This is a genomic window from Mesorhizobium sp. P3_A8 (genome assembly GCF_056402995.1).
In genome coordinates this window covers 170,387-280,631 of sequence record NZ_JBFUGI010000008.1, presented here as the reverse complement: position 1 = coordinate 280,631, position 110,245 = coordinate 170,387, and the positions used below count along the sequence as shown (strand labels likewise).

Annotated in this window: 112 protein-coding genes and 1 other RNA gene (2 of these 113 cut by a window edge); 45 read left to right on the top strand and 68 right to left on the bottom strand. The window is 63.4% G+C overall.

The genetic code is table 11. The features are described 5' to 3' along the window. The 3 genes in view from AC1DX4_RS20715 to AC1DX4_RS20705 are tightly spaced (at most 3 nt apart) and all read left to right on the top strand, a layout consistent with a single transcriptional unit that may run on beyond the window. Positions 1–812, top strand: partial view of an efflux RND transporter periplasmic adaptor subunit gene (locus tag AC1DX4_RS20715; RefSeq protein WP_477222056.1) — the 3' portion only. Its footprint begins 481 nt before the window's first position; 812 of the gene's 1,293 nt are visible here — the last part of the coding sequence; its start codon lies beyond the left edge, outside the window; the stop codon is at positions 810–812. A gap of 3 nt (positions 813–815) precedes the next feature. Beyond that, entirely contained in the window at positions 816–1,523 is a 708-nt protein-coding gene (locus AC1DX4_RS20710; protein ID WP_477222055.1) for an ABC transporter ATP-binding protein, read from the top strand. Further along, positions 1,520–2,737: an ABC transporter permease gene (locus AC1DX4_RS20705; RefSeq protein ID WP_477222054.1), complete on the top strand. Its 1,218-nt coding sequence runs from the start codon at positions 1,520–1,522 to the stop codon at positions 2,735–2,737. The genes AC1DX4_RS20710 and AC1DX4_RS20705 overlap by 4 nt, the downstream gene beginning before the upstream one ends. A 47-nt stretch (positions 2,738–2,784) precedes the next feature. On the opposite strand, the gene AC1DX4_RS20700 is transcribed toward AC1DX4_RS20705, so the two are convergent. After that, positions 2,785–3,708: a DMT family transporter gene (locus tag AC1DX4_RS20700; protein WP_477222053.1), complete on the bottom strand. Its 924-nt coding sequence runs from the start codon at positions 3,706–3,708 to the stop codon at positions 2,785–2,787. Positions 3,709–3,871: 163 nt separating this feature from the next. On the opposite strand from AC1DX4_RS20700, the gene AC1DX4_RS20695 reads away from it, so the two are divergent. Next, the gene (locus tag AC1DX4_RS20695; RefSeq protein ID WP_477222052.1) at positions 3,872–4,114 is read left to right on the top strand and encodes a hypothetical protein; all 243 of its coding nucleotides are present in this window, start codon (positions 3,872–3,874) and stop codon (positions 4,112–4,114) included. Here AC1DX4_RS20695 and AC1DX4_RS20690 read toward each other — a convergent pair. Both AC1DX4_RS20690 and AC1DX4_RS20685 read right to left on the bottom strand, forming a co-directional pair. After that, positions 4,111–4,827, bottom strand: coding sequence for a hypothetical protein (locus AC1DX4_RS20690; protein ID WP_477222051.1), 717 nt, complete (start codon positions 4,825–4,827; stop codon positions 4,111–4,113). The genes AC1DX4_RS20695 and AC1DX4_RS20690 overlap by 4 nt on opposite strands. Positions 4,828–4,832: 5 nt before the next feature. Then, positions 4,833–5,945 carry an endonuclease/exonuclease/phosphatase family protein gene (locus AC1DX4_RS20685; RefSeq protein ID WP_477222050.1) on the bottom strand — a complete coding sequence of 371 codons (1,113 nt, stop codon included), beginning with the start codon at positions 5,943–5,945 and terminating at the stop codon, positions 4,833–4,835. Between the two features lie 189 nt (positions 5,946–6,134). Here AC1DX4_RS20685 and AC1DX4_RS20680 point away from each other — a divergent pair, with 189 nt between their 5' ends. Next, positions 6,135–6,674 (top strand): BA14K family protein, encoded by a 540-nt coding sequence (locus AC1DX4_RS20680; RefSeq protein WP_477222049.1) that lies wholly within the window; start codon positions 6,135–6,137, stop codon positions 6,672–6,674. A gap of 133 nt (positions 6,675–6,807) precedes the next feature. Here AC1DX4_RS20680 and AC1DX4_RS20675 read toward each other — a convergent pair whose 3' ends face one another. Next, complete coding sequence (locus AC1DX4_RS20675; RefSeq protein ID WP_477222048.1) at positions 6,808–7,302, bottom strand: MarR family winged helix-turn-helix transcriptional regulator; 495 nt, start codon at positions 7,300–7,302, stop codon at positions 6,808–6,810. Between the two features lie 57 nt (positions 7,303–7,359). On the opposite strand from AC1DX4_RS20675, the gene AC1DX4_RS20670 reads away from it, so the two are divergent. Together AC1DX4_RS20670 and AC1DX4_RS20665 are read left to right on the top strand one after the other, a co-directional pair. Further along, positions 7,360–7,779, top strand: a complete 420-nt coding sequence (locus AC1DX4_RS20670; protein ID WP_477222047.1) for a cupin domain-containing protein — start codon at positions 7,360–7,362, stop codon at positions 7,777–7,779. A 225-nt stretch (positions 7,780–8,004) separates the two neighbouring features. Then, positions 8,005–9,294, top strand: a complete 1,290-nt coding sequence (locus AC1DX4_RS20665; protein WP_477222046.1) for a lipase family protein — start codon at positions 8,005–8,007, stop codon at positions 9,292–9,294. Between the two features lie 80 nt (positions 9,295–9,374). Here AC1DX4_RS20665 and ilvC read toward each other — a convergent pair whose 3' ends face one another. From ilvC to AC1DX4_RS20650, 3 genes are all read right to left on the bottom strand, one after another. Further along, the gene (gene ilvC, locus AC1DX4_RS20660; RefSeq protein WP_013531065.1) at positions 9,375–10,394 is read right to left on the bottom strand and encodes a ketol-acid reductoisomerase; all 1,020 of its coding nucleotides are present in this window, start codon (positions 10,392–10,394) and stop codon (positions 9,375–9,377) included. 25 nt (positions 10,395–10,419) lie between these two features. Then, positions 10,420–11,073, bottom strand: coding sequence for a TetR/AcrR family transcriptional regulator (locus AC1DX4_RS20655; RefSeq protein ID WP_477222045.1), 654 nt, complete (start codon positions 11,071–11,073; stop codon positions 10,420–10,422). 161 nt (positions 11,074–11,234) lie between these two features. Then, positions 11,235–11,693, bottom strand: a complete 459-nt coding sequence (locus tag AC1DX4_RS20650) for a MarR family winged helix-turn-helix transcriptional regulator (protein ID WP_477222044.1) — start codon at positions 11,691–11,693, stop codon at positions 11,235–11,237. Positions 11,694–11,790: 97 nt separating this feature from the next. On the opposite strand from AC1DX4_RS20650, the gene AC1DX4_RS20645 reads away from it, so the two are divergent. Next, entirely contained in the window at positions 11,791–12,576 is a 786-nt protein-coding gene (locus tag AC1DX4_RS20645) for a glutathione S-transferase family protein (protein ID WP_477222043.1), read from the top strand. Here AC1DX4_RS20645 and AC1DX4_RS20640 read toward each other — a convergent pair. The 3 genes from AC1DX4_RS20640 to AC1DX4_RS20630 all read right to left on the bottom strand — a co-directional run bounded on the left by AC1DX4_RS20640 (position 12,560) and on the right by AC1DX4_RS20630 (position 17,100). Then, on the bottom strand, positions 12,560–15,340 hold the full coding sequence (locus AC1DX4_RS20640; protein ID WP_477222042.1) for a CHAT domain-containing protein: 2,781 nt from the start codon (positions 15,338–15,340) through the stop codon (positions 12,560–12,562). The two genes, AC1DX4_RS20645 and AC1DX4_RS20640, sit on opposite strands and share 17 nt — an antisense overlap. A gap of 63 nt (positions 15,341–15,403) precedes the next feature. Continuing rightward, positions 15,404–16,687, bottom strand: a complete 1,284-nt coding sequence (locus AC1DX4_RS20635; RefSeq protein WP_477222041.1) for an FAD-dependent oxidoreductase — start codon at positions 16,685–16,687, stop codon at positions 15,404–15,406. Positions 16,688–16,740: 53 nt separating this feature from the next. Then, on the bottom strand, positions 16,741–17,100 hold the full coding sequence (locus tag AC1DX4_RS20630; protein WP_477222112.1) for a winged helix-turn-helix transcriptional regulator: 360 nt from the start codon (positions 17,098–17,100) through the stop codon (positions 16,741–16,743). Between the two features lie 186 nt (positions 17,101–17,286). On the opposite strand from AC1DX4_RS20630, the gene AC1DX4_RS20625 reads away from it, so the two are divergent. Further along, positions 17,287–18,177: an SDR family oxidoreductase gene (locus AC1DX4_RS20625; RefSeq protein WP_477222040.1), complete on the top strand. Its 891-nt coding sequence runs from the start codon at positions 17,287–17,289 to the stop codon at positions 18,175–18,177. 34 nt (positions 18,178–18,211) lie between these two features. On the opposite strand, the gene AC1DX4_RS20620 is transcribed toward AC1DX4_RS20625, so the two are convergent. From AC1DX4_RS20620 to AC1DX4_RS20605, 4 genes are all read right to left on the bottom strand, one after another. Next, positions 18,212–19,240: an SDR family oxidoreductase gene (locus AC1DX4_RS20620; protein WP_477222039.1), complete on the bottom strand. Its 1,029-nt coding sequence runs from the start codon at positions 19,238–19,240 to the stop codon at positions 18,212–18,214. Between the two features lie 35 nt (positions 19,241–19,275). Further along, complete coding sequence (locus AC1DX4_RS20615) at positions 19,276–21,195, bottom strand: potassium transporter Kup (protein ID WP_477222038.1); 1,920 nt, start codon at positions 21,193–21,195, stop codon at positions 19,276–19,278. A 189-nt stretch (positions 21,196–21,384) separates the two neighbouring features. Then, on the bottom strand, positions 21,385–23,298 hold the full coding sequence (locus AC1DX4_RS20610; protein ID WP_477222037.1) for a potassium transporter Kup: 1,914 nt from the start codon (positions 23,296–23,298) through the stop codon (positions 21,385–21,387). Positions 23,299–23,396: 98 nt separating this feature from the next. Next, a complete protein-coding gene (locus AC1DX4_RS20605) occupies positions 23,397–24,137 on the bottom strand; it encodes a pyridoxine 5'-phosphate synthase (protein ID WP_477222036.1) in 741 nt (246 codons plus the stop codon). 153 nt (positions 24,138–24,290) lie between these two features. On the opposite strand from AC1DX4_RS20605, the gene AC1DX4_RS20600 reads away from it, so the two are divergent. Continuing rightward, positions 24,291–24,695 (top strand): SpoIIAA family protein, encoded by a 405-nt coding sequence (locus tag AC1DX4_RS20600; RefSeq protein ID WP_477222035.1) that lies wholly within the window; start codon positions 24,291–24,293, stop codon positions 24,693–24,695. A gap of 19 nt (positions 24,696–24,714) precedes the next feature. Here AC1DX4_RS20600 and AC1DX4_RS20595 read toward each other — a convergent pair whose 3' ends face one another. From AC1DX4_RS20595 to AC1DX4_RS20545, 11 genes are all read right to left on the bottom strand, one after another. Then, positions 24,715–25,842 carry an ATP-dependent DNA helicase gene (locus AC1DX4_RS20595; protein ID WP_475450192.1) on the bottom strand — a complete coding sequence of 376 codons (1,128 nt, stop codon included), beginning with the start codon at positions 25,840–25,842 and terminating at the stop codon, positions 24,715–24,717. Positions 25,843–25,994: 152 nt separating this feature from the next. Continuing rightward, complete coding sequence (locus AC1DX4_RS20590; protein ID WP_477222034.1) at positions 25,995–26,924, bottom strand: DMT family transporter; 930 nt, start codon at positions 26,922–26,924, stop codon at positions 25,995–25,997. Between the two features lie 98 nt (positions 26,925–27,022). Then, a complete protein-coding gene (locus tag AC1DX4_RS20585) occupies positions 27,023–27,400 on the bottom strand; it encodes a nitrile hydratase accessory protein (protein ID WP_477222033.1) in 378 nt (125 codons plus the stop codon). After that, positions 27,387–28,046: a nitrile hydratase subunit beta gene (gene nthB, locus AC1DX4_RS20580; RefSeq protein WP_477222032.1), complete on the bottom strand. Its 660-nt coding sequence runs from the start codon at positions 28,044–28,046 to the stop codon at positions 27,387–27,389. Before nthB ends, AC1DX4_RS20585 begins: the two co-directional genes overlap by 14 nt. Continuing rightward, positions 28,043–28,660, bottom strand: a complete 618-nt coding sequence (gene nthA / locus AC1DX4_RS20575; RefSeq protein ID WP_477222031.1) for a nitrile hydratase subunit alpha — start codon at positions 28,658–28,660, stop codon at positions 28,043–28,045. The genes nthB and nthA overlap by 4 nt, the downstream gene beginning before the upstream one ends. A gap of 79 nt (positions 28,661–28,739) precedes the next feature. Then, the gene (locus AC1DX4_RS20570; RefSeq protein ID WP_477222030.1) at positions 28,740–31,904 is read right to left on the bottom strand and encodes an efflux RND transporter permease subunit; all 3,165 of its coding nucleotides are present in this window, start codon (positions 31,902–31,904) and stop codon (positions 28,740–28,742) included. Beyond that, positions 31,901–33,175: an efflux RND transporter periplasmic adaptor subunit gene (locus AC1DX4_RS20565; RefSeq protein ID WP_477222029.1), complete on the bottom strand. Its 1,275-nt coding sequence runs from the start codon at positions 33,173–33,175 to the stop codon at positions 31,901–31,903. Before AC1DX4_RS20565 ends, AC1DX4_RS20570 begins: the two co-directional genes overlap by 4 nt. A gap of 218 nt (positions 33,176–33,393) precedes the next feature. Then, positions 33,394–33,864 carry a nucleoside deaminase gene (locus AC1DX4_RS20560; RefSeq protein ID WP_477222028.1) on the bottom strand — a complete coding sequence of 157 codons (471 nt, stop codon included), beginning with the start codon at positions 33,862–33,864 and terminating at the stop codon, positions 33,394–33,396. 87 nt (positions 33,865–33,951) lie between these two features. Next, positions 33,952–34,548, bottom strand: coding sequence for a LysE family translocator (locus AC1DX4_RS20555; protein ID WP_477222027.1), 597 nt, complete (start codon positions 34,546–34,548; stop codon positions 33,952–33,954). Positions 34,549–34,668: 120 nt separating this feature from the next. Then, positions 34,669–35,241, bottom strand: coding sequence for an acetolactate synthase small subunit (gene ilvN / locus AC1DX4_RS20550; protein WP_027044849.1), 573 nt, complete (start codon positions 35,239–35,241; stop codon positions 34,669–34,671). An 83-nt stretch (positions 35,242–35,324) separates the two neighbouring features. Beyond that, positions 35,325–37,106, bottom strand: a complete 1,782-nt coding sequence (locus tag AC1DX4_RS20545) for an acetolactate synthase 3 large subunit (protein ID WP_475450183.1) — start codon at positions 37,104–37,106, stop codon at positions 35,325–35,327. Positions 37,107–37,616: 510 nt separating this feature from the next. Here AC1DX4_RS20545 and AC1DX4_RS20540 point away from each other — a divergent pair. Continuing rightward, positions 37,617–39,419, top strand: a complete 1,803-nt coding sequence (locus tag AC1DX4_RS20540) for an NAD(P)-binding domain-containing protein (RefSeq protein WP_477222026.1) — start codon at positions 37,617–37,619, stop codon at positions 39,417–39,419. A gap of 68 nt (positions 39,420–39,487) precedes the next feature. On the opposite strand, the gene AC1DX4_RS20535 is transcribed toward AC1DX4_RS20540, so the two are convergent. The 3 genes from AC1DX4_RS20535 to tmpA are packed head-to-tail and all read right to left on the bottom strand — an operon-like array spanning position 39,488 to position 41,432. After that, a complete protein-coding gene (locus tag AC1DX4_RS20535; protein ID WP_477222025.1) occupies positions 39,488–39,670 on the bottom strand; it encodes a hypothetical protein in 183 nt (60 codons plus the stop codon). A 29-nt stretch (positions 39,671–39,699) separates the two neighbouring features. Beyond that, positions 39,700–40,284 (bottom strand): (R)-1-hydroxy-2-trimethylaminoethylphosphonate oxygenase, encoded by a 585-nt coding sequence (gene tmpB / locus AC1DX4_RS20530; protein WP_477222024.1) that lies wholly within the window; start codon positions 40,282–40,284, stop codon positions 39,700–39,702. After that, on the bottom strand, positions 40,281–41,432 hold the full coding sequence (gene tmpA, locus AC1DX4_RS20525) for a 2-trimethylaminoethylphosphonate dioxygenase (RefSeq protein ID WP_477222023.1): 1,152 nt from the start codon (positions 41,430–41,432) through the stop codon (positions 40,281–40,283). Before tmpA ends, tmpB begins: the two co-directional genes overlap by 4 nt. Before the next feature lie 122 nt (positions 41,433–41,554). On the opposite strand from tmpA, the gene AC1DX4_RS20520 reads away from it, so the two are divergent. Continuing rightward, on the top strand, positions 41,555–42,442 hold the full coding sequence (locus AC1DX4_RS20520; RefSeq protein WP_477222022.1) for a LysR substrate-binding domain-containing protein: 888 nt from the start codon (positions 41,555–41,557) through the stop codon (positions 42,440–42,442). 7 nt (positions 42,443–42,449) lie between these two features. Here AC1DX4_RS20520 and AC1DX4_RS20515 read toward each other — a convergent pair whose 3' ends face one another. From AC1DX4_RS20515 to AC1DX4_RS20505, 3 genes are read right to left on the bottom strand one after another with little or no spacing between them, the layout of a single operon-like run. Further along, positions 42,450–42,980: a GNAT family N-acetyltransferase gene (locus AC1DX4_RS20515; RefSeq protein ID WP_477222021.1), complete on the bottom strand. Its 531-nt coding sequence runs from the start codon at positions 42,978–42,980 to the stop codon at positions 42,450–42,452. A gap of 40 nt (positions 42,981–43,020) precedes the next feature. After that, a complete protein-coding gene (locus AC1DX4_RS20510) occupies positions 43,021–43,329 on the bottom strand; it encodes a hypothetical protein (protein ID WP_477222020.1) in 309 nt (102 codons plus the stop codon). A 4-nt stretch (positions 43,330–43,333) separates the two neighbouring features. After that, positions 43,334–43,897: a helix-turn-helix domain-containing protein gene (locus AC1DX4_RS20505; RefSeq protein ID WP_477222019.1), complete on the bottom strand. Its 564-nt coding sequence runs from the start codon at positions 43,895–43,897 to the stop codon at positions 43,334–43,336. Between the two features lie 153 nt (positions 43,898–44,050). Between AC1DX4_RS20505 and AC1DX4_RS20500 the strand changes: the two genes are divergently transcribed. Next, a complete protein-coding gene (locus tag AC1DX4_RS20500; RefSeq protein WP_477222018.1) occupies positions 44,051–45,880 on the top strand; it encodes an ATP-binding protein in 1,830 nt (609 codons plus the stop codon). Between the two features lie 221 nt (positions 45,881–46,101). Here the strand turns inward: AC1DX4_RS20500 and AC1DX4_RS20495 are convergent, their stop codons facing one another. Both AC1DX4_RS20495 and miaA read right to left on the bottom strand, forming a co-directional pair. Continuing rightward, entirely contained in the window at positions 46,102–46,893 is a 792-nt protein-coding gene (locus AC1DX4_RS20495; RefSeq protein ID WP_477222017.1) for a GGDEF domain-containing protein, read from the bottom strand. Between the two features lie 105 nt (positions 46,894–46,998). Further along, on the bottom strand, positions 46,999–47,964 hold the full coding sequence (gene miaA / locus AC1DX4_RS20490) for a tRNA (adenosine(37)-N6)-dimethylallyltransferase MiaA (protein WP_477222111.1): 966 nt from the start codon (positions 47,962–47,964) through the stop codon (positions 46,999–47,001). Here miaA and serB point away from each other — a divergent pair. Together serB and AC1DX4_RS20480 are read left to right on the top strand one after the other, a co-directional pair. Next, positions 47,954–48,841 (top strand): phosphoserine phosphatase SerB, encoded by an 888-nt coding sequence (gene serB, locus AC1DX4_RS20485; protein WP_477222016.1) that lies wholly within the window; start codon positions 47,954–47,956, stop codon positions 48,839–48,841. The two genes, miaA and serB, sit on opposite strands and share 11 nt — an antisense overlap. After that, positions 48,838–49,410: a GNAT family N-acetyltransferase gene (locus AC1DX4_RS20480; protein ID WP_477222015.1), complete on the top strand. Its 573-nt coding sequence runs from the start codon at positions 48,838–48,840 to the stop codon at positions 49,408–49,410. Before serB ends, AC1DX4_RS20480 begins: the two co-directional genes overlap by 4 nt. A 37-nt stretch (positions 49,411–49,447) precedes the next feature. Here AC1DX4_RS20480 and AC1DX4_RS20475 read toward each other — a convergent pair whose 3' ends face one another. The 6 genes from AC1DX4_RS20475 to AC1DX4_RS20450 all read right to left on the bottom strand — a co-directional run bounded on the left by AC1DX4_RS20475 (position 49,448) and on the right by AC1DX4_RS20450 (position 55,101). Further along, positions 49,448–50,962, bottom strand: a complete 1,515-nt coding sequence (locus AC1DX4_RS20475; protein WP_477222014.1) for a DegQ family serine endoprotease — start codon at positions 50,960–50,962, stop codon at positions 49,448–49,450. Between the two features lie 150 nt (positions 50,963–51,112). Further along, the gene (locus AC1DX4_RS20470; RefSeq protein ID WP_477222013.1) at positions 51,113–51,301 is read right to left on the bottom strand and encodes a DUF2065 domain-containing protein; all 189 of its coding nucleotides are present in this window, start codon (positions 51,299–51,301) and stop codon (positions 51,113–51,115) included. A gap of 3 nt (positions 51,302–51,304) precedes the next feature. Continuing rightward, on the bottom strand, positions 51,305–52,276 hold the full coding sequence (gene hflC / locus AC1DX4_RS20465) for a protease modulator HflC (RefSeq protein ID WP_477222012.1): 972 nt from the start codon (positions 52,274–52,276) through the stop codon (positions 51,305–51,307). Then, complete coding sequence (hflK, locus tag AC1DX4_RS20460; protein ID WP_477222011.1) at positions 52,276–53,394, bottom strand: FtsH protease activity modulator HflK; 1,119 nt, start codon at positions 53,392–53,394, stop codon at positions 52,276–52,278. The genes hflC and hflK overlap by 1 nt, the downstream gene beginning before the upstream one ends. A 169-nt stretch (positions 53,395–53,563) precedes the next feature. Beyond that, positions 53,564–54,082: a dihydrofolate reductase gene (locus AC1DX4_RS20455; protein ID WP_477222010.1), complete on the bottom strand. Its 519-nt coding sequence runs from the start codon at positions 54,080–54,082 to the stop codon at positions 53,564–53,566. Next, on the bottom strand, positions 54,082–55,101 hold the full coding sequence (locus AC1DX4_RS20450) for a DUF4424 domain-containing protein (RefSeq protein ID WP_477222009.1): 1,020 nt from the start codon (positions 55,099–55,101) through the stop codon (positions 54,082–54,084). The genes AC1DX4_RS20455 and AC1DX4_RS20450 overlap by 1 nt, the downstream gene beginning before the upstream one ends. 184 nt (positions 55,102–55,285) lie before the next feature. Between AC1DX4_RS20450 and cobF the strand changes: the two genes are divergently transcribed. Then, positions 55,286–56,062 carry a precorrin-6A synthase (deacetylating) gene (gene cobF, locus AC1DX4_RS20445; protein WP_477222008.1) on the top strand — a complete coding sequence of 259 codons (777 nt, stop codon included), beginning with the start codon at positions 55,286–55,288 and terminating at the stop codon, positions 56,060–56,062. A gap of 162 nt (positions 56,063–56,224) precedes the next feature. Here cobF and AC1DX4_RS20440 read toward each other — a convergent pair whose 3' ends face one another. The 4 genes from AC1DX4_RS20440 to modA form a co-directional block, all read right to left on the bottom strand. After that, on the bottom strand, positions 56,225–56,566 hold the full coding sequence (locus AC1DX4_RS20440; protein ID WP_095202221.1) for a winged helix-turn-helix domain-containing protein: 342 nt from the start codon (positions 56,564–56,566) through the stop codon (positions 56,225–56,227). A gap of 93 nt (positions 56,567–56,659) precedes the next feature. Further along, positions 56,660–57,772, bottom strand: coding sequence for a molybdenum ABC transporter ATP-binding protein (gene modC / locus AC1DX4_RS20435; protein ID WP_477222007.1), 1,113 nt, complete (start codon positions 57,770–57,772; stop codon positions 56,660–56,662). Next, positions 57,769–58,473, bottom strand: a complete 705-nt coding sequence (gene modB / locus AC1DX4_RS20430) for a molybdate ABC transporter permease subunit (protein ID WP_477222006.1) — start codon at positions 58,471–58,473, stop codon at positions 57,769–57,771. The genes modC and modB overlap by 4 nt, the downstream gene beginning before the upstream one ends. Positions 58,474–58,493: 20 nt before the next feature. Further along, positions 58,494–59,288, bottom strand: a complete 795-nt coding sequence (modA, locus tag AC1DX4_RS20425; RefSeq protein ID WP_477222005.1) for a molybdate ABC transporter substrate-binding protein — start codon at positions 59,286–59,288, stop codon at positions 58,494–58,496. A 159-nt stretch (positions 59,289–59,447) separates the two neighbouring features. Here modA and AC1DX4_RS20420 point away from each other — a divergent pair, with 159 nt between their 5' ends. Then, on the top strand, positions 59,448–59,657 hold the full coding sequence (locus tag AC1DX4_RS20420) for a TOBE domain-containing protein (RefSeq protein ID WP_477222004.1): 210 nt from the start codon (positions 59,448–59,450) through the stop codon (positions 59,655–59,657). A 7-nt stretch (positions 59,658–59,664) separates the two neighbouring features. Here the strand turns inward: AC1DX4_RS20420 and AC1DX4_RS20415 are convergent, their stop codons facing one another. Both AC1DX4_RS20415 and AC1DX4_RS20410 read right to left on the bottom strand, forming a co-directional pair. Then, complete coding sequence (locus AC1DX4_RS20415) at positions 59,665–60,459, bottom strand: thymidylate synthase (RefSeq protein ID WP_477222003.1); 795 nt, start codon at positions 60,457–60,459, stop codon at positions 59,665–59,667. 357 nt (positions 60,460–60,816) lie between these two features. Then, positions 60,817–61,128 (bottom strand): DUF2853 family protein, encoded by a 312-nt coding sequence (locus AC1DX4_RS20410; protein ID WP_477222002.1) that lies wholly within the window; start codon positions 61,126–61,128, stop codon positions 60,817–60,819. A gap of 169 nt (positions 61,129–61,297) precedes the next feature. Between AC1DX4_RS20410 and ssrA the strand changes: the two genes are divergently transcribed. Then, positions 61,298–61,658: a transfer-messenger RNA gene (gene ssrA, locus AC1DX4_RS20405) on the top strand. A 103-nt stretch (positions 61,659–61,761) separates the two neighbouring features. On the opposite strand, the gene AC1DX4_RS20400 is transcribed toward ssrA, so the two are convergent. The 5 genes from AC1DX4_RS20400 to AC1DX4_RS20380 all read right to left on the bottom strand — a co-directional run bounded on the left by AC1DX4_RS20400 (position 61,762) and on the right by AC1DX4_RS20380 (position 65,925). Next, positions 61,762–62,787, bottom strand: a complete 1,026-nt coding sequence (locus AC1DX4_RS20400; RefSeq protein ID WP_477222001.1) for an alpha/beta hydrolase family protein — start codon at positions 62,785–62,787, stop codon at positions 61,762–61,764. A gap of 125 nt (positions 62,788–62,912) precedes the next feature. Further along, a complete protein-coding gene (locus AC1DX4_RS20395) occupies positions 62,913–63,620 on the bottom strand; it encodes a GIN domain-containing protein (RefSeq protein WP_477222000.1) in 708 nt (235 codons plus the stop codon). Positions 63,621–63,664: 44 nt separating this feature from the next. Beyond that, entirely contained in the window at positions 63,665–64,231 is a 567-nt protein-coding gene (locus AC1DX4_RS20390) for a DUF1700 domain-containing protein (RefSeq protein WP_477221999.1), read from the bottom strand. Beyond that, on the bottom strand, positions 64,228–64,554 hold the full coding sequence (locus tag AC1DX4_RS20385; RefSeq protein ID WP_477221998.1) for a PadR family transcriptional regulator: 327 nt from the start codon (positions 64,552–64,554) through the stop codon (positions 64,228–64,230). Before AC1DX4_RS20385 ends, AC1DX4_RS20390 begins: the two co-directional genes overlap by 4 nt. A gap of 165 nt (positions 64,555–64,719) precedes the next feature. Then, a complete protein-coding gene (locus AC1DX4_RS20380; protein WP_477221997.1) occupies positions 64,720–65,925 on the bottom strand; it encodes a multidrug effflux MFS transporter in 1,206 nt (401 codons plus the stop codon). 187 nt (positions 65,926–66,112) lie between these two features. On the opposite strand from AC1DX4_RS20380, the gene AC1DX4_RS20375 reads away from it, so the two are divergent. From AC1DX4_RS20375 to AC1DX4_RS20360, 4 genes are all read left to right on the top strand, one after another. Next, the gene (locus AC1DX4_RS20375) at positions 66,113–66,802 is read left to right on the top strand and encodes a TetR/AcrR family transcriptional regulator (protein ID WP_477221996.1); all 690 of its coding nucleotides are present in this window, start codon (positions 66,113–66,115) and stop codon (positions 66,800–66,802) included. A 145-nt stretch (positions 66,803–66,947) separates the two neighbouring features. Beyond that, positions 66,948–67,487, top strand: coding sequence for an SspB family protein (locus AC1DX4_RS20370; protein ID WP_477221995.1), 540 nt, complete (start codon positions 66,948–66,950; stop codon positions 67,485–67,487). A gap of 16 nt (positions 67,488–67,503) precedes the next feature. Next, positions 67,504–67,698 carry a DUF4169 family protein gene (locus AC1DX4_RS20365; protein ID WP_477221994.1) on the top strand — a complete coding sequence of 65 codons (195 nt, stop codon included), beginning with the start codon at positions 67,504–67,506 and terminating at the stop codon, positions 67,696–67,698. A 10-nt stretch (positions 67,699–67,708) separates the two neighbouring features. Continuing rightward, positions 67,709–67,936, top strand: a complete 228-nt coding sequence (locus AC1DX4_RS20360) for a ribbon-helix-helix domain-containing protein (protein WP_477221993.1) — start codon at positions 67,709–67,711, stop codon at positions 67,934–67,936. Here AC1DX4_RS20360 and AC1DX4_RS20355 read toward each other — a convergent pair. Beyond that, a complete protein-coding gene (locus AC1DX4_RS20355) occupies positions 67,933–69,735 on the bottom strand; it encodes a chloride channel protein (RefSeq protein ID WP_477221992.1) in 1,803 nt (600 codons plus the stop codon). The genes AC1DX4_RS20360 and AC1DX4_RS20355 overlap by 4 nt on opposite strands. A 149-nt stretch (positions 69,736–69,884) precedes the next feature. Between AC1DX4_RS20355 and AC1DX4_RS20350 the strand changes: the two genes are divergently transcribed. The 3 genes from AC1DX4_RS20350 to AC1DX4_RS20340 all read left to right on the top strand — a co-directional run bounded on the left by AC1DX4_RS20350 (position 69,885) and on the right by AC1DX4_RS20340 (position 71,676). Next, positions 69,885–70,322 (top strand): MarR family winged helix-turn-helix transcriptional regulator, encoded by a 438-nt coding sequence (locus AC1DX4_RS20350; protein WP_477221991.1) that lies wholly within the window; start codon positions 69,885–69,887, stop codon positions 70,320–70,322. 128 nt (positions 70,323–70,450) lie between these two features. After that, entirely contained in the window at positions 70,451–70,756 is a 306-nt protein-coding gene (locus AC1DX4_RS20345) for a hypothetical protein (RefSeq protein ID WP_477221990.1), read from the top strand. A gap of 32 nt (positions 70,757–70,788) precedes the next feature. Further along, positions 70,789–71,676 (top strand): sigma-70 family RNA polymerase sigma factor, encoded by an 888-nt coding sequence (locus AC1DX4_RS20340; protein WP_477221989.1) that lies wholly within the window; start codon positions 70,789–70,791, stop codon positions 71,674–71,676. 29 nt (positions 71,677–71,705) lie between these two features. Here the strand turns inward: AC1DX4_RS20340 and AC1DX4_RS20335 are convergent, their stop codons facing one another. Then, on the bottom strand, positions 71,706–75,677 hold the full coding sequence (locus AC1DX4_RS20335) for an AsmA family protein (protein WP_477221988.1): 3,972 nt from the start codon (positions 75,675–75,677) through the stop codon (positions 71,706–71,708). Between the two features lie 130 nt (positions 75,678–75,807). Here AC1DX4_RS20335 and AC1DX4_RS20330 point away from each other — a divergent pair, with 130 nt between their 5' ends. After that, the gene (locus AC1DX4_RS20330; RefSeq protein ID WP_477221987.1) at positions 75,808–76,794 is read left to right on the top strand and encodes a Dyp-type peroxidase; all 987 of its coding nucleotides are present in this window, start codon (positions 75,808–75,810) and stop codon (positions 76,792–76,794) included. A 30-nt stretch (positions 76,795–76,824) separates the two neighbouring features. Here the strand turns inward: AC1DX4_RS20330 and AC1DX4_RS20325 are convergent, their stop codons facing one another. Next, positions 76,825–77,346 (bottom strand): hypothetical protein, encoded by a 522-nt coding sequence (locus AC1DX4_RS20325; protein ID WP_477221986.1) that lies wholly within the window; start codon positions 77,344–77,346, stop codon positions 76,825–76,827. A gap of 179 nt (positions 77,347–77,525) precedes the next feature. On the opposite strand from AC1DX4_RS20325, the gene AC1DX4_RS20320 reads away from it, so the two are divergent. Further along, a complete protein-coding gene (locus AC1DX4_RS20320) occupies positions 77,526–77,993 on the top strand; it encodes an Imm26 family immunity protein (RefSeq protein ID WP_477221985.1) in 468 nt (155 codons plus the stop codon). Positions 77,994–78,111: 118 nt separating this feature from the next. Here the strand turns inward: AC1DX4_RS20320 and AC1DX4_RS20315 are convergent, their stop codons facing one another. Continuing rightward, positions 78,112–78,741: a TetR/AcrR family transcriptional regulator gene (locus tag AC1DX4_RS20315; RefSeq protein WP_477221984.1), complete on the bottom strand. Its 630-nt coding sequence runs from the start codon at positions 78,739–78,741 to the stop codon at positions 78,112–78,114. Positions 78,742–78,819: 78 nt separating this feature from the next. Here AC1DX4_RS20315 and AC1DX4_RS20310 point away from each other — a divergent pair, with 78 nt between their 5' ends. Further along, positions 78,820–79,329, top strand: a complete 510-nt coding sequence (locus tag AC1DX4_RS20310; RefSeq protein WP_477221983.1) for a DinB family protein — start codon at positions 78,820–78,822, stop codon at positions 79,327–79,329. Positions 79,330–79,377: 48 nt separating this feature from the next. Here the strand turns inward: AC1DX4_RS20310 and AC1DX4_RS20305 are convergent, their stop codons facing one another. Then, positions 79,378–80,793, bottom strand: a complete 1,416-nt coding sequence (locus AC1DX4_RS20305; RefSeq protein WP_477221982.1) for an FAD-binding oxidoreductase — start codon at positions 80,791–80,793, stop codon at positions 79,378–79,380. 162 nt (positions 80,794–80,955) lie between these two features. Between AC1DX4_RS20305 and AC1DX4_RS20300 the strand changes: the two genes are divergently transcribed. After that, on the top strand, positions 80,956–81,435 hold the full coding sequence (locus AC1DX4_RS20300) for a thioesterase family protein (RefSeq protein WP_477221981.1): 480 nt from the start codon (positions 80,956–80,958) through the stop codon (positions 81,433–81,435). 215 nt (positions 81,436–81,650) lie between these two features. Next, complete coding sequence (locus tag AC1DX4_RS20295; protein WP_013894716.1) at positions 81,651–81,848, top strand: hypothetical protein; 198 nt, start codon at positions 81,651–81,653, stop codon at positions 81,846–81,848. Positions 81,849–81,899: 51 nt separating this feature from the next. Here the strand turns inward: AC1DX4_RS20295 and AC1DX4_RS20290 are convergent, their stop codons facing one another. Further along, on the bottom strand, positions 81,900–82,379 hold the full coding sequence (locus AC1DX4_RS20290; RefSeq protein ID WP_477221980.1) for an Lrp/AsnC family transcriptional regulator: 480 nt from the start codon (positions 82,377–82,379) through the stop codon (positions 81,900–81,902). A gap of 89 nt (positions 82,380–82,468) precedes the next feature. Between AC1DX4_RS20290 and AC1DX4_RS20285 the strand changes: the two genes are divergently transcribed. From AC1DX4_RS20285 to AC1DX4_RS20275, 3 genes are read left to right on the top strand one after another with little or no spacing between them, the layout of a single operon-like run. Then, positions 82,469–83,467 (top strand): EamA family transporter, encoded by a 999-nt coding sequence (locus tag AC1DX4_RS20285; RefSeq protein ID WP_477222110.1) that lies wholly within the window; start codon positions 82,469–82,471, stop codon positions 83,465–83,467. Positions 83,468–83,521: 54 nt separating this feature from the next. Continuing rightward, positions 83,522–84,670 (top strand): histidine kinase dimerization/phosphoacceptor domain -containing protein, encoded by a 1,149-nt coding sequence (locus tag AC1DX4_RS20280; protein WP_477221979.1) that lies wholly within the window; start codon positions 83,522–83,524, stop codon positions 84,668–84,670. After that, positions 84,667–85,116, top strand: coding sequence for a response regulator (locus AC1DX4_RS20275; RefSeq protein ID WP_477221978.1), 450 nt, complete (start codon positions 84,667–84,669; stop codon positions 85,114–85,116). The genes AC1DX4_RS20280 and AC1DX4_RS20275 overlap by 4 nt, the downstream gene beginning before the upstream one ends. 4 nt (positions 85,117–85,120) lie before the next feature. Here the strand turns inward: AC1DX4_RS20275 and AC1DX4_RS20270 are convergent, their stop codons facing one another. Together AC1DX4_RS20270 and AC1DX4_RS20265 are read right to left on the bottom strand one after the other, a co-directional pair. Continuing rightward, positions 85,121–86,008, bottom strand: a complete 888-nt coding sequence (locus AC1DX4_RS20270; RefSeq protein ID WP_477221977.1) for a dienelactone hydrolase family protein — start codon at positions 86,006–86,008, stop codon at positions 85,121–85,123. 91 nt (positions 86,009–86,099) lie between these two features. Then, positions 86,100–87,005, bottom strand: a complete 906-nt coding sequence (locus tag AC1DX4_RS20265; RefSeq protein ID WP_477221976.1) for a LysR family transcriptional regulator — start codon at positions 87,003–87,005, stop codon at positions 86,100–86,102. A gap of 118 nt (positions 87,006–87,123) precedes the next feature. Here AC1DX4_RS20265 and AC1DX4_RS20260 point away from each other — a divergent pair, with 118 nt between their 5' ends. From AC1DX4_RS20260 to AC1DX4_RS20245, 4 genes are all read left to right on the top strand, one after another. After that, positions 87,124–87,489 carry a hypothetical protein gene (locus tag AC1DX4_RS20260; protein WP_477221975.1) on the top strand — a complete coding sequence of 122 codons (366 nt, stop codon included), beginning with the start codon at positions 87,124–87,126 and terminating at the stop codon, positions 87,487–87,489. A 38-nt stretch (positions 87,490–87,527) separates the two neighbouring features. After that, on the top strand, positions 87,528–88,538 hold the full coding sequence (locus AC1DX4_RS20255) for a zinc-dependent alcohol dehydrogenase family protein (RefSeq protein ID WP_477221974.1): 1,011 nt from the start codon (positions 87,528–87,530) through the stop codon (positions 88,536–88,538). A gap of 161 nt (positions 88,539–88,699) precedes the next feature. Next, positions 88,700–88,855: a hypothetical protein gene (locus tag AC1DX4_RS20250; RefSeq protein ID WP_477221973.1), complete on the top strand. Its 156-nt coding sequence runs from the start codon at positions 88,700–88,702 to the stop codon at positions 88,853–88,855. Positions 88,856–88,864: 9 nt separating this feature from the next. Further along, on the top strand, positions 88,865–89,302 hold the full coding sequence (locus AC1DX4_RS20245; protein WP_477221972.1) for a hypothetical protein: 438 nt from the start codon (positions 88,865–88,867) through the stop codon (positions 89,300–89,302). Positions 89,303–89,334: 32 nt separating this feature from the next. On the opposite strand, the gene AC1DX4_RS20240 is transcribed toward AC1DX4_RS20245, so the two are convergent. Further along, positions 89,335–91,650 (bottom strand): glucose/quinate/shikimate family membrane-bound PQQ-dependent dehydrogenase, encoded by a 2,316-nt coding sequence (locus AC1DX4_RS20240; RefSeq protein WP_477221971.1) that lies wholly within the window; start codon positions 91,648–91,650, stop codon positions 89,335–89,337. Between the two features lie 196 nt (positions 91,651–91,846). Between AC1DX4_RS20240 and AC1DX4_RS20235 the strand changes: the two genes are divergently transcribed. Both AC1DX4_RS20235 and AC1DX4_RS20230 read left to right on the top strand, forming a co-directional pair. Beyond that, positions 91,847–92,683: a DUF2059 domain-containing protein gene (locus AC1DX4_RS20235; RefSeq protein WP_477221970.1), complete on the top strand. Its 837-nt coding sequence runs from the start codon at positions 91,847–91,849 to the stop codon at positions 92,681–92,683. An 81-nt stretch (positions 92,684–92,764) separates the two neighbouring features. Next, entirely contained in the window at positions 92,765–95,437 is a 2,673-nt protein-coding gene (locus tag AC1DX4_RS20230; protein ID WP_477221969.1) for an ATP-dependent helicase, read from the top strand. A gap of 26 nt (positions 95,438–95,463) precedes the next feature. Here AC1DX4_RS20230 and AC1DX4_RS20225 read toward each other — a convergent pair whose 3' ends face one another. The 5 genes from AC1DX4_RS20225 to AC1DX4_RS20205 form a co-directional block, all read right to left on the bottom strand. Continuing rightward, complete coding sequence (locus AC1DX4_RS20225) at positions 95,464–96,510, bottom strand: ABC transporter permease (RefSeq protein ID WP_477221968.1); 1,047 nt, start codon at positions 96,508–96,510, stop codon at positions 95,464–95,466. Beyond that, positions 96,507–97,304: an ATP-binding cassette domain-containing protein gene (locus AC1DX4_RS20220; RefSeq protein WP_477221967.1), complete on the bottom strand. Its 798-nt coding sequence runs from the start codon at positions 97,302–97,304 to the stop codon at positions 96,507–96,509. The genes AC1DX4_RS20225 and AC1DX4_RS20220 overlap by 4 nt, the downstream gene beginning before the upstream one ends. Positions 97,305–97,392: 88 nt before the next feature. After that, positions 97,393–98,400 carry a substrate-binding domain-containing protein gene (locus tag AC1DX4_RS20215; protein WP_477221966.1) on the bottom strand — a complete coding sequence of 336 codons (1,008 nt, stop codon included), beginning with the start codon at positions 98,398–98,400 and terminating at the stop codon, positions 97,393–97,395. Between the two features lie 114 nt (positions 98,401–98,514). Continuing rightward, entirely contained in the window at positions 98,515–99,420 is a 906-nt protein-coding gene (locus tag AC1DX4_RS20210) for a sugar phosphate isomerase/epimerase family protein (RefSeq protein ID WP_477221965.1), read from the bottom strand. Further along, on the bottom strand, positions 99,420–100,454 hold the full coding sequence (locus AC1DX4_RS20205) for a Gfo/Idh/MocA family protein (protein WP_477221964.1): 1,035 nt from the start codon (positions 100,452–100,454) through the stop codon (positions 99,420–99,422). The genes AC1DX4_RS20210 and AC1DX4_RS20205 overlap by 1 nt, the downstream gene beginning before the upstream one ends. Before the next feature lie 195 nt (positions 100,455–100,649). Between AC1DX4_RS20205 and AC1DX4_RS20200 the strand changes: the two genes are divergently transcribed. Next, on the top strand, positions 100,650–101,675 hold the full coding sequence (locus AC1DX4_RS20200) for a LacI family DNA-binding transcriptional regulator (protein ID WP_477221963.1): 1,026 nt from the start codon (positions 100,650–100,652) through the stop codon (positions 101,673–101,675). Positions 101,676–101,696: 21 nt separating this feature from the next. Here AC1DX4_RS20200 and AC1DX4_RS20195 read toward each other — a convergent pair whose 3' ends face one another. Together AC1DX4_RS20195 and AC1DX4_RS20190 are read right to left on the bottom strand one after the other, a co-directional pair. After that, a complete protein-coding gene (locus AC1DX4_RS20195; protein WP_095087016.1) occupies positions 101,697–102,011 on the bottom strand; it encodes a ferritin family protein in 315 nt (104 codons plus the stop codon). 55 nt (positions 102,012–102,066) lie between these two features. Next, positions 102,067–102,822 (bottom strand): bestrophin-like domain, encoded by a 756-nt coding sequence (locus tag AC1DX4_RS20190; RefSeq protein ID WP_477221962.1) that lies wholly within the window; start codon positions 102,820–102,822, stop codon positions 102,067–102,069. A gap of 192 nt (positions 102,823–103,014) precedes the next feature. Here AC1DX4_RS20190 and AC1DX4_RS20185 point away from each other — a divergent pair, with 192 nt between their 5' ends. The 5 genes from AC1DX4_RS20185 (at position 103,015) to AC1DX4_RS20165 (ending at position 108,546) form a co-directional block, all read left to right on the top strand. Then, on the top strand, positions 103,015–104,079 hold the full coding sequence (locus AC1DX4_RS20185) for a sensor histidine kinase (protein ID WP_477221961.1): 1,065 nt from the start codon (positions 103,015–103,017) through the stop codon (positions 104,077–104,079). A 5-nt stretch (positions 104,080–104,084) separates the two neighbouring features. Then, a complete protein-coding gene (locus AC1DX4_RS20180; protein ID WP_477221960.1) occupies positions 104,085–104,696 on the top strand; it encodes a response regulator transcription factor in 612 nt (203 codons plus the stop codon). 364 nt (positions 104,697–105,060) lie between these two features. Next, a complete protein-coding gene (locus AC1DX4_RS20175; protein ID WP_477221959.1) occupies positions 105,061–105,300 on the top strand; it encodes a hypothetical protein in 240 nt (79 codons plus the stop codon). Between the two features lie 144 nt (positions 105,301–105,444). After that, positions 105,445–107,202 carry an ABC transporter permease gene (locus tag AC1DX4_RS20170; protein WP_477221958.1) on the top strand — a complete coding sequence of 586 codons (1,758 nt, stop codon included), beginning with the start codon at positions 105,445–105,447 and terminating at the stop codon, positions 107,200–107,202. 24 nt (positions 107,203–107,226) lie between these two features. Then, positions 107,227–108,546, top strand: coding sequence for an ABC transporter ATP-binding protein (locus AC1DX4_RS20165; protein WP_477221957.1), 1,320 nt, complete (start codon positions 107,227–107,229; stop codon positions 108,544–108,546). 12 nt (positions 108,547–108,558) lie between these two features. On the opposite strand, the gene AC1DX4_RS20160 is transcribed toward AC1DX4_RS20165, so the two are convergent. Continuing rightward, complete coding sequence (locus AC1DX4_RS20160) at positions 108,559–110,112, bottom strand: trimethylamine methyltransferase family protein (RefSeq protein ID WP_477221956.1); 1,554 nt, start codon at positions 110,110–110,112, stop codon at positions 108,559–108,561. A gap of 12 nt (positions 110,113–110,124) precedes the next feature. Then, positions 110,125–110,245: the final stretch of a GcvT family protein gene (locus AC1DX4_RS20155; protein ID WP_477221955.1), read on the bottom strand. The gene runs 2,291 nt beyond the window's last position; the window shows 121 of its 2,412 coding nt (coding positions 2,292–2,412); its start codon lies beyond the right edge, outside the window — the gene reads right to left on this strand; its stop codon occupies positions 110,125–110,127.

Below are 110,245 nucleotides of genomic sequence, written 5' to 3'. Positions count from 1 at the left end.
CGGCCTTGACAAAACGCGGCATGGCGACCGACCAGTCGCTCGAGGCGGCAACCGCGACGCGCGACCGCGCCAAGGCGGCGCTCGACAGTGCGCAAGCCAATCTCGCCATCGCCCAGGCCGACCTCAAGGCGCAGCAGACCGACCTTGCCAAGAGCACGATCTACGCGCCGATCGACGGCATCGTGCTGACGCGTTCGGTCGACCCCGGCCAGACCGTTGCCTCCTCGCTGCAGGCGCCGGTGCTGTTCATCATCGCCGCTGATTTGCGGAACATGGAACTGGTGGCGGCGGTCGACGAAGCCGACATCGGCGCCGTCAAGTCCGGTCAGCACGCGCGTTTCACGGTCGATGCCTTCCCGGACCGGCCGTTCGATGCCGAGATCCGCGACATCTCCTATGCCTCGGTCACGACAGATGGCGTTGTCACCTACAATGCGCGGCTCGAGGTCGACAACAACGAGCTGTTGCTGCGCCCCGGCATGACAGCCACCGTTTCGGTCGTCACGAGGGAAGCCAAGGGCGTGCTCACCGTGCCCGCCACGGCCTTCCGCTACCGCCCGGTGCAGCAGGCGGCCCGTGGCTGGAGCCTGAGCGACCTGTTCACCGGCCGTATGGGTCGTCCCGGCGGCAATCGCCAGCGCCAGGCCGCGACCGCCCCCACCGATGGCTCGCGCACGCTCTATGTGCTGGAGAACGGCCGGCCGCATGCGGTCAACGTCAAGGTCGGCTCGACCGATGGCGAACTGACCGAGATCACGTCCGGCCTGGAAGAAGGCGCCCAGGTCATCACCGCCTCGCAGCCGCGGAGCTGACCCGTGGCCGCGGGTGGTGCCCTCATCACCTTTGACAAGGTCTGGAAAAGCTACGGCCAGGGCGAGGCCCGGGTGCATGCGCTGGCGGGCGTCGACCTTGCCATCAGGCGCGGCGAGTTCGTCGCCATCATGGGCCCGTCCGGTTCCGGCAAGTCGACGGCAATGAACATCATCGGCTGCCTCGACACACCGACGGCCGGCACCTACTCCTTCATGGGTGTCGATGCCGGCCGGCTCGATCGCAACCGCCGCGCCATGCTGCGCAACCTCTATGTCGGCTTCGTCTTCCAGGGCTACAATCTGCTGGCGCGCACCACGGCGGCCGAAAACGTTGAACTGCCGCTGATCTATCGTGGCGTGGCTAGCCGCGAGCGCCGCGACCTTGCCATGCAAGCGCTGGCCCAGGTCGGGCTTGTCGGCCGCGAGCATCACACGCCAGCCGAACTCTCCGGCGGCCAGCAGCAGCGCGTGGCGATCGCGCGCGCCATCGTCACCCGACCGACGCTGCTCGTTGCCGACGAGCCGACCGGCAATCTCGACACCGCCCGCACCCACGAGATCATGGAGCTGCTGACCCAGCTTAATACCGAGCTTGGCCTGACCATCGCCATGGTCACGCATGAGGCCGACGTCGCCGGTTACGCCGAGCGCACCATCCGCTTCCTCGATGGCCACGTCGCCTCCGACACCATGAAGGTAGAGCTGGCATGATCTGGGAAACCGTCCGCCTTTCGCTGCGCTCCATCCGCCGCAACGTGCTGCGCTCGTTCCTGACGCTGCTCGGCATCGTCATCGGCGTTGCCGCGGTCATTGCCATGCTCACCATCGGCTCGGGCACCACCGAAAAGGTCAAGGCCGACATTTCCAAGCTGGGCAGCAACCTGCTGGTCGTCCGTTCCGGCCGCCCGGCCGGCCCCGGCGGCCCGGGCGGGCTCGACCAGGTGGTGCGGCCGCTGGCCGAAAAGGACCTCGAAGCACTGGTCGCGCATTTGACGGGCGCGCGCGCCATTTCGCCGGCCTCGCAAAAGCAGGTTCGTGTCATCTTCGGCACCGAGAGCCTGACTTCGGGCGTGACCGGCACCGACAGCGCCTATCTCGACGCACGCGACTGGAAGCTGGTTTCGGGCCGCCCGTTCAGCGATTCCGAAACCCGTTCGGGCACCGGCGTCTGCCTGATCGGCGAGACGGTGCGCCAGCAATTCTTCGGTGCCGGCGACCCCGAGGGCGAGATCATCCGCGTCAACCGCACCTCCTGCAAGATCATCGGCCTGCTCGAACCCAAGGGCTATACCGGCTTCGGCCAGGACCAGGACAATGTCGTCTTGATGCCGCTGCATGCCTATCAACGCCGCATCGCCGGCAACCGCGACATCGACAACATCTACATCGCCGCCGACGACCGCACGCCAACCAGCGAGCTGCAGCCGCGCGTCGAGGACATTTTGCGCGATGCGCGCCGTATCACGCCGGACCGCGAGAGCGATTTCGGCATCCGCGACATGACCCAGATCGCCGACGCCATGGCCAGCGCCACCACCACCATGACCGGCATGCTGGGCGCGGTCGCCGGCGTCAGCCTGCTGGTCGGCGGTATCGGCATCATGAACATCATGCTGGTCTCGGTCACCGAGCGCACGCGCGAGATCGGCATCAGGCTGGCCATCGGCGCGCATGAAAAACACATCCTCATCCAGTTCCTGGTCGAGGCGACGGTGCTGTCGCTGCTCGGCGGCATCATCGGCATCCTGATCGGCCTGGCGCTGGCCGGCCTCGCCGCGGTGACGCTGACGATACCCTTTGCGCCCAGTCCGGCAGTCATCCTGCTCGCCGTCGGTTTTTCCGCCCTGATCGGCATGGTTTTCGGCTTCTTCCCGGCGCTGCGCGGCGCCAGGCTCGATCCGATCGACGCGCTGCGGCACGAATAGAGCGGCCGAACGAGCCACGGGATGCCATCCTCGCCAAAGAGCAACGGTCAGGATTCTTGCGGCGGCGCGATCTTGCGCGTTGAAACGGGACCGAACCGCCAGCCCAGATTCACCGCAAGGCCGGCGAGCAGGATCAGCACCAGCCCGGCGCCTTGCATGGCCGTCAGTGAGCGGCCGAAGACGAGGAAATCGGACAACAGGGCAGCAACCGGATTGAGGAAAGATCCCGCCGCGATGACTGTGATAGGCAGCTTGGGATAGGACGAATAGAGCAGGATATAGACGATCCCGGTGTGGATGACGCCAAGGCCGACAAGCCAGCCCCACATGCCATTGCCACCGGTTTGAAGTGCGGCCAGATCGACGAACGGCGCGAAAACGATGACGCCGATGAGGCAATGAATGGCGCTGAGAACGCTCGGCTTCACCGATTTGACGGCTCGCGTGGTCAAGGTGGTGGCGGCATAGAATAGCGACGCGACAAGCGCCAGGCCGACGCCGACAAGCCAGTCATGATCCGCCCTGATAACGCCGAGTTTCGGTACGATCGTCAGGACGAGGCCGAGAAAGGCGACGCAGATCCATCCCAGTTTGTGCCGCGACAGCCCTTCCTTGAGCAGCAATGCCCCCGCCAGCACGATCCAGAACGGTTGCAGATGATAGATGATCGTCGCAAAACCGATCGATGTCAGCTTGAAGGCCTGGAACAAAGCCACCCAGTTCAGCACCAGGCAAATGCCGCTGACGAGCACGAGCGGCCACAGTGTCCTGTCCGTGATGAGGAGGCTCTTCCATCCCTCTCGCAGGACGCTCCATCCAACAAGCGCTATCGCGCCGAAGACACAGCGAAAAAAGATGACGTTGAGCGTCGGCTGGCCGGCCTCGATGGAAAACAGACCCGCCGTGCCTGAAATGGCCATCCCGGCGGAAAGCATGATCGTGGCTCGTGCCAGCGCCGGTTTGACGTCCATTGTTGTTCCTTTTGCGGGGATCCATTCCGACACCCTGCCGGCACATCAATTCCGGGGCAGCCGAACTCCGGAAGAGCCACTCGCAAAATGCCACTCGACCAGCGGCGTGATATCAGCGATGAGGCTGGATCGGTTCCGTTATGGCTGAAGCAAGGACAGAGAAATGAGCCGTAAAGCGCGCGTATTGATCGTGCTCGCGATAATCGAGGCGGCCCTCGCAGGCATCTGGTGGTATCTCGCCCGTTACGGCATGGCCAATCCCGACCGCGTCACATCGGATTTCCAGGCGGTCGTCGGCCAGACCATGGGGATGGCCATGGGTGGGTTGCTGGGCATCGGCTTTATCTTGTTCTTCGTCGCCGCCCGCAATGATCGCAAGGCGGCGCAAGACAAGACGGGTCGCTAATCCTTGCCGGCGAAATGCCATTCGATCAGCGGCTTCATATGCGGCGATAGCCCCTCCGGCAGATCGGTGGCATGGCGGATGATCACCGGCCCCACGATCTCCGGATCGGTTTCGCTGGCGGCAAAGGCTGAGATTCGGCGCGCAATCTCATCGGCCGGCTCATCGACATGATAGCGACGGAAAATGACCGTGCCGCTCACGATCGACAAAGCGTGCCAGCGCGAGCCGCGTCTGGCGGCCGACAGGTCGAGGCCGGTCTCCTCGCGCACCTCGCGGATCATGTTGAAATCGACATCGACCAGACCGTCGCGGAAATCGATCGGCTCGAACGAGCCGGCGGCAAAGTAGACGCTGCCGGCTCCCACTGTTTGCGGGCCCATGCGGATCGCTACCAGCGCATTGTCGCCGGCCACCAGCATGGCATGGGCATAGGCGTGCTCGGCGCCGGAATTCTCACGCCGCTTCCGCCAGAGCATGAAGGTGGAGTAGTTGACCGCATGGCAGCGGCCGACAAGGCGATTGTCGCGCCAGGCAAGCTGCGAGAGCAGCACCACCATGCCGTCGAACAGCGCCGGATTGGCAGCTATCTCGCGCTGCCAGTTCTCGATGATCGCCTCCTCGTTGTCACGGGCGAACGGATGCGGTCCTGGGTCGAGCCGGACGTCGATGGCATCGACCGGCAGGATGACATTGCGCGGCAGGTCGAAACTCATGCGGTTCAAGCCATATCGAGCGTGATCGCCACCGGGCAATGGTCCGATGCTTTCGGCCGGTCCCAGCCGGCGCGCGGGAAGCGCTCGACCTCCTGGCCCGCCGGAAAGATCGTGCGCCAGGGCTGGCCGTTGCGGATGATGTCGGGAACGGCGGTGGCGTTCTTCGCCGCCAGCCCCCTGGACAGCAGGATATAGTCGAGCTGGCAGAGATGCCGCTCCGCAGGCCCGCGTGTGTGATAGAAGGTCCAGCGGTTCATCTCCGGCCGCCGCTCGACGACGTTTTCGCAGAAGCCGCCCGCTGTCAGCACGTTGATGCAGGATAGGGCCTCGTCGACCACCTCGAAACGATAGCCGTCGACATCGTCGCCGGCGATCTTCACGCGCTGGCGGTAATCGTTCATGTCGCCGCAGATCGCCCAGCGCTTGTCGGCGGCATGATCCCCGCCGAAGCGCTCCTCGATAATGCGGCGCACGGCCAGCGCCTCGGCGACGCGCACCGGCATTGTCGCCTCGCGTCCGTCGAGCCCGTTGCGCGGCGAGCCCATCGACTTGAAGTGCACCAGATAAAGCGTCAGCGGCACGCCGCCGACGGTGATGTCGACCTCCAGGCAATCACGGCGGAAGATGCGTTCATTGGCCTGGTTGCCGAGCGCCAAGAGTTCCGGCGTGTGCAGCCCGAACTGTTCGTAGGTGACGTAGGCGTGGCTGGTCATGCGCACGAATTCGATCGGCTGTCCCTGCGCGGTCTCGTTGCGCATCATCACGGCGACATCGATGCCGCGCGAATCATTGCCTGACGTGGTGTATTTCTGGCGGTAACCCTGCCCCACCATCTTGAACAGATAGCCATATTCGAAGGCCTTCAGCGCCTCGATGTTGTCGACCTCCTGCATGCAGATGATGTCGGCGCGGGTGGCGGCGATCGCCAGCGCCGACAACTGGCGCGTGTCGTCGGACTGGGCGATGGCGCGGGCCTGCTCCAGCATCTTGTATTCGGCCTCGCTCTGGATATCGAACAGCGCCAGCGTCCGATCCTCGTTGAGCTGGTTGCGATAGCCGGAAAAATCGAACCTGTTCATCAGGTTCTCGACATTGAAGGTGGCAAGGCGCAGCGACATATCCTGACCTTTGCCTGCAAGTGGTGGAGAAGACAAGATCGCAGGACCACAAGCAGGGATCGATTGGTCCTGGTGGCATTCGCGCCATGGTTGACGGAACCTTTCCGTTCATCCGCCGTTCAGACGCAAACATCCACAGTGGCCCCATTCCCAGGGTAGGCGTGGGGCCTGTATCTCTTGGAGAGTGCAATGAATTCGCTCTTTTCTTCCACAGTAAAATCCGGGCTGATTGCGCTCGGCATTGTCTCCGGCATTACGGCTCCGTCGGCCGCCGGACCGATCCTGCAGCCGGACCTGTCGATTCCCGCCAGCACCGCGGCACCTACGGTCACGCCGGTTCGTGATGGCTGGGCGGGCGGCAACAACGACTGGAGATGGCGCCGGTCGGGCAACTGGAATGGAAACCGGCATTGGAACGGCGGCAACTGGAACGGCGGCGGTGACGATTGGCGCTGGCGCCATGGCCGCCGCCACTATCACGGCGGCTACGATGACGGCGCCGCCGCGATCCTGGGCCTTGGTCTGGGGCTTGGCCTCGGCAGCATGTACAACAACTACAACAACTACGATAACTATGCGCCGCCGCCACGCCGCTACTACCGAGCCGGACGGCTTTCCAACGCCCATGTCCAGTGGTGCTACAACAGGTACCGGTCATATCGTTCCTGGGACAACAGCTTCCAGCCCTATAACGGCCCGCGCCAGCAGTGCTGGTCGCCCTATAGCTGAGCAGCATCTGACTGACGAATAGCCATGCAACGGCGCCGCGCATCGCGGCGCCGTTTGTCTGCGGGCCTCGCTGGCGACGGCTCAACGCAACCGCGAGCACAGTGACGTGCAGCGCGCCGCCGCAATCGTTCGGCTACTGGCCTGGATCTTTGGCGTAATCCTCCTGCGCCCTCTCGGACAGCTGCTTCAACACGCCGAGGAAGTCGTTGAAGCGCTGCTCACCGATCTCCTGCGACCATTCCGCGTGCAACCGCCGCAGGCAGGTGAAAATCGTCTCGACAAGCTGCCACCCGCGCGCGCTCAGGTAGATGAGGCGCCGGTCGCTGCCCTCGGGAGAGCGCCGCTCGATATAGCCGAGCTCCTCGAGCTGGATGAGGAGGTAGTTGACCGCCTGCCTCGACATTCGCTTCTGGCGAGCCAGTTCCGACGGCCTTACGCCATCCGGAAGGGGATAGGAGAAGACGGCGAAGTGAGCGTCCTGAAAATCGGTGAAGCCGGCGTCATGAATGGCCCTGTGCATCTGGTTGCGAACGTGCTGCCAGGTGATGCGCAGGAGGGCCCCGAAGAACGGCGGGCCTAGCTCTCTGTCAGGTTCCGACGGTTCTGTCGTCTGACCGGCTGTTGACATTATTGTAAAGTCCTTTTACAAATTTCGTAAAGCCACTTTACAACAAGGAACATGTCGATGGAAGCGAGTACACAGAACGTCTTGAAGATCGGTGAGCTGGAATTGCGCTTCCTGGTCTCCGACAAGGGTGCAACCGTGTTTGAATTCGTTGTCCCCTCCCGCGCCCGCGTACCCGCGCCCCACTACCATCAGGAGGCGGACGAAACGCTGTATGGGCTGGAAGGCATTTTGACGATCACCGTTGATGGCCGGAAGCAGGAACTCGGCACCGGCGATGCCATCTTCATTCCGCGCGGAAGTGTCCACCACCACGAGAACCTGCACGACGGTGTGTCGCGGACTTTGGCCGTGTTGACGCCGGGGGCCATCGGGCGCCGTTATTTCGAGGAGATTGCCGAGGTGATCAATGTCCCCGGCAGGCCCGACCTGGCCAAGGCGAACGAGGTCATGCTGCGCCACGGGCTCGTGCCCGCGTAGATCCCAGCCGAGGCGGCCCCAAGCAGTGCTGGTCGCCCTTAGCTGACCGACCGTAAAGAACATGCCGAACGGCACCGCTTCGCGGCGCCGTTCTGATCTTGGGACTGCCCACGAAAGGCTTTCCCTGTCCTATCGTTTGCAGAAACTGGCGGCGCCCTTAACTTTTCTTGCCACTCCAACTATTATCACCCCGCAAGACTTTGCGGCTTGAGGGGGTAGGCTGAAATGTCCGAAGCGCCCGTCGTGATCCTCATTCATGGCATCAGGACCGCCGCATGGTGGCAGAACCGGATCGCCTCGGTCATCGAGAGCGAAACGTCCGCCACCGTCATTCCGATCAAATACGGCTATTTCGACCTGCTGCGGTTCTGGTGTCCGTTCGGCATCTGCCGGGCCGGTCCGATCGAGAAGCTGCGCCAGCAGATCGAGGGGGTCAGCAAGCACTATGGCGACCGGCCGCTGATCGTCTTTGCGCACAGCTATGGCACCTATGCGCTGACCCGGGTGATCCTGCAGAACCCCTATTTCCGGTTCGACAGGGTCATCCTGTGCGGCTCGGTGGTTCCGGGAGACTTCGACTGGCGCGCTGTCGAAGACCAGATACGCGGCCCGGAGAAGCGCAACGCCATCATCAATGAATGCGGAACGCGCGACATCTGGCCGGTGCTGGCGCAGTCCGGCACCTGGGGTTACGGCGCCACCGGAACCTACGGTTTCGGAACGTTCAATGTCCGCGACCGCTTCCACGACATCACGCACAGCGAGTACTTCACCAACGAATTCGTCAAAGCCAACTGGATCCCCCTGGTTCGCGGCGAGAAGGTGACGTTCTCCGATGTGGATATGCAAGGGGGCGGAACCCCGGCATGGTTCAACCTGCTGCGGCTGCCGCTGAAGTGGATCCCCTTTGTCGCGGCCGCCGGGGTGGCGGCGGCGCTTGCCTTGAATCCGGTCTGGATACTCGGTGGCTGTGCCAGCGGCACGAAGCCTTACAAGGACCAATGCGTGACCGAAGATTGGCTGGCAGGCCGCAAGGATCTGAAAAAGCAACTGGGCGATGTCATTGCGGAGGTCAACAAGACGCTCGACCTCAAGGGCGGCCGGCTGTTTCCCCTGATGGACGAATATGAAGCCGATCCGACGCCAGAAAAATGGGCCGAGATCGTCCAGGTCGCCGACTTGTTGCTGAAGCAGATCGATGACGGCGTAGCCAAGGCGCTCGACTATGATTCCAGGCTGTTCGGCGTCGGCAACAACATCACCCTCATCACGTCGACAGGCAAGCAAACCATCGACAAGAAATACAGCAACCCCTTCGTGACGGTCGAAAAGCAATGGAACGGCCGCCAGTTCGTCGTCAATCAGATCATCAAGGTGAAGGAGATGCCGACCGTCGAGCAGGCGCGGCAGTGGCATCAGCAACTGTCCGAAATGCACCAGCAACTGACCGTGGAAATGCAGAAACTGATGGATTTGCTGGATGACGACGGCGAGCCGGGCGGATCGAGCGCTTAAGCAAGATCCCGGCGACCAGAAATGAACAAGGGCGGCTCTCGCCGCCCTTTTTCATGTAGGGAAAGGTCCGCGAACTGCGCTCAGTTCTTCGCCTTGTCGACCAGCTTGTTCTTGGAAATCCACGGCATCATCGCGCGCAGCTTGGCGCCGACTTCCTCGATCTGGTGGCTGTCATTGTTACGGCGGATGCCCTTGAAGCGCGACATGCCGGCGCGGTATTCCTGCATCCATTCCGAGGTGAATTTTCCGGTCTGGATGTCCTTCAGCACGCGCTTCATCTCGGCCTTGGTCTCGGCGGTGATGATGCGCGGACCCGAGACATACTCGCCCCATTCGGCGGTGTTCGAGATCGAGTAGTTCATGTTGGCGATGCCGCCTTCATAGATCAGGTCGACGATCAGCTTGACCTCGTGCAGGCACTCGAAATAGGCCATTTCCGGCGCGTAGCCGGCTTCCACCAGCGTTTCGAAGCCGGCGCGGATCAGTTCGACAAGGCCGCCGCACAGCACGACCTGCTCGCCGAACAGATCGGTCTCGCATTCCTCGCGGAAATTGGTCTCGATGATGCCCGAACGGCCGCCGCCGACGCCGCAGGCGTAGGAGAGCGCGAGATCAAGCGCATTGCCAGAAGCGTCCTGGTTGACCGCGACCAGGCACGGCACGCCGCCGCCCTTCTGGTATTCGCCGCGCACCGTGTGGCCCGGGCCCTTCGGCGCGATCATGACGACGTCGACGGTCGACTTCGGCTCGATCAGGCCGAAATGCACGTTGAGGCCGTGCGCGAAGGCGATCGCCGCACCATCGCGGATGTTCGGCGCGATCTCGTTCTTGTAGATGTCGGCCTGCAACTCGTCGGGCGTCGCCATCATCATCAGGTCGGCCCATTTGGCGGCGTCGGCCACGCTCATCACCTTGAGCCCGTCGGCCTCGACCTTCTTGGCGGTCGCCGAGCCGGCCTTGAGGCCGATGGCGATCTCCTTGGCGCCGGAATCCTTGAGGTTGAGCGCATGCGCCCGGCCCTGGCTGCCATAGCCGATGATGGCGACCTTCTTGCCCTTGATCAGGTTGAGATCGGCATCACGATCGTAATAGACGCGCATTTTTTCTTCCTTCCCGTTTCTAAGATCAGAGGCCCTGCGGCCCGGTTTTTGCTCCGAAAAGAGCGAGAAACTGCTGCGTCGCGCGGACGGCATCGCCGCCGATCGTCACCTCAGTCAATTCCAGCCGGTCGCCCAACAGCAGACGGATCTGCACGTCGCGGGCAACCAGCCCGAAAAAGCTACGGAACGCCGTCTCGGCATCCGCAAATTCCAGGAGCCCTGCCTGACGGCCTGCTTCCAGCACCGGCTTCAGCCGCTTGGCTAGCGCGAAGCGGCCATTCTCCAGCACGACGGCGCCAAGATTATCCTTGCCCGAGCCGGCATGGCCGACCGCCACCCGGTTGAGCGCGATCGAGGTATCGCTCGAAATCACCTTCAGCCAGTCGGAAGCAAAACGCTCGAGGCTTGCCGTCAGCGAGGCAAGGTCGAGCCCTTTGCCGTCGACGGATGCCACCCGCACCTTGGAGGCCTGCCACTGCACGGTTGCCGTCAACAGCCCGTCGCGGTCGCCAAACCATTTGTAGAGCGTCTCCTTGGAACAGCTGGCCCGCCTGGCCACGGCGGTCATGGTCAGCTGATCGCCCTCCTCGACCAGCAGCCGCAAAGCCGCATCCAGAACGGCTTTCTGCCGCTCCGTCAGCGCTTGGCTGTTGTCGATGTCGGCGTTTGCCAGCAACACGCTCAGTTCCCGCTCTATGGTCAGGGCCGCAGATCATCCAGCGAGCCGTACCGTACGTTACGGTTCGGCATATTGCGCAATCCGGTAATCGGCGCAAGGGGGGAAAGTAGAAATATTCGGCTGAAAACCGCGATGGTGCGCAACAGCCGCTCGAGCCAGCCTCAATCGCCGGCAGGCGGATGGCGCAGCCGGCCAAGCAGCGCCGACACCGTGTTCAGTTCATCCGGCGAGAGCCTGGCGCCAACCAGTTCGGCGATAGACCGTCCGTAGACAGCCCACATCCGCCGGCGCGTCTCTCGCCCCTTGGCCGTGATGCGGATGGTCTGGCCGCGGCCGTCGTCTGCCACCGGCAGTTTCTCGACCAGCCCGTCTCCTTCGAGCCGGGCCAGCAGCCGCGAGATGTTGTACTGCGCAAACAGCGTGCGCTCGATCAACTGAAACGGCCGCAAGCCGCCCTCGCCGGCCTCGGCAAGTTCGTGCAGCACGTCGTACCAGGCAAGCGGCGGCAGGCCGCCCTCCTTCAACGCGTCTTCGGCACTTTCCACCAGCTGGCGCGAAACGCGCATCAGGCGAGCCCAGGCCTTGATGGCTTCCGGCGAAGGCATGGCTTTCTCGGTCATGGCTTACTCTAGGGGATAGATGCAGATGCATCAAGCTTGACGATCAATGCACGCGCATCTACATAGATGCAATTGCATCAACATCGAAAGGCAAATCATGACCGACAAGCTCATCCTCGTCAGCCATCCTCTCTGCCCCTATGTCCAGCGCGCGGCGATCTCGCTGACCGAGAAAGGCGTGCCGTTCGAGCGCGCCGACATCGACCTCGCCGACAAGCCGAACTGGTTCAAGGCGATCTCGCCGCTCGGCAAGGTGCCACTGCTGCGCGTGCGGCGAAATGGCGAGGAAACAACAATCTTCGAATCCGCCGTCATCCTCGAATTCCTCGAGGAGACACGGGCCAATCCCCTCCACCCGGCCGACCCCTATGCCCGTGCCCGGCACCGTGCCTGGATAGAGTTCGGCTCGGCCACCCTCAACGCCATCGGCCGGTTCTATTCAGCACCGACCGAGGCCGGCTTCCTTGCCGAATCCGGCGCGCTGTCGGCCATGTTTGATCGCCTTGAGGCCGAACTGGCTGACGACACCGATCGGAATGGCCCATGGTTCGCTGGCGACCGCTTCTCGCTCGTCGATGCCGTCTACGGCCCGGTTTTCCGATATCTCGACGCTTTCGACCAGATCGGCGATTTCGGCATCCTGGATGGCAAGCCGCGCGTCCAGGCCTGGCGGCAGGCGCTGCGTGATCGTCCGTCGATCAGGCACGCCGTGGCGCCGGACTATCCGCAGCGCCTGCATGCCTTCCTGCACGCCAAGGGATCATTTTTGTCCAGCGTCATCCGCCGGAGCGATCCGGCCAGACCATTTGCGTTGGCACGACGACTTGAACGCTCAGATCAGGAACAAGCAGTCGCTTTGAGCCGTGTCAGTTCTCGAACATGACAAAGGCGGCCCAGACCCGCGGGTCCTGGGCGCCCGATATCTTGCCGTCGCGGGCATCGCGGCGGGTCTGGCGCAGCGCTTCCGGATAGGTCTGTCCGGCGGTAAGATGCTTGTAGAACCCGACCATGAAACCGGCAGTTCCCGCATCATCCACCGGCCACAGCGCCAACAGCGACCGCTTCGCGCCGGCAATGCTGATCGCGGTCGGCAGGCCGCGCAAACCGCCGACGAACGTCTCCTGCCCACGGGCCGTCTCGCAAGCTGACAGAACAAGCAGGTCAAGGCCCGACAGATCCCAGTCCATCAGTTCCATGCCATAGAGCCGGCCATCATCATCGTCGCGCTTCATCGATTGCCGGTCTCCCGACTGCGACAGCACAACCTGGCTCTGCCAAAGCGCATTCACGGCGCTCACACCGCCCTCTTTGTCGTCACGATAGGCGCCATGTGTGGCCAGATGCGCAACCGTCGCCTGCTCCATATCCTTGCGCAATGCCCGCTCGCCGGCCGCCGTTCCGGTGAGCATGTCGACCGAATACTGGTCGCCGCGCAGGATCGAAGCGATTGCATCGACTTCCTTCCTGGTGCCCGGCAATGGCTCGGCGCCCTTCTCCGCGCCACGCGTATAGTCGAGGCCGCCGGCGAGCAGGGCCTTGCCGTTCCTTGGAAAGCTCTGATCGACACCTGCGTTCAACAAGGATTCCGGCCGCGTCAGCATGCGCACCACAAAGCGGTCATCCAGCGTCACACCCTTGGCGTCCTGAAGCAACGGAAACGGTACCGAAAACAATTTGCCGTCGGGCACCACGAAAAGTGTATCCGCACCTGCGAGCGACGATTCCAGAGGCGCCAGCAGCCCGGCGTAAAGCCCGGTGAACGTAGCGTCGCGATCGACCAGCGGCACGGCGCCGCGCTCCTGCGCGGAACGGCTGGATCGGAGGTTCGCCATGCGGGTTTCCTGCGCGGCCGGAATGATCCGGCGCGAATCGCCGAGATCATAGAGGCGCGGCGGCTGGTCATTGCGCGTGACGATCGCATAGAGACGCTCGTCTTCCAGCGGATCGTCGCTCTCGCGGTCGGCCCGCCACTTGCGGGTGATGAAGTAGTCGACCAGCGCCTCATTGGGCTTCAGCGATGTCTCAGCCGTCGGCAGAGGCTTCTGCATTGCCTTCTCGTCGAAGCCGTACTTCGCCGAGAGCCTGGTGTTGAGCGTGTCGTCCATCGACTGAAGCTGCCCCATCAGCAACGCCCCCGTATGCTCAATATCGTCGCCGCTGGACACAACCTCCTGATAGGCGAAGGACAGCCGCATCGCGGTCTGGATCAGACGTCGCGTCTCCGTATCGTTCGGATCGATCATTCGCAAAAGCCTGCGCAGCCTATCCCGCTTGCCGTTCTCGAGCGTCGGCCAGCGGCGCACGGCATCGGCGAATGCCGGCACCGCCGATGCGTTGTTTTGCGCTAAGCGCGCGTAGTCGTAGAGCATGTCGTCGGCCAGCGCGCGGCTGGCTTCAGCGACGATGGGATTGCCGGCCGAGCTCACCTGCATCGAATTCCACCGCAGCATGTCATTGTCGAGACCGGCGAAATCGGCCGCCGAAGCCGCGGGATCCGTCTTCGCCTTGAGATTGGCAATCGCCTGTCGTGCGGCAAACTCCAGCGGAGGCGGCAAGTCGAATTTTGACCCGGCGATGCGATAAGCTTGGTCGAGTTGCCGCATGCTGCTTTCCAAATCCCCCGTGGCGTCGAAATGCACGGCCAGCAGATTGGCGATCTTGATTGCCAGTATCTCGGGATAGCCCTGGTCGGGGGTCAGCGACTGCAGATGTGCGATTGTCGGCTCGTCGAGCGGCTGCGCGCCGGAGAGCGCCCTGGTGTAGAGCAGCCATGCATCGGCCTGCTCGACCAGATTGCCTTGCTGGTTGAGAGCGACGGCGATGTCCCGCTGCTGCTGGAGATAGCGCAAGGCCTCGTCATACTTGCCGAGGTTGAGATAGTCCTGTGCCGTGTTGCTGGCGCTGGCCAGAACAAAGAAATGATTTGCGCCGTAATAAGCGGTGCGTTTCTCGATCACCACCAGGTCATATTGCAAGGCACGTGTCGGTGCGCCCATCTGGCGCAGCAGGTCCGCGAGATTGTTCTGCAGTGTCCAGGTGAGCGGGTCGTCATTGCCAAGCGCGCGCTCGGCTGCCTCCACATTGCCCTGCTCGATGTTGATGGCGGAAGCGATGTTGCCGACTGCCGCAACGGCCGTCGTCATCTGATCGGTGGCGAAGATGAGCTCCCTGGAGTCCTTGCCATAATAGTGCTCGTAGAGGCCAATCGCATTGGCGAACATGGAAACGGCGCTCCGATGGTCTTTCTCGGCCTGCTTCAGCATCGCGTAGTTGAGATAGAAATCGGCGCGCTTCGCGACATCCTGCTGCATCGCCCTGGTCTTCAGGCCTTCGGTAAAAATCGCTTCGGACTCTTCGAGAAACTGGCCGTTCAGGAAAGTCGCGCCGGCGTTCGAGTAGCTGACGACCGTAAACTCATTGAGGTCGCCTCTCGCGGCATCGAGCAGCGCTGACCGCAACAGTGCATAGCCTTCGTCGAAATGTCCGACTTCCGTCATCAGCTTGTAGGCCGCGTCGATGCGGGCTTTCAGCGCCTCCTCACTGTCAGCCACCACCTGCTGACTGGCCTGACCTGGCGTCTGGGCTTGCGCCCGAGGTAAAGGCAACGCCACGATCAGCGTCAACAAGAACGATGCAACGATGCGCATCAGATGTTGCGATTGTCGCGCTCTGAACATGGCGTGCATGCGAACCGGCCCGAGCGAAAACTATTATGCGTTCGTATTATGACCTGGATCTTGTCCGAAATCCCATCGCGCTTCCGTCAGCCCTGCCCGCCTGAACGGATCGATCACCGTGCCGGCGACCATCGAGGCCAGAAGCTGCGGCGCCGGCGGGATCTTTGCGATGGTCGCCACCAACCTGTCGCGGATGAAGGGCAGTGCCACGGAATCCGACTGGTAGAACGGCGTGAACGCCAGCGACAGCGCCTGGAAGACACGCACATGCCAGCGCCGCGCCTTGGCATAAGTTTCGAGCGCTGCCTCGACGCTCTGCGTGCGCGCCAGCGCATGGCTGAGCGCCGCCGCGTCGAGCAGCGCCATATTGGCCCCTTGTCCGAGCTGCGGGCTGGTCGAATGCGCGGCGTCGCCGATGACGGCCAAGCTGCGGCCAACCGGAAGCTTCATCGTGTGGTGGCCGTAGCGGGCCAGCGTCAGCTGATCGAAACTGTCGATCTGGCTGGTATACGCCTCGCTCTGCGGCCACAGCCGCACCACTCGGTCCTTCCAGGCATCGATACCAAGACCTCGTACCGCGTCGGCATTGGCTGGCTTCAGGCTCCAGAAGAACGCCGCCATCTTCTCGGCGCCCGGTTCCGGCCGGCCGATCGGCAGTACGCCGATCATTACGCTGGCCCTGTCGTAGCGCTGCAAGAGCGCGTGCTCGTCAAAGCCCTCGCCGCGCCAATCAAGCGATGCCCAGAACGCACCATAGGTGAGTGGCCGTGGCGCGGCTGCATTGCCCACGCTCTGCCGCAGTTTCGAGCGCGAACCGCTGGCGTCGACGACCAGATCGAACGGCCCTGCCCTTCGTCCATTGCCACAGATCAGCGTCGACCGTTCGCCGGCCTCCACGGTCTCGATCTCGACGCCGGTCTCGATGGCGATCGCCTCACGCCGGGCTGAGCGAAACAGCACGCCGAACAGGGCCGCGCGGTGCACCGCCAGGCCGAAACGGCGGCCGCGCTGGGCGTCGTAGCGGACATCGAGCACGGTGCGGCCGGTCGAGGCATCGGCGCCATGCAGCCGGTCGATGCGGGCGCCGAGCGCCAGTATGTCGTCGAGCAGGCCGAGATCGGCCAGAACCGTCAGGCCGGTCGGCTGCAGGATCAGCCCGGAGCCGACCGGCTTCGGCTCCTCGAAGCGCTCGAAGATGGTGACCCTGTGCCCGGCACGCTTGAGATAGAGCGCCATGGCCAGCCCCGCCGGACCGGCGCCTGCAATTGCGATGTCGTAGGAAATGCCGATGCCCCCAAGCCGAACTGGCCGGGACAATCCTTCAGCCGCCGGATGAAATCAAGTCGCGGCGCCGAACGCCGTCGTGCTGCTCAAGCCTGCGTTGCGTCGAAGCCGGCACGCGCCTCGCGCACCGCATCATGGTTGAGCTCCGCCCACTGGATCAACTGATGCAGGGCGGAAAACATCGAGCGCCCGAGGTCGGTCAGGCTGTATTCGACACTCGGTGGCTTGGTCGGGAACACTTCGCGATGCACATAGCCGTCGCGCTGCAGATCGTAGAGCGTCTGGGTCAGCATGCGCTGCGAGATGTCGGGCACCAGTCGCCGCAATTCACCAAAGCGATAGGGCTGCTCGGCCAGCGCCGCCATCAACAGCGAGCTCCATTTACCATTGAGCCCCTGGATGACGTCGCGGACTGGGCAATCGGCGATGCTTCCGCCCTCGGTCATCGCTTTGTAGATCTCAAGTTTGGATCTCAGTTTGATGGTCGTGCCGTCCATGGCTGGTTCCCTGGCTGTGCCTACCTCCCGAAAAACTGCCTTCTTTACGGCACCAGGTCAATTCCTATTTTAGTGCTGGTCTCTTTTTGAGACCAGCACCCGAACCGCCATTCCGGCGCAACTTCAGGATCCCCCATGACCGCAACTCTTCTCGTCACCGGCGCGTCCGGCCAGCTCGGCCGCAGCGTCATCAACCACTTGCTGGAGACCTTCAAGGTTCCGGCGACGCAGATCATCGCAACGACCCGCACGCCGGCCAATCTCGCCGATCTGTCAGCGCGCGGTGTTGTCGTGCGGGCCGCCGACTTCAACGATCCGGCATCGCTTGCCAATTCCTTCGCGGGCGCCGACCGCGTGCTCGTGATCTCGACCAACGAACTCGAGGTGCAGGGAAAGCGCCGTGAGCAGCAACTCGCGGCCGTCACTGCCGCCAGCAAGGCAGGCGTCGCCCACTTGCTCTACACCTCGATGCCCAACCCGGAGCCGGGGTCCCCCGTCCATTTCGCACCCGACCACTACGACACCGAGCAGGCGATCAAGGCGAGCGGCATTCCCTACACGATCTTCCGCAACGGCTGGTATGACGAGAACCTGTTCATGGCGACGCCGCAGATCCTGGCGTCGGGCCAATGGTATACATCGGCGGGTGAAGGCCGCATTTCCTATGGCACGCGCGACGATCTTGCGGCAGCGATTGCAGCAGGGCTCGCCTCCGGCACCAACGAGAGCACGACCTACACGCTGACAGGTCCCAAAGCCTATACGGCCGCGGAGGTCGCCGCACTGGTCACTGAAGTTACCGGCAAGCCCATCCAGGTCGTGCAGCTTTCCGACGAGGCCCTGACCGAGGGTATGAAGGCAGCCGGCCTGCCCGAGAACTTCGCCAAGCTTCTGGTATCCTTCGACGCCACCACGCGAGGCGGCGGCCTTGGCATGGTGACGGACTCCGTGGAGAAACTCTCCGGTCGCAAGTCCGTATCGCTGAAGCAGTTCCTAGAAGCCAACAAAGCTGCTCTGGCTGGTTGAAGCCCGCGCGGTGGGAGGTCTTCCTCCCGCCGCGCTACTTCTTGAGCAGGCCGAGCCGGATCAGGCTTTCGCCTGTGGCGGCCAGCGCGTCCTCGCGAGAGCGCGGCGCCCAGCCAAGCAGGCGCACCGCCTTGGCGCTGGTGGCATTCTTGACCTTGCCAAGCTCCGTTACGAGCTGCGCGGCTTCCGGGTTGAACAATCCGACGATCCGCACCAGCCAATCGGGAAGCTGCCTGGTCGAAACGCGTGCCGCCGCAGCGCCGAGCCGCGTTTTCAAGGTCTGCGCGATCTCCCGCACGGTCATGAAATCGCCTGATACCGCCAGGAAGCGCTCGCCCTTCGCCGCCGGATTGGTCATGGCGCGCACATGCAGGTCGGCCACGTCGCGTGCATCGACGACGCCGAAGGACAGGCGCGGCAGCCCCGGCATGGCGCCGTTCATCATGCGCTGGACAAATTCGGTGGAGGTCGAGTGGTCGGACCCGAGCACCGGCCCGAAAATGCCGACCGGATTGACGACCGCCAGTTCCAGCCTGCCGCCCTCGGCGCCGATGAAATCCCAGGCCGCGCGCTCGGCAAGCGTCTTCGACTTCACATAGGCGCTGACCTTGGCCGTGGGATCGGTCCAGCTCTCTTCGGTGAACGGCCCGGCCGGCATCTTGCCGTAGCCGATCGCTGCGAAGGACGAGGTCAGCACGACGCGTTTGACACCAGCGTCCCGCGCCGCCCGCAGCACTCGCAATGCCCCCTCGCGAGCCGGAATGATCAGGTCATCCTCGTGCTTCGGCACGCCGGGCGGAAATGGCGAGGCGACGTGCAGGACATAGTCACAGCCGGCGACCGCTTGCGGCCATCCTGCGTCGCTCATGAGGTCGGCGATGGCAAAGGACAGCCGGTCGCCCGGCTCGGCGCCGCCTGCCCCGAGCATGGCCAGCACATCGGCTTGCCGCTTGGCGGAGCGCACGGTCGTGCGCACGCGATAGCCCGCCTTCAAGAGTTCAAGGATACAGTGGGCGCCGAGGAAGCCCGATCCGCCGGTGACAAGCACCAATTCGCCGCTCATGCCCGCCTCCTGTTAGGCCGAGGCGATCAAGCCGATCAGATCGCCACCTGCGTGCCGATTTCTACCACACGTCCGGTCGGGATCTGGAAATATTCGGTCGCATCCGATGCGGTGCGCGCCAGGCCGATGAACAGCTTGTCCTGCCACACAGGCATGCCGGAATTGGGCGATGCCTTGAGTGAGCGGCGCGACAGGAAGAACGATGTCGTCATGATGTCGAACTTCCAGCCCTGCTTGCGGCAGATCGCCAGCGCGCGCGGGATGTTGGGCTGTTCCATGTAGCCGAAGGTCAGTGTCACCCGCATGAATAGCTCGTTGACCGTCTCCATCTTGACCCGTTCGCTGTCCGGCACGACGGGCTGCGGCGCGGTCACCACGGAGAGGATGACGTTCTGCTCATGCAGCACCTTGTAGTGCTTCAGGCTGTGCATCAGCGCGGTCGGCGCGCTCAAGGGATCGCTGGTCAGGAACACCGCGGTGCCGGACACCAGCTGCGGCTTCTTCTTCAACAGATTGGCGGCGAGGAAATCGAGCGGGATCTCGTTGCGCCGGGTCTTGTCAAAGAGGTAGCGGCTGCCGCGTACCCAGGTCCACATGCCGAGCACAATGGTGAAGGCCACCGCCAGCGACGCCCAGCCACCTTCGAACACTTTGACGATGTTGGAGGCGAAGAAGCCGATATCGATGAAAGTGAATAGCGCGGTCAGCGGGATCGCCACCGACAGCTTCCATTTCCAGATGCGGGTCATGACGACATAGAGCAGCACCGTCGTCACCAGCATGTTGCCGGTCACCGAGATGCCATAGGCCGAGGCGAGCTTGCTGGATTCGCCGAAGCCGACCACCAGCATCATCACCACCAATGCCAGCAGAAGGTTGACGCGCGGCATGTAGATCTGGCCGGACTGCCTTTCGGACGTATGCAGGATTTCCAGCCGCGGCAGCATGTTGAGCTGCACCGCCTGCCTGGTCAGCGAGAAGGCACCCGAAATCACCGCCTGGCTGGCGATGACCGTTGCAGCGGTCGCCAGCACGACCATGGGAATCAGCGCCCAACCCTCGTTCATCTCGAAGAACGGATGGCCGACGACGCCATTCTTGGCCAGCACGAAGGCGCCCTGCCCGGCATAGTTCAAAAGCAGACAGGGAAACACGATCGACAGCCAGGCCAGCACGATCGGCTTGCGGCCGAAATGGCCGAGATCGGCATAGAGCGCCTCTGCACCGGTGACGGCCAGGAAGATGGCGCCGATCGTCACGAAGGCGACGTCGGGCGAATGGATCAGGAAGGCGACGATGTAGTGCGGGCTAATCGCCCAAAGGATTTCCGGATCGGCGATGATATGCTTGAGGCCGGACAGGCCGATTGCCAGGAACCAGATCGCGGTCACCGGACCGAAGACCAGCCCCACCCCGCCCGTGCCAAAGCGCTGCACCGCGAACACCATGGCGAGGATGACCAGTGTCAGCGGCACGACATAGGGCTGGAAGGCAGGGGTGACGACATTCATGCCCTCGACCGCCGACAACACCGAAATCGCCGGCGTGATGACCGCATCGCCGAAAAACAGCGAAGCGCCGACGATGCCGACGCCCAGGATGATCGCCGAGCGCTTCGGGAAACTGCCGCGCGCCAGCGCCATCAGTGACAGCACGCCGCCCTCGCCGCGGTTGTCGGCGCGCAGCACGAACATGATGTATTTGATGGTGACGATGATCGTCAGCGACCAGATGATCAGCGACAACACGCCGAGGATATCTGCGCGATCGGCGACGGTGCCATGGGACGACGCCACCAGCGCCTCGCGAAAGGCGTAGATCGGGCTGGTGCCGATATCGCCATAGACCACACCCAGCGCGCCCAGCATCAGCACCTTGGTGCTATGCTGTTCGATTTCCGGGTGGCTCGACTGTTCGACGGGTTCTGCCTCACTACCAGCATTGGCAAGGGCCATGGACGACACTCCGATAAGCGCGCGGTGCTCTACGCTTGCTGCAATGCAATATCAAGTGCCGTCGCGTGATGGCTCCCATGCCGGCAACGCTAGGCTCCTTGGGAAATCGCCTGTAAATCCAATGGTTGCGGGCTGAATTCGCGGCTGCGGGGGCATGACGGGTGCCCAATAATACCTGCCCTATCTGCTTTAGATAGCGACTTGTGTGCCGATTTCCACGACACGCCCGGTCGGGATCTGGAAATATTCGGTCGCATCGGCCGCCGTGCGCGCCAAGCCGATGAACAGCCGATCCTGCCACACCGGCATGCCGGAATTGGGCGATGCCTTGAGCGAGCGCCGCGACAAGAAGAACGACGTCGTCATGATGTCGAACTTCCAACCCTGCTTGCGGCAGATCGCCAGCGCACGCGGAATGTTGGGCTGTTCCATGTAGCCGAAGGTCAGCGTCACCCGCATGAACAGCTCGTTGACCGTTTCCATCTTGACCCGGTCGCTGTCGGGCACCACCGGCTGCGGCGCCGTCACCACCGAAAGGATGACGTTCTGCTCATGCAGCACCTTGTAGTGCTTCAGGCTGTGCATCAGCGCTGTTGGCGCGCTGAGCGGATCGCTGGTCAGGAACACCGCGGTGCCCGAGACCAAATGCGGCTTCTTCTTCAAGAGATTGCCGGCGAGGAAATCGAGCGGGATCTCGTTGCGGCGGGTCTTGTCGAAGAGATAGCGGGTGCCGCGTATCCAGGTCCCCATGATCAGTCCCATCAGGCAGGCAACCGTGATCGATACCCAGCCGCCTTCGAAGATCTTCACGATGTTTGCCAGGAAGAAGCCGCTGTCGATGACACCGAACAGCAAGGTCAGCGGCAGGGCGACCGCCAGTGTCCATTTCCACAGCTTGCGCATGACAACGAACAGCAGGATCGTCGTCATCAGCATTTCGCCGGTCACCGAGATGCCATAGGCGGAAGCCAGCGAACTCGAGCTGCCGAAACCGACGACCAGCAGCATCACCCCGAGCGCGATGAGCAGGTTGACGCGAGGCATGTAGATCTGGCCGAGTTGCATTTCGGACGTATGCTGCACCTCGATGCGTGGCAGAAGGTTGAGCTGCACCGCCTGGCGGGTCAGCGAAAAAGCACCTGATATGACTGCCTGGCTGGCGATGACGGTCGCGGCCGTCGCCAGTCCCACCATCGGCATCAGCGCCCAGTCAGGCAGCATCTGGAAGAATGGATTGGTCGGCCTGCCGCCATTGGCCAGCACAAAGGCCCCCTGCCCGAAATAATTGAGCAGCAGGCAAGGGAAAACCACGGAAAACCACGCCAGCACGATGGGCTTGCGTCCAAAATGGCCGAGATCGACATAGAGCGCTTCGGCTCCGGTGACGGCCAGGAACACCGCGCCGACAGTGACAAAGGCGGCCGTGGGTGTGCTGACGAGATAGGCGACCGCGTAATACGGATTGATGGCCAGCAGGATCGATGGATCGTCCATCAGGTGATAGAGCCCCGCGACGCCGATGGCCAGGAACCACAGCGCGGTCACCGGCCCGAACACCGCCGCCACCTTTCCCGTGCCGAAGCGTTGCACCGAAAACAGGATGGCCAGGATGACCAGCGTGATCGGCACGACGTAAGCGTCCAATGTCGGTGTCACCACCCTGAGGCCTTCGACCGCCGACAGCACGGAGATGGCCGGCGTTATGATCGAATCGCCGAAAAACAACGCCGCGCCGCAAAGGCCGATGGCCAGGATGAGCCGCGCGCCTTTGGGATAGGCGGTGCGCGCCAGCGACATCAGCGACAACGTGCCGCCTTCGCCCTTGTTGTCGGCCCGAAGCACGAAGGCGACATATTTTATGGTCACGATGATCGTCAGCGCCCAGACGATCAGCGACAGCACGCCAAGCACGTGAACGCGCGGATCGACACCGGGCGAAGCGTGAAGCGCCTCACGGAAGGCATAGATCGGACTGGTGCCGATATCGCCATAGACAACACCGAGCGCACCCAGCATCAGAACCTTGGTGCTTTGCTGTTCGGCCCCGGAATGGCCCGATTGCTCGACGGTTTCGGCCTCGCTACCGCGACTGGCAAGGTCCATGGACCACTCCCCGACAAGCGCGCGGTGCTTCACGCATGCTGCGATGCGATGTCAATTGCACGCCATGGCTGCCATACCTGCAAGGCGAAGCTCTACCCCTACCAGCCACAGGCTCTGAGAAACCGACCGACCGTGCCGGCCATGCCATACTCCAACGCGTCGGCTGTCAACCCATGTCCGATCGACACTTCGGCCAATGCCGGGATGCGCTTCGCCAGTGCGGGCAAATTGTCCACCGTCAGATCGTGGCCGGCATTGACCTGGAGGCCCGCAGCGAACGCTGCATCGGCCGTTTTCCCCAATCTTTCCAGCTCTTTGGTCGCTTTTGCGGAATCGGAATGGTAGCTGCCATAAGGGCCTGTATAGAGCTCGATCCGGTCCGCGCCCGTATCGCGCGCGGCCGTCATGCCGGCAGCATCGGCGTCTGAAAACAGCGATACCCTGAAACCACCCTTCTTCAGGCGCGTGACGATCGGCGTCAGGAATGCCGCGTCAGTGACGAAATTCCAGCCATGGTCGGAGGTTGCCTGTGCCGGATCATCGGGCACCAGCGTCACCTGTTCGGGCTGATGCTTTTCCACCAACGCCAGGAAATCCTCGCTCGGGTAGCCCTCGATGTTGAATTCGGCCTGAGGGAACTCGTCGTCGATCAGCGCCCTGATCTCGGGCACGTCGGAATGCCGTGTGTGACGCTCATCGGGACGCGGGTGGACGGTCAATCCATGCGCTCCGGCGGCAAGGGCAAGGCGGCCGACACCGATCACGCTGGGCCACGGCAGGTCGCGGCGGTTGCGCAGCATGGCGATGGCGTTGAGGTTGACGGAAAGCTTTGCGGGCATGGCTGACGTCCGTGAAATCAGGCGGTTGAGGCGCGCCACTGTTCGGCCGCGGCGCGGTTGAGACCGGGCATCTATAGCGCCTTTGACGGGAACAGATAGGGCTTTCGGGTGTTCCAGAAGACCACGCCATTTCGCAAAAAGGAGGCACCAACCGTGAATTTCCTGCAATCCGTGCCGGCGATCCGTCGCATAGACACCGGTCGCGACGACCTGTTCGCCATCGATGTGGTCGGGCATGTCTCGGCGGCCGACGCCGAGAATCTGTTCGGCCTGCTGGAGGCGGCCTACGCGCTCCACCAGCGAATCGACGTGGCCGTGCGCATGGTCGATCACGATGGCGTCGACTGGACCGACATCTCCGACGAAACCCTCAAACAGGGTGCTGTCCACGCACTGGAGCATATAGGCCGTTGCGCGGCGATCGGCACGCCGGACTGGACGCCGGACGCACGGCACGCTTTGCCCAGGTCGTCGCCGATCGAATTCAGGCATTTCAGGGCCGAGGATGAGGCCGAGGCCTGGAAATGGCTCGGTGTCCAGCCGCTCAGCGCGCCATGACGACTCTGGCCGCCATGTCTTATCTGACGATCGTCAGCCGCTCGGCGGCCCGCGTGATCGCGGTGTAAAGCCAGCGCTGGCGGGTTTCCTTGAAGGCCCAGCTTTCGTCGAACAGCACGATCTCGTTCCACTGCGAACCCTGCGCCTTGTGCACGGTCAGCGCATAGCCATAGTCGAAATCGTCAAAGCGCTTCTTCTGCTGCCAGGGGATGTCGGCGTCCGGATCCTCGAACGCCGCCTTGAGCAGCTTGATCTTGGCAACGCCGCGATCCGGGTCGTCCTCTTCCGGCGACACCAGCAGATTGATGCCTGGTTTCACCGTCTCGCGCGACGAGGTCATCACCTTCCACAGCGAGCCGTTGAGCAGCCCCTTGGCCGGATCGTTGCGCAGGCAGACCAGTTTGTCGCCGGCCTGCGGATAGTCGGCATTGAAGCCTTTGAGCTCACGCAGGCGCTGATTGTAGCGGCGGCGCGTGCGGTTGGTGCCGACCAGCACCTGGTCGGCCTTCAGCACCAGTTCCTGGGTGACGTCTTCCTTGCCGATAACCTGCGCCGTGCCATAGTCGCCGCGCATGAACTCGCGGCCTTCGCGCACATCGAGCGCCAGCCGCAGGATGGGATTGTCACGCGCCTGCCGGTGAATTTCGGTGAGCAGGAAATCCGGTTCGTGATCGGTGAAGAAGCCGCCGCCGGAAATCGGCGGCAACTGGCCGGGATCGCCCAGCACCAGGATCGGCGTGCCGAAGCTCATCAGGTCGCGGCCAAGCTGCTCGTCGACCATCGAGCATTCGTCGATGACGACCAGTTTCGCACGGGAAATCGGGCTCTGCCGGTTGAGCGAAAAGGTCGGCGACATCGAGGTCTTGCCGGTCACCTCGTTTTCAACCGATTCCTCGCCCTTGGGCCGGTAGATCAGCGAATGGATGGTGCGTGCATTGACCGCGCCCTTGGAGCGCAGCACTTGTGCCGCCTTGCCGGTGAAGGCGGCGAACTGCACCTGACCGTCGACATGGTCGGCAAAATAGCGCGCCAGCGTCGTCTTGCCGGTGCCGGCATAGCCGAACAGCCGGAACAGCTGCGGCTGGCCGACCTGCAACCAGCGGGCGACCGCTTGCAGCGCCTCGTCCTGTTGGGGAGAGAATTCCATCAGTGCGACAGACCGGATTCGCAAGCGAAAGACAAGACAGTCGCCTGTCGACTGCCATCAGTGACGCACCAAGCGCCGCCGACGGTTCAGGCTATCAGGCACATAGAAGAACGTAAAGAGAACAGACGCAGGCGCCCGGTTGATTGCTGCTGTCAGCCGAGCGCAATCAAAGCCGTGCCGGCGAAGGCGAGCACTGCCCCGGCCCAGGCCGGTGCCGACGGCCTGTAGCCGCTGCGCAGCCACACCATCGGCAACACCAATACTGGCGACAGCGACGACAATGTCGAGACGATGCCGACCTTTCCGCCGGCCAGCGCGGCCATGATGAGCGACATGCCCATGCCCGTGCCAATCAACGCGCCGCAAATGCCGATGCCCAGCGTTCGCGCCGACGGCCGGGGGCGCTTGGCAACGCTGCGCAGGGGAACCAGCACCAGCAGCAGGAACAACACGGCCGACACCCCGGTCCGAATCGCCATCGCCGTGAACGGGTTGACGCCCGATGCCATGACGGGACGCGCCACCAGGGCGCCAGACGCCTGCCCCAGTGCCGCTACCAGTCCAAAGGCGAGACCGACAGGCAAGGTCATCTGCTTTGCCGGCAGCACCGCCGTCTCGATCGGTGGCGTCGGGAAAATGCCTTCCGGCTGAACCTTGGCCGGGCGCCCGAACAGGATGGCGAGCACAATGCCGGCGATGACCAGCGCCACGCCGGCCAGTTTGAGCGGACCGACCGTCTCGCCGAGGAAAACATAACCCATGATCAGGGCAAAGGGCGACGTCAGCGAGAACACCAGCAGCGCCAGACGCGGCCCGAGCGCGAATATCGACGAGATATAGGCTGTCGAAGCGATGAAGATCCCGAACACGCCGGAGGCGGCAAGATAAGCCATCTGCCATGGCAGCAGCCCGGCCCAGCCGCCCAGCGCTGTTGCCGCGATGGCAGTGGCGACAGTCACCGCAAGCGTCTGCAGGCGGGTCAGGGTCAACGCATCGATGCGGCCGACGAGTTCACCGGCCAGCATGCCGCTTGTGGCTATGCATAGGGCCGCGCCGATCGAGAGAATTTCCGGCAGGTACATTCATTCTCTCTTGGGTAGAGGGCGGCTTTTCGCGAGGGATGGTTGCCATCGTCTTGGCAGGTGTGAGGATTTGGACGGTCCGAAAGATATCCGCCTGATCAGGCAGATTGGAACTCCGGATCGTTTTCCAGCAGGATCGGCTTGCCGTGTGGGGTGGCATGCGCGGCGCGTTCCCAGGCCTGCGCCACCGCATCGACATCGAGCTTGGCGGCCAGTCCCTTGGAGGCAAGCAGACTTTCCAGTGCCGCCAGCCAATGCTCGTAATAGTCATGACCGTCGGCCGCCGCACCCGGCTTCTTCACCTCTTCCGACAAGGCATCCGCCCATTCGCCCCACGAAAACAGGCCCTTGTCGTGCAGCGCCACCGTCATGGCGAACGCCTCGGCCTGCCACGGCTCGGCAAACACCGCCTCGGCGAATACCGGCGCGTCGAGGCTCGCGGGCAAATCGGCGGCGGTCCCGTCAGGCCGGCTCAAGATAGCTCTCCCAGGCGTCGATCGACACGGTCAGCGTCGGATCGGCGCCCTCGCCCCAGATCTCCGTGCCGTCGAAAACCACCGTGTAGACCCATTGCGGGTTCTCGCCTTGGCCATGCGCGTTGCTGTCGGGAAAGACAAAGCCGTCACGCACCGCCTCGATTGTGCCCCGCTTGCCGCGCGCGTAGCGCGGCAGCCTGGTGTGGCCGGTCGGATTGAAGTTTTTGGTCCGCACGGCGTCACCGGCCTTAAAGCGCGCCGGTTGCGCCATCGGCCGGTCGCAAGGGCCGCCCTTGGCCAGCACGGCAGGCACATTCTCCGCCTTCAGGACGCGTTTCGGGGTCGCTGCCGCATCGATCGCCTCGCCCGCCTCGAGATCGCGTTCGCTGACGAAACCATGGCGCTTGAGCAGGGTCTCCAGCGCCTTGATCCAGATTTGGTAGTAGCTGGAAGAGTAATAGTCGGCCGGATGCAGCGATTCCCGCGCGTGCCGGCTCTCATCGATGTTCCAGGCGCCCATGCCGCCGGCGCAGAGCGTCACGCCGAGCGCCCGCCTTTCCCAGGGAGCATGGAAATAGGGTTCGTCCTGTTCGGGCGCGACCGGGCCGAACCCCATCTGCCCGCCGAGATCCTGCGGCCCGTTCATGCCGGCTCCCCTGCCGGTTCTTGGGCCAGCGCAGTGCCGATCATGGCATCGCGGCTCACCAGCTCGGCCAGCCGATCCTCGCTCCAGCCTTCCGTGCCCTCCGGCCGCATCGGCACCACGAGATAGCGCAGCTCCGCCGTCGAATCCCAAACCCGTATCTTTGTTGCGGCCGGCAGCGTCAGCCCGAATTCCTCGAGCACGCCGCGCGGATCGATCACCGCGCGCGACCGATAGGGCGGCGCCTTGTACCAGACCGGCGGCAGGCCAAGCACCGACCATGGATAGCAGGAGCACAGCGTGCAGACGACGAGGTTGTGCGTATCCCCGGTGTTGAACACCGCCTGCATGTGCTCGCCCTGGCGGCCGGTATAGCTCAGCGATTCGATCGCCGCCGTCGCGTCGCGCTTGAGCCAGTCCGCATAGGCAGGATCGCTCCAGGCCTTGGCCACCACCCTGGCGCCGTTGCGCGGGCCGATCTTGGTCTCGTAAGTATCGACGATAACGTCGATCGCCGCCGGATCGATCAGTCCCTTGCGGGTCAGGATGGTTTCCAGCGCCCGCACGCGGGCGGCAAACGGATCGAGTTCGTTGTCGTGGTCATGATCATGGGACATGGCCACAAATTACGGCTCTGCTCTGCCAGCCGCAAGCACGACAGCTTGGGCCAGCTTCTGTCCTTGCCATGTCAGCCTGTCATTCAGCCGCTGTCTTTTGCGCGTCTGCCGGGATGTCGTCATTGGTGCCGAACAGCGAAGGCTGGTCGCCACTCTCTTTGACCACCTGCGGTTTGGCCTTGCCTCTCGACCACAGCCCGACCAGCCAGCCCGAGAAATTCTCCATGTAGACGTAGATCACCGGCGTCACGAACAGGGTCAGCGCCTGCGAGGCCAGCAGGCCGCCGACAACGGCAACCCCCAGCGGCTGGCGGAGTTCCGCGCTGGCGCCGGTGCCGAGAGCGATCGGGAACGTGCCCATCAGTGCGGCCAGCGTCGTCATCATGATCGGCCTGAACCGCATCAGGCACGCCTTGTGGATGGAGTCCTTGGCCGACATGCCGTCTCGTCGGAGCTCCAGCGCGACATCGACCATCATGATGCCGTTCTTCTTGACGATGCCGATCAGCATCAGGATGCCGATCACCGCGATGACCGACAGATCCATGCCGGCGAAGCGCAAGGCGACAACGGCGCCCAGCACCGCCGACGGCAGGCCGGTGAGAATGGTGAGCGGGTGGATGAAGCTCTCATAGAGAATGCCGAGCACGATATAGATGGTCAGGATCGCGCCGCCGACCAGCAGCCCCTGGTTGGCCAGCGAATCCTGGAAGGTCTTGGCCGTGCCGGCAAAGCTGGTCGAGATCGCCGTCGGCATGCCGATCTGCTCTTTGAGCGCGTTGATGCGCGTCACGCTGTCGCCGAGCGCCACGCCTTGCGGCAGGTTGTAGGAGATGGTCACGGCCGGAAGCTGGCCGAGCTGGTTGACCGTCAGAGCGCCGGCCGTGCGGTCGACCCGGGCGAAAGCGCCAAGCGGAACCAGACTGCCGCTCGCCGTCCTCATCTGGATGGCGAGCATGCGCTCGGGCGACCACTCGATCTTGGGGTCAAGCTCGGTGATGACCTCGTAGCTGTCGGCCGAACCGAAGATCGTCGAGACCTGGTCGGTGCCGAACCCGCCATAGAGGGCGGAGCGCAGCGTGTCGGTATCGATGCCGAGTTGGGCGGCCTTGTCGCGATCGATGACCAGCGATGCTTGCAGGGCATTGTTCTGCAAGTCGCTGGTGACGTCGGTGAAGGTCGTATGGTCGGCCGCCATCGCGTCATTCAGTTTCTGCGCCCATTGATCGGTCAGACCGGTATCGAGGCCCTGCACCACGAGCTGGTAGGCACTGGCCGATGAGCGCGAACCGAGCCGCAGGTTCTGCACCGGCTGCATGTAGGTCTCGATGCCCGCCACGCCAGCCAGCTGCTTGCGCAGATCCGCCTGCACCTTCTCGATGTCGGGTCGCTGGGTCTTGTCCTTCAGCTGCACATAGAGCTGGCCCTGGTTCAGTGCATTGTTACCGCTGCCTGCCGACCATGCCACATGCGAAACATAGGGCGAATGCGAAAAGACGCTTGCCACCTGCCCCTGCAGCTTCACCATGGCGTCAAAAGAAATGTCCTGGCGCGCGATGGTCGTCACCGAGATCTGGCTGATATCCTCCTGCGGAAAGAAGCCCTTCGGCGAGATTTCGATCAGCCACACCGACGCGGCCGCGGTGCCGACAAAGACCAGGAACACCAGGAAGGTGTGCCGCAGGCAGAATGTCAGAACCCGGTCGTAGCTGCGTGTGACGAGGTCCAGCTTGTGGCCGGAGCCATGCTTGTCGCGATCGGCCTTGGTCACCGACAGCAATCGTGAACACAGCATTGGCGTCAGCGTCAGCGACACGAACATCGACGCCAGGATGGCGACCGTCACCACGACGGCGAACTCGTTGAAGATGCGCCCGATGACGCCGCCCATCAGCAGCACCGGGATGAACACGGCCACCAGCGAAATCGAGATCGAGATGATGGTGAAGCCGATTTCGCGCGCGCCCTTCAGCGATGCATCGAAGGCCGATAACCCGTCCTCCTCCATATGGCGGAAGATGTTTTCGAGCATCACGATGGCGTCGTCGACGACGAGGCCGACCGCAAGCGTCAGGCCCATCAGCGATATGTTGTCGATGGAAAAGCCGAACAGGAACATCGCGCCGAGCGTGGCGATCAGCGAGATCGGCACCGCCACGGCCGGGATGATGGTCGCCGTCACCCGGCGCAGGAACACGAAGATCACCAGGATCACCAGGGCAATGGTGAGCAGCAGCGTGAACTGCACGTCGCTGACGGCCTGGCGGATCGAGCTCGAACGGTCATTGAGCAGCTTGATCTGGGCGGCGGCCGGCATCTGGTCCTGGAAGGACGGCAGCATCGCCTTGACCTTGTCGACGACGTCGACGGTGTTGGCGTCAGGCTGGCGCTGCACGGCCATGATGATGGCGCGGGTGCCGTCATACCAACTTGCGGTCGTGGTCGTCTGCACCGAATCGACGACGCGGGTCACCTCGCCCAGCCGCACCGGGTGGCCGTTTTTGGTGGCGATGATGATGTTGGAGAAGCCGGCGGCGTCGGTCAGCTGCGTGTTGGCGGTGATGGTCAACTGCTGCTTGTTGTTCTGCAGCACGCCGAGCGGCGTGTTGCTGTTGGCCGAGGCGACCGCCGCCTGCAGCTGATCGATCGAGATGCCGCGCGCGGCAAGCGCTGTCGGATCGATCTGGATGCGCACGGCATATTTCTGCTGGCCGAAGATCGAAACCTGAGCCACCCCATCGATCGTCGACAGCGATGGCGAGATGACGTTTTCCGCGAAAGCATCAAGATCGGTCAGCGGAACCGTGTCGCTGACCAGCGACATCAACAGGATCGGCGCGTCGGCCGGATTGACCTTGCGATAACTCGGCGGCGCCGTCATTTGCGGCGGCAGCGATTTCTGCGTGCGCGCGATCGCCGCCTGCACGTCCGCGGCCGCGGCATCGATGTCGCGGTTGAGCACGAACTGGATGGCGATCGAGGTCTGGCCGAGCGAGTTCGTGGTCGAAATGGAATCGATGCCGGCGATGGTCGCGAACTGCTTGATCAGTGGCGTCGCCACCGATGTCGCCATCGTTTCCGGCGAGGCGCCGGGCAGCGAGGCAGAAACGTTGACGACCGGGAATTCGGCGCTGGGCAGTGCCGCCACCGGCAGGAACTTGTAGGCAAACAGTCCGCCCAGCACGAGGGCGAACGACATCAGGAGGGTGGCGACGGGCCTGCGAATGCAGAATTCGGAGATCATTGGGCCGCCTCGCCCGTGTTGGTCGCCTGAGCCACCTTGGGTGCTGCCGCGGCGCCTTCATGCACGGCGGCGCCGTCCTTCAGTCTTGTCTGGCCTTCGGTGACGACCTTCTCGCCGCTTTTCAGCCCCTGGCTGATGGCGCTGTTCTCACCTTCGGTCAGCGCCACCTGCACCGGCCGCATCTCGACCGTGTTGTCCGGCTTGACCACATAGACGAACGGTCCCTTCTGGCTGGGCTGGACCGCGACAGTCGGAACAGACGTCATCTGCGGCATGATGCCGGCATCAAGGATGACATTCACATACTGGCCGGGCCACAGCGAGAGATCAGAGTTTGGTATGCTGGCTCTTGTCGCGATGGTACCGGAAGCGGTGTCGACGCTGGAATCGACGAAATCGAGCGTGCCCTTGCCGATCGGCGTTGGGTCGCCATCCTTGGTCAAGGTCACGGCGCCTTGCTGCGGATTGGCAAGCGCCTTGTGCAGCAGCGCCAGGTTGCTTTCCGGCAGATTGAAGTTGACCTGCAACGGATCCATCTGGGTGATCGTCACCAGCGGGGTCGCCGTGCTGCTGTTGCCATTGCTGACGGTGACGAGGTCACCCATGGCAACACTGACGGCGCCAAGCCTGCCGGCAATCGGCGCGGTGATTTTGGCAAAGCCAAGCTGGACATTGTCGGCATCGATCGTCGCCTTGTCGGCATCGACGGTCGCCGCCGCCGCCTTCTGCGCGGCTACGGCCTGGTCATAGGTCTGCTGCGTGCCGGCCTGCTTGGCGACAAGATCCTTGGCGCGCTGAAGATCGGAATTCGAGCTGGCAAGCATCGCCTGGTCCTTGGCGAGCGTCGCCTGATCCTTGGCGAGCTGCGCCTTCAGCGCGCGGTCATCGAGCGAGAACAGGGTGTCGCCGGCCTTCACCATCTGGCCGTCCTTGACGTCGATCGACACGATCTGACTGGAGACCCGCGCGTTGATGTTGACCACTGCCGGAGAGGAGACGAAGCCGATGGCATAACGCCGGACCGGGAAGTCCGCCGTCGTTGCCGTCGCGGAAAGAATCGAGGCCGAGCGGGCGCCATTGCCGCCCCCTTGCTTGCCTCCGGCCGCCTGCCCCCCGGCTGCCTGCTTATCACCAGCCGGTTTGTCCGTCGCCGCGACCTGCTTCATGCCGACGAGCTGCTGAGCCTTGCCCAGCGTCTCCGGCGAAAGGTAGAGCCAGGCCGCGCCCGCACAGGCGACGGCAAGCAATGAAAGAATGACTTTTCCACGCATCGACAAAGGCCTCTCCGTCCGACACGCCATAGAAAGGTGGTCGTATTCTAGCGCAACTCACGGCTGATTGCCGCGATTTCGCCGAATAGATAGGACACGCGTTTGTTGGAAAAGGGCCAAAACACGGCATTACGAAGATTTAATGTGCACTGCACAATGGTTGTGCAGCCGGCTATGGCCGCCGGTCGAAGCCCGTCATGGGCTCCAAAGGCTGGGCTTTAAGCCTTGCCCAGATGCTTCGGCCAGAACTCCTGATGGACTTCGGCGGCTTCGTCTTCGAGGTTCGGGCCAACCACAGTGACGATGCGCGCGCCGGTTTGCAGCACCGCCCGGCTCGGCACGTTCAACCCGATCCCGGCGATCTCGCCAAGCCGCGCTTCGGAGCACGCAAACACCATACGCCCGATGCCCGACCAGTAAATCGCCCCGGAGCACATCGCGCACGGCTCCGTGCTGGTATAGAGCGTGCAGTCAGCGAGAAAAGCAGTGTCGTAGTGTTGCGCCGCCAGTTTGACCAGGTTCATCTCGGCGTGGTTCGTCATATCGTGGCCGGTGAAGACGCTGTTTTCGGCGCGCAGGATGACGTCGCCGTCCTTGACCAGCACCGAGCCAAACGGTTCGTCGCCGCGTTCCATTGAGGATTTCGAGAGCGCAATCGCCTCGCGTAAAAACGGCTCGTGGCTTTCCATCGGACTATCCCCAAAGAGGCTAAGCGGGATGATCTTGTCTCGAAGCGGAGGGATTTCCAAGGGGCTTCAAATCAGATTCAAGTCCGCCTACCGCAGCATCGGCCAAAGCGTCGCCGCCAGCAGCACGCCCATGGCGATGTTGAACCATTTGAGCCGCACCGGATCCGACAGGAATCCCCGCAGCGCCGTACCGAATCCCGCCCATACCGAAACACTCGGCAGGTTGACGATGGTGAAGGCGATCGAGATCAACACCACCGACAGGAACGGGTGCTCGGCATTGGCATAGACGGCCATAGCGGTGATCGCCATCACCCAGGCCTTGGGATTGACCCACTGGAATGCCGCCGCGTCGATGAAGCGCATCGGCCGCGCTTCCGCCTCGCCCTTGCCGCTCAATGAGCGAGACATGGCGATCTTCCAGGCGAGATAGAGCAGATAGGCGGCACCGGCGATCTTGAGGGCGTTGTGCAGCGCCGGAAATGCCGTCAACACCGCGCCAAGCCCGAAACCGACGGCCAGCAACAGGACAAGAAAGCCGATGCTGATGCCCAGCATGTGCGGCACCGTCCTGGCGATGCCGAAATTGACGCCGGAGGCCAACAGCATGAGGTTGTTCGGCCCCGGCGTGATCGAGGTCACGAAGGCATAGACGAGCAGTGCGAGGAATGCGTCGAGTGACATGGTATCCTCCCAGATACGTCAGCATTATTGTCTCTTTTCGGCTGACGCACAAAGGCCAGCGCCGGCCCATGACGGAGCCAGGCTCTCATCCTTGCAGGGCTGTCTGAAACGCGATGGGAGCTACATCGCCTGCGGGCCGCGGTTCAAAGCGGCCACGCCGGTGCGGCAGATTTCGACCAGACCGAGCGGCTTCATGATGGCGATGAACTGGTCGATCTTGGTGCCCTTGCCGGTGATCTCGAAGATGAAATGCTCGGTGTTGGCGTCGATGACGCTGGCGCGGAACGCGTCGGCCAGCCGCAGCGCCTCGACGCGGGCTTCGCCGGTGCCGGCAACCTTGACCAGCGCCAGTTCCCGCTCCAACGGCCGCTCTTGGCCGGATTCATGCGAGCGCACGGTCAAATCGACCACGCGGTGCACCGGCACGATGCGCTCGAGCTGATGCTTGATCTGCTCCAGCACATGCGGCGTGCCGCGCGTCACGATGGTGATGCGCGACAGATGCTTTTCATGCTCGGTCTCGGAAACGGTCAGGCTCTCGATGTTGTAGCCGCGCCCGGAAAACAGGCCGATGACCCGGGCAAGCACGCCCGGTTCGTTGTCGACCAGCACGGAGAGCGTGTGGTTCTCCGGCTTCTCGGTTTCCTTGGCGATGAAATAGGCCGAACCGGTCGGCTGTAGCTGTGCGTTCATGACATGAATCTCGATTTCAAACTCTTGATCTAACTATCTGTTTGCGCACGGCTTCTCACGACAGCCCTGCCTCGGCTTGTCGGCTACACCAGTTCCCTGCCCTTGGCGTCGATGGCGTTCGCCACCGCCTCGTCGGTCGCCTCGTCGGGCAACAGCATCTCGTTATGCGCCTTGCCCGACGGGATCATCGGGAAGCAGTTGGCGAGGTTCGCCACGCGGCAATCGAACAGCACCGGCTTCCTGACCGAGATCATCTCCTTGATGGCGTCGTCCAGCTCGTCCGGCTTCTCGCAGCGTATGCCATGGCCGCCATAGGCCTCGGCCAGCTTGACGAAGTCCGGCATCGCTTCGGTGTAGGAGTGCGACAGCCGGTTGCCGTGCAGCAGCTGCTGCCACTGCCGCACCATGCCCATATACTGGTTGTTGAGGATGAAGATCTTGATCGGCGCATTGTGCTGCACCGCGGCACTCATCTCCTGCATCGTCATCTGCACCGAGGCGTCACCGGCGATGTCGATGACCAGCGCGTCGGGATGCGCGATCTGCACGCCGAGTGCCGCCGGCAGGCCGTAGCCCATCGTGCCGAGCCCGCCCGATGTCATCCAGCGGTTCGGTTTCTCGAAATGATAGTGCTGCGCCGCCCACATCTGGTGCTGGCCGACCTCGGTGGTGATGTAGGTGTCCATTCCCTTGGTCAGCTCGTAGAGCCGCTGGATGGCATATTGCGGCATGATCACGTCGTGGTTCATCTTGTAGGCGAGTGAATCGCGACCGCGCCACTTGGCGATCTGCTCCCACCAGGGGTAGAGCGCCTTCTTGTCTGCCTTGGCGCTCGCGCGCCACAGCCGCACCATGTCCTCCAGCACGCGGCCGACATCGCCAATGATCGGCACCTCGGTGTGCACGTTCTTGTTGATCGATGACGGATCGATATCGATGTGGATCTTGCGCGAGTTCGGCGAGAACGCTGTGAGCCGCCCGGTGATGCGATCGTCAAAGCGCGCGCCGATGCAGATCATCACGTCGCAATCATGCATGGCCATGTTGGCTTCGTAGGTGCCGTGCATGCCCAGCATGCCCATCCAGTTCTTGCCGGACGCCGGATAGGCACCGAGGCCCATCAGGGTCGAAGTGATCGGGAAACCGGTGAGGTCGACCAGTTCGCGCAGCAGATGGCTCGCTTCCGGGCCGGAATTGATGACGCCGCCGCCCGAATAGATGATCGGCTTCTTGGCGCCGGCCATCAGCTCGACGGCTGCCTTGATCTTCTCCAGGTCGCCCTGGACCTTGGGCTGGTAGCTGGTGCGCGGCGCAATCTGCGGCGGGACATAAAACCCCTTGGCGAACTGCACGTCCTTGGGGATATCGACCACCACCGGACCGGGACGGCCGGTCGTGGCGACATGGAAGGCTTCGTGGATGGTCGCCGCGAGCTCGTTCACGTCCTTCACCAGCCAGTTGTGCTTGGTGCAGGGGCGCGTAATGCCGACCGTGTCGCATTCCTGGAAGGCATCGGAGCCGATCAGCGAGGTCGGCACCTGCCCGGTCAGGCAGACCAGCGGGATCGAATCCATCAGCGCGTCCTGCAGCGGCGTCACCGCATTGGTGGCGCCGGGCCCGGAGGTCACCAGCATGACGCCGGCCTTGCCGGTCGAGCGCGCATAGCCCTCGGCCGCATGGCCCGCGCCCTGCTCGTGGCGCACCAGAATGTGCTCGACCTCATCCTGCTGGAAGATCTCGTCGTAGATCGGAAGGACGGCGCCGCCCGGATAGCCGAAGACATGCTTGACGCCATTGTCCTTCAGCGCCTGCACCACCATTTCGGCGCCCGTCATTTCGCGCCGCTCACTCTGTCCGTTGCTCATCGGTCTGGTCCCGTACTGTCGCCGCTTGGGCGTTGCCATTTGGGTGTAATTGGTCGTTTAGTCGTGTTTCAGGCAATAAAAAAGGCCCCCGAGGGAGCCTGTGTGTTGCGCATGGGAGGTTTTCGCCCGGCGGTTACACCGCCTTGCCCACGCGCCTTCCTACGAGAATGAGTGCCTTTTTCATGGTCGCGGACACTAAGGGCGGGCAAGGCAGCCTGTCAACGGCAAAAATCGCGTCGGCGATGAAGCTGTTTCGCAATTCGACAGATGGCCGTCACGATTTCGCGACCGACGCCACATCGTGCCGACATCGCGCAAGCCGCAACGTCCCTTCCATCGCCCTCGGCAAGGCGCTCCCGGACCAGTTAGGCCGCAGCGTTTTCCGCATAAGCCCTTGAAGCCACGCGAAACTATGGTGGGGCGTGACGAAGGCCGTGCTCTCTGCCGATACTTCATCGCCCGGCTCGGGAGGAGCCATCATGACGGCCTGGATTTCACGGAGGAAGACTTATGCTCGACAAGGCCCCAAACAAGAAACTGTCCGACCTGCTCGACCAATTCGGCGCCGCGCTCGCCGCCAATGACATCGACAAGGCCGTCGGTTGTTTCCAGGACGACTGCTACTGGCGCGACCTCGTCACCTTCACCTGGAACATCAAGACCATGGAAGGCAAGGACCAGGTCCGCGACATGCTGAAGAGCCAGTTGTCGACGACCAGGCCGTCACACTTTGCCATCGCCAAGGGCGAGGACGCGACCGAAAGCGGCGGGCTGATCGAGGGCTGGATCAGTTTTGAGACCGAACTGGCGCGTGGCTTTGGCCATGTCAGGCTGAAGAACGGCAAGATCTGGACGCTGCTGACCACCATGGTCGAATTGAAAGGCCACGAGGAACCGGCGGGCTTCGCGCGGCCGATGGGCGCCAAGCATGGCTCGGGCAAGAACCGTCCGACATGGAAGGAGGAGCGCGAGAAGGAAGCCGCCGAACTCGGCTTCAAGACGCAACCCTACACGCTCATTATCGGCGGCGGCCAAGGTGGCATCGCGCTCGGCGCAAGGCTGCGGCAGCTCGGTGTGCCGACCATCATCATCGAGAAGAACGAGCGGGCCGGCGACAGCTGGCGCAAGCGCTACAAGTCGCTCTGCCTGCACGATCCGGTCTGGTACGACCATCTCCCCTATATCGATTTCCCGAAGAACTGGCCGGTCTTCTCACCCAAGGACAAGATCGGCGACTGGCTGGAAATGTACACCAAGGTGATGGAGCTGAACTACTGGTCCTCGACCGAGGCCAAGAGCGCCTCCTATGACGACAAGAAGAAGGAGTGGACCGTCGTCGTCCACCGCGACGGCAAGGACATCACGCTGAAGCCGAAGCAATTGGTGCTGGCGACCGGACAGTCCGGCAAGGCCAATCTGCCGAAATTCAAGGGCATGGAAAACTTCAAGGGTGACCAACATCACTCCTCGAAGCACCCCGGCCCCGACGCCTATGCCGGCAAAAAGGCCGTTATCATCGGCTCCAACAATTCCGCTCACGACATCGCCGCCGCACTTTGGGAAGCCGGCGCCGACGTTACCATGGTGCAGCGCTCGAGCACCCATATCTCCAGATCCGACACGTTGATGGAAATCGGGCTGGGCTCGCTCTATTCGGAGCAGGCGCTGCAGAATGGCATCACCACGGCCAAGGCCGATCTCATCTTTGCGTCCCTGCCCTACAAGATCTTGCACGAGTTCCAGATCCCGGCCTATGCCGAGATGAAGAAACGCGACGCGGCGTTCTACAAGGGACTGGAAAAGGCCGGTTTCATGCTCGACTGGGGCGACGATGAGTCCGGCCTGTTCATGAAGTACCTCAGGCGCGGCTCCGGCTATTATATCGACGTCGGCGCCTCCCAATTGATCATCGATGGTTCGATCAAGCTGAAGAGCGGTGTCGATGTCGAAGAGATCAAGCAGCATTCGGTTCTGCTCAGCGACGGGTCGGAACTTCCCGCGGACCTTATCGTCTACGCCACCGGCTATGGCTCGATGAACGGCTGGGCCGCCGATCTGATCTCTCGCGAAACCGCCGACAAGGTTGGCAAATGCTGGGGCCTCGGCTCCAACACCACCAAGGATCCCGGCCCCTGGGAAGGCGAGTTGCGCAACATGTGGAAGCCGACGCAGCAGGAGGCGCTGTGGTTCCATGGCGGCAACCTGCACCAGTCGCGCCATTATTCGCAGTTCCTGGCGCTGCAATTGAAGGCCAGGCAGGCCGGTCTGCCGACGCCGGTCTACGGGCTGCAGAAGGCGCACCACAAGGGATAGCGCGCCCGGGTAGCCCGCCTATGGGCACCAAGGAGGTGCGGCGAACGCCGCGCCTCCAGAATGCATCGCTACGCGCGGGGAAGGCGCATGGCTTCGATCGGTTCGGACGTGCCGGCCGCATCGAGACGGCCCGGCTTTCCGACAGGGGCGCTGAGCTGCACCGGAGAAGCGCCTTCGGCACGTCCGCGCTCCCGGCAGCGCTCAGGCCGGTATGCGGTCACCGCATTGTCGCCGTCGAAGCAGAAACACATGGGCCGTCTCCTCCCAGTGATTGGTTGCGTCAGGCGCGGTAGCTGAAATCGCGCACGACGCGCTGCAGCAACGGCACGTAGTCGCGAAACGTCCGCGTCTTCATGTTGGCGATCTTGCCGGCTTCGTCCCACATGCGCACCCGCACCGCTTCCTCATGGAAAGGATTTTTGCGGAACTCGGCCACCTCCTCGGCGCTCATCGGCCCGCCCTGCAGCGACAGCGTATGGACAGAAGCCTGCGAAAGCCTGCCGAAATAGGTTGGGTCGGTGGCGCAGAGATAGCGCTTGGCCGCGACATGCAGCCTGACGCATTCGACGATGACTGGCGGAAAGAACGGCGCCAGCACCTCGCCGCCGGCCTCGTCATGATGCTTGTCCTCGACATCCTCGGGCGAATAGGTGCCGAATTCGCTGGTGTAGTGGCCGATGTCATGCAGCAGTGCCGCCGCCACCAGCGCTTCCGGCGCGCCATCCTGCTCGGCAAACCAGGCGCCCTGCAGCATGTGCTCCGACATGGTGACCGGCTCGCCGAGATAGGATTCGGCACCCCGGCGCTCAAAGATGTCGGCGATGAACTCGACGATATTGTCTGCGTTCAGATCCTGGCCGCTCATTCCGCGGCCTCCTTGAACTCGTGTTCGATCGCGGAAAGCGTCGACAGCAGGCCGTCCTTGTCGGCGTAGCAGCCCTGCAGCCAGCGCTTGCCGGTACCGGAAAACGCCTTGCGGGCATGCATGACGCGGGTGTTGTCGACGATGAAAGCCTGGCCGGCTTCGAGCTTGAACGTCACTTCGAAGGACGGATCCTCGATCAGTTCGGCGAACCGGCGATAGGCGGCGTAGTAGGCGGCCATCTCGGCGAAGGGCACGTCGACCGTCGGCGCCAGCGAGCGGTTGTTGAAGCGGATGGAGATGAGCTCGCCATCAGGCCCAAGCTCGATCATCGGCCGCTTGGCCTGCAATCGCACCCCCGAGGAGCCGGCATATTCGAAACGCGCCGGGTAAGAACTCAACAGCCGGAAGCCTTCCGGGTTCTCGGCCTGCAAGGCTGCCGCGACGGCAAAACCGTCGACGACGCTGGATTCGCCGCCGTCCACCGTGTTTTCGATGCAGGACAGAATCTGCAGCGTCGGCACCGGATCGCGATAGGGATTATCGGTGTGCGCCTGAAGACCAAGATTGGTGTAGGCGAGATTGGTCGGATTGACCTCGGCACGGACTTCGAACCAGCGGCCGTAATTGGTCTCCCTGATATAGCCGAACAGATCGGACACTTTGCAAAGCGCCCCGGATTCTGTCGGCAGGTCGTCCATCACGGCGAAGCCATAGGTTTTCACCGCCGACAGCCATTGCCGCAAGACGGTGCGGTCACGGCTGGCCGCGACATAGCCGGCGCGTGGCACCGAATCCTGCATGGTGGCCTTGGTCCATCGAACGGTGTCCTTACCGGTCCATCCAGCCTGGCCAGCGGTGTCGCGGTCATAGGCATTGGCGTTCAGCCATAGCGCGGGAAAGCTGACAGTCTTTCCTTCCGGCACAAAGGTCAGCTCAAGCGCATCGCCCTTGATCGAGGCCGCGCCGATCCTCGTCTCGGCCGGAATGTCGAGGATGGTGATGAGCCGCTGGCCATTGCCTGCGCTGCGTGTCTTGTCGTCGAGCGCGTTGTCACGCAGCCACATGGCGTGAAAGCGGGTGCGCGTCCCGTCCTGCCAGCCAAGTTCGATTGTTCTGCCTTCGTCGCCAACCAGCGCGTGGGTGAGCATGGGAGATGCCGTTCCTGTCCGTTGCACCCCACGGCCCGATCCGCAGGGTTTCGATTGCATGTTGGCCGCGCGAAAGGCATAACTCAAATTATCATTTTTTGGCCAATGGCATCAAATAACTAATGGCTCAAAGAACCATCCCGGCCTTGCCTCCGCTCGACTGGCTGCGCAGTTTCGAGGCGGCGGCGCGACTGTCGAATTTCACCGCAGCAGCAGCCGAACTCGGCCTGACACAGGCCGCCGTCAGCCAGCACATCCGGCTGCTCGAGGACCGGTTGAAGACGCGTCTGTTCTCGCGATTGGCGCGTGGCGTCGCGCTGTCACCCGAGGGTGCCGCCTACCTGCCCCACATCCAGTCGGCCTTCGCCACCATCGGCAGCAGCACAGCTGAACTATTCGAGCCGCGCGCCGTCCAGACCGTCTCGATCCGGGTGCCGATCTCCTTCGCCCTGCTGGTCCTGGTCCCGGCGCTGCCCGATCTTGCCGAGGCACTGCCGCGCATCCAGCTCGATTTGGTGACGATCCATCGCCCGACCGACTACGACCTGCCTGGCTCTGCGCTCGACATCCGTTTCGGCAACGGATCCTTCCCCGGACGCGAGGCCGACAGGCTGACCGCCGAGCGGCTTGTGCCGGTGGCAAGTCCGGGCCTGGCCGGTGCCGCCGATTGGACATCACTGCCGCTGCTTCTGGTCGCCGGCGCACGCGAGATGTGGGCGGAATGGTTCGCGGCGGCCGGACTGGCCGGCCACCCCCAGCGGTCGCATCGTTTCGACAGTTTCGTCGCGGCGATGCAAGCAGCAAGCGCCGGGGCCGGCGTGCTTCTGGGGTCGCGTCCTCTGGTCGACGCCGCGCTCAACAGCGGGAGCCTGCTGACGCTTTCCGATTTCGAACTCTCCAGCACCTCGGGCCACTTCCTGACCAGGGCGTCGACCGCGCGCCTGACCAGTGCCGAGCAGGATTTCAGCCAGTGGCTGCTGAGGCACCTCGCCAGAGAGACCTCCGCCTGACCGGCGGCTATCGCGATGTGGCGCCGATACGCTTCCAGTAGATCAGTGTGCCGGTCAGCCCGCCATGCGGCTTCAGCGCAAAGTCCGGTATTTCGCCGGCCAAGGTGAAACCGAGTTTTTCGTAGAGGCCCGAAGCGCCCTCTTCCTTCGCCGTATCCAGGACCAGCAGAGTGCGCCCCTTCTCGGCGGCGAGACGCTCCGCGGCCCGCATCAGGCGCGTTCCGACACCCCTGCCGCGGTATTGGACTGATGTCATCAGCTTGGCGATCTCGGCCCGGTGCGGCTGGTTGACTGGGAAGTCGAGCAGCAGCGTGACGGTGCCGACAAGGACCTTGCCGTCCCATGCACCGAGCACCACGCGTTCCCCTCTCGCCGCTGCTGTCAGCGACCTCTCCCAGAATGCGCTTGCCGCTTCCAGCGCCAGCGGATGCATGAAGCTGACGGAGCCGCCGGCGGCAACCGTTTCGACCAGCAGATCAGCCAGCATTGCCAGCGTTTCCGCACTGGCACTCAGAGCTCGGATTTCGATGGAATTCATGACTGTTCCCTGGAAACGATGAATGAGTTCGATGCCGGCGTCAGTCGAGATTGCGCACGCGCCGCCGCTTGCGCGCTGCCTTGATGGCGCTGATGCGCTCGGTGTCTTCTTCCCTGAGGTGCCGTCCGCGCTCGAGGATCTCGAGTGTGTATTCCTCATAGGTCAGGCCCAGCCGCTCGGCTTTTTCCATGCGCATCAGCATGATTTCGCGGCTCGGCGCCTTCCATGCCTTGGCGTGCGCGGCCTGCCAGGCCAGGAAGATGTAAGGGTCGCCCTTGCCCCAGGGTGGTCCCTTGTACTCATCGAGAGGCGGCCCCCCATTGTGGGAGCGTTTTGGCCGTCTCGCCATGATCTCAGCCCCTGACCAGCGCGACGAGATAGTCGGCGCCCGCCTCCGGGGCGTGAAAGGTGCAGTCAGACGGCGCGCCGAGCGCCAGGCAGTCGCCAGGTCCCAACCTGTGCACCACATCGCCCTCGGTGAAGTCGAGCCGTCCGGAAATCAGCCAGACCTGCTGCTTGATGAAGGCATAGGAGGCCGCCGGAAACCTGACCCTGGCGCCTGCCGGCAGGTGCACCTTGATCAGTTCGAGCGGCATGTCGCTGGCCGGTGACAAATGCCGCCTGACATAGCCTGTATCGGGATCGCGCCACGCCGGCTGGTCGGCCTCGCGCAGCAGCCCGCCACCTTGCAATTCCGCCCGCGCGATGAGGGTCGACAGCGTCATGCCGAAGGCCACCGCGATGCGCACCAGAAGGGTCGCCGTCGGGCTGGTCATGCCGCGCTCGATCGTGCTCAGCATCGCCTTGGAAACGCCGGACCGCTCAGCGAGCTCGGCCAGCGACCAGTCCCGCATGACCCTTTCGGCGTGGATTCGCCTGCCGATAGTCGAGGAAATATCGTTCGCTATATCATCCATTCGTCCATTATAGCGAAAGACCGGTTCTGGAGAAGAGCCCTTTTGCGACAATTTTCGCCGGGAGCTTAATCCTCTCTACACCATCCGACCTCATCCGACCTTAACCCCATTCCGGTAGGGTCCGATCTCAAGGGAAATGGGATTGGTCTGTCCATGTATGTCGAACGCGAAGCTTCCGTCGGCGAACCGACATCGCAGGAGCGCCGCAACGCAGAGCAGAACGACCGGCGCATCCTGGGCAATGTCGTGCAATGCGACGGCGCGCGCGCCACCATCGCCGCCTATGCCGATGACATTGACGGGTCTGTGACCGGCCTGTGGACGGTCGGCAAGATGATCTCGATCAATCTGGGCACGACGCGAACCGTGGGTCTCGTTTACGCGATCGGCAAGTCGAACCGCGCCTGGAGCAATGAGGGCCAGAACCCGATAGAGGTCAGCATAGAGCTGATCGGTGAGGTGCGCGACGGCGCTGAGCCAGGCGCCAAGCCGATCTTCGATCGCGGCATTACCACCTATCCGCATATCGGTGCTGTTGCGCACCGCATCCGCACCCGCGACCTGCAGGCGGTCTATGATCTCGCCGGCCGCCATTCCATTACCATCGGCTCGCTGGCGCAGGACGAGACAATCGCCGCCAACATCGCTATCGACGACACGCTGGCGCGCCATTTCGCCGTTGTCGGCACCACCGGCGTCGGCAAATCCACGGCCGTTTCGCTGCTGCTGCGCAAGTCGATCGAGGCACGCCCCGATTTGCGCATCCTGATCCTCGACCCGCACAATGAATTTGCGAGTTCGTTGCCCGAATATTGCGTCAAGGTCGATTCCAAAACGCTCGACCTGCCGTTCTGGATGTTCAAGCTCGAGGAATTCGCCGAGGTGCTGTTTCGCGGTCGTGAGACCGACCCGGAAGAGATCGACGCTCTGCGCGACCTCATTCCGCTCGCCAAAAACCTCTACCGCAATCCGAATTCGGGCGCCTATCTCAGGCGCGGCACCGATGCGCTGACCGCCGATACGCCCGTTCCTTACCGCATCGCCGACCTGCTCAAGCAGATCGACGAGCGCATGGGCATGCTCGAAAGCAAGAACGAGCGCCCGACGCTCAAATCGCTGAAGACGCGCATCGAGTCGGCCGCCGCCGATCCGCGCTACCGCTTCATGTTCAATTCGCGCCTGATCGAGGACACCATCCACGAAACGATCGGCAACATTTTTCGCGTGCCGCATCACGGTCGCCCGGTGACCTGCTTCGAAATGGCCGGCATGCCCTCCGAAGTGGTTAACTCCGTCTGTTCGGTGCTGGCGCGCCTGGCCTTCGACCTCGCTCTGTGGAGCGAGGGCAAGCTGCAGCTCCTGCTGCTGTGCGAGGAAGCGCATCGCTACATGCCGGCCGATCCGCGCCTCGGCTTCGCGCCGACAAGGCATGCGCTGTCGCGCATCGCCAAGGAAGGCCGCAAATATGGCTGCTATCTCGGCGTCGTCACCCAGCGTCCGGGCGAGCTTGACCCGACCATCCTGTCGCAGTGCTCGACCTTCTTTGCCATGCGGCTCGCCAACGAGCAGGACCAGGCGATCATCCGCTCGGCCATCGCCGACTCGTCCGCCTCCACGCTTGCCTTCCTGTCATCGATGGGCCAGCGCGAAGCCATTGCCTTCGGCGAAGGTGTGGCGACCACCATGCGGCTGAAGTTCGAAAAATTGCCCAGCCATCTGCTTCCCGGCACGTCCAAGGGCGAAGAGGCCATTTCGTCGAAAGGCGATGATGTCGACCTGGTGGCGATCGTCGAGCGGCTGCGCAACGTGCCGAAACCGACGCCGCAGGCAATGGCCTTCGCCGAAGTAGTCGATTCTAGCCGCCAGGCCGGCGACCCCGACTACCGCAAGCCGCCGGCCACCCGCGCGCCATCGGACGACGATTTCGACATGCGCTACGGCCTGAAGCCCGCCACCTTCGGCCTGCGCCCCCAGAACGACTGAGCCTCCAAACTCTCTGATGACCGACTGAGAAGCCGAACCAAGCTTCCGAGGGCTGTACATCGTCGAACCAGCTTGGGTAAATCCCGAAAGGGAATTCATCAGGCCGGATTGAATGGCGTGGGTTTCGAGAAGCCGGAGCGGAGCGGACATTCAGTCCGTGAGCACCGGAAGTCGAGAAAGCCGCGTCAGGCAACCGGCCTCATGAATTCTTCTTCGGGATTTTAGGCGCAGACGCGGTTGCGGCCTTGCCTCTTCGCCTCATAGAGCTGGCGGTCGGCGCGGCGATAGAATTCCTCGGCCGTTTCCTTGCGGTCCCAGACGGCAAGGCCGACGCTGGTGGTGATCTTGAGCCGAACATTGCCCGAAAGGATCGACATGTTGGCGATCGCCTTGCGGATGCGCTCGGCGAACTTGGCCAGCAGTTCCGCCTCCATGTTGGGCGTGACCACCGCGAACTCCTCGCCGCCCAACCGCGCCACCACATCGTGGAAACGTGTCATGTCCTTGAGGCAGCTGGCGACAGCCTTCAGCACCTCGTCGCCGACATCGTGGCCATGGGTGTCGTTGACCTGCTTGAAATGGTCGAGATCAAGGATCATCAGCCCGACCGGCTTTTCGATGCGCCGGAACTCCTCGAGATACTCCTTGAGTGCATCGTCGAAATAGCGCCGGTTCTGCATCCCGGTTAGCCCGTCGGTCAGCGCCGCGTGCTCGAATGTTTCGGAGCGGGCGCTGAGCGAAACCGTCATGGCGCGCAGCTTGCCTTCTTCCGTCGCCTGTTTGCGGATCAGCGGGTAGATGAAGAAGATGCCGAAAAACAGCGCGGTCGCCAGCAGCACCCCCGTCGCGAACAACAGCTTGTTGAGGTAGATGACCTTGTCCAGGCCCGATTGCGTATGGAGTTCCGTGGCGAAGGATTGCAAGAGCCCATAGGCGTGCAGCGTCACCAGGCCCGCGGCCAGGATCACGAAAATAAAGACGAAAAATGCGGATTCCGCCTTATGGAAACGCATCTGCTCCCCAATGGAAAAGTGCCCATCGACCTTATGGCACGGACCGCCTTACGGAGCGTTAATTCCGACAACCTCGACGGGAACCCTTCCCTCCAGGTCAACTTTTTAAGTTGCATTAGCAACAAGTGTTTGGATCGTGGTTTCGAGATTGTCACCAGGGCGCAATCTCTGCCATTCCGGCCCCAGCTGATGCCGAAACCAGGTCGCCTGCCGCTTGGCATATTGCCGGGTTGCGATCTTGGCCCGCTCGATCGCCTCGGGAAAGCTGGTTAGTCCGGCCATGGCGGCCTGCAGGTCGCGAACGCCGATCGCCTTCATCGCCGGCAGGTCCGGATCGAGGTTAAGAGCCGAAATTTGCCTGACTTCCTCCAGCGCACCCTTATGGAGCATGTTGTCGAAGCGCCTTTCGATGCGGTCAACCAGCGCGGCCCTATCCGGTTCGATGACCAGGAAACGCGCCGTCTGCCTGTCGATGAGCGGCCGGCCGCGCTCTGCCTGCCACTCCAGGATCGACCGGCCGGAGGCGTCGAGCACCTCGAGCGCCCGCACGACGCGCTGGCTGTCGGTTGGCTTCAGCTGCATGGCGGCTCTTGAATCCTCACGCAGCAGCAGGGCATGCAGCTTGACCGCGCCTTGCTCCTTCAACTCATAGCGCCAGCGGTCGCGGATGCGCGGCGGAATGTCGGGCATTTCCGAAATACCCTCGGCCAGCGCCCGAAAATAAAGGCCGGTGCCACCGACGAAGACCGGCCGCCGCGACAGTGTGCCGTCGTCGATGAGTTTCATCACATCGCGCAGCCACGCACCCGTCGAATAGGCAGTAGCAGGATGGACGTGGCCGTAGAGAAAATGCGGCACGCGTGCGAGGTCGGCCGCCTCCGGTCGGGCGGTCAGCACGTCGAGCACCGAATAGCCTTGCATGGAATCGGTGTTGACGATGACGCCGCCTGCGCGTTCGGCCAAGTCGAGCGCCAGTGCCGACTTGCCGCTGGCGGTCGGCCCGGCTATCAGGATCGCGTTCTTCACGCGGCCTTCGCCCGCATCCGTGCCGGAATTCTCCATGCCGCTCATTGCCACGCTTGTTTCCCGTCCCGCCGACCGCGCTCTGTCGCCGTCGCTTGCGAATATGGCCTCACGGTCAGTGGGCGCAAGCGCTGTCGTCTGGCTGGCCGAAGGCATTGCCTGCGATCTTGCCTTGCCGCAAGAGGCTGACGCCGCCGATATCATCGCCGCCTTGCGCGCCGCGCTGGCTGGGGAAGCGGTCGATGTGATCGTCCATCAGGCCGAAACGCGCCGCAAGAAGATCCTCATCGCCGACATGGATTCGACCATGATCGACCAGGAATGCATCGACGAGCTGGCCGACGAGATCGGCGTCAAAGATCGCGTTGCCACGATTACCGCGCGGTCGATGAATGGCGAGATCGCCTTCGAGCCGGCGCTGCGTGAGCGCGTCGCGCTGCTGAAGGGGCTCGATGCCGCCGTTGTCGACCGCATCGTCGCCAATCGGCTGACGCTGGCCTCGGGCGGCCGCGCGCTGGTCCAGACCATGCGCGCCAACGGCGCCTGGACGGCACTGGTCTCGGGCGGCTTCGAAGTGTTCACGACGCGCATCGCGGCCATGCTCGGCTTTCAGGAAAACCGCGCCAATCGCCTGCTCGAACAGGACGGACGCTTCACCGGCCTGGTCGGCGAGCCGATCCTCGGCCGCGCCGACAAGGCCGACGCCCTGCTCGAAATTTCGGCGCGCCTCGGCCTGACGCCGGCCGATGCCATCGCCGTCGGCGACGGCGCCAACGATCTCGACATGATCCGCCTCGCCGGCACCGGTGTCGCACTTCATGCCAAGCCGACAGTGGCGGCGCAGGCCAAGGTCCGCATCGACCATGGCGACCTCACCGCATTGCTCTATCTGCAAGGCTATCGCCAGGAAGAGTTTGTGCAATGAAGCCCATGCGCACCGAGCGCCTGATCCTGCGCAACTGGGAGGATCGCGACCGCGAGCTCTTCCATCGCATCAATTCCGATGAACGGGTCATGGAGTTCTTCCCGTTTCGCCGCGACCGCGCGGCAGCCGACGCCAAGATGGACGAATTTCGGGTCGACATCGAACGAGATGGTTACGGTTTCGCCGCGGCCGAGATCATCGCATCAGGCCAATGCGTCGGCTTTGTCGGCATCACCGCAACCGATGATCTGCCGTTCCTGCCGGCCGGCGCCATCGAGATCGGCTGGCGGCTGGCGCCCGAATTCTGGGGCATGGGCTATGTCACAGAGGCCGCCGAGGCATGGCTGGCCTACGGCTTCGACACGCTTGGGCTTGGCGAGATCGTCTGCCTGGCGGTCGCGAACAACCGCCGCTCCACCGCCGTCATGGAACGCCTCGGCATGACCACCGATCCGTCGGCCAATTTCGATCACCCAGACATTCCCGACAGCCACCCCACCCTCAAGCGGCATGTGTTCTACAGGCTCGCGGCAACGGATTGGCGCGCAAGAAAAAGGGCGGCTCGCTAGCCGCCCTTTTTATTTGATATCAGTAGGTTGCCGGACCTCAATCCATCCGGATCGTAACGAAGCGCAACTCACCGGTCTTCGACGCCAGCATCAACAGCGCGTTCTTGCGCCCCTGCTCCTTCAGCGCGCCGATCCGGTCCATGACGTCCTTTGGCGTGGCAACCGATTCCTGCGCGATCTCGGTGATCACTTCGCCGGGCTGGATGCCGCGCTCGGCGGCAGCCGAATCCTTGGCTACATCGGTGATGACGACGCCCGAGACATCGGCGGCGATGCTGAACTTCTTGCGCGTCTCGTCATTGAGTTCACCGACAGTCATGCCGAGCACCGAGGCGGTCGAAACGGCCGGAGCCTTGTCGCCCTTGTCCTGGTCGGTGTTGCCGTTCTCACCATTGGCGAGCTTCTCGCCATCCTCGAGCCGGCCGAGCGTCACCTTCACCGTCTGCTCGACTCCCTTGCGCACGATCAGCACGTCGACAGCCTTGCCGACGGGGCTTTCGGCGACGACGCGCGGCAGGTCGCGCATTTCATGGATGTCCTTGCCGTCGAACTTGATGATGACGTCGCCGGCCTGGATGGTGCCGTTGTCGACAGGACCACCCTTGATGACGCCGGCGACCAGCGCCCCCTTGGCGGTCGCCATGCCGAGGCTCTCGGCGATGTCGTCCGTCACCGGCTGGATGCGCACACCGAGCCAGCCGCGCCGCGTCTCGCCAAACTGGCGCAACTGGTCGACGACGCCCGACGCAAGCTGCGAGGGGATGGAGAAGCCGATGCCGATCGAGCCGCCGGACGGCGAGATGATCGCTGTGTTGATGCCGATGACCTCGCCCACACTGTTGAACAGCGGTCCGCCGGAATTGCCGCGGTTGATCGCGGCGTCGGTCTGGATGAAGTCGTCATAGGGGCCGGAATTGATGTCGCGGTTGCGGGCCGAGACGATGCCGACCGTGACCGTGCCACCGAGGCCGAACGGATTGCCGACCGCCATCACCCAGTCGCCGACACGCATCTTGGTGGAATCGCCGAACTTCACCGCGGTCAGCTTGTGGCCTTTCGGATCGACCTTGAGCACCGCGACATCGGTCTTGGTGTCGGTGCCGACCAGCGTCGCCTTCAGCGTGATGCCATCGGAGAAATTGACCTCGATGTCGTCGGCGTCCGCAATCACGTGGTTGTTGGTGACGACGATGCCTTGCTCGGCGTCGATGACGAAGCCGGAGCCCAACGACTGCACCTTCTGCGCGCCATTGTCCTTGTCGCCGCCGCGATTCTTGAAGAAGTCGTCGAAGAAGTCCTGGAACGGCGAGCCTTCGGGAAGCTGCGGCATCGGCACCGCGCCCGGCCCTTCCGTGCCCTTCACCGTCTGCGAGGTCGAGATGTTGACCACCGCGCCGAGCACGCCTTGCGCCAGGTCGGCCACCGAAGCAGGTCCGTCTGCCGCGAAGGTCGGCGTCACGAAGGACGGGACGGCGACGGTGCCGACAAGAAGCGCTGCCGTGCCGGCGATGAATGTCCGCCGTGCCGCGCGCAAAAGGAGTGTGGATGTCATCGAGAAGCCTCCCGGTCTTTCTGAAAGAGAAAGCGCAACGGCGAAAACACCGTGTTGCGCCATGTTGGCAAAAAATACGGCACGTTTGCGGCTACGACTACCGGCAGAGGATAAATCCTCCGTTATGCCGAAGACGAAAACCTGACGTTCTCATCCGCTCCGGACCAGCCAGACGATGCCGACACCGATGGCAATCGCGGCCAGCCCACCGATCCGCAATGCATTTTCCGGCATCGACAGCACCTCGCCCGCGAGCTTCTTCGCCAAGCTGGGAAAGCCGCCATAGACCAGGCCCTCTATCACGAGGACCAGGCCTATCGCCGCGAAGAAGTCCTGCACCGGCTATTGCTGGCCGGTGCTGGGTTGCGTGGCTGGCGCGGCGGGTGCCGTCGCCGGTGCGGCGGGAGCCGCCGGCGTCGGTTTCGCCGACCCTTCCTTGCCTTCCGGATCGCGGAAGAAGCGGAAGAACTCCGAATTCGGCGACAGCACCATGGTCGTCCCGGTGTTGTCCAGCGCCGTGCCATAGGCATTCATCGACCGGTAGAAATCGAAGAAGGCCGGATCACGCTGATAGGCTCCGGCGAAGGTGGCGCTGCGCTGGGCTTCTCCCTCGCCGCGCAGGATCTCGGACTCCTTCTGCGCTTCGGCAACGATCTCGACCACTTCGCGGTCGGCGCGTGCCGTGATGCGCTGTGCCGCTTCGTTGCCGCGTGCCCGCAGCCGAGCCGCCTCGGCCAGGCGTTCGGCCTTCATGCGATCGAACGTCTGCTGTGAAACCTCGGCCGTGAGGTCGGTGCGGCGGATGCGGACATCCTCGATCTGCAGGCCGAGCGAGGTGGCGTCGGGCCGGAGCTGATCGCGCACTTCGCGCATCATCACCGCACGCTCTTCGGAAAGCGCGGCCTCGAAGTCGCGCAGACCGTAGACGCGGCGCAAGGCAGCGTCGAGACGGGTTCTGAGCCGCGCTTCGGCCAGTTCGATCTGACCGGACACGGCGGCACGGAAGACGCGCGGATCCGAGATACGATAGGCGATGAAGGCGTCGACCTCATAGAACTTGCCGCCCGACACCTGGACGCGGATGTTGTCGAGGTCGAAGCGCAGCACCCTGTTTTCGATCAGTTGCACCGTATCGGCGTCGAAGAACGAGAACGGCGCCTTGAAGTAGATGCCGGGCTCGCTCTTGACGTCGACGATCTCGCCGAACCGCAGCACCAGCGCCTGCTGGCGGGCGTTGACCACGAAGACCGAGGAATAGATCAAGAACAGCATGACCGCCGCGACGACGACGAAGATGGGAAGACGGTTGGCCATCACTGGGTACCTCCCGTGTTCGCGGCAGGCGCGGCCGGAGCCGGCGGTTTGGGCTGCAATGCCGGCAGCGGCAGATAGGGCACGACACCTTGTCCGTTGCCCTGCTCGACGATGACCTTGCTCGAGTCCTTCAGAACCTTCTCCATGGTTTCCAGATAAAGCCGTTTGCGCGTGACATCGGGGGCTTTGACGTATTCGTCATAGACCGAGATGAAGCGCTGGGCCTCACCTTCGGCTTCCTGCACCACACGGTTCTTGTAGGCGGCGGCATCTTCGCGGACCTGTGCCGCCTCGCCGCGCGCCTGGCCGAGCTTCTGGTTGGAGTACTGGTTGGCCTGCTCGACGAACTTGTCCTCGTCCTGCTCGGCACGCTGCACCTCGTCGAACGCGTCGGCCACTTCACGTGGCGGTGCCGCATCCTCGATGGAGACGGCGTTGATGTTGAGGCCGGCCTTGTAGCCGTCCAGCGTCGTCTGGATGATCTCGCGCACAGAGGCCGCTATGCCCTGGCGGTCATCGCGAAAAATGTCCTGGGCCGGCCGACGGCCGACGGCTTCACGCATGGCGCTTTCGGCGACCTGCCGCAGCATGCCGTCCGGATCGGAGACATCGAACAGATAGGCGCGGGGATCGGAGACCTGATAAGCCACCGAAAACTGCACGTTGACGATGTTCTGGTCGCCCGACAGCATCAGGCCATTGCCGCTGGTGTTGCCGCCGCCAATATCGACGAGCTGCTCGGAAATCTTGGCAGTCTCGACGGTTTCGAGCGGCCACCAATGGAAATGCAGGCCAGGCTGGGAAAGTTCGGGCTTTGGCTTGCCGAAGCGCAGTTCGACCGCGACCTCGTCGGGCTGCACCGTATAGACCGCCTGGAACGCCCACAAAACGACCAGCACCGCGGCGATCAGGCCGAACACCGCCGGACTGGCGCCGCCACCGCCGGGCAGCGCGCGCCGCAGCCGGTCCTGGCCGCGGCGAATGATGTCCTCGAGATCGGGAGGCGAGCCCTGCGGCCCGCTCGGTCCCTTTGGTCCCTGCCCCCAGGGCCCCTGATTGTTGCCGCCGCCGCCGCCCCATGGGCCGCCGCCACCGCCGCTCTTGTCGTTCCAGGGCATGAATGTCCTTTCGCTTGGAATTCCCTCAAGCGCCGGTGTTACGGCGCAAAATCCAGTGTTGTTCTTCTATAGGGATGTGGCAGCACGCTTTCAACGCGATGCCCCGCCGACATCATCCGTTTTGGGCCTGTCGCGACCCTTTGTCGTCTTTCAATACCTTTTTTGTCTTTCAATGTATCTCGCGGCGGCGCTCGTAAACCGAATAGCGCGTTGCGTGACTGTCCTTTTCGCCGGCCGGAACCTCCAGAGAACTGACGACGCGCCATGTCTGAGGGTCGATCGGCGGGAAATGCGCATCGCCGTCGACGGCGGCCAGCACATGGGTAACGTGCAGCCGGTCGGCCAGCGGCAGCGCCTGGGCATAGATTTCGCCACCGCCGATGACGCAGACCTCGTCCACGCCAGCCATGCAGCGTCCGCGCACCGTTGCCAGCTGAATCGCGGCCTCCAGCGTATGGGCCACCTCGACGCCCTCGGCGCGCCAGGCCTTGTCGCGGGTGACGACGAGGTTCAGCCGGCCCGGCAGCGGACGGCCAATGCCTTCATAGGTCTTGCGGCCCATGATGATGGGCTTGCCCATCGTGTCGGCCTTGAAGCGCTTGAGGTCGGTGGAGAGCCGCCAGGGCAATCCGCCGTCCCGCCCGATCACACCGTTCTCGGCGATGGCGACATAGATCGCGACATGCATCAGTTCGCGTCTCCGCCATTGCTGTCCGACGGTTCGAGCAGCAGGATGTCGATATCATGCTCGGGATAGAAATCTTTCGCGGTCATCTCGAAACTCGTCGGCCCGACCTTTTTGACATTGTCGCCGCAGAACGAGACCATCGCTTTTGGATTACCCTTGTCGACGGTCAGCTTGAACTTGCCGATGGTGCCCGCCGCCCAGTTGCCGCCTGTTGTCAGTATATAGGCGATGCGGCTTTCGTAATATTTCGGGTAACCGTCCGGATTGTCCTTCGCCGCCTTGCGCACCGCGTTCTCGAATGTGCCGTCCATGCAGTAGCGTGTCTTGTATGTCGCATACTGCCCCTGAAACTGGCCATCGTAGAAGAAGCTGACCGAGGACGTGCCGCCGACGCTCGGCTTGTAGCGGTGCGAAACATGGACGTCCTTGTTGGCCGGAAAGGTCGAGCGCCACCAATAGGTCGAGCGCAGCTGCCACCATGGCGCATAGGACGGTGTGGCGCTTTGGTCGCTTTCGCCTTGCGGGTCCTCGATGATGATGCCGCGGTCGACCCAGTCGTCGGCCACCGCCTTTGGCAGCTTCGCCAGCGCCGCCTTGGCCGCGTCGCCGAACGGGTTGAACGGCACGTTCTGCGCCTTGAGGTCGGCGCTGATGTCGATGCCGAGCGCGAACACCTTCTGCTCGAGCTCAGGCTTTGCCGGCGCGCCGTCGATCGTCACCTCGAAGCCGAGGAAATTGTCACTCTGGTTTTCAGGGATCGCCGGCATCTCCTCGGGGTCGCCTGAAATGTCGGGCATCGGGAAGGCGACGATCGCGTCGACATCCCGATCGGTGTTGTTGTGGAAGACGTAGTCGACCGTCACCTTTTCAGGCGAAATGAAGAGATCCTCGCTTTGCATCGCGACGGCATCGCTGCGCGACAGGATCAGGCCGCCGGTGCCGAGCTCGGCAACCGAATCGTTGGCCAATGCGGGTGCTGCCGAAAGCGCCAGCGCCGCAGTCAGAACATATCGCAACATCGAAGCCCCCTCGGCTGGAATGCCTGGACGACCCTAGCCGTTTCAATGTGGCGTTTCAAAGCCCTTCCGTCTCACGGGACCGTCCGGACGGTCTGGACACGCCGGCAGCGGTCTGGACACGCGAGCGGTCTGGACACGCAAGCGGTCTGGACTAACAGGTTCCGATCGGGCAGGAGTTCGCCCCATGCGCAAGCTTCTCGTCATCGGCATCGGCGCCGGCAATCCCGACCATATGACAGTTCAGGCCATATCAGGCCTGAACCGCGCCGATGTGCTGTTCATCCCCGACAAGGGCGCGAAGAAGAACGACCTTGCCGAATTGCGGCGCGAGATCTGCGACCGCTTCGTCACCAACCCGAAATCGCGCCGCGTCGAATTCGACGTACCGGTGCGCGCCGAACCGACATCCTCCTACCGTTCGACTGTCGACGACTGGCACGAAGCCATCGCCGCCATCTACGAGAGCCTGATCCGCGACGAGATTGCGGAGAATGGCTGCGGCGCCTTCCTGATCTGGGGCGATCCTTCGCTGTACGACAGCGCACTGCGTATTCTCGAGCGGGTGCGCCTGAGAGACAATGTCGCCTTCGCGCTGGAGGTCATCCCCGGCATCACCGCAGTCCAGGCGCTTGCCGCCAGCCATAAAATGGCGCTGAACCGTATCGGCGATTCCATCCTGATCACCACCGGCCGCAGGCTGACTGAAGAGGGTCTTGCCGAAAATGTCGGCAGCACGGTCATCATGCTCGACGGCAAATGCGCCTTCAACACGCTGGCCGACCAGGATGTCGTCATCCATTGGGGCGCCTATCTCGGCACCCCGGACGAGATTCTTGTCTCGGGTCGCCTCGGCGATGTTGGCGAAGAGATCGAGAAAGTGCGTGAGGAAGCCCGCAAGAAGAAGGGCTGGATCATGGACACCTATCTGCTGCGCAAGCCTGGCGAGCCGAAAGAGAATTAGTCCCTTTGTGGCGCCAACGCTGAGATCGGCTCGAAACTCGTCCCGATGAGGTGAATAGCGTGAATTTCGAGAACCGCAGCGGAGCGGACATTAAAGTCCGTGAGCACCGGAAGCGCAGAAATTCGCGCTAGTCGCCCGTCGGGGTAGAGTTTCCAGTCGATCTCACCCGGCGTCGATCTCCGCCTGCAATGCATCCATATGCGTCGCTGCCGCGGCGGTGGCAGCGCGCTCGATGGCACGAAAACGGCTGACCACGGCCAGGCCGATGGCCGTCAATTGCGCGCCGCCGCCCTTGCGGCCTCCGGTCTGCGCCGCCACCAGCGGCTTGCCGAACACCCGGTTCATGTCCTCGACCAGATCCCAGGCATGCTTGTAGGACATCTCCATGCCGCGCGCGGCGGCCGAGATCGAGCCGAAGGTGGCGATGTGCTCCAGAAGCTCGATCTTGCCAGGACCGATCCGCCCGTCTGGATCGAGATTTATCCGCAAGCTCAGAGACGGCATTTTTGCTTCTCCGCGGTCATGTCCGCCTCCATGTTAGAGCTTCTTGCGCGATACCGCTATTCCAAAACGATATAGCGTCGATTGCCGAATGCATCAGCCATCGACCTCGAGCGGCAGGCCGGCGCCGGTGTTCGCCCGGTCGAAGCTCACTGTCTTGACCACCGCGAAAACCTTGCCGCCGAGCCGCAGCTTCAGCGCATGCCGCGACTGTTCAGTGATGCGGGCAAGCACCGTTGCGCCATTGCAGTCGATGCCAATCTCAACCGCCGGCCCCTCGCCCGGTCTGATCGCGACGATCGTGCCGGGCAGGATGTTGAGCGCGCTGAGACCCGTGGGTTTCTCCGTGGCGATCATCACATCGCGGGCGCGGATGCGGATACGCACGCGAGCCCCGGTCTTCATCGCAAGGCGCGGCACGCGGATCTCGCCGGCGGCCGAGTCGAGCACGGTCATGCCGAACACCTCGTCGTGACGCTGCACTTTCGTGTCCAGCACCGCGCCGCCCTCGCCGCGTTCTTCCGCCGGCAGCAGGTCGAGCCTTTGCATCACCGCCTCGGTCGGACCACTGGCGACGACCTTGCCTTGCGCCAGCATCACCACGTCGCTCGCCAGCCGCGCCACCTCGGCGATCGAATGGCTGACATAGACGATCGGGATCTTCGTCTCGTCGCGCAATCGTTCGATATAGGGCAGGATCTCGGCCTTGCGCGCCTCGTCCAGCGAGGCCAGCGGCTCGTCCATGAGCAGCAGTTTCGGGCTGGCCAGCAGCGCCCGGCCGATCGCGACGCGCTGCTTCTCGCCGCCCGACAGCTTTGCCGGCCGCCGGTTGAGCAGCGGGCCGATGCCGAGCAGGTCGACAACCGAATCCATCTCGGCGTAACGCTCCGCCGCCGGCGTGAACCAGCGGCCGTAGCGCAGATTGCTGGCCACGCTCATATGGGGAAACAGCCGCGCGTCCTGGAACACAATGCCGATGCGGCGTTTGTGCTTGGGCACGAAAATGCCGGCGCTTGTGTCGACCAGCACGCGACCGTCGACCTCGATGCGGCCCTTGTCGGGCCGGATCAGCCCGGCGATCATGTTGATCAGAGTCGTCTTGCCCGAGCCGGACGGCCCGAACAGCGCGGTGAGCCGCCCGGCGCTTTCGAAGCGGACGTCGATGGCGAAATCGCCAAGCCGATGGCTGATGTCGACGAGGACGCTCATTCGATGTCCATCCGCCGGCCGACGCGCCGCGCCAGCACTTCCGAGGCGACCAGTGCCGCCATCGAGATGACGATGGAAATCAGCGTCAGCCGCAGCGCACCTTCATCGCCGCCCGGCACCTGCGTAAAAGTGTAGATCGCCGAGGGCAGTGTCTGCGTCTCGTTGGGGATGTTGGAGACGAAGGTGATCGTCGCGCCAAACTCGCCCATCGCCTTGGCGAAGGCCAGGATTGCGCCGGCGATCAGCCCGGGCAGGATCAGCGGCAGCGTGATGGTGGCGAACACCCACAAAGGATTGGCGCCGAGCGTTGCCGCCGCCGCCTCCATCTTGCGGTCAACCGCCTCGATCGACAGCCGGATCGCCCGCACCATCAGGGGAAAGCCCATGACGCCGCAGGCAAGTGCCGCACCGGTCCAGCGAAACGAGAAGACGATGCCGAAATGCTCGGCCAGGAAAGCACCGGCCGGACCGCGCTTGCCGAAGGTCAGCAGCAGCAAATAACCGGTCACCACAGGCGGCAGGATCAGCGGCAGGTGCACCACGCCGTTGAGCAGCGTCTTGCCCCAGAATTGTCCGCGGGCGAGCAGCAGCGCGATCAGGATGCCTGGCGGCAGGCTGAAAAGCATCGCCACCGTCGCCACCTTGATGGACAGCCGGACCGCATTCCATTCGTCGGGAGTGAGGTCCAGCAGCCAGGTCATATTGCGATGTCAGACCCTGTTCAGTTGCTTGGCGTCAGCACGGTAAAGCCCTGGTCCTTGAAGAGCGCGCCGGCCTTGGCGGACTGCAGGCATTTTAGGAAAGCCGGCGTATCCTTGTCCTTTGAATCGGCGGTCTGGGCAACCGGATAGATGATCGGCGGGTGCGAATCTTCCGGGAAGGTGCCGATCACTTTGACGCCCTTTTCGGCATGCGCGTCAGTGGCATAGACGATGCCGAGAGCGGCCTCGCCTGTCGAAACCAGCTTGAGCGCCGCGCGGACGTTTTCCGCCTGCGCCACCTTGCCCTCGACCGAGGACCAGACGCCGAGCGATTCCAGTGCCGCCTTGCCATACTTGCCGGCCGGCACCGCCTTGAAGTCACCCATGGCGAGCTTGCCGTCACCGACCAGCTTGGCGAGATCAAAACCCTTTTCGATCTTGGTTTCAACCGTCGAACCCTTCGGCGCCACCAGCACGATCTCGTTGCCGAGCAGCTTCAGCTCGGTGTCGGGCTTGGTCAGCTTCTTGTCGGAGAGATATTTCATCCAGTCGAGGTCGGCCGAGATGAAGACGTCAGCCGGTGCGCCACCCTCGATCTGCTTGGCGAGTGCGGAACTCGCGGCATAGGAAACGGTCGCGGCTTCGCCGACATCGGCCTTGCAAGCCTTGTTCACCGCATCGAGCGCGTCCTTGAGGCTGGCCGCTGCGAACACCACGACCTTGTCTTCCGCATGAGCGGCCGGCACCGCCGCCATCAACGTCGCCGCAAAACCGCTAATGGCGATCGCCCTCAACCCGAAACCTTTGCGCGTCATCGAAAACTCTCCCTGGTTTGAAATCCGTGCGGCTCGAAGCCTGCCGATCGATATATCCGCATGGATATAACAAGGGAAGGCCCGGCAGCTTGCGAAAACGTCTTTGCCCCGTCGATTGTTCTGGTAAGACGAGCGGGAAACCCTGGAATGGAGAGCCCAATGAAGATCAGTGCCCGCAATGTCCTCAAGGGGACGATCACCGAGATCGTCAAGGGAGCCACGACTTCGCATGTCAGGATCGACATTGGCGACGGCGCCATCGTCACCGCCTCGATCACCAACGAGGCCGTCGCCGACCTCAAGCTCGAAAAGGGCAAGCAGGCCTATGCCGTGGTCAAGGCCTCGGACGTGATGATCGGCATCGACTGAAGCTTACTCAGACGGCGATGGGCGCCTTGATGCTGGCATCGGCGACGTAGTTTTCGAGCCGGAAATCCTCGAAGCGGAAGGCGAACAGGTCCTTCACCTCCGGGTTGATCCACATCGTCGGAAGCGCCCTCGGCGTACGCTGCAACTGCTCGCGCGCCTGTTCGAAATGGTTGGAGTAGAGATGCGCGTCGCCCAGCGTATGGACGAAATCGCCCGGCTTCAGCCCGGTCACCTGCGCCACCATCAGCGCCAGCAGCGCGTAGGACGCGATGTTGAAGGGCACGCCGAGGAAGATATCGGCCGAACGCTGGTAGAGCTGGCAGGACAGCCGGCCCTCGGACACGTAGAATTGGAACAGGCAGTGGCAAGGCGGCAGCGCCATGGCTTCCACCTCGGCCGGATTCCAGGCTGAAACGATCAGCCGCCGCGATTGAGGATTGCGGCGTATCTCCTTGAGAAGATTCGCGATCTGGTCGATCGAGCCGCCATGGCCATCCGGCCAGGAACGCCACTGCTTGCCGTAGACCGGGCCGAGGTCGCCATTCTCGTCGGCCCATTCGTCCCAGATCGAAACGCCGTGGTCGGTCAGGTACTTGGTGTTGGTGTCGCCTGCCAGGAACCACAGGAGTTCATGGATGATCGACTTCAGATGCAGCTTCTTGGTCGTGGTGACCGGAAAGCCCCGCGCCAGATCGAAGCGCATCTGGTAGCCGAAGACGGAGCGCGTGCCGGTGCCGGTGCGGTCGCCGCGATCGGCACCGTTGTCCAGCACATGCTGCAGGAGGTCGAGATACTGGCGCATCGGTTCCGGCTCGATTCGAGAGTGCAGGCATTATAGCTGCCGGGCGGGCAGCAGAATACAGCAAAACTGCGTAAGCGACGCTTGCCCCACCACTCTTTCCGGCGTTTGCGCCGCCCCTCATTGCCCTGCCGGGCATTTCTCCCCGTAAACGGGGAGAAAGAGGCTGGCTCGCCGCCGCTGCATTTCTTGCAAAAGGTGGCGATTGGCGAAATCGCCCAAAACAGCGTCCTTCTCCCCGTTCACGGGGAGAAGATGGCGGCAGCCAGATGAGGGGCAGCGCTGACGCGCGATGAAGTGAAAAACAGAGCTGAGGCGGCTATCCCGCCGCACCAGCCTTCGCAAACTGACGTGCGACCGTCAAAGCGAGCCGAGTTTGCCCAGATCCTTGGCCACCAGGTAATAGAAGGTCACCCGGCCCTTGCTGTGATCCGCGGCCATCGCCTTGCAGGTCTTCTCGATCGCGGCATCGGCTTTCGCCCCGTCGCTGACGCCGAGCTTCTTGGCCACCCAGCTCTCCTTGACGCGCTCGAGCTCCTTCGGGTCGGTGCAGGATACCAGTGAGGAATCGCGGTTTCTGAGCGCGATGCCCAGATGCTTGACGATCTTTTCGACCACGTCGGCACTTGCACCGGCGTCGTACTTCTTCACATCCGCAAGATAGTCGGCCATCAAAATTCCCCTCGTCGGCGCCACGGATCCGATCGATGAGGGCTGTGGCGCGCTTCGCAATCTGTGCGCTAGGTCGGTAACTCCTCACCGCTGGCAAAGCTTGAGTTGAGACCGCGCCCAAGTCAACCCTCGGCGTCGCAATTTGACCTGAGCGACAAAGCACCATTGCGGCCTTTCATTTCTCACGCCAGCCCCCTATATTCGTTTCGTCGGCTCGACCGACTATGGCGATAAATGGGCGATGTAATAAGCCGTTCGGACCCGGGGGCGGTACCCGGCGCCTCCACCAAAAGCCGCTGTTTAGAGCAGAGCGGTTTTTGATGGGGGCGAAATAGGATCGACGAAGGTGTAAAGATCGTACTTTTGCCCGGCATGGTACCACCGTCATCGGGCTAAACCTGTAGTTGCAAACGACAACTATGCGGAAGCACGTCTCGCTGCTTAATGCAGTGCGATAGCTTCAAATCAAGTCCTAGGGGTTCGCACTTCTAGGCGGGGTTCGGAGGTACCTGGCAACAGAAACCTCCACTTCTCCCCCTCATTCAATCTGCGTTATCCTGCGTTTCGTACTGGCCGAGGCGGGATTGGCTCGAAAGGCCGGATAGTCCGGCCCTTCCATCTGTGAGCAGCTGCCTATTGCACCGATGTTTCCGCGGCTCCCGCTCTGGGCGCATTTGCGCCTTGCGTCTGTATCCGATCGTCGACCAGATGCTGGCGGAAGAATGCGAGTACGTCTGCATCGAACGTCTTGTGGAAGGCGACCCGATCGAAACCGGGTCTATCGATGCAAAGGTCCGAGGCCTTGCCAGCGCCCTTGTGACATGACGCCAGGAACGAGAAATGCACGGCGTTCGGCACCACGTGAAAGTCCGGCGTCTGCGGCAGCAGTCCAGCCAGCAGCTTGACATCGGCAGGCGATACACCGTCGCCGCCGAACTGCGAACTCCAAATCTGGAGCGGCACCTTGACGTCCTTGGCACTGTCGGCGGTCTGGAAAACAACGCTCAAGGGATCCGCAACCACGATTGCGCGGACGCGGGGATCATGGGTCAGCGATTCCGGCGGCACTTGCTTGCGCACGGGCGGGCAATCGGTGGCGGTGGCATCCGAACAGCGCGGCGGCAGCTTGTTGAAATCCGGATTGGCGCCGCCGATGACAAGGCCGGTATAGCCGCCTTGCGAAAATCCGTAGAAGCCGACGCGCTGAGGATCGATTCTGGCCGAATCCGCCGAGCTGCCGAGCATGAAATCGATGGTGCGTTTGATATCGACCGGACGCTGCCTCAGCACGCCCAGGCCATTGGCCTGGCTCATATCGGCATGGTTCGCGTGCGGATGGTTGATGGCAACGACGACAAAACCGGCATCCGCGAGCGTCTCGGCCATATCGTGGAGATCAAGATACCAGCCGCCATAGCCATGTGAAATGACGACGAGCGGCAATCTCTCGCCGACGATGGGGCAGTCGAGCACAGCCGGAACGGTAGACTTCTTGACCTTGACCTCGCCGGGCGGGCTGGCGCAAGGCGACCACATGGCAGCATCGATTGCCGGCCCGGCGGCATCCGCCGGAATCTGGATGAATTTCAATCCAGCGGCATGAGCTGTCGTCACGGCCAGACTTGCCAGGGCGGCAAGCAGGAGCTTCTTCAAACGCATTTTCCTGTCTCCGATGTTCAAACAGATTCGTGTTTTCGGACTGCGGTCTGACCCACCTTCCGGCCGCATAGAGTGTGATGAGAAGTGTAATCGCTGGTGCGTGTGCGCGCCGGCCTTGCGGCCGTTCAGGGCACCGTCTCGACCCTGCCGCTGCCGCTGACGTGGGAATTGATCTTCGGGTTGCCGTGGACTTGCACGTTGCCGCTGCCCGACACGCGGATGTCGGCCTGGTCCTGCGGTGCGATGTCGGCATTGCCACTGCCGCTGATCTGGACACTGGCGGTCTTCGCCGTGAGCTTGGCAAAATCGCCTGAACCCGAGCCGGAGATGCGCAAGGAGAGATCCTGCACGCTGCCGCTGGCGCGCACATCGCCGCTGCCGCTGATGCGCAGATCGAGCCCCTCCTGGGCGAGAGCGGAAAGCTCGAGCTTGCCGCTGCCGCTCAACCGCCAGCTGGGGACAGCCGGACCGGTAAGCTGGACGCTGACCGGCAGGCCATCACAATCGAAATCATCGTCGAAGTCGAGCACATTGCCGGACAGGCGCACATGCGAAACCGCCTCGGGATCGCCGCTGACGACGGCCTGGGAAGGCGTGCCGGGCCGATAGGTGACCGTTGCCGGCAGCGCAATCTGAAACTCGCTGGAGACCGGTTCCCAGCCCAGCGTTACCGATCCGGGCTTGGTCGCATCGCCGGAGCTGCGGCAGCTGGAAGCAAAATTCCACCACCGGGCACCTCTCCAGTCATTGCCGGCGATCGAACTGGCCAGCGACAGACAAATCACGGCCACGCAGAGCGACAGCACGGCGGTCCAGGCAAGCGTCTTGTTCATGTTGCACCTGTTATTTCTGCGTGGCGGCGCGCCACGGGGTTGATTCAGGGTTGGCGTGGTTTGACCAGGCGGTAATGCAGGCGCGCATAATCCCCCAGCAGCTTGACCCCGACATTGAGGCCAAGCAGCAGCAGCGAGCCCAATCCGATGCTGGCGGCGGCAAGGCCGACAGCGGCCAGCAAGCGTGCGAACGCCGTGGCCCAGGATGCGAAATGCCAGAACGGCACGACGCTCAACAGCAGCCCGATGCTGGTGATGCCCAGCGCCAGGACCGCAACGCCGAGACCGAGCACGACGAAGCAGAAGACGATGAGAACCGGCAGCAGCAGCAGAATGTCGAAGGCGGCAAGCCCGGTCAGCGCGAGCAGCGCAGCAGCGACGCCGCCCGGGCCGCGATCATGCTCCCAGCGGCGGATTCCTGCCTCCGCCCGCAGCTCCCGTCCCAGCCGCGCCGGATCGCCAAGTGCCTTGGCAACATCCTCCTCGCTCCGTCCCGAGGCCCGTGCCTCGTCGAAATGGGCGGCGTAGTCGGCGACGATTTCGTCGATTTCGCCCGCGGACATTCCGGTCAGGCTGTTGCGCAGGGAAACCAAGAAAGCATCGCGGTTCATTCCATCTCTCCCAGGAAAAGGTCGACGGCATCGACAAAGCTTCGCCACTCTCTGCTGCGCGCCTCGTAGGCGGTCCTGCCCGCTGCGGTGAGCCGGTAGTATTTGCGGGACGGGCCGCTCGTCGATTCGACGAGCCATGTCTCGACGAGCCCATCGCTCTGCATGCGCCGCATCAGCGGATAGATTGTCCCTTCCCCCATGCCCACACGCTCGGCCAGCGTGCTGGCGATCTCATAGGCGTAGCTTTCGCGCCGGGCGAGCAAGGCAAGCACACACAGGTCGAGCGCCCCCTTTTTCAGCTGGACGTCATTTGGATCGGTCATCGTCCGTTCCCGGCAAGTTCAGTACACTCTATTGGAAGGTACCTGTCTATGCAAGATACCCACTTAAACGTGATACCTACGTGATGTACGAGGTGACGCCCAGGGCTGTTCAGACATTAAAAAAGGCCGGGAAAACCCGGCCTTTTCATGGACTGCAAGAGACGCCTACTCAGCTGGCGCTTCAACAGCTTCGCGCGAGCGACCGAGCGTGACCTTGGCCAGCGTGAACGAAATCACCGCGCAGAGCGTGATGCCGGCAACCATCGGCAGCGGCGTACCGTCGAAGAACACGCCGGCAACACCCATGGCGAGCGCGCCGATGGCGAAGTGCAGCGTGCCCATCAGCGCCGAGGCCGTGCCGGCGATTTCGCCATGTTCTTCCATGGCCAGCACCGAGGTTGTCGGGATGACCAGGCCGAGGAAGCCGTAGCCGACGAACAGCAACGCCGCCATCACGTCGAGCCGGTCGACGCCTGTCGCCATGATCGCCAACAGCACCACCATCGTCGAAGCATAGCCGGTCACCGCGACACGCACCACGCGCCGCAGCCCAAAACGCTCGGCCAGCAGCCCGGTCAGCTGCGACATGCCGATGAAGGCCACCGCATTGATCGAGAAGAACACGCTGTAGACCGAAGGCGACAGCCCGTAATGGTCGATCAGGATGAAGGACGAGCTCGACAGATAGACGAAGAAGCTCGCAATGCCGAAGCCGGCGATCGCCACCAGGCCGAGGAAGTTGCGGTCACCCATCAGCAAGCGGTAGCCGGCAAGTGCGGTGCCGAAGGAGGAACCGACGCGCTCTTCCGCCGGCCGTGTCTCCTTGAGCGAGGTCGCGAGCAGGATGGTGGCAAGGGCTGCCGCACCGGTCACCGTCCAGAATACGGCGCGCCATCCGAAATTCTCGATGATCTGGCTGCCGGTCAACGGCGCCAGGATCGGCGACACCGAAAACACCAGCATCAGCAAAGACATCAGCTTGGCGGCCTCATTGCCGGTGTGCAGGTCGCGCACGATGGCGCGCGGCACGGCCATGCCGGCGCTGGCGCCAAGTCCCTGCAGGAAGCGGAAGGCGATCAGCCACTCGATGGTCGGCGCCATTGCCGAACCGACGCCGCCAACCATGAACAGCGCAAGGCCGCCATAAAGAGGCAGCTTGCGGCCGACCATGTCGGAGATCGGTCCGACGACGATCTGGCCAAACCCCATCGACAGGAAGAAGATCAGCAGGCTCATCTGCACGGCCGCGGTGCCGGCGTGCAGATCCGCGCCGATCGACGGCAAAGCGGGCAGGTACATGTCGATTGCGAACGGGCCGATGGCGGACAACAGGCCGAGCACGACCGCGATGCGGAGGAATTTGGGACTCATGATATTGGCTTCTTTCGAAATCTGGTTGCCGCCGCCAGGCGACGTCTAACCCTAGGACGTTCCATCCCATGAGACACCGACACTCAGGAGCAAATTCTACTCGTCCCCAGTGCGAAATCTCTTTATCGTATGTCCACAAATTTAGACACTCTTGTCCAAATCGTCAATCACCTCTATATAGATTTTCATGAGAGCGAGCGTTTCTCCTGACATTTTCCCGCCACGCGGCCACGAGGCCAAGCGCCTGTCGATCGTCGACGCCGCCGCCGGCGTGTTCTGCCGCGAAGGCTTTGCCGGCGCCAATATCGATCTGATCGCCGCGGAGGCCGGCGTCTCGCGCCAGACCGTCTACAACCACCATGGCGACAAGGAAAAGCTCTTCATGGCTGTGGTGCGCGACCTTACCGAGCGCTGCAATGCCGGCATCTTCGCCACCATCGCCACCTTCCCTGACCAGCCTGGCGACCTCGAAGCGGATTTGATCGGCTTTGCCGTGCGCCTGAACCAGAACTGTATCTGCAACCGCGACGGAAAATTCCTGCGCAAGCTGATCCAGACCGAGGGCGAGCGCTATCCCGAATTGTTTGCCGAGTGGCTCGAACAGGGCCCGGGCAGGACATGGCCGGCGATCGCCGCCCGCTTCGCCCGCCTTGCCTATGGCGGCTACCTCACCATCGACGACCCAGACGTCGCGGCGCGCCAGTTTCTCGGCCTGGTCAATGCCGAACTGCAGACCACCTTCATGCTCGGCGGCACGCCGCGCGAGGATGAGGTGGTGCAGTCGGCGACGAATGGCGTGCGCACCTTCCTGCGCGCTTTCGGCAAGCGCCCTGCCCCGGGCAGCGCCAAAAAACACACTGCGCTGGCTAACGCATAACATTTGCGCTTGCGCCAAGCCGCCTTGCCGATCAAATCGTTGGCAATAGTCCTCGCTTCGACGCGGCGGTGGGCTATATCAGGTTTACGCCGCGCTCAAGCTTGATTACAGCTATGCGGACGATTCAACGGAACCCGACCACCACATGGCCGACGACCACATCCGCTACGACATTCTGGCCCAGGAGGCGTTGCGCGGCGTCATGCGCAAAGTCCTGGCCGAGGTCGCACGCACCGGCCTCCCCGGCAACCATCACTTCTTCATCACCTTCCTGACCGGCGCGCCCGGTGTGCGCGTGTCGTCGCGGCTGCGCGAGCGCTATCCCGAGCAGATGACCATCGTCATCCAGTTCCAGTATTGGGACCTGAAGGTGACCGACACCGGCTTCGAGGTCGGCCTGTCCTTCTCCGACGTGCCCGAGAAACTGGAAATCCCGTTCTCGGCCGTGCGCGGCTTCTATGATCCCTCGGTCAATTTCGAACTCGAGTTCGACGTCAAGACCGATGCGCAGCCCGACGAGGAACCGGCTCAACCTGCCCCTGAGCCGCTGACAATCGTTTCCGAAAAGAAGCCGAAAGCCGAGAAGAAGGCCGCGGCCGAAGCGGAGAAGAAACCCGCTGCCGCCACCGACGCCGCCACCAAGGGCGCCGAAGTGGTTTCGCTCGACGCCTTCCGCAAGAAATAAACCCACGGTTCGCGCCATGGCCGACATCGTCAACCTCCGTCAGGCTCGCAAGCAGCGGACGCGGGACAAGAAGCTACGCGTCGCTGAACAGAACCGGGCCCTACACGGCCGTTCCAAGGCGGAGAAGCAACGCGACCGGCTGATCGCCGACAAGGCCGACAAATTCGTCGCCGGCCATCGCCTCGATCCATCAGGCAAGGACGAGCAATGAGCTGTCGGCCGTGAGCGTCGTTGAAAAGCGCTCGGTGACCATTCGCGGCCATCGCACCAGCTATTCCCTCGAAAAGCCCTTCTACGACGACCTCATCGCAATCGCAGCGGCCAGAAAGCTGACGCTCGCCGCCCTCGTTGCCGAAGTCGACGAGACGCGGCCCCGCGACACCAACCTGTCCTCGGCGCTGCGGCTGCATGTGCTGGAGTGGGCGAAACGGGCCGAACGCCTGGATTAGACGCCCTCGACCGCATCCGTCTTTTTCCCACGCCTGGCGCCGAAGCCAAGCAAGGTCGAGCGGTCGCGCTCCTCTGCCTGCTTCCGCGACCGCACGCGCATCAGATCCTTCCAGCCGACATAGCCGACCAGTTGCAGGTTTTCGCGGGTGACGACCGGCAGATGCGAGACATTGGCCATCAACAGCTTGTCCGACAGGCCTTCGAGGTATTCGTCGGGAAAGGCCAGCGTCACCTTGCTTCCGGCAAGCAGTTCGCCGAGCAGCGTCGTCCTGTGCTTGCCGGCGCGGCGCCAGCGCAGGATCGCCGGTGGATCGATGAGGCCAAGCACCTGCCTGTTCTCGTCGATGACCGGAAAGCTCGGGTGCCGGGTTTCCGGCGCGGTCAGGAACGCCGCCGCGCCATGCAGCGTCATCGTCGCCGGGACGCTTTCGACCTGCGACGTCATCACCTCGCGCACCCTGGTCAGCGCGAACGGATCGACACGATATTCGCGCACCAAATGATGCCCTCGCCTGGCAACCTTTTCGGTCAGGATCGAGCGCTTCATCAAAAGCACGGTCACGGCATGCGCCGTGGCGCAAGCTGCAATCAAGGGAACAAGGACATGCGTGTTGCCGGTCAGTTCCACGGCGAAGAACGTCGCCGTCAGCGGCGCCCGCATCGTGCCGCCCATGGTCGCCGACATGGCCAGCAGTGCCCAGAAACCCGGATCCGCTGTTGGCAGGAATCCGCCGAGCACGGCGCCCATCGCGCCACCCATGATCAGCAGTGGCGCCAACACGCCGCCGGAAGTCCCTGAACCGAGCGCCACCGACCAGATGATAGCCTTGACCACCAACAGCATCAGCGCCGCAGTGGCAAGCGTGCGACCGTCCAGCATGTCGGCGATGTTGTCATAGCCGACGCCGAGCGCCCGCGGCTCGATCAAGCCGCCGATGCCGACCACCAGGCCGCCGATCATCGGCCACCACATCCAGTGGATGGGCAGTTTCTGGAAGGCATCCTCGCAGGCATAGACCATCTGGGTGAGCAGCCCCGACAGCAGGCCGGCGCAGATACCGACCAGAACCCAGCCGCCAAGCCCGACGAACGACACCGCCATGCCGCCCTGAAACGGGAAGATCGGCCCAGGCAGATGCAGCACGGTGCGCTCGACCTCGGCAATGATCGCGGCAACCGCCACGGGGATGAAGGAGCGCGGCGTCCATTCGAAGAGCAGCAGTTCGACCGCCAGCATGATGGCCGCGATCGGCGTGCCGAAGACGGTGGTCATGCCGGCCGCGGCACCCGCCACCAGCAGCGTCTTGCGTTCGTTGTCGCTGACCGGCAGCATCTGTGCGATCAGCGAGCCGATCGCGCCGCCGGTCATGATGATCGGCCCTTCGGCGCCGAACGGCCCGCCGGAGCCGATGGAGATCGCCGACGACAGCGGCTTCAGGATCGCCACCTTGGCGCCGAGTTTTGAACGCCCGAGCAGGATCGCCTCGATGGCTTCTGGAATGCCGTGGCCGCGGATCTTCTCGCTGCCGTAGCGTGCCATCAGGCCGATGATCAGCGCACCGATCACCGGCACCACCACCGCGGCAAGCCCAAGCGGCGTATCCTGCAATTTCAGATCGGCGAGCGTGAACTGGCCGAAATAGGCGATGTTGGTGGCAAGCCGGATCAGTTTCAACAGCACGATGCCGGCGAACAGCGCCGCCGTGGCGACCACCACGGCTATCGTGGCAATGGTCAATACGCGCGCGTCGGTGGTGAAATCCCTGAGATGGCCGTTTTCGGAATGATGGGGCTTCATGGCTGGCTTTCTGGCGGCGGCCGGATCTTGGATTTGCGGCACGGCGAAGACGCCGGCGGCTTTGACGGCTCGCTATGTATCGTAACACGATATAAATTCAAGCTGGTTTTGCATCAAAACCGTTTGAGCCTTTTGCCGGAATGGAACAAATGTCTGGAATGACGCAGCCCAAAAAATCACGCCCCGCCATCAAACAGGCCGACTACCAGCGGCTGTCCGAGTTCCGCTATCTGATCCGCCGCTTCCTCGAATTCAGCCAGATCCAGGCGGAAGACGCCGGGCTGACACCGCGCCAGCACCAGGCCCTGCTGGCGATCAAGGGTTTCCCAGGCGGCGGACCGGTGACGATCGGCGACCTGGCGGAGCGCCTGCGCATCCGCCACCACAGCGCCGTCGAACTGGTCAACCGCCTCGGCGAAGCAGGACTTGTCGTGCGGGATCAGGACAAGGACGATCATCGCCGCGTGCTGCTGCGCCTGACCGAGCGTGCAGACGATTGCCTGGCCGAACTCTCGGCGGCGCACCTCGACGAACTTTCTCGCATCGAACCGATGCTGAGGCGCCTGCTCGATCAGGGCCGCGAGTGACGCCCCGGCGTCTTGCGATAGATGACACTTGTCATTTTTTTGCGGCGCCCGAATCCTTTGGCCTTTCCGCAACGTCTAGGGGATGAACGCCTCGAGGGACGCACGCGCAATCAAAAGGAAGACCAGAGATGAAACGTCACCTGATACGCTACAAGATGAAGCCGGAACGGGCCGATGAGAACGAGCGGCTGATCAAGGCCGTTTTCCAGGAATTGCGCGACAAATCGCCGGACGGCGTTCGCTATATGACCTTGCGCGCCGGCGACGGGACATTCGTCCATCTGGTCGAGACGGAAACCGATGCGCATTCTGACCTCATCACCGAGATGGCGGCATTCCAGGCATTTCAAGACGGCTTCAGGGATCGCTGCAGCGAACCTCCGCAACGCGACGAGATGGCCGTGGTGGGCAGCTACCGGGTGCTGGACGAGTAATCGAGGCAAGTAAGATCGCAGAGCGGGAGCTTATGAACATTCCAATTCCCGGCGAGCAGCATGGACTTTTCGAGCGCCTGTTTGGGGAATTGCGCCCCAAGCTGCACCGTTATTGCGCCCGCATGACGGGCTCGGTCATCGACGGCGAGGACGTGCTGCAGGAGGCGCTGGCCAAGGCATTCGAGGCCTTGCCCAGTGCGGGCCCGATCGCCAATCCGGAAGGCTGGCTGTTTCGCATCGCGCACAATACGGCGCTCGATTTCCTGCGCCGCCGCGCCCGCGATAAGACCGCCGCCGATGAGGATCCGGACATGATCGTCGACCCGGTAAATGCCATCATCGATCGTCAGGCCGCTTCTGCCGGGCTGCATACCTTCATGCGTCTTCCCGTCGCACAGCGAAGCAGCGTCATCATGATGCACCTTCTCGGCTACTCCCTGCAGGAAATCAGCACCACGCTCGACACCACAATCCCGGCGGTCAAAGCTGCCTTGCATCGCGGCCGCGACCGGCTGCGCAAGATTGCCGACGAACCCGACGACCGCGCTCTCCCGCGACTGGGCGCCGCCGAGCGTTTGTTGCTCAACGCCTACATCGATCGCTTCAATGCCCGTGATTTCGACGCGGTGCGCGACATGCTGGCGCAAGAGGTACAGCTGGAACTGGTGGCCAGGACACGGCTCAACGGCCACAAGGAAGTCGGCACCTACTTCGGCAACTATTCCCAGGTGCAGGATTGGCACCTCGTGCCCGGCTTCGTCGAAAACCGGCCCGCTATTCTCGTCCGCGATCCCAACGATCCGACGACGCGGCCGACCTATTTCATCCTGCTGGCCTGGCAGGACGGCAAACTTGCCGCCATCCGCGATTTTCGCCACGCCCGCTATGTGGCCGACGGCGCCGAACTGTCCGTTCTTTGAAACGAACTGGGGCGGAGAGCCCTACTGCCCTACTGCAACGACTTCAACAAATTGTCGATCGTGAACGGATTGGCCTTCGGCTTGGCCGGCGGATTGTCGCTGGCTTCCGGCAGCGGCGCGCGCTCGACCTTCGGCTCGGCGGCCTTGCGCTCGGCCTCTAGTCGCGCCTTTTCCTGCGAAGCGATACGCTTCGCCTCTTCGGCCTTCTGCCGCTGGTCTTCATCGGCCTGCGCCTTGGCTGCCTCGTCGGCGGCCTGCTGCTCGGCCGCCGCCTTTGCATCGGCATCAGCCTTTGCTTTGGCCTCAGCATCCGCCTTGGCTTTCGCGTCCGCGTCGGCCTTCGCCTTCGCATCCGCTTCAGCCTGCGCCTGGGCATCCGCCTCCGCTTTGGCCTTGGCGTCCGCCTCGGCTTTCAGCCGCGCGGCCTCCTCCTGCTGACGCAGTTCCTCGGCGGCCTTGTCGCGTGCATCCTGCAGCGCTGCGTAATAGCGCACCTCACGCCGCAGCCGCTGCTTCTCCAGCAACGCCGCCTGCATCGCCTCGACGCGCTGCTGCTCCTTTTCCAGCGCGCGCTGGGTCAGGAACTGCGCCAGAGGCTCGCTGTCGAACTGCCGCTTCACGGCACCAAACGGCCCTTCGGCGGTGAAATTGACGGTCGGCTCGGAGCCGACAAGCGCCTCGTCGCCGGGCTTGTAGGTGATCGCGCCCTTGGCGGAAACCGTGCTTGTGTTGAGGTCGGCCGTGATATCGGCGGACAAGGTTGCCGCCGGGTTTTCGAGGCTGATCGGCGGCACCCTGAGCGTGCCGCCGGCAATCGTGAAAGCGATGTCGGCATCCCCGGCGGCAAAGCTGCCATCGGCGGCAATGTCAGGCGCAAAGCCCGCGGTCTTGGCCACGTCGATGTCGCGCCCGATCGCATCCGCCTTGGCCAGCAAAGTGCTGAACGCATCCGGATTGACGCCGGCGACCTTCAGCCCCTTCAGCGTCGCGGTGCCCGAGCCGGACAGTGCGGCGATCATCCCATCGACCGACTTGCCGCTGGTCGATAGCGTCGTCGAGAAATCGCTGACGCCGCCAATGCCGGCATCCGGCAACACGTTTGCCAGGTCGGCACCCGCCAGTTTCATCTGGCCGGTGAAAAGCCCGGTGCCGTCATTGTTCTTCAACTCGAACAGGCCGGTCAGTGCGCCACCGAGGAATTTTGCCTTGAGGTCCGAAACGCGGATACCCTCCTGGTCGAGCTTCAGCGCAAAGGACGCATCATAGGCGGTGGCGAACGGGCCGGCGGCCAGTGCCGCCGTCGTCAGGTCGAGGTCGGCGGTGAACGGCAGGCTGGATTTCTGGCTGAACGGTGCTGCCGGCCACGCGCCGCCCTTGTCGCTCGCGCTCTTGTCGGCCGCATTTTTGTCGGCCCCATTCTTGTCTGCAAGGAAAGCCGAATCGCCGAACAGCGCCACCGCCATCGGATCGAGGTCGAGTTCGTCGAGTGCCAGCGCGCCGGCCAGATGCGGCACGCCGTCCTTGGCGTCGACGTTGACGTCGCCCGACACGGCCGCCTCGTTGATGGCGCCGCTGACATTGTCCAGCACCAGCAGCCCGTTGCCATAGTCGCCTTGTGCCGAGAGCGAGGTCGACATGCCCGCTCCCATGCCCGGCAGGCCGATGCCCGATGTCATCAGCCAGGGTTCGATATCGGCGGCATCGAGGTTGATCTTGCCCTTGGCGGTAGGGCCTTGCGGCGTATCTGCGATCGTGCCTTCGAAGCCGGCCTTGAAGTCATTGCCGGCGAGGCTGAAACTCGTCGTCAGGCCACCGCCAAACGTACCCTTGGCCGAAATATCGGTCGTTGCCTCACCCAGCATGCCGAGCGGCAGCGCCGGCAGGCCGTAGAGCGCGAGCAGCGCCGTGGCATCGGGGTTTTTGGCGTTGAAGGTCAGTGTCACCGGCGCGTCGAGAAGCTTGTCCGGCGCTCCCTTCCCCGACAGCGAGGCGGAAAAGGCTGAGCCGCCGGCCTTGCCTTGTCCGCTCACCGCCAGGCCCGTCGTGCCGTCGCCATTGTCGGCGGCGCTCGCCACAAGGTCGACTCGTGCGTCCTGGAACAGGTCAGGATAGGCCGCTGCCCGGCTCGCCAGCCCTTTCAGCACGCCATTGTCCGGATAATGCTGTGCGGCAACGTCGATCAGCGGCTTCAGGTCGACAGCAACCACCGAGGCGTCGAGCTTACCCGTCGGGCTCGCCGGAAAATCCTTGATCCGGCCCGTGGCGCTGATCGAGGCGCCGGCCAGCCCGCCGACCGAGAGCCGATCGACTTCAAGCAAGCCGTCGCGCAGCCTCAGCGCCGTGTCGACCGTGTCGGCGGTGAGCCCGCCGGCGCTGACCGGCCCGGCCTTGATCTGGAAATCGAGATCGCTGTTGGCAAAACGGTTGGCGCCCTTGTCGCTGACGAAGATGGAGGCGAAGGCCGCCAGCCCGTCAACGTCGAGTTCACCGCCCTCGAGCCGCATCAGCACCGAGGGCTTTGCATCGTCGGGCTGGCTGGAATCGATACGGCCGGAAAATTTCGCCTTGCCGAGGATCAGCTCAAGGTCGCTGAAGGCCTGGTGGTTTTCCGAAAGGTCGACCTTGGCCTTGAAGCCGGCGGCAGGCAGACGGCGGATCGCCTCGTCGACATCCTTGGACAGCCACGCTGCAAAACCCGAAGGTTGCGCCACGGCCAGCAGCAACGAACCGGTGAAGCCGAAATGGCTCTGCACGTTGAGCACCAGCATGCCGCTTGCTTCCAGCGTGGTGCGGCCTGGCAGTGTCGCGGCGAGCGATTTCACCGACCACCCACCGTCGACCGGCTCAGCGGAAAGATGCACGTCGCGCACTGTGGTGTCGCCGGCCACCACAGCCGGCAGCTTGACCTCGACGGTACCGGGAATGGTCGGCTTCGGCAGATCGAGCAGTGCCTGCTCAAGCCCGGCAATGCGCTGATCCAGCGTCAGGCCGGCGCCGGGCTGAGCCCCCACCGCCTCGTCGAGTTTCACCTGCGCGCCATTGGCTTCGATGGCGAAGTTCGGCTTCAGCCCAAGATCGACAGAGGCCTTGCCGTCGGCTGTGTAGGGATTGTCCAGCGGTCCGGTCTCGAAACGGAATTCGTCGACGCCAAGCTTCTGGTGGTCGAGCGAGAACTTGCCGTTCAGGCGGAAGCCCGGATCGGGCTTGCCGGTGCTGACCTTAACCGTCTCGCCATCGGTGCCGCGAAGCTCGGCGCTGTTCTTGTCGGCACCGGAGATCTTGAACTGGCCGGAATAGATGGCGGCGCCGTTGACGATGCCGGCATTGCCGTCGGTCTCGATGACCAGCGGATACGCATCGGGATCGGCCTTCAGCCGAAGCCGCATCTGGCCGTTGCCTTCGGCCTTGCCGGTCGACGCCGTGACAGTGGTGCGCAACCCGTCCAGCCGCAGCGTGCCGTCCATGCGCCAGGGGCCGGCCAGCGATTTGGCCGAAATGGTCGAGTTGATTTCGGAAAAGATATGACTGCGTCCGCCGGCGGCATGGTGCAGTTCGACCTGCCCTTCCGTCACCGTCAGCTTCTCGATCGAGATCTGGTTGAGGTCGAAGGGCGAGGATGGCCGCATCGCCCAGTCGACGGTGCCGTCATTGGCAATGTCGATCGTCGCCTTCGGCCGCACCAGCCGCATGTCGAAGATCAGCACCTCGCCACGCAGGAAGGGCGCGAGTTCGGCATCCATCGAAAACGTCTCGACCGTCATCGCCGGCTGGCCGTTGGGACCACCGGCGACGGCAACGTTGGAAAAAGTCACCGAGGGGAACGGCAGCAGCCTTGCCGTGGCGTCGCCCTGCACGGTCACCTTGCGGCCGAGGATGGCGCTCGCCTCGCGCTCGAATTCGGCGCGGTAGCCGGTCCAGTCGACAAAATACGGCACCACCAGCGCCGCACACAGCACCAGCACAAACAGGCCACCAAAGATCACGAACAGGCGTGCGAGCATCAGCTCCGAACAGGTTGATTGAAATCTGCCGCACTCTACCCGCATCCGCGTGTCGATAAAGAGGCAATTCATCCAGTATTGCGTCATCCCGGACGATCTGAAACAAATCCGGGAAAAGCGGAGATTTCGGATGTCGGGCAAGAACTGGGACCGCGTGCCGATCGACGCGCAGAGCGTCGATGCGCCGCTTTCGCAGTCGGCGATTTTCCTTGTCGTCACCGTCGCCGGCGGCCAACCAGCCCTGGCCAAGGTTTGCTCCCTGCTCGGCGAACTCGACGATCTGGTCAAGACTGTCGGGTTCCGCGACCTTGGCGGCCACCTGTCGTGCATTGCCGGTATCGGCCGCGATCTCTGGGACCGGCTCAGTCCCGGCCGGCGGCCGCTGGAGTTGAAAGCGTTCGCACCGATCAAGGGAGCGGTCCATTCGGCGCCATCGACCCCGGGCGACCTTCTCTTCCACATCCGGGCCGAGCGGCCCGACATGTGCTTCGAGTTCGAACGTATCCTGCTCGACCGGCTCGGTCCTGATGTCACCGTCGTCGATGAAGTGACCGGCTTTCGCTATTTCGATGCCCGCGACCTGCTCGGTTTTGTCGACGGCACCGCCAACCCGACCGGCCTCGACCTGCCCGCCTCGGCGCTGGTCGGTGACGAGGATGCCGACTTTGCCGGCGGCTCCTATGTCGTCGTCCAGAAATATCTGCACGACATGCAGGCCTGGGCGCGCATTCCGACGCCCGAGCAGGAGGCGATCATCGGCCGCACCAAGATCGACAACATCGAAATCGACGATGACGACGCGCCGCGCAAATCGCACAAGTCGCTGGCCACGATCGAGGATGCCGACGGCAACGAGTACGATATATTGCGCGACAACATGCCGTTCGGCCGCCCCGGGCAAAATGAGTTCGGCACCTACTTCATCGGCTATTCCAGGTATCTCTGGGTCACCGAAAAGATGCTGCAGCGCATGTATGTCGGCGACCCGCCGGGCGCCTACGACCGGCTGCTCGATGTCTCGACGCCGCAGACCGGCACGACCTTCTTCGCGCCGACGCGCCCCTTGCTGCAGGCTCTTGTCGAGGGCGCGCAGCAGCAGCTTCCCGCCGCACGGTAAAGTGGAGGCCGACGGCTCTTTCCGCGAGGATCAGCGTGCGTCGCGCTTCGCTTGCGCCACCTTGCCCGCCTTGCGCTGCCGGCCGAGTTCCGCCGGCCGCACCAGCTTCGGCGCCCGCTCGTTGGCCACGGCCCGCATGCCTTTGTGAGCCGTCCGCGAATTGTACGCGGGACCGTCCGCCGGTGCATTTTGCTTCATGGCCAGTGCCTTGCGCGCATTCCCGACCAGCGAAATCCGAGCCGCCAGCTGGCGCCGACGCTCCGCCTCGCCATTCAGCCGCCGCATCGCCATGGCCAGCACCGCGAGCTTGACCTGCGAGCCGCCATCGGCCTTCGCGGGAGCGGCCCCCTTCGGCGCGCCCTTGCCGCGTATCTCGCGCCGGCGCCGATGCGCCTCGCTCTGAGCCTTGTCGCGCCGCTCGCGCAGCAGCTTGACCAGACCGGAAAGGTCGGCGTCGGAAAGCTCCTGCACCGCCGGATGGTGCGATTTCTCCACCAATTCCGTCTCATCGGCGCTCAGCGCGCGGGCTTCTTCCTTGCGTGAAATGGCCATGACAGTCCTCCTCAGCCGGCACGCCTGTCTTTTCAGGCCTGCCGTCTGGGGAGACTCGACCCGAATGGTGGCGCGGTCAAGACGAGCTATTGGTTGCGGCCTCAGCCGAAAAATTGTCTGCTGGCGATCCACGACAGTGGACTAGCTCGGTAGCGATCAAGTGACTGGGGGGATCGAAATTGGCGAAACGGCTGCCATATCGCGAGGGCTCGGTTTTTCGGATTCCCTTGTCCGATGGAGGCTTTGCGAGGGGAGTCGTGGCGAGAATGGCTCCGGGAGGACGAATACTTCTGGGCTATTTTTTCGGCCCGAGAATGTTTTCAGCGGATACCAATGCGAGCGATCTTCTGCCAACTGAAGCTATTGTCGTCGGGCGATTTGGCGATCTGCATCTCATAGACGGCAAGTGGGAGATCTTTGGAGAGATTGGAGGCTGGAACCGGGCCGATTGGCCTATCCCAGAATTCATCCATCACGACGCGCTACACATCTTGCCAGACACGATCGTCAGATATTCAGACGACGATATCGTCCGGGGAACCAGAGAACGGAGGCCTGTGATCCCAACAGGCCTCGCTGAAGATGGACTGATGGGTGCGGAGTTTGTCGAAATCAGTTTGAGCAGGCTACTGGCGGGAAGACCGTGAATGCGGGCAGTTGGCTTGCGCACCTGACATTCTTCGCGCCGACTCGCCCCATGCTGCAGGCGCTTGTAGAAGGCGCGCAGGAGAAGTAGGCGGCCGCTCGGGTGAGAGACCGAACCGATCAGCGCGCGGATCGGCCGCGCAGATAGGCGCAGACCAGTTCGATGAGCTCGGCCCGCAGCGCCGGCGAATCGAGTTCGCCATGCCGCGCCGCGCTGTGCACGACCCCTTCGACCGCGCCTGAAAGGACGCGTCCGGCAATCTCGTCCCGCTCGGGATTGGCCTTGCCCGCGGCCGATGCGATCACGGCCTGGTAGCGGCGCAGATATTCCGCCTCGAATGCATCCTGCGTCGAGCGCGCGGCAAGCGGCACCTCGTCGAGCAGGACGCGATGCAAATCCTGATCGACATTATGGGCGGCAACGACGCCATCGATCAGCTTCGCTGCACGCTGCTCGAGGGTCATCGCCGCGCCATGCTCTTCTGAACCGGAAATCGCCGTGAGCACCGCGTCGAGATGGCGTTTGCGGATCTCTTCCGCCAGCGCCAGCTTGTTGGGAAAATACTGATAGATCGAACCGACGCTGACACCGCCTATCGCCGCGGTTTCGTTGGTGGTGAAATCCGCCCAGCCGCGTTGCGCCAGAACGCGAGCCGCCGCCTCGACAATCGTGTCCACGGTCGCACGCGACCGCTGCTGCCGTGGCGCTTTGCGCACGCTTGCCTGCTCTGAGGGAACGCGAGTGGCCATATCAGGGCTTCCCAATCAAAATGCGACTGTCAGCTCACATTTATCCAAGCCCGCAACGCAAGCCAATGAGAGACCGTAATGAGCAGCAAAACACTGCTTCTGTCCCTGTTCCGTTACAAAAGCTGGGCCGACGACGAATTGCTCGCTCTGCTGGCCGAAATCGAGAGCGAACTCCCCGGGGAGCAGCTTGGCGCGATCCTCGAAACCATCAATCACGCTTATGTCGTCGACAGTATCTTTGCCTCGAATATCGAGAAGAAGAAGCACGCCTATCGGGACACCGGCACGAGCAGCACGCCGACACTCGCCGAACTGTCAGCGGCAATCACCGAAACGGATCGGTGGTACCTGCGCTATGTCGAAGAGTTGAAGCCCGAAGAGCTGGCCGAGACGATCCCCTTCACCTTTACGAGTGGCAGTCCCGGGCAAATGTCGCGCGAAGAGATGCTGGCTCACGTCATCACCCATGGCGGCTATCATCGTGGCGAGGTCGGCCGCATCGTCGCCCAATTGTCGAAGCCCACGTCTCCCGACACGTTCACCGGCTATCTCCACCAGGCTGAGCCGGGACGCCGCGCGCCTGTATGATCGGAGGTGCCGGACCCGCGCCGGCTCTGGACTGCGGCCGGATGTTCCCTACCCCACAGCCGGCAATATCTTGCCCGGATTCATGATGTTTTGCGGGTCGAGCGCCTGCTTGATGGTGCGCATGATATCGACGCCGTGGCCGAGTTCGCTGCGCAGGAAGCCGATCTTGCCCTGGCCGATGCCGTGCTCGCCGGTGCAGGTGCCGTCCATGGCGATCGCCCGCATGTTGAGCCGCGCGACGAACTTCTCCGACAGCGCGATCTCCTTGGGATCATTCACATCCATCAGCACCAGCACGTGGAAATTGCCATCGCCGGCATGACCGACGATCGGCGCGATCAAGCCCATTTCGGCGATATCGGCCTCTGTTTCCATGACGCATTCGGCAAAGCGCGAGATTGGCACGCAGACATCGGTCGACAGGCCCTTGGCGCCCGGCCGCAGTGTCAGTGAGGACCAATAGGCGTCGTGCCTGGCCTTCCACAGTTTGGTGCGCTCCTCGGCGACGCTGGTCCACAGGAACGGGCCACCGCCATTTTCCTCGGCGATCATGCCAAAAGTCTCTGCCTGTTCGGCAACGCCGGCATCGCTGCCGTGGAACTCGACGAACAGGCACGGGCTCTCGGGATAGTCGAGCTTGGAATAGTTCTTCATCGCCCGCATCTGCAGCGCGTTGACCAGTTCGATGCGCGCCACGGGAATGCCCATCTGGATCGTCGCGATGACGGCGTTGCAGGCCGCTTCGACACTCGGGAACGGACAGACGCCGCCTGAAATGGCCTGCGGAATGCCTTGCAGCTTCAGCGTCAGCGCGGTGATGATGCCAAGCGTTCCTTCCGATCCGACCAGCAGCCGGGTCAGATCGTAGCCAGCCGAACTCTTTTTCGCCCGCTTGCCAGTCGTCACCGTCTCGCCGTCGGCCATGACAGCGGTCAGCGACAGCACGTTCTCGCGCATCGTACCATAGCGCACGGCATTGGTGCCGGAGGCCCGCGTCGCCGCCATGCCGCCGAGCGAGGCATTGGCGCCGGGATCGATCGGAAAGAACAGGCCGGTGTCGCGCAGATGCCGGTTCAGATCCTCGCGCGTCACGCCGGGCTCGACCGTGCAGTCGAGATCCTGCGGATTGACCGCAAGGATGCGGTTCATGCGAGAGGTGTCGACCGAGATGCCGCCCCCCGGCGCGTTGGTGTGGCCTTCCAGCGACGAGCCTACGCCGAACGCAATCACCGGCACGCAGTGCGCCGCGCAAGCGCGTACGATGTTCTGCACCTCTTCAGTCGTTTCCGGGAAAGCCACGCCATCGGGCGCCTGCGTCGGGATATAGGTGGTGGTGTGCGCATGCTGCGATCGGATCGCTTCGCCGGTCTGGAAGCGCTCGCCCAGCTGCTGCTTGAGGATGCCAAGCACCGCGGCAATGCCTTCCTCGTTGCGTTCGACCGGATTGAGGTCGCTCAGAGCCATGAATTCCTCCGCGAATGGACCAGCGCCCACGCTTGTTATGGGGTTATGGATGCCTAAAGCAATTCCAGGAAAAGTGCGAAGCGGTTTTCCGTCCGGAATTGCGTCAGAACAAAAAAGTCTTACCCACCACGCCCTGTCCAGCGCCAGAACAAGGAAGTTTCGATGCCCATCCCCGCCCCCTTCGTCTCCAGGCCCATGGACATCGAGAAGGACTGGATCGATTACAACGGCCATCTCAACATGGCCTATTACAACGTGCTGTTCGATCGCTGCTCGGACGAGGCCTTCGAAGCGATGGGCATGGGGCTGGACTATGTCAGAGAGCGGCGGCTCACCATCTACACCGCCGAGGTCCATGTCTGCTACGTGCAGGAACTGCATCTCGACCACAAGGTCACGGTCTCCTTCCAGCTCATCGACCATGATGCGAAGCGGCTCAGGGCCTACCAGGAAATCCGCCATGTCGACGGCTGGCTCGCCGCCACGTCCGAGACGCTGTCGCTGCATGTCGATATGTCGGGGCCGAAGGTCGCGCCCTTCCCCGCTGATGTTCTGGCCAAGATCGAAGCCATGCGCGCCGCGCATTCGGCATTGCCCATGCCCGAACGTGCCGGCCGCTCAATCGGCATCAAACGCAAATAGACCGGACCTCAAAGCCACACTGGCGATCCAAAATCGCAGAACCCTCAAATCGGCTGGCACCAGTGCTTGAAGCGGCCTGGTGCCCGCGTTAACCTTACCGAGGTTTTAACGGGAACAAGCCAATTGAGCCGTTGAACGACTCAGCAGAGCGGTCGAAAACGTCCGCACTGGGTTGTTTTACGGGCGGCGGGGCGAAGCCGGTTCGAGGGACGTGCATGAAAACCGACATCAAGGTCGAGGTGGACAGGCTGGCCGCTGATCCGCGTATCACTGACTATGATTTCTGGCGTTCGCTCAAGAACGTCGACAACGAGATCTTTCACATCGCCAACAACAACGAGCCGATCCCGTTCGACATGATCCGCTGGCGCAGCATTTTGAAGCGCGCCCGCCTGAAGCGCGGCCACGCATAGCGCCGGTGAGGCTGCCTGGAAACATCGGGTAAACCAGTCAATCGTGCCGTTTCACGGCAACCGCTTCACCGCCGCCAGCGGCGAGCGCGCCACCACAGGCGATGACTGGATGATGGCCGTATTCGTCATCGCATAAGGAATAATCCGGTCGATCACCCGTTCGAGCTCGGTCACCGAGCCGACATGCGCCAAAGCGATAAAACAGTCCTCGCCGGTCACCCGGTCGCATTGCGCGATCTCCGGCAGTTCGCGGATGATCTCGGCCACGACGGCCAGTTGCCCCGGCACCGGCCGGATGCGCAGCCACGCCGACAGTTTCAGGCCAAGGGCCGCAGGATTGATCCTGACCGAATAGGCCTCGATCACACCATTCTCCTGCAGCCGCTTGATGCGCTCGGCGACGCTTGGCGCCGACAGGCCGACCGAGCGCGCCAGCTCCGCCGTGCTCGCGCGTGCATCCTTTTCCAGCAGACGCAGGATCTTCATGTCGGCCGCATCGAGATCGATATTTTCAGTTCGAAGGCGTTTCAATGAAAACTCCTTGCTTCCGCGAACGAAACAGCCTGATGGATCGGCCATTCCTTATATTAAGTGAAAAAATCACCTGCGATACTGATCCGATGAACGATCAGATGCAAGCACCCGCCGCCCGCCCTGCCCCCAGTGGTCCCAGACTCGACGGCCTGGCGACAAAACTGCCACCGCATGTCTGGTTCGGCGTCAGCGCCGTCTTCCACTATCTCGGGCCGGCCTTCGCCGTGCTGCTGTTCCCGCATGTCGGCGTGCTCGGCATGGCGTGGCTGCGCATCGCCACCGCCGCGCTGATCTTCGCGCCGCTGACCCGTCCGTGGCAAACCTTTGCCCGCGCTGATCGCTCGACCCGGCTCCTGCTCGTCGCTTTGGGCGCCTGCCTGGCGGTGATGAACTGTTCCTTCTATCTCGCGCTCGACCGCTTGCCGATCTCGCTGGTGGCGGCGATCGAATTCGTCGGCACCATCGGCATCGCTGTGATCGGTCTGAGAAGCCCACGCAATCTCGCCGCTCTTGCCGTGGCCGTCACCGGCACCTTGCTGCTCATCGATGTCAAATGGTCCAGCGATCCCATCGGGCTGTTCTGGGCCTTCCTCAATGGCGCCCTCTTTGTCGGCTACATCGTGCTCGGCCACCGCGTCGCCCGTGCCGGCGCCGGCGACGGCATCGCCGGCTTGGGTGCCGCCATGGCGGTTGCCTTCATCGTCGTGCTGCCGATCGGCTTCACCGATGCGCTGCCCGCCTTTTTCTCACCGCCGCTGCTCATCGCCGCCATCGGCGTCGGCATCTGCTCTTCGGTCATCCCGTATGTCTGCGACCAGCTTGCCATGTCGCGATTGCCGCGCTCCAGTTTCGCGCTGATGCTGTCGCTGCTGCCGGTCACTGCAACGCTGATCGGCGTCATCGTGTTGCGCCAGATTCCAAGTTTCGGCGATTGCCTGGGCATCGCGCTGGTGGTCGCAGGCGTTGCCTTCCACAAGCCTGCAACGGGCACGCTAGGCACCAAAAAACCTTTCTTATCAATTGGTTGTAAAACTATCGGGTCGGTTCCCGATCCCGCCAAACTGCGACAACACGTCCAGGATTGAACCAATTCCTCACTTGAGCCGTTGTCCCCCACGAAAACGGCTTGGAGTGACACAATGGACTGGAAACGGACCAGGGAGCCTGCCGACGCTTGGCACATGACGGACGACCTTCATGTCGAGCATGGCAAGGGCGACCCGTTCGCGGCGGCCATCCGCGCCACCCGCATGTCGATGATCATCACCGATCCCCGTCAGCCCGATAATCCGATCGTCTTTGCCAATGACGCGTTCCTGCGGCTGTCCGGCTATGGCCGCGACGAGGTCATTGGCAAGAACTGCCGCTTCCTGCAGGGGCCGAAGACCGACAAGGCTGCCATTGCGGAGATACGCTCGGCGATCGAGGACAAAAACGACGTCGCCGTTGACATCCTGAACTATCGCAAGGATGGGTCGACCTTCTGGAACGCGCTCTACCTCAGCCCCGTCTCCAACGACAAAGGCGAACTACAGTTCTTTTTCGCCTCGCAACTCGATGTCTCGGATCGCAAGCGATCGGAACATCGCATCACCGCCGACAAGGACCGCTTCGAGAAAGCGGTGAAGGAGCGCACCGCCGAACTGGAAGCAGCGCTGGAGGCGCAGACCACCTTGCTGCACGAGGTCGATCATCGGGTGAAAAACAATCTGCAGATGATCTCGTCCCTGATCATCATGCAGCGCCGGACCATACAGGACGAAGCGACCAGGCATTCGCTAACCACCATGCTGGAGCGTATCGAGGCGCTGAGCACCGTGCATCGCCGGCTCTACCAGTCGAAGGATGTCAGCCGTTTCGACGTCTCGGACTTCGCCAAGGACCTGGTGACCGATCTACTGACGGCGTCGGGGCGCTCCGGGATCAAGTCGAAACTCGAGCTCGAACCCATTGTGATTTCAGCGGAAAAGGCGACGCCTGTCGCGCTGATGGTCAATGAACTCGTCACCAATGCTTTGAAGCACGCCTTCAAGGAAGGACCCGACGGGACCACGGCCGGCCGCATCGGCATCAAGATGAGCCAGCCCGACGGCCACTTCAACATCGAGGTGTCAGACGACGGTGTCGGCATGACCGATGCAAGTGGCGATGCGTCTTTCGGCATGCGGCTGATCAAGTCGCTCGCCCGCCAGTTGCAAGCCGATATCGAATGGCGCGACGCCGGACCCGGAACCAAGGTCGTGATCTCGATGCCGAACGAACCGCAGCAAAAAGGGAATGTGTCATGATTGAACCGCTCAAGGTCCTGATCGTCGAGGACGAAGCGCTGCTGGCCATGGAACTGGAAAGCCTTGTCGAAGAGGCCGGCCATAAGGTCGTCGGCTGGGCGACATCCTCGTCGGAGGCAAAGAGCATGGTTGAGTCCACGGATGCCGACATCGCCTTTGTCGACATCCACCTCACCGATGGCCCGACGGGCGTCGAGGTGGCCGAATATATCGGCCAGAAGAAGAGCTCGATGGTGGTGTTCATGACCGCCAATCCGAAGCGCATTCCCGATCATTTCGCCGGTGCGATCGGCGTCATCGCCAAGCCTTACACGATGAACGGGCTGACATCGGCTTTGCAGTACCTTCAGGAGGGCATGCGCCGCCCGCCGCCCGTTTCCACGCGGCCTGCCGGCTTCACCCTGTCGCCGGCCTTCGAAACTGTCTGGGCGCCGTCGGTCGCCTGACCGGCTATTTCAGCTTTTCCTTCAGGAAGGCGATCGTCCTGCCCCAGGCGAGATCGGCCGCCTTCTTGTCGTAGCGCGCCGCCGATGTGTCGTTGTTGAAGGCATGGTTGGCGCCTTCATAGACATAGACCGTATATTCGACATGCGCGGCATCGAGTTCCTTCTTGAAGGCATCGATGCCGGCGTTGGTGCGATCGTCGAGCCCGGCATAGTGCAGCATCAGCGCGGCCTTGATCTTCGACGCGTCGGCGGCCTTCGGCTGCATGCCGTAATAGGCAACACTGGCGGCGAGGTCGGGCGCGTTGACGGCCAGCATGTTGGCCGTGCCGCCGCCCCAGCAGAAGCCGATGGCGCCGACCTTGCCGTTGCCATCCTTGTCGGCCTTGAGGAAAGCAACGGTCGCCACGGCGTTGGCGACCGTCTGCGCCGGGTCGAGTTTGGTGAACATGTCGCGCGCCTTGTCCTCGTCACCGGGCGTACCGCCAAGCGGCGACAGGAAATCCGGTGCAAGGGCCACGAACCCCTCCAGCGCCACGCGCCGGGCGACGTCGCGTATATGCGGGTTGAGCCCTCTGTTTTCATGGATGACGATGACGGTGCCGAGCTTGCCGGTCTGGTTTGCCGGTTTGACCAGATAGCCCTTCATCTCGCCGCTGCTGCCGGGATAGGTGATGTCCTCGCCCTTCACCCTGATATCGTTGTCGGCGACGATCGCCGCCTGGGCGGAGTTCGCCGCCAGCATCGGCGCAATGGCCGCGGCTGCCGCACCCGATCCGGCAAGCCTGGTCAATTGTTCCATGAAACGGCGGCGGTCGAGCGTCAGATGCGTGTATTCGTCATAGGCATCGATCATCGCCTGGGTGATCGCAGGCTTGGTGTTGACGTCGGTCATGGCGCGCTCCTTCGGTCTCGGGATATGCGCAAGATAGGGGCGCGCGTTGCCCCGTCCAGTCACGAATGACTGAGACATCGAAACCGCATTTTCATCGCGAGCGCATGAACCCGGTCGCCGCGTCGATGAACGCGCGCAGCTTCGGTTGCGCCTGGCTGCGGGTCGGGAAGTACAGAAACAGGCCGGGTTTGGTCGGCAGAAAGGGCTGGAGCACCGGCTCGAGCGCACCGGATGCCAGCTCGGTGGCGGCAACTCTGTCGGCGGAATAACAGAGGCCGACGCCTCTTGTGGCCAGTTCGATCATGCTGATGTGATCGTTGACCACGATGCCGCCGGGCGCATCGAGCGAGAATTCACGGCCGTCGCGCGCGAACTGCCAGCGGTAGATTGTTCGCGCGGTCGGAAAACGGTAGCGGATGCATTCGTGATGCATCAGGTCTTCGGGTGCTTGCGGCCGTCCACGCGTGGCGAAATAGGACGGTGCGCCAAGCACCGACCAGGCAAAGTCCGGCGTGATCCTGACGGCGATCATGTCTTGCTCGATAAATTCGCCGATGCGGATGCCGGCATCATAGCCACCCGCCATCAGGTCGACCGAGGCATCGTCGACGTCGATGTCCAGGGTGATGTCGGGAAATGCGTGGCGAAAGCCGGGCAGCAGCCGATAGAGCACCAGCTCCAGCGCAATGCGCGGCACCGAGAGCTTGAGGTTTCCCATCGGGCGCTGGCTGAGAACCGACAGCGCGTCGAAGGCGTCGCCGATCTCGTCGGAGGCCGGCTTCAGCCTCGCCAGAAAATCCCTCCCCGCTTCCGTCAGCGCCACGCGCCGTGTCGTGCGCTGGAACAGCGGCATGCCGGCGCGAGCCTCAAGCGTGCGGACCGCCTGGCTGACCGCCGCGGGCGTCACGCCAAGTTCGGCCGCCGCGACCCGGAAGCTTGCATGCGCGGCAACCGCGAGGAACTCGGACAGGCCGGTGAAAACGTCGGTACGAGCCATGCTGTTCTCTAGATTATATAGATGATGTTTATTGCCTATACCGATTTCACCAATTTTTCCAGCCAATTGATTCCAATAGCTTGCCTCCATAGACAGCGTTCGAAAAAGGAGACGACCGATGAAGACCATCGAGCAAATGGCGAGCCGCTATGTCGCCATGTGGCATGAAACCGACGCCGCCGTTCGGCGCCAGACGATCACCGAGCTGTGGGCTCCGGAAGGCGCGAACTATCTGACATCGGCCGCCTATCATGGTCATGCCGAAATCGAGGCGCGCGTAACTGCTTCACACGAGAAAAATGTCGTTCAGGGACGCAACCGGTTCCGCGCAAGACCGGGCATTCAGGTCGTGCAGAACGGCGTCCTGCTGACCTGGGAAATGCTGCCGCGGGACTCCGATACGGTGCTTGCTGTCGGCCATGAGTTCTTCGTCCTGGACGATGAGGGCCGCATCCTTTCCGACCACCAGTTCATCGTGTCGTAAATCACGCCATCAACAGACCCGGACAACAGGAAAACACCATGAAAACCTACCGTGCCAATCTCGGCGGCGGCATTGACGGCATCGTCATGCATGACGAGCCGATCCCCACGCCCGGCCCGCACCAGATACTGGTCGCCGTCCGCGCCGTCTCGCTCAACGCCCGCGAACTGTCTATCCTGCAAGGCTACTATCCGCTGCCGGTCAAGCCCGATCTGATCCCTGTTTCCGACGGCGCCGGCGAAGTCGTGGCGATCGGCGACGGCGTCACCCGCGTCAAGGTCGGCGACAGGATTGCCGCCGCCATCTTCCCGCGCTGGATCGATGGGCCGTTCGGCTGGGATTTCGCCGCACAACTCGGCGGCTCGCTCGACGGCATGCTGAGCGAATACGCGCTGTTGCCCGAGGATGCCGCCGTGCACATCCCGCCGCATCTGTCGTTCGAGGAGGCTGCCACCTTGCCCTGCGCCGCCGTCACCGCCTGGAACGCGATCTCGGGTGGCGCGCCGTTATTGCCCGGCCAGACCGTGCTGACTCAAGGGTCGGGCGGCGTGTCGCTGTTTGCGCTGCAACTGGCCAAATTCTTCGGCGCCCGCGTCATCGCCACCACATCCAGCGACAGCAAGGCAGAGCGCCTGCTGGAGCTTGGCGCCGACGCGGTGGTCGACTACCGCAAGACCCCGGACTGGCATGCCAAGGTGCGCGAACTGAACGGCGGCCGCGGCGTCGACGTGATCGTCGAGGTCGGCGGCGCCGGAACCATGGACCAATCCCTGAAGGCCGTGGCGTTCAGCGGCCAGGTCAGCCAGGTCGGCTGGCTGGACAAGAGCGCCTCGTCGATCAGCATCGCCGCCCTCGCCGCCACCGTCACCACCGTCAGGCGCATTGCCGTCGGCAGCCGCGCCCAGTTTCTCGCCATGAACAATGCCATCGCCATGCACGGGCTGAAGCCGGTCATTGACAGCGTCTTCCCGTTCGAAGATGCGTTGGCGGCTTTCCGCCACTACGCGCGTGGCAATGCGTTCGGCAAGATCGTCATTCGCCACGATTGAGAGGCTGGCCGGAGCCTCATCACATTCTTGTCATCGGCGACAAATCTTGATGGCGCGGCCACAATAGTAGGGGAAACTGATAATCCGGTCGCCCATCGCGCGGCCACGGTCCCGAAAGGCCCGATCTGACCCTAAAGGCCGATCTGAAAAGGAAAACGCCGATGACCATGCCCTCGCCGATCCTGGCAACCGCCTTCATGGTTGCCGCAACCGCCCTTCTGGCGATGCGCGCGACTGTTGTCGCGGCAAGCCGGAGGTCCATGGTCAAGGTCCGCGGCCGCCAGCGCCGTCCGGCAAACACGAAAACCCAAGGTTGAGGTGAAGTCATGGACGTACAGGATATCGTGAACACCGTCTCGCAGAAGGCCGGCCTTGATCAGGCAACGACCGAAAAAGTCGTCGGCACCATTTTCTCGGTGCTCGAGCACGAGGCGGAAGGCACCACCGCCTCAACCTTCTTCGCCAAGATCCCGGGCGCCGATGCGTTGGCGCAGAAATATGACGTCATGGCCGCGGCCCCTGCCGGCGGGGGTGGTGGCTTCCTGTCATCACTGCAGGGCGCGCTTGGCGGCGTTCTCGGCGAGAAGGCCGGCGCGCTGGTCAACGGCCTCGCCGCGCTCAAGGCATCCGGCCTCGACATTGCGCAGATCCAGAAGGCCGGCGAGACTCTGGTCCAGCAGGCTGAAGTCGCCGCCGGTCCCGATTTGACCAACCAGGTGCTGGGCTCTGTGCCCAGCCTGAAGAGCCATTTGGGGCTCGGCTAACGCCGAAACTGCTTTCGGCGAGCGCGACCCAGCTACTTCGGCAGCGCGTAAGCCATGACATAATCCCCCGGCTTGGTGCCGACCGAGCCATGGCCGCCAGCGACGATGACCACGAACTGGCGCCCGTCGGCGACCGTATAGGTCATCGGCGTCGATTGTCCGCCGGCCGGCAACCGTGCCTGCCAGAGCTGCTTGCCTGACGTCAAATCATAGGCGCGCAGATAGTCGTCGACCGCCGCACCCAGGAAGGCGACACCGCCGGCGGTGATCATCGGCCCGCCAATGCCGGGCACCCCGACCTTGAGCGGCAGCGGCAGCGGTGTCATGTCGTAGATGGTGCCGTTGCGGTGCTTGTAGGCGATCGCGCCGGTCCTCAGATCGACGCCGGCGACATAGCCCCAGGGCGGCGCCTGGCAGGGAATGCCGAGCGGCGACAGGAACGGTCCCATCACCACCGCATAGGGCGCGCCCTCATTGCGGTTCAGCCCCTGCTCGCTGCCGCGTCCTTCATCCGGCGGCGGCACCTGGTCGCGCGGGATGAGCTGCGACTTGAACGCCAGATAGGTCGGCATGCCAAACATCACCTGCCGCACCGGATCGACAGCGACGCCGCCCCAGTTGAAGGTGCCGAAATTGCCGGGATAGATGAGCGAGCCCTGTACGGAACGCGGCGTGTAGCGGCCCTCGTAGCGCAGGCCCTGGAATTCGATCCGGCAGGCCAGCTGGTCGAACATGGTAATGCCCCACATATCGGCGCCGGTGAGCGGCTTCGGCATGAAGGTAAGATCGGAGACCGGCTGCGTCGGCGACGTATGGTCGCCCTCGATGGCGCCGCCCGGCGCCGGCACTTCCTTAACGGCAATAAACGGCTCGCCGGTGCGCCGGTCGAGCACATAGAGGTCGCCCTGCTTGGTCGGTCCGACCAGCGCTAGCACGACCGAACCGTCGGCCTTGGTGATGTCGATCAGGCTCGGCTGCGCCGGCACGTCCATGTCCCAGAGGTCGTGGTGCACAGTCTGCCGTACCCATTTCAGCTGCCCGGTGTTGAGGTCGAGCGCGGTGATCGAGGAGGAGAATTTCTCGACATTGGCGCTACGGCCCATGCCGAGCTGGTCCGGCGTCTGGTTGCCAAGCGGCACATAGAGCAGGCCGAGCTTCTCGTCGGCGCTCGGCGTCGACCACATGTTGGGCGAGTTGGCGGTGTAGGTCTGGCCGGCCGGCAACGGCGTCGTCTGGTCCGGATTGCCGGAATCCCAGTTCCAGATCAGTTTGCCGGTGCTCGCATCATAGGCGCGGATGACGCCGGACGGCTCCTGCGTCGAATAATTGTCGTTCACCGCGCCGCCGACGATGATCTTGCCGCCTGATATCAGCGGTGCCGAGGTCGAGTAATAATAGCCCGACTTCGGGTAAGGCATGCCGGTCAAGAGGTTCAGCGTGCCGGCCTCGGCGAAAGCGGGGCAGACCTGACCGGTGGCCGCATCGAGCGCGATCAGCCGCGCATCGGACGTCGGCAGATAGACACGGGTCGCGCAGGGCTGGCCGGCGGCGCCGGCGGCATCGGCATAATAGGACACCCCGCGGCAGGTCTGGTGCTGGCGGTCCTTGTCGAGCTTGATCTTGGGATCGTAGCGCCACTTCTCCTTGCCGGTCGCAGCGTCTACCGCGATGGCGAAATTGTGCGGCGTGCAGATGTAGAGCGTGTCGCCGATTTTGAGCGGAGTCACCTGATAGGTGGTCTCGCCGATATCGTCCGGCCCCTTCACGTCGCCGGTGCGGTAGGTCCAGGCCGGCTGCAGATTGGCGACATTGTCCGGCGTGATCTGGTCGAGCGGCGAATAACGCTGGCCGAACTGCGTGCGGCCATAGAAGTGCCATTCGCCCGCCGGCACATCGTTGCCGAGATTGGCGTTGGGGATCACCTTGTCGGTGTCGAGCGCACCGCCAATGTCCTTCGGGTCCGTGGTCATCGAATAGCCGGCCACCGCCAGCGATGCCAGCACCGCCAGGATCAGTGGCGCACGCCCGTCAGGACCGGCAAGGCCGCGCCTCGCCCACGGCGTCAGAAGCCACAGCGCCACCAGCACGATGATGCCGCCGCGCGGGCCGAGTTCCCACCAGTCGAAGCCGGTTTCCCAGACCGCCCAGGCCAGCGTACCGAGCACGATTGCCGCGTAGAGCCACAGCGCCGTGGAGCGGCGCCGGTAGAGCAGCCAGGCGGCGATCAGGAACGCCAGGGCGACGACGATGTAGTACCAGCTGCCACCCAGCGAGGCCAACCAGATACCACCGGCGCCAAGGGCCAGGCCGATGAGGAAGAGGATGAGGGAGGTGATGGTGACAGCCAAGATGATACTCCTTCGACTGTTGCGCTTTGCGACGCCCCATGGACAGCCCGGTGCACCGTTCCTGCCCCTATTCGCAGCTTTCCCCCGCCTGCCTCGCCTGTCAAGTTGCCCCACACGCCAAGGTGGCAATTCATCTTGCCTGCATCAGGGTTTTCCATCAGTCTCCATGGATGATCTCTCCCGTGGAGTAAGCAAAATGCCGTCATTCGTTCCGCCCCTGACGCGCATTGCGTTTGTGCTCTACTGCCTCGTGCCACTCGTTGCCGGCACTGTGGCCGCCCCGGCGCAGACAGTCAGCGACATCAACAAGGTGAACGGCTTGCACGAGATGCTGATGGGTATCGGCCCGGGTTTCACCGCGGCCGTGAAATCGGCGCCGGGGATGCCGCCGCAAAAAGTCCAGGACGCCCTTGCCGCCGCCATGGAAGGTGCCTTTGACCCGGAGAAGATGGAGGCAGCCATCGAAGCCCGGATGGCGGACAGGCTGAGCGCCAAGGACCTGTCCGAACTGGCGTCGTTCTATGCTTCGCCCCTGGGCAAACAGGTCACCGCCTTGGAGATCCAGGCTTCGTCGCCGGAAGCAAAGGAGCGCAAGAAAATCGAGGGGCCCAAAATCCTCGGCGAGCTTCAATCCAGGGATCCGGCCCGGCTCGCATTGTACCGGAAGATGATGGACGATATCAGCGCCGTCGACACTGGCGAAGCCGTCGCCCTGAACATGGGCTATGCGATGCTCACCGAAATGCTGGGCGCGGCCGGAAAGCCCCTGCCCGACGACCAGGTCATGGCCCTGCTGCGCAAGCAAACGGAGGGCCTGCGCCGTGACATCGACAACGATGCCATGGAATCCGCAGCCTACATCTATCGGGATATGTCCATGGCCGACCTCAAGCTTTATGAGGCCTTCCTGGTGTCACCCGCCGGCAGCCGCTACTACGATCAGATGCAGGTTGCGCTGGGCGCCGTGATGACGGACGAAGCGCGCTCGTTCGGACATCGGTTCTTCGTCGCCCTGGGTTATCGCAAGGCCTGAACCGCGATATCAGGCACTTTACCGGGAACAAAACGTAGACAGTTCTGGTCTTTCCCCACCGAATCACTACATTCGGGGGAGATGTCCGGCTTTTCGGAAGACATGCCCTTTTTCGACGAACCCAATGCGCGGCCCACGGCCCCGTCGGGCATCGCCGCGCGCGCCATGGCTGCCCGCAGCGGCCAGAACAGTGCGCCCGACTATCTCAAGGGGCTCAATCCGGAACAAAGGCTGGCGGTGGAGACCACCGAAGGCCCGGTTCTGGTGCTGGCCGGCGCCGGCACCGGCAAGACCCGCGTACTGACCACCCGCATCGCCCACATCCTTGCCACCGGCAAGGCTTTCCCCTCGCAGATCCTGGCGGTAACTTTCACCAACAAGGCCGCGCGCGAGATGAAGCAGCGCATCGGCATCCTGATCGGCGAAGGCAATGTCGAAGGCATGCCGTGGCTCGGCACCTTCCACTCGATCGGGGTGAAGCTGCTGCGCAGGCACGCCGAACTCGCCGGCTTGCGTTCCGATTTCACCATCCTCGACACCGACGACGTCGTGCGGCTGATCAAGCAATTGATCCAGGCCGAGGGGCTGGACGACAAGCGCTGGCCGGCCAAGCAGTTCGCCCAGATGATCGACGGCTGGAAGAACAAGGGGCAAGGCCCAGTCGACATCGCCGAGGGTGACGCGCGCGCCTTCGCCAACGGCAAGGGCCGCGAACTCTACAAGGCCTATCAGGAGCGGTTGAAGACACTCAACGCCTGTGACTTCGGCGACCTGCTCTGCCACCCCATCCGCATCTTCCGCGCCAATCCGGATGTGTTGAAGGACTACCACAGGCGCTTCAAATACATCCTCGTCGACGAATACCAGGACACCAACACCGCCCAATACATGTGGCTGCGGCTTTTGGCGCAGCGGCCAGATGCCGGGCGTGCGTCAACGTCGACGGATCTGCGATCGGCCGAAGGCCGCAAGCCCGACCGGGCGTCCGAGCCGTTGCGAGGCCCGCGCGGAGGGCCCGCGCCGGCAGGCGCGGAACAGCCCGCGAGCGATAACAAAGTCAACATCTGCTGCGTCGGCGATGACGACCAGTCCATCTATGGCTGGCGCGGTGCCGAGGTCGACAACATCCTGCGCTTCGACAAGGATTTTCCCGGCGCCACCATCATCCGGCTGGAGCGCAACTACCGCTCCACCGCGCACATCCTTGGCGCCGCCTCCCATCTCATCGCCCACAATGAGGGCCGTTTCGGTAAGACGCTGTTCACCGACCGCGACGAGCCCGAGGATGGCAAGGTGCATGTCCACGCCGCCTGGGATTCCGAGGAGGAAGCTCGCGCCGTCGGCGAGACGATCGAGGCCTATCAGCGGCAAAAACACAAACTCAACGACATGGCGATCCTCGTCCGCGCCTCCTTCCAGATGCGCGAATTCGAGGACCGCTTCGTCACGCTCGGCCTCAACTACCGCGTCATCGGCGGCCCGCGCTTTTACGAGCGCATGGAAATCCGTGATGCGCTGGCTTTCTTCCGCGTCGTCGCGCAAGGCGCCGACGACCTCGCCTTCGAGCGCATCGTCAATGTGCCCAAGCGCGGCCTTGGCGAAACCACCATCCGCCAGATCCACGACACGGCGCGCGCGCTGCGCGTGCCGATGCTGGAAGCCGCCGCCAAGCTCGCCGAAAGCGACGAGTTGAAGCCGAAGCCACGCGCTGCCCTGCGCGAGGTGGCAGCCAATTTCGAGCGCTGGCAGAAGGCACTGGAAACCACGCCGCACACCGAACTCGCCGAGACCATTCTCGAAGAGAGCGGCTACACCGATATGTGGAAGAACGATCGCTCGGTCGAAGCGCCTGGCCGGCTGGAAAACCTGAAGGAGCTGATCCGCTCGATGGAGGAATACGAGTCGCTGCGCTCGTTCCTCGAACATGTCGCGCTGGTCATGGATGCCGAGCAGAATGCCACGCTCGACGCCGTCAACATCATGACGCTGCATTCGGCGAAAGGCCTCGAATTCGAGACCGTTTTTCTCCCTGGCTGGGAGGAAGGCCTGTTTCCGCATCAGCGCGCGCTCGATGAAGGCGGCCGCTCCGGGCTGGAGGAAGAGCGCCGTCTCGCCTATGTCGGCCTGACCCGCGCCAAGAAGAACCTGCATCTGTGGTTCGTCTCCAACCGCCGCATCCACGGCCTCTGGCAATCGACCATCCCGTCGCGCTTTCTTGAGGAACTGCCGGAAGCCCATGTCGAGGTCGCCGAAAGCGGCAATAGCTATGGCGGCTATGGCAATTCGTACGGCAGCGGCTCGTTCGCCTCCGGCCGTGGCGGCCAAGGGGCAGGAAGGCAGAACCCGTATGGCGCGTCGCGCTTCGACAATGTCGGCGCCGACACCGAAAAATCCGGCGCCTTCTCCAACACCTATGCGACGCCGGGCTGGCAGCGCGCGCAGGCCAATCGCACCGAAGCGACCGACCGCAACTGGGGCTCGCGCTCCGGCCATCAGGTCGAGCGCATCGGCTATGGCGAAACCGACTCAGGCTACGGCGCCGGCCGCACCTCGGTCAAAGGCCGGACCATCGACGGCGAACTGGTCGCCAAATCCGTCTCCGACACGCCATCCGCCTTCAGCGTTGGAGACCGCGTCTTCCACCAGAAGTTCGGCAACGGCAACATTTCCGCGATCGAAGGCAACAAGCTGACCATCGACTTCGACAAGGCCGGCCAGAAACGCGTGCTGGACGGGTTTGTCGCGGCGGTGTGAGCCGCGTTCAACTGCAGCTCACCCCCTCACCTGTACCTTGCCTGGTTCCACTTATGGCCGAGCAGCGACAGGATGATGATCAGCCCATTGAAGAACTGCACGTAGAAGCCGCTCAGGCCCGCCGCGACAACACCGGTCTGGATGAACGACACGGTGACCGCGCCGATCGCGCCACCCGCAACGGTGCCGATGCCGCCCCAGGTCGGCGTGCCGCCGACGAAGACCGAGGCCAGCACCGGCAGGAGGTAGCCGTCGCCCGCCGTCGGCCACCAGGTGAAGTTGATCATCACCGAGAAGGTGCCGGCGATCGCAGCCCCAATGCCGACGAAGACGAACACTTTCACCCGCACCCGCTTGACGTCGATGCCCATCTGCTGGGCGCTGTCGGGATTGTCGCCGACCACCTTCACCTGCGCGCCGAAGCGGTGCCTGTTGTAGAGCATCGCCGACAGCACGACGAAGGCTATGGCCCAGAAAATCTGCACCGGGATACCGTAAACCTGGCTGGAGAAGATCTTGTAAGCCCAGCTGTCGGCAAGGCCGGTCAGCGACATCGACTTGCCTTCGTTGATGATCTGGATCAGGCCGCGCAGCAAAAAATTCATGCCAAGCGTGGCAATCAGCGACGACAGCCCGCCATAGACGACCAGCGATCCGACGAGGAAGCCGAGCAGCATGCCGGTGACAAGTGCGGCCGCAATGCCGACGAACGGATCGTAGCCGGCCTGCACCACGAGCGAGAAGACCCAGGAGGCAAAACCCATCGTTGCCGGAAACGACAGGTCGATCTCGCCGCAGGTGACGACGAAGACCAGCGGCACGACCACGAACAGCGCCACAGGTAGCGTCGTCAGCACCGAACTGTAGAGATACCAGGTGGTGAACACGGTCGGGTTGGCGATCATGAACACCGCCATCATGACGATGAACACGGCGAGCGTGCCGAGCGAGGCGCGGTTGTCGAGGACGAAGCCGCGCAGCCAATGGTCGGATGGGTGTTTCCACTCTTTGCGGGCGGATCCGCCATGCGCGCCGAGAGGGCTTTGGAGATCGGGTTCCATGGTCTTGCTCATTGCGCTCGCTGCTCCGCTTCGCCGGCCTCGTGCAACCCAGGCAATCCGCCGGGGTGCGCGACGTCTTCCATGAAATTGATCAGCTCCTCCGCCGACTTGACCTGGCTCCGGTCGGCAGTCAGCGCCACCTTGCCACGGTCGAGCACCACGAAGCGGTCGGCGATATCGAAGACGTGATGGATGTTGTGGCCGATGAACAGGATCGAGCGTCCGCCCGCCCGCACCTGGCGCACGAAATGGAAGACCTTGGCGGTCTCGGTCAGCGACAGTGCCGTCGTCGGCTCGTCGAGGATGATCAGCTCGGCCTGCTTGTAGATGGCGCGCGCGATCGCCACGCCCTGGCGCTCGCCGCCGGAGAGCTGGCCGACGATCGAATGCGGCGTGAACACCTTTGAGGTGAAGCCGATCTCGCGCATCAGCCGGCTCGCCTCCTCGATCTCCTTGTTGACCTTCAGCCAGCCCATGAAGCCGGTCAGCTCACGGCCCATGAAGATGTTGCGCACGATGGTCTGCTGCACGGCGAGCGCCCGGTCCTGGAACACCGTCTCGATGCCGGCGTCGCGCGACCGCGCCGCGCTCCAGCCGGTCACCGGCTTGTCGCGCACGAGGATCTCGCCGCTGGTCGGCCTGACGACGCCGGACAGGATCTTGATCAGCGTCGACTTGCCGGCGCCATTGTCGCCGATCAGGCCGACCACTTCGCCGCGGTCGACGCTGAGATTGACGCCGCCCAGCGCATAGACCTGACCATAGGATTTCTTGATATCGCGCAGTTCGATGATGCGTTCGGCCATCGGATCCTCGCTTGTCATTGTCGCTTGCCGGACATCTTCGCCGGCGGTCCTGCCGGCCGGGCTCGACCCGGCCGGCAGCCTTGGGAGGTCAGCGCAGCGCCTGCTTGGCGAGCTCTGAGACGATCTCATAATTCTGCGGTGTGACGAAGCCCGCGCCTGTGTCGACATTCAGCGGCGCGAGACCCAGCACCACTTGCTGGCAGAGGCTGAGGATCGGCAGATAGCCCTGCAGGAATGGCTGCTGGTCGGCCGTCAACTGCACCCAGCCGCCCTTGAAGCCCTCGACGATCTGCGGGCTGGTGTCGAAGCCGAAGTTGAAGACATCGCCGGGCTTCCTCCCCGCGGCCTGCATGTAGGTCGGCACATTGCCGAGCATCTGCCCGCCGGGATAGCCGACCGCCTTGACGGTGGGATTGTTGAGCAGTGCCGCGGTGATCACCGGGATGGCCAGATTCGGATCGGCTGCCCACTCGGGTACAGAATTGATTTGTACGACATCGACGCCGGCCTCTTTCAATGCGGCCACCGTCCCGCGCTCGCGCGCGCCCCGGCTCTCATTGTCGAACGGGCCGATCATGATCGCCTTGTCGCCGGATTTCAGCCCGGCCAGTTTGAACGCCTCGGCGCCGAGCGCGCGGCCGTGCTGCTCCTGCTGCGCGCCGACATAGCCGCCGCCGAACGCCGCCGTCACCTTCGGCACCGGCACGTTCTGGTACATCATCTTGATGCCGTCCTTATGCGCCTGCTCGGCCAGCGGCATGATCGCGTCGTCGCCGGGATGGCCCATCATGGCGATACCGCCGGGCTTGACGGCGACCGCCTCGCGCAATTGCTGCACCATCTTTTCGACGTCCCAGCCGGAGAAGATGTAGTCGACCTTCGGCCCGAGATCGGCCGCCGCCTGCTTGGCGCCATTATAGACGATGGTGCCGAAAGCGTCGCCCTCGGCGCCGCCGACGAAGAACCTGATGTGGACATCCTTGCACCACTGCGCGTCGAGCGCCTGTGCCGGCAAGGTCGAGATGGCGGCGCAGAGCGCAGTGGCGGCGGCCACGACGGTCGTGCGCAGAAGTGTCGTTCTGATCGCGATGCTCATGCACTTGTCCTCCCATTGTTCCCTCGTCAGCCGAGGGGCTTTTGACGATTGCTTCGGCAGTAGCACTTGACGGCCGGCTCCTCCCGCTAGCCGCTTCTCACATCAAATTTGGCCTCACGTCGGATTTGGCAGGTAGCTGGCACCTCCCCGGCATTGCTTGAGATACTCCAGCCCCCGCACCTGCCCCGTGATTTCGAGGTCACCGCGATAGACCGGGTCGTGCCAACCCTCGATGTCGATGGCGCCCTTGTATCCAGCCAACCGCAATTCGCTGATCACCCGCGTCCAGTCGCTGTCGCCGAAACCCGGCGTGCGCATCTGCACGAAGGGCAGCCGGCCGAACACGCCGTGTTCGCGGATGACATCCCAGCGCACGGTGGCGTCCTTGCCATGGACATGAAAGATGCGCGGCGCCCATTTGCGGATCTGCGGCATCGGGTCGATCAGATAGACGAGCTGATGGCAGGGCTCCCATTCGAGACCCAGATTGTCGTCGGGCAATTCATTGAACATCAGCTCCCAGGCGTCCGGATTGTGGGCGATGTTCCAGTCGCCGGTGGCCCAGTTGCCGTCCATGGCGCAGTTCTCGAAGGCGATGCGCACGCCCTTGTCGGCGGCGCGCTTGGCCAGCGGGCCCCACACTTCGCGGAAGCGCGGCAGGCTGTCGGTCAGCGTCTTGCCGCGCAGGCGCCCGGTGAAGCCGCTGACCATCGAAGTGCCGAACAGATGCGCATTGTCGATGGCCGCTTCCCAAGCCGCAAGCACGCCGCGATCGACCTCGCCACCCTCCAGCGGATTGCCGAACACGCCTAGGGAAGACACGATGACATCGGCATCGCCGATCGCCTCGCGGATCTGGCCGGCCAGCCGTGGCAGGTCCTTGCCACCCAGCGTCTGCCAGAAGAAGGGCTGGATGCTCTCGAAGCCGAGCGGCAGGATTTGTTTGATGTATGCGGCCGGGTCGTCGAGATTGGCCCGCACCATGGTGCCGATCCTGATGTCGAGAAGCGGGTTTGGCATCATTTTTCTTCCTGTGCAGTGATCGCCACGCGGCGTCCGGTCTCGGCGCTCTCGATGGCACCGAAAACCATGGCCAGGCTCTTGATGTTGTCGGCGCCGCGCGTCTCCGGCTCGGTGCCGGTCTCGATGGCGTGCATGAAATCCCGGATGATGCCGAGATGGCCACCGATGCGATCGGCGGGATCGAGCGGCGGCACGTCGATCGCTTGAGTCTTGTCGATCAGGCCATCGCGGCCCGGCGCCACCACTTCTGCCTTCAGGCCGTCATGGCCGTCCCAAATGAGGCTGCCGCGCTCGGCGACGATGCGCCAGCTGCCTTCCCAGCTGGTGCGAAAACCGTCGGCGCACCAGGAGCCGGCATAGGTGAATGTCTTGCCGCCGCCGAGATCGAAGACGGCGCTGGCCGATGAACCCTGCCGGTACCAGGAATTGGCCGGCTCCCATTCCTGGCAATAGACGCCGGCCGGCTCACCACCGACCATGTAGCGGGCGGCGTCAAAAGTGTGGATCGCCATGTCGAGCAGCAGCACATGCGCCATCTCCTCGCGAAAGCCGCCGAAATGCGGCGCGACGAAGAAGTCGGCATGGATCGAGGTCGCCGCGCCAATGGCACCGGAGTCGAGAAACCGCCGGATGCGCCTGACATTGGCGACATAGCGGCGGTTCTGCACGACGGCATGGATACGCCTAGCCTGGCGGGCTGCCTCGATGATGGCACGGGCATTCTCAGGACTGTCGGCCAGCGGCTTCTCGGTCAGGAGATGGCAATTGTGGGCAAAGGCGGAGAGCGCCACCTCGCGGCGGGCGGCGGGAACCACGACATCGAACACCGCGTCGGGCCTGGTCTGGTCGAGCACGGCGTCGAGGCTGGTGCCGATGACGGCACTGGTGAGGTTGTATTCGGCCGCCCTCGCCTTCGCCCGCTCGGTGTCGAGGTCGACAAGGCCGACAATGGCAAGCCCGTCGATCTGCCTCGCGGCATCAAGCCACTGCCTGCTCATCGCTCCGCAGCCGACGAGGACGACATTCATCATCCGGCATTCCTCCCGTCCGGTCCCTCCAGACCGAATGTCACGGCATTCACGGCATCACCGTAAACGTTTTTCCGTAAACGTTTACGAGAACACACCCGATAGCGTAGAATGTCAATCGGCTGCCTGCGAAAATCATCCCGAAGCCTTGGCCTGAGCGGCAGCCGGTGCTAGCCAAGGGTCGGGGGAGAACTATCCTTGGCGTCCAGCATCCACGACCTTGCGCGTCACCTGAACATTTCGATCGGCACCGTGTCGCGGGCGCTGAATGGCCGCGCAGACGTCAATGCCGACACCCGCCAGCGCGTGCTCGACGCCGCCAAAAAGCTCAACTATTCGCCGAACCAATCCGGCCGCAGCCTGCGCCAGGGCGCCACGCGTTCGATCGCCTTCATGCTGCAGCCGCATCCCGGCGACCAGCAATATGGCGAACCGTTCTTCATCCCGTTCCTGACCGGTCTGCAGGCGCGGCTCGCCGACTATGACCTGGATCTGATGGTCGTCATGGGTGAGCCCGGCCAATATCAGCAGGAGAGGCTGCGCCGTGTGGTTGAGACGCGCCGAGCCGACGCGGTTGTGTTGGCCAACACACGGCGGGAAGACGATCGGATCGATTATCTCAGCAAGGCCGGCTTTCCTTTTGCAACGCTTGGCCGAAGTCAATCCGGCGGCGACACCTATCCTTCGCTCGATATCGATTTCGAGAGGGCGGGTGATGAAGCCGTCGACCGGCTGGTCGCGCGCGGCCATCGCCGCATCGCTGCCATCCGCCCTTCGCATGATCTCAACTTCGGCTACCTGTTCCTGGACGGCTATCGCAAGGCGCTGGAGCGGCACGGCATTGAAGTCGACCCCGGCCTGATCGCCGACGGCTTCATCAACGAGGCCGGCGGCTATCAGGTGACGGCGGACGTAATGCTCTCCAAGGATCGGCCCACCGCCATCATCTTCAACAACGACGCCATGGCGCTCGGCGGCTGCAAGGCGCTGGCCGAGATGGGCATCCGGCCCGGCCATGATATTGCAGTGATCGTCATCGTCGACACGCCGCTCTGCCGCTATTTCTCCCCGGCGCTGACCGCTTTCCGCCCGGCGCTGGAGCCGATGGGCCGGCGGCTGGCCGAAATGCTGCTGGCCTTGCTACCGGCCTTCGCCGGCCCCGAAGGCCCGCGCATCATCCGCGAAGTCTGGCCGCTGGAACTGATCGCGCGCGACAGCGATTGATGAGAGAGCCGGCTAAGGCGCTCAATCCACCTTCTTCTCGCCCCGCTCGCCGGCCTTGACGATGTCGCCCGTCGTGAACAGGATTTCCTTCAATTCCGCACGCCAGTCCTTCTTCTGGCGCAGCAGAAATTCCAGGTCCATGCCGAAATGCTTGAACTCCTCGCCCTGCGCGTTCTTCATGATCGCGCGCGCTTGCGGGTCCTTTTCCACCGAGATGCGCTGTTCGTACCAGCCGATGGCTTCCGCCTCCTCGATCAGCGAGGTGATCATGCGGGCAAAGGTCCGCACCTTCTGCGACAGTTCTTCAGGCGGTTCGTGATATTGGTCGAAACCCATGTCGTCCTCCGGTGGTTCATTCCCATGAATGCCTGGGAATGCCGCCGGTTCCGCATCATCGCTGCAATTCCGCCAATGCCCGCTCCAGCGGCGCTGGCGAAATCTGGATCGGGCCGGAGAACGGCACATCCATGTCGAGGATCAGGTAGATCGCCCCGGCGATCAATACGGCCGACACCATGAAGGTTGCGGCAGTGATCGCATTCTTCGGTGCCCTGAACCCGAAACTGGCAAAGATCAGCGCCAGCCATGTCACCAGCATCGCGATCAGCGGCCAGGGGATAGCGCCCTCCGACTGCTCGACCAGGGTCCAGCGCAGTTCCAACACTTTCTGCAGGCGTTGGCGTCCATCCTGCAGGAGGGAACCACGTACAGCGTCGGGCGGCGTCAGCGCATTCAGCCGTGAGCCGATCTCCGTCAGCAGATGTTCGGACAGCTGGTTGGCGGCGATAGTCGTTTCGCTGTTTTGTGACGAGGTGGTAACCACCCGCTGGACATAGGCGACCAGCGGCTGGCGCACCGCGTCGGTTTCCGGGCCATACAGGCGCAATGTCCTGTCGAGCAGGATCAGTTCCGTCGCATAGGCGTGCACATTGTGATCGATCGATTCGAAGGTGTTCTTGGCCGAATTGATCATCAGGCCGAGCATCAGCGAGGTCATGACCCCGAACAGATTGGCGGCGAGCCGCACCACATTGTTCGTGTCGTCATCACGATGTCTGGCCGGCAATCTCGGCCAGATCGCCATGCTGGCGAACGCCGACGCCGCCAGGCACAGGAAGATCACCATTGCGATGAAAGCTTCGAGCATCGCTCATCTCTGCACGGGACGCGCCAATTGCCAATGGCAAGGCAGCGTGCCTACAGCGAAAGTACGGGCGTACTCGCTGCTGCAATGCGATATGGCAGCTCCTTGCCGGGCCGAAAGGCGGCGCGGTAATGTCCTGCTGTCCGTCATGGCAGCTTGAGCAGCAAGGAGGCCGGCATTTCTGGAAGATCATCCTTGCCGCTCCTTGGGCCGCTCCTCGGGCGCCGGCCACTGCTGCCGGCCCTGCTTGTGCTGCTGGCGGCGGCGATCTTCCTTGCCGATACGATCACCAATCTGGAGATCGCGGTAGCGGTCTTCTATGTCGCAGTTGTCCTGATCGCGGTCCGCTATATCGACCGTCGCGGCGTGGCCATGGTGGCGGCGGCCTGCATGACGCTCACCGTGCTGAGTTTTTTCCTGACGCGGGCCGGCTCGATGCCTGCCGGATTGATCAACTGTGCCATCAGCCTGGTGGCGATCGCCGTCACCGCCTATCTGGCGCTGCGCACCGCCGCCGCCGAGGCGTCCGCCCGCGAGGCGCAGGCGCAGCTCGCCCACATTACGCGGGTGACGATGCTGGGCGAATTGACGGCCTCGATCGCCCATGAGCTCAACCAGCCGCTGGCGGCGATCGTGCTGAACGGCAACGCCGCCCGGCGCTGGCTGGCGGGCGGCAATCGCGATGAGGCCGGCAAGGCGGCCGAGCGCATCGTCAGGGATGCCGAACGCGCAAGCGAGCTGATCAAGCGGCTGCGCGGCCTGACCAGGAAAGCCGCCGGCAAGGCGGTCTGGATCGACGTCAACAAGACGGTCGTGGAAACGTTGCCCCTGGTCCAGAACGAGGCCAGCCGGAACCACGCCGCCTTGCGGACCGAACTGGCCAACGGCCTTCCCCAGATCCAGGTCGACCCGGTGCAGATCCAGCAGGTCATTCTCAACCTGATCCTCAATGCCCTGGAGGCGGTGAAGGATGAGAGCGTGCATGACGTAACGGTGCAGACCAGCCTCGGCAAACCGGGTGAAGTCGTGATTGCCGTCCGCGATTCCGGCCGTGGCCTGGACGGCGTGCAACTGGACCAGCTTTTCGATGCCTTCTACACCACCAAGCCGGACGGTATGGGCATGGGGCTTGCCATCAGCCGCTCGATCGTCGAGAGCCATGGCGGACGCATCTGGGCGGAGCCGGCAGTGCCGCACGGCGCCGCCTTCCGCTTCTCGCTGCCGGCCGGCAGGACAGGGTCGCGCGGATCAGACCGGTGAAGCCAATGAACGAGCCAGAACAGATCGTTTTCGTCATCGACGACGATCCCGCCATGCGCGAAGCGCTCGACAGCCTGCTGCGCTCGGTCGGGCTTGAGGTGCGTTGCTTCGGTTCGGTTGCCGAATTCCTTGGCGCACCGAGGCCTGACATCCCCTCTTGCCTGGTGCTCGACGTGCGCCTGCCCGGCAAGAGCGGCATGGATTTCCACAAGGAGCTCGCTCATTCTGATGCCCCGCTGCCGGTGATCATCATGACCGGCCATGGCGACATCGCCATGTCGGTGCAAGCGATGAAGACAGGCGCCGTCGATTTCCTGCCAAAACCGTTCCGCGAACAGGACCTGCTCGATGCCATCGCGGCTGCCCTCGACAAGGACCGGCAGCGGCGGACGCAATCGGCCGAACTCGCCATCCTGCACGAACGACTGGCAACGCTGAGCGAAGGCGAACGCAGTGTCGTGGCACTGGTGGTGCAAGGACGGCTCAACAAGCAGATCGCCGGCGACCTCGGCGTCAGCGAGATAACCGTCAAGGTCCGGCGCGCCCGAGCCATGCGCAAGATGCAGGCCGGGTCGTTGGCTGAGCTGATAAAAATGGCCGGAAAGCTCGGAATCTGACCGCTTCAAGGCAGAGAATAAATCTATATTTTTCAATGCATTGCCGGTGAATCCCTTGCCGCGTGGCCGGCCTCCTTATGCCTTGGTATCAGGCCATATACTTAAGATTCCGGTGCCCGCGTTGACACCTCGCGAGCAGCGGGCGTAAGGCGGCTTGGCTTCGGATGACCGAAGCATCAACTCGAGATCGAACAGGTTATGGACAGCTATCCCAGTCGCTGTCCGGATCAAGCCCCAGGCACGGTCCGGACACTGGCCCCGTCAACAGATTTGGTTTCCGGCATGTGGCGCCGGTCGGGCCTCGGCAGGGCATAACCCGCCTTCGGCTCGCCTTGCTGTCCCGCCGGACCGCAAGAGGTGAGCCATGAACACCAACATCATCCCCTTCCGCACGCGCTCCGCTTCAACCGCACGACCGTCCGTTGCAACAACGCGCGGCCTGGCGGGCAAAGCCGGCTTCACCATGCCGCCGACCCGGCTCGTCTGCGTCTGGCGACGCGGCCCAGTGAGTGGCCGCCTGGAATGCCGCTGGAAGCAGGAGCAAAAACCCGTTTCCGAAGAGGGCGTCAGTCGTCGAACGGCCCTGCCACGGCGCGCTGCCTGAGCCCCTCTTCGACCCGGCCCAAATCTCCGCACTGACGGCCGAGCCCTGGCGCCCGGCGCGACCGCCTCCCGGTCGCAGCCTTCCGCATGCCCGCAATCACCCTCTCTCAAGCCAAACTGCAATTGGCCCATCACGAGGCTCGCCATGATCTTCCTGCCCCACAACCGCAATTCCCTCGGCCAGGCCGCGGCCCTCGCCCGCGCACGCATCGCGCCCAACATCTACGACACCATCGCCTTCGCCATGCTGGTCACCTTGCTGGTGCTTCTGGCGCATGGCGCCGCCGGCATGCGCGCGCCGACGACGCTGCTCACCACCTCGCCGGTCACGCTCGATCTCGCCAATTTGCCGGAATACGCGCTGCGCACCACGCTGCGCATGTTCGCGGCCATCATCGTGTCGCTGATCTTCACCTTCACGGTGGCGACGCTGGCCGCTAAGAGCCGGCGCGCCGAAATGGTGATCATTCCCGCGCTCGACATCCTGCAGTCGGTGCCGGTGCTTGGTTTCCTGACCTTCACCGTGACCTTCTTCATGGGCCTGTTTCCCGGCAGCCAGCTCGGCGCCGAGTGTGCCGCGATCTTCGCCATCTTCACCAGCCAGGCCTGGAACATGGCGTTCTCGTTCTACCAGTCGCTGCGCACGGTGCCGGGTGATCTCGACGAGGTCAGCCGTGGCTTCGGTCTCTCGGCCTGGCAAAGGTTCTGGCGGCTCGAGGCGCCGTTCGCGGCACCCGGCCTGGTCTGGAACACCATGATGTCGATGTCCGGCGGCTGGTTCTTCGTCGTCGCCTCCGAGGCCATCACCGTCGGCAACACCACCGTGCAGCTGCCCGGCATCGGCTCCTGGCTGGCTCTGGCCATCGATCGTCAGGATTTCAGGGCCGTCGCCTGGGCCGTGCTGGCGATGGGCGTGCTCATCCTGCTCTACGACCAGCTGCTGTTCCGGCCCATCGTTGCCTGGGCCGACAAGTTCCGTTTCGAGCAGACCGCCGGCCAGGAAAAGCCCCGCTCCTGGGTCTACGACATGCTGCGCCGGGCCCGGCTGCTGCAGACCGTGGGGTTGCCGATCGCCTGGCTGTGGCAGCGCGCCATGCTGCTTCGCCTGGGCAAGCGGGCCATGCCGGCAGCGTCCACCGCCGCATCGCGCCGGCTATCGCGGTCGCTCGACATCGTCTGGCTGGGCCTGGTGCTGCTTGTGGTGCTCTGGGGCGTCGTCGAGACGGTGCTCTATCTCAGGCAGACCCTTGGCTTGAACGATGTCGTCGAAGCCTTCGAGGGCGGCCTTCTCACCTTGCTGCGCGTGATCGTGCTGATCGCGGTCGCCAGCGTGATCTGGGTGCCGATCGGCGTCTGGATCGGACTGCGGCCGGCGGTCGCCGAACGGGTTCAGCCGCTGGCGCAGTTCCTTGCCGCCTTCCCCGCCAACGTGCTGTTTCCGTTCGCGGTGATCGCCATCGTTGCCACCGGCGCCAGCCCCAGCATCTGGCTGTCGCCGCTGATGGTGCTCGGCACGCAATGGTACATCCTGTTCAATGTCATCGCCGGCGCCAGCGCCTTCCCTTCCGATCTCAAGGAGGCAGCCAAGGTCTTCAAGATACGGTCCTGGTCGTGGTGGAAGAACGTCATGCTGCCGGGGATTTTCCCCTACTACATCACCGGCGCGCTGACCGCCTCCGGCGGTTCGTGGAACGCCTCGATCGTCGCTGAACTGGCAAGCTGGGGCAACACCAGGCTCGAGGCCTTCGGCCTCGGCTCCTACATCGCCAAGGCGACCGAAGCTGGCGATTTCCCGCGCGTCATTCTCGGCATCGCCGTGATGTCGCTCTTCGTCACCCTCTTCAACCGCACCCTCTGGCGCCCGCTCTACGTCTTTGCCGAACGCCGCATGCGGCTCGACTGACCCCGTCCTTTCAGGAGACTGATCATGAACCAAGCTGTCATCACCAACACCCTTCCGCTCGTCGAAGTCCATGGCGTCTGCCAGACCTATGACAAGGGAAGTGCTGGCAAGCTCGTCGTCCTCGACCAGGTCGGCCTGACGCTCGTCTCTGGCGAGATCGTCGGCCTGCTCGGCCGCTCCGGATCCGGCAAGTCCACCTTGCTGCGCTCCATCGCTGGCCTGATCCGGCCGAGCGAAGGCGCCATCGCCTTCGAAGGCAAGGCCGTCTCCGGCACGCCGGACGGCATCGCCATGGTCTTCCAGAGCTTTGCGCTGTTTCCCTGGCTGACCGTGCTGCAGAATGTCGAGCTCGGACTCGAAGCACAGGGCGTCTTGCCGGCGGAGCGCCGCAAGCGCGCACTGTCGGCCATCGACCTGATCGGCCTCGACGGCTTCGAGAACGCCTATCCCAAGGAGCTGTCCGGCGGCATGCGGCAGCGCGTTGGGCTCGCCCGCGCCCTGGTGGTGCATCCCAAAGTGCTGCTGATGGACGAGCCGTTCTCGGCGCTCGACGTATTGACGGCCGAGACGCTGCGCACCGACCTGCTCGACCTCTGGTCGGAAGGCCGCATGCCGATAGAGTCGATCCTGATGGTGACGCACAACATCGAGGAAGCGGTGCTGATGTGCGACCGCGTGCTGATCTTTTCGTCCAATCCGGGCCGCGTCGTCGCCGAACTCAGGATCGATCTGCCGCAGCCGCGCAACCGGCTGGACCCGGCCTTCCGGGCGCTGGTCGAGGATATCTACGCCCGCATGACCGCCAGGAAGGAGCCGGGCACCCCTGCCCGCGACGGCGTCTTCCCGGGTTCGGGCATCGCCATGGTGCTGCCGCGCGTTTCGACCAACCTGCTCGCCGGCCTGATCGAGGCCGTCGCCGCCCCGCCTTACAACGGGCATGCCGACCTGCCGCCGCTGGCCGCCAGCCTGCAGCTCGAGATCGACGATCTGTTCCCGATCGCCGAAACGCTGCAGCTGCTGCGCTTTGCCGAATTTGCCGAAGGCGATATCCAGCTGACGCCGGCCGGCAAACGCTTCGCCGAGAGCGAGGTCGACGCGCGCAAGCAATTGTTCGTGCAGCAGCTCGCGACCTATGTGCCGCTGGCCGGCCATATCCGACATGTGCTCGACGAACGCGCCAACCACAAGGCGCCGGCCCGCCGCTTCCGCGACGAGCTGGAGGATCACATGTCCGAGGACTATGCCGACCAGACGGTGCGGGCCGTCATCAGCTGGGCCCGCTACGCCGAGTATTTTGCTTACGACGAGGAGAGCGATCTGTTCACGCTCGACAACCCGACATAGTCGGTTTGCCCGTTACGACACCGGCAGCGCTCCGCCCTCTTCGGTGCGCCGCGCGATGAATTCGTCGAGCACGCCTGATGTCGCGGCAGCCGAAGCGGGCGGCTCGAAATCGGCGACCGCGCGCCGCCATACGCCGGTGGCGCGTTCGCTCGCCGTCTTCGATCCGCTTTGCGTCCAGTTGCCGAAGTTCGACCAGTCGGCGACCAGCGGTTCGTAGAAGGCGGTGCGGTAGCGCGCCATGGTGTGGCCGGCCGAGAAGAAATGGCCGCCCGGCTGCACTTCGGCGATCGCCTCGAAGCCGATTGAATCGTCGTCACCGGGCGTCGCGGCGCAGAGTTCCGCCACCGTCTGCAGCGCCTCGATATCGGTGATCATCTTCTCGAAGGAGACGCTCAAGCCGCCTTCCAGCCAGCCGGCGGCGTGGATGCACATGGTCGCGCCGGCCAGCACCGAGCCCCACAGCGCGAATTGCGTTTCGTGTGCCGCCTGCGCGTCCGAGATGTTGGCCGCACTGCCGCCGCCCGACCGCCAGGGCAGTCCGGTGAAGCGCGCCAGTTGGCCGGCGCCCAGCGTCGCCTTGACATGCTCCGGCGTGCCGAAGGCCGGCGCTCCGGATTTCATGTCGACATTGGAGGAGAAGGAGCCGTAGACGACCGGCGCGCCAGGCCGCACGATCTGCGCCAGCGTCAGACCCGCCAGCGCCTCGGCATGCTGCAGCGCCAGTGCGCCGGCGACCGTGATCGGCGCCATCGCGCCGGCCAGGCAGAACGGCGTGATGACGGAGACCTGGCCAGCCCGCGCGAAATCGATGATGCCTTGCGCCATCGGAATGTCGAGCTGGCGCGGCGAGTTGGTGTTGATGACGGTGTAGCAATGGGCCTTCGCCAGGAATTCGTCCTGCGACAGCCCGCGGGCCAGCCGGATCATCTCGAATCCGTCCTCGACCTGCGGCGTGCCGCGCGCGAAAACGAACGGAAATTTGTCGGACAGCGTCAGCTGCGCACGGTTGACGGCATAGTGGCGAAAGCGGTTGTCGACATCCTGCGGCTCGATGCAGGGGCCGAGCATATGCAGCACGTCGAAATGCTGAACCAGCCGCAGCAGATCCTCGAAATCGGCCAGCGTGCCCGACCGGCGGCCGCGTTCGAGATCGGTGACGTTCGGCGCCCCGCAACCGGCCAGAAAGGTCATCGACCCGAGTTCCAGCGTCAGGTCGCGGGAACGGTCGCCGGCTTGCGCATGGATCGACTTCGGCGCCGAGGCCAACGCCACCACCACCATGTCGCGGCCGATGCGCACCATGTCGGTGTCCGGGTCGACCAGCGCGCCGGCGCTGGCGAAAAGCTCTCGTGCCTGCGGCAGCAGCACCTTGATGCCGAGCTCTTCCAGCACGCGCAGCGCCGTGTCGTGGATCGCGGCGACCTGATCATCCGAAAAGATCGGCTGCGGCAGGAACGGGTTCTTCAGCGACCGGTAATTGGGCCGGCGGCTGCTTTCGCTGCCGGCTTCGCCCGTGCGTCCACGCCGGCGTTCGCGCCTGCTGTCTCGTGCCGCGTCATCGACCATCGAAAATCCTCCTCATTGCCGCATCGCCTTGCCCGAGGGATCGTAGGGCGAGGCCGCGATGATCCGCGCCGGCCGCTCGACGCCGACAATGTGCACCGAAAGTGCCGTCCCCTCCTCGGCAAAATCGTCGTCC

Bases quoted from the DNA above. Each gene is read 5' to 3' on its own strand.
- AC1DX4_RS20295 (WP_013894716.1), top strand. From the start codon at position 81,651: ATGAAAACCGACATCAAGGTCGAGGTGGACAGGCTGGCCGCTGATCCG.
- tmpA (WP_477222023.1), bottom strand. From the start codon at position 41,432: ATGCTCACCCACGCGCTGGTTGGCGACGAAGGCAGAACAATCGAACTT.
- AC1DX4_RS20395 (WP_477222000.1), bottom strand. From the start codon at position 63,620: ATGAACAAGACGCTTGCCTGGACCGCCGTGCTGTCGCTCTGCGTGGCC.
- AC1DX4_RS20275 (WP_477221978.1), top strand. From the start codon at position 84,667: ATGATTGAACCGCTCAAGGTCCTGATCGTCGAGGACGAAGCGCTGCTG.
- AC1DX4_RS20375 (WP_477221996.1), top strand. From the start codon at position 66,113: ATGAGAGCGAGCGTTTCTCCTGACATTTTCCCGCCACGCGGCCACGAG.
- AC1DX4_RS20225 (WP_477221968.1), bottom strand. From the start codon at position 96,510: ATGAGCAAGACCATGGAACCCGATCTCCAAAGCCCTCTCGGCGCGCAT.
- AC1DX4_RS20220 (WP_477221967.1), bottom strand. From the start codon at position 97,304: ATGGCCGAACGCATCATCGAACTGCGCGATATCAAGAAATCCTATGGT.
- AC1DX4_RS20340 (WP_477221989.1), top strand. From the start codon at position 70,789: ATGAACATTCCAATTCCCGGCGAGCAGCATGGACTTTTCGAGCGCCTG.
- AC1DX4_RS20540 (WP_477222026.1), top strand. From the start codon at position 37,617: ATGCTCGACAAGGCCCCAAACAAGAAACTGTCCGACCTGCTCGACCAA.
- AC1DX4_RS20400 (WP_477222001.1), bottom strand. From the start codon at position 62,787: ATGCGTTTGAAGAAGCTCCTGCTTGCCGCCCTGGCAAGTCTGGCCGTG.
- AC1DX4_RS20570 (WP_477222030.1), bottom strand. From the start codon at position 31,904: ATGATCTCCGAATTCTGCATTCGCAGGCCCGTCGCCACCCTCCTGATG.
- AC1DX4_RS20205 (WP_477221964.1), bottom strand. From the start codon at position 100,454: ATGATGAATGTCGTCCTCGTCGGCTGCGGAGCGATGAGCAGGCAGTGG.
- AC1DX4_RS20700 (WP_477222053.1), bottom strand. From the start codon at position 3,708: ATGGACGTCAAACCGGCGCTGGCACGAGCCACGATCATGCTTTCCGCC.
- AC1DX4_RS20210 (WP_477221965.1), bottom strand. From the start codon at position 99,420: ATGCCAAACCCGCTTCTCGACATCAGGATCGGCACCATGGTGCGGGCC.
- miaA (WP_477222111.1), bottom strand. From the start codon at position 47,964: ATGAGCGGCATGGAGAATTCCGGCACGGATGCGGGCGAAGGCCGCGTG.
- modB (WP_477222006.1), bottom strand. From the start codon at position 58,473: ATGACCTGGCTGCTGGACCTCACTCCCGACGAATGGAATGCGGTCCGG.
- ilvN (WP_027044849.1), bottom strand. From the start codon at position 35,241: ATGAACGCACAGCTACAGCCGACCGGTTCGGCCTATTTCATCGCCAAG.
- AC1DX4_RS20555 (WP_477222027.1), bottom strand. From the start codon at position 34,548: ATGTCACTCGACGCATTCCTCGCACTGCTCGTCTATGCCTTCGTGACC.
- AC1DX4_RS20255 (WP_477221974.1), top strand. From the start codon at position 87,528: ATGAAAACCTACCGTGCCAATCTCGGCGGCGGCATTGACGGCATCGTC.
- serB (WP_477222016.1), top strand. From the start codon at position 47,954: ATGCCGCTCATTGCCACGCTTGTTTCCCGTCCCGCCGACCGCGCTCTG.
- AC1DX4_RS20545 (WP_475450183.1), bottom strand. From the start codon at position 37,106: ATGAGCAACGGACAGAGTGAGCGGCGCGAAATGACGGGCGCCGAAATG.
- AC1DX4_RS20245 (WP_477221972.1), top strand. From the start codon at position 88,865: ATGGACGTACAGGATATCGTGAACACCGTCTCGCAGAAGGCCGGCCTT.
- AC1DX4_RS20270 (WP_477221977.1), bottom strand. From the start codon at position 86,008: ATGACCGACGTCAACACCAAGCCTGCGATCACCCAGGCGATGATCGAT.
- AC1DX4_RS20230 (WP_477221969.1), top strand. From the start codon at position 92,765: ATGTCCGGCTTTTCGGAAGACATGCCCTTTTTCGACGAACCCAATGCG.
- AC1DX4_RS20680 (WP_477222049.1), top strand. From the start codon at position 6,135: ATGAATTCGCTCTTTTCTTCCACAGTAAAATCCGGGCTGATTGCGCTC.
- AC1DX4_RS20265 (WP_477221976.1), bottom strand. From the start codon at position 87,005: ATGGCTCGTACCGACGTTTTCACCGGCCTGTCCGAGTTCCTCGCGGTT.
- AC1DX4_RS20520 (WP_477222022.1), top strand. From the start codon at position 41,555: ATGGCTCAAAGAACCATCCCGGCCTTGCCTCCGCTCGACTGGCTGCGC.
- tmpB (WP_477222024.1), bottom strand. From the start codon at position 40,284: ATGAGCGGCCAGGATCTGAACGCAGACAATATCGTCGAGTTCATCGCC.
- AC1DX4_RS20650 (WP_477222044.1), bottom strand. From the start codon at position 11,693: ATGACCGAGAAAGCCATGCCTTCGCCGGAAGCCATCAAGGCCTGGGCT.
- AC1DX4_RS20285 (WP_477222110.1), top strand. From the start codon at position 82,469: ATGAACGATCAGATGCAAGCACCCGCCGCCCGCCCTGCCCCCAGTGGT.
- AC1DX4_RS20625 (WP_477222040.1), top strand. From the start codon at position 17,287: ATGACCGCAACTCTTCTCGTCACCGGCGCGTCCGGCCAGCTCGGCCGC.
- AC1DX4_RS20380 (WP_477221997.1), bottom strand. From the start codon at position 65,925: ATGAGTCCCAAATTCCTCCGCATCGCGGTCGTGCTCGGCCTGTTGTCC.
- ilvC (WP_013531065.1), bottom strand. From the start codon at position 10,394: ATGCGCGTCTATTACGATCGTGATGCCGATCTCAACCTGATCAAGGGC.
- AC1DX4_RS20500 (WP_477222018.1), top strand. From the start codon at position 44,051: ATGTATGTCGAACGCGAAGCTTCCGTCGGCGAACCGACATCGCAGGAG.
- cobF (WP_477222008.1), top strand. From the start codon at position 55,286: ATGCGCAAGCTTCTCGTCATCGGCATCGGCGCCGGCAATCCCGACCAT.
- AC1DX4_RS20385 (WP_477221998.1), bottom strand. From the start codon at position 64,554: ATGACCGATCCAAATGACGTCCAGCTGAAAAAGGGGGCGCTCGACCTG.
- AC1DX4_RS20645 (WP_477222043.1), top strand. From the start codon at position 11,791: ATGACCGACAAGCTCATCCTCGTCAGCCATCCTCTCTGCCCCTATGTC.
- AC1DX4_RS20190 (WP_477221962.1), bottom strand. From the start codon at position 102,822: ATGCTCGAAGCTTTCATCGCAATGGTGATCTTCCTGTGCCTGGCGGCG.
- AC1DX4_RS20610 (WP_477222037.1), bottom strand. From the start codon at position 23,298: ATGGACCTTGCCAGTCGCGGTAGCGAGGCCGAAACCGTCGAGCAATCG.
- AC1DX4_RS20535 (WP_477222025.1), bottom strand. From the start codon at position 39,670: ATGTGTTTCTGCTTCGACGGCGACAATGCGGTGACCGCATACCGGCCT.
- AC1DX4_RS20510 (WP_477222020.1), bottom strand. From the start codon at position 43,329: ATGGCGAGACGGCCAAAACGCTCCCACAATGGGGGGCCGCCTCTCGAT.
- AC1DX4_RS20215 (WP_477221966.1), bottom strand. From the start codon at position 98,400: ATGAGCATCGCGATCAGAACGACACTTCTGCGCACGACCGTCGTGGCC.
- AC1DX4_RS20310 (WP_477221983.1), top strand. From the start codon at position 78,820: ATGAGCAGCAAAACACTGCTTCTGTCCCTGTTCCGTTACAAAAGCTGG.
- AC1DX4_RS20410 (WP_477222002.1), bottom strand. From the start codon at position 61,128: ATGGCCGACTATCTTGCGGATGTGAAGAAGTACGACGCCGGTGCAAGT.
- AC1DX4_RS20365 (WP_477221994.1), top strand. From the start codon at position 67,504: ATGGCCGACATCGTCAACCTCCGTCAGGCTCGCAAGCAGCGGACGCGG.
- AC1DX4_RS20345 (WP_477221990.1), top strand. From the start codon at position 70,451: ATGAAACGTCACCTGATACGCTACAAGATGAAGCCGGAACGGGCCGAT.
- AC1DX4_RS20305 (WP_477221982.1), bottom strand. From the start codon at position 80,793: ATGGCTCTGAGCGACCTCAATCCGGTCGAACGCAACGAGGAAGGCATT.
- AC1DX4_RS20495 (WP_477222017.1), bottom strand. From the start codon at position 46,893: ATGCGTTTCCATAAGGCGGAATCCGCATTTTTCGTCTTTATTTTCGTG.
- AC1DX4_RS20160 (WP_477221956.1), bottom strand. From the start codon at position 110,112: ATGGTCGATGACGCGGCACGAGACAGCAGGCGCGAACGCCGGCGTGGA.
- AC1DX4_RS20420 (WP_477222004.1), top strand. From the start codon at position 59,448: ATGAAGATCAGTGCCCGCAATGTCCTCAAGGGGACGATCACCGAGATC.
- AC1DX4_RS20355 (WP_477221992.1), bottom strand. From the start codon at position 69,735: ATGAAGCCCCATCATTCCGAAAACGGCCATCTCAGGGATTTCACCACC.
- AC1DX4_RS20605 (WP_477222036.1), bottom strand. From the start codon at position 24,137: ATGCCCGCAAAGCTTTCCGTCAACCTCAACGCCATCGCCATGCTGCGC.
- AC1DX4_RS20630 (WP_477222112.1), bottom strand. From the start codon at position 17,100: ATGACCGAGGGCGGAAGCATCGCCGATTGCCCAGTCCGCGACGTCATC.
- AC1DX4_RS20685 (WP_477222050.1), bottom strand. From the start codon at position 5,945: ATGTCGCTGCGCCTTGCCACCTTCAATGTCGAGAACCTGATGAACAGG.
- nthB (WP_477222032.1), bottom strand. From the start codon at position 28,046: ATGAACGGGCCGCAGGATCTCGGCGGGCAGATGGGGTTCGGCCCGGTC.
- nthA (WP_477222031.1), bottom strand. From the start codon at position 28,660: ATGTCCCATGATCATGACCACGACAACGAACTCGATCCGTTTGCCGCC.
- AC1DX4_RS20515 (WP_477222021.1), bottom strand. From the start codon at position 42,980: ATGAATTCCATCGAAATCCGAGCTCTGAGTGCCAGTGCGGAAACGCTG.
- modA (WP_477222005.1), bottom strand. From the start codon at position 59,288: ATGACGCGCAAAGGTTTCGGGTTGAGGGCGATCGCCATTAGCGGTTTT.
- AC1DX4_RS20670 (WP_477222047.1), top strand. From the start codon at position 7,360: ATGGAAGCGAGTACACAGAACGTCTTGAAGATCGGTGAGCTGGAATTG.
- AC1DX4_RS20260 (WP_477221975.1), top strand. From the start codon at position 87,124: ATGAAGACCATCGAGCAAATGGCGAGCCGCTATGTCGCCATGTGGCAT.
- AC1DX4_RS20560 (WP_477222028.1), bottom strand. From the start codon at position 33,864: ATGGAAAGCCACGAGCCGTTTTTACGCGAGGCGATTGCGCTCTCGAAA.
- AC1DX4_RS20315 (WP_477221984.1), bottom strand. From the start codon at position 78,741: ATGGCCACTCGCGTTCCCTCAGAGCAGGCAAGCGTGCGCAAAGCGCCA.
- hflK (WP_477222011.1), bottom strand. From the start codon at position 53,394: ATGCCCTGGAACGACAAGAGCGGCGGTGGCGGCGGCCCATGGGGCGGC.
- AC1DX4_RS20695 (WP_477222052.1), top strand. From the start codon at position 3,872: ATGAGCCGTAAAGCGCGCGTATTGATCGTGCTCGCGATAATCGAGGCG.
- AC1DX4_RS20615 (WP_477222038.1), bottom strand. From the start codon at position 21,195: ATGGCCCTTGCCAATGCTGGTAGTGAGGCAGAACCCGTCGAACAGTCG.
- AC1DX4_RS20175 (WP_477221959.1), top strand. From the start codon at position 105,061: ATGAACACCAACATCATCCCCTTCCGCACGCGCTCCGCTTCAACCGCA.
- AC1DX4_RS20165 (WP_477221957.1), top strand. From the start codon at position 107,227: ATGAACCAAGCTGTCATCACCAACACCCTTCCGCTCGTCGAAGTCCAT.
- AC1DX4_RS20170 (WP_477221958.1), top strand. From the start codon at position 105,445: ATGATCTTCCTGCCCCACAACCGCAATTCCCTCGGCCAGGCCGCGGCC.
- AC1DX4_RS20590 (WP_477222034.1), bottom strand. From the start codon at position 26,924: ATGTACCTGCCGGAAATTCTCTCGATCGGCGCGGCCCTATGCATAGCC.
- AC1DX4_RS20450 (WP_477222009.1), bottom strand. From the start codon at position 55,101: ATGTTGCGATATGTTCTGACTGCGGCGCTGGCGCTTTCGGCAGCACCC.
- AC1DX4_RS20415 (WP_477222003.1), bottom strand. From the start codon at position 60,459: ATGCGCCAGTATCTCGACCTCCTGCAGCATGTGCTGGACAACGGTGCC.
- AC1DX4_RS20350 (WP_477221991.1), top strand. From the start codon at position 69,885: ATGTCTGGAATGACGCAGCCCAAAAAATCACGCCCCGCCATCAAACAG.
- hflC (WP_477222012.1), bottom strand. From the start codon at position 52,276: ATGGCCAACCGTCTTCCCATCTTCGTCGTCGTCGCGGCGGTCATGCTG.
- AC1DX4_RS20675 (WP_477222048.1), bottom strand. From the start codon at position 7,302: ATGTCAACAGCCGGTCAGACGACAGAACCGTCGGAACCTGACAGAGAG.
- AC1DX4_RS20370 (WP_477221995.1), top strand. From the start codon at position 66,948: ATGGCCGACGACCACATCCGCTACGACATTCTGGCCCAGGAGGCGTTG.
- AC1DX4_RS20250 (WP_477221973.1), top strand. From the start codon at position 88,700: ATGACCATGCCCTCGCCGATCCTGGCAACCGCCTTCATGGTTGCCGCA.
- AC1DX4_RS20705 (WP_477222054.1), top strand. From the start codon at position 1,520: ATGATCTGGGAAACCGTCCGCCTTTCGCTGCGCTCCATCCGCCGCAAC.
- AC1DX4_RS20440 (WP_095202221.1), bottom strand. From the start codon at position 56,566: ATGCCGTCTCTGAGCTTGCGGATAAATCTCGATCCAGACGGGCGGATC.
- AC1DX4_RS20505 (WP_477222019.1), bottom strand. From the start codon at position 43,897: ATGGATGATATAGCGAACGATATTTCCTCGACTATCGGCAGGCGAATC.
- AC1DX4_RS20480 (WP_477222015.1), top strand. From the start codon at position 48,838: ATGAAGCCCATGCGCACCGAGCGCCTGATCCTGCGCAACTGGGAGGAT.
- AC1DX4_RS20330 (WP_477221987.1), top strand. From the start codon at position 75,808: ATGTCGGGCAAGAACTGGGACCGCGTGCCGATCGACGCGCAGAGCGTC.
- AC1DX4_RS20665 (WP_477222046.1), top strand. From the start codon at position 8,005: ATGTCCGAAGCGCCCGTCGTGATCCTCATTCATGGCATCAGGACCGCC.
- AC1DX4_RS20235 (WP_477221970.1), top strand. From the start codon at position 91,847: ATGCCGTCATTCGTTCCGCCCCTGACGCGCATTGCGTTTGTGCTCTAC.
- AC1DX4_RS20475 (WP_477222014.1), bottom strand. From the start codon at position 50,962: ATGACATCCACACTCCTTTTGCGCGCGGCACGGCGGACATTCATCGCC.
- AC1DX4_RS20325 (WP_477221986.1), bottom strand. From the start codon at position 77,346: ATGGCCATTTCACGCAAGGAAGAAGCCCGCGCGCTGAGCGCCGATGAG.
- AC1DX4_RS20455 (WP_477222010.1), bottom strand. From the start codon at position 54,082: ATGCATGTCGCGATCTATGTCGCCATCGCCGAGAACGGTGTGATCGGG.
- AC1DX4_RS20565 (WP_477222029.1), bottom strand. From the start codon at position 33,175: ATGCGTGGAAAAGTCATTCTTTCATTGCTTGCCGTCGCCTGTGCGGGC.
- AC1DX4_RS20280 (WP_477221979.1), top strand. From the start codon at position 83,522: ATGGACTGGAAACGGACCAGGGAGCCTGCCGACGCTTGGCACATGACG.
- AC1DX4_RS20335 (WP_477221988.1), bottom strand. From the start codon at position 75,677: ATGCTCGCACGCCTGTTCGTGATCTTTGGTGGCCTGTTTGTGCTGGTG.
- AC1DX4_RS20180 (WP_477221960.1), top strand. From the start codon at position 104,085: ATGAACGAGCCAGAACAGATCGTTTTCGTCATCGACGACGATCCCGCC.
- AC1DX4_RS20390 (WP_477221999.1), bottom strand. From the start codon at position 64,231: ATGAACCGCGATGCTTTCTTGGTTTCCCTGCGCAACAGCCTGACCGGA.
- AC1DX4_RS20195 (WP_095087016.1), bottom strand. From the start codon at position 102,011: ATGGGTTTCGACCAATATCACGAACCGCCTGAAGAACTGTCGCAGAAG.
- modC (WP_477222007.1), bottom strand. From the start codon at position 57,772: ATGAGCGTCCTCGTCGACATCAGCCATCGGCTTGGCGATTTCGCCATC.
- AC1DX4_RS20300 (WP_477221981.1), top strand. From the start codon at position 80,956: ATGCCCATCCCCGCCCCCTTCGTCTCCAGGCCCATGGACATCGAGAAG.
- AC1DX4_RS20690 (WP_477222051.1), bottom strand. From the start codon at position 4,827: ATGAGTTTCGACCTGCCGCGCAATGTCATCCTGCCGGTCGATGCCATC.
- AC1DX4_RS20595 (WP_475450192.1), bottom strand. From the start codon at position 25,842: ATGGAATTCTCTCCCCAACAGGACGAGGCGCTGCAAGCGGTCGCCCGC.
- AC1DX4_RS20620 (WP_477222039.1), bottom strand. From the start codon at position 19,240: ATGAGCGGCGAATTGGTGCTTGTCACCGGCGGATCGGGCTTCCTCGGC.
- AC1DX4_RS20640 (WP_477222042.1), bottom strand. From the start codon at position 15,340: ATGCGCATCGTTGCATCGTTCTTGTTGACGCTGATCGTGGCGTTGCCT.